Origin of the sequence: uncultured Kordia sp. (genome assembly GCF_947489565.1) — a bacterium.
Taxonomy (GTDB): Bacteria; Bacteroidota; Bacteroidia; order Flavobacteriales; family Flavobacteriaceae; genus Kordia.
This window is the reverse complement of sequence record NZ_CANLEA010000002.1, coordinates 230,687-346,029: the sequence shown is the minus strand read 5'-3', so window position 1 is coordinate 346,029 and position 115,343 is coordinate 230,687. Positions and strand designations below refer to the sequence as shown.

The following is a 115,343-nucleotide window of genomic DNA, read 5'->3' as shown; positions in this document are numbered from 1 at the left end:
AATGCCTTTTACAGAAAGTGCAAACTATTTAGGTATGCAATATGTAGGACATATTCATACATGGATTGAAAATAAAAAAATATCGCAAGAAGTACAGCAACGCATTACTGAATTTGCGAATCGATTGATGAAGAAATAATTTATGTTAGAAGAAAAAAAATATTTTTACTTACTAATTATCATCCCAGTAGTGGTGTTGGTATTTATAATTATGCAGTTTTGGAAACGAAGAGCGCAGCATAAATTTGCCAGCAAACAATTGTTAGAACGATTAAGTCCACAAAAATCAACCTTTAAACCTATTTTAAAGCTTGTAATTTGGTGTTTGGCTATCGGTTCTTTAGTGGTAGCATTGGTCAATCCGAAAATTGGCACAAAATTGGAAACAGTAAAACGAGAAGGTGTAGATATTGTATTTGCCGTAGATGTCTCTAAAAGTATGTTGGCAGAAGACATTTCGCCAAGCCGACTGGACAAAGCAAAACGTATTGTTTCTGAAATTATTAATAAATTGGGAAGCGATCGTATCGGAATCATCGCATATGCGGGAAGAGCAGTGCCACAATTGCCAATTACCACCGATTTTTCGGCAGCAAAAATGTTCTTGTCAAGTCTAAATACAGATATGTTATCCTCGCAAGGAACTGCTATAGATGATGCCATTCGTATGGCAAAAACCTATTATGATGATGTAGAACAAACCAATCGTGTATTGGTCATTATTTCTGATGGAGAAGATCATACAGGTGGCGCAGGACAATGGGCAGAAGAAGCGACAAAAGAAGGTATAAAAACCTATACTATTGGAGTGGGAACACAAAAAGGTGGACGCATTCCATTAAAAAGACGTGGCATTGTAGAATCGTACAAACGTGACTTACAAGGAGAAGTTGTCATCACACGTTTAAATGAAAAAACACTAAAAGATATCGCCTCAGAAGGAGATGGCGAATATATTGACGGAACTAATACAGAAGAAGCAGTAGCATTTATTACTGACCGACTCTCAACAATGAACAAAACAGAATTTGAAGCCAAAAAATTCTCTGAATTCCAAGATCAATTTCAATGGTTTCTTGGTTTGGGAATCTTCTTATTACTGTTAGATGTTTTTCTATTAGAACGAAAAACAGCATGGTTACAAAAGTTAAACCTATTTAATGAAAAAGGATCATGAAATACGTAAAACACATACTACTTGTAGTGCTTACTGTTTCTGTGTCGCATGCACAGGATAAGAAAGAAGAAGCATTCAAAAAAGACTCAAACAACTATACATATATAGCAAACAATGCTGTAAAAGATAGTAGTTACGCTGATGCGGAAGCAGAATATAGAAAAGCGATCTCCAAAAATGGTGAAAATGTAGCAGCAAAGTACAACTTAGGAAATGTATACTACAATCATGAAAACTATGAAGAAGCGTTCAACCGATTTAAGGAAGCTACAGAAGTAGCGACAACAAAAGCGGAAAAGCACAAAGCGTATCATAACATGGGCAATGTATTCATGAAAAATAAAGAATACGAAAAAGCAGTAGCTGCCTACAAAAAAGCATTGCGTAACAATCCATCAGATGATGAAACACGTTACAATTTTGCCTTAGCCAAAGACATGCTCAAGAAAAATCCTCCACAAGGAGACGATAAAAATAAGCAAGACAAAGACAAAAAAGAGGAGCAAAAAGAGCAAGACAAAAAAGATCAGGATAAGAAAGATCAAAAAGACAAAAACGAAGATAAAGGAGATAAAGAGAAAGACGAAGGCGGAAAGGACGACAAAAATAAAGACGGCCAAGGCGATAAGGAAAAAGAAAAGCAAAAGAAAGATAACAAAGATGGTCAAGGAAAAGCAGACCAAAAAGACGATAAAAACAAACAACAACAACGTCAGCCAAAGCCAAATCAGTTGTCTCCACAACAGGTAAAAAGCTTATTAAAAGCAATGAACAATGCCGAAAAGAAAACACAGGACAAACTGAATGAGAAAAAGGCAAAAGGAGTAAAAGTAAAAGCTGAAAAAGACTGGTAATTATTAGAAAAATACAGGAAAAAACGACTAAAAGTTCGTTACAACACATGAAAACAAAAGCATACATATCAACTATCATTTTCTTGCTATTTGCAGGTGTTTTGGCCGCGCAAGTTACCTTTGAAACGAAATTGAGCAAAAAGAAATTGGGCGTAAATGAGCGTTTGAAAGTAGACTTTGAAATGGACAGAGATGGCGATAATTTTACCGCACCAAGCTTTGCAGGATTTCGCGTGGTAGGCGGACCTATTCAATCCATGAGTCATGTTTGGAATAACGGACAGCGTTCGTTTTCAAAAACATATACCTATTTTCTACAACCAACGGCAGAAGGTACTTTTACCATCAAACAAGCAAAGGTTGAAATTGATGGACAAACCTATAAAACCTTGCCAGTAAAGGTTACTGTATCCAAAGCAGTCAACAAACCAACAGATGGTAACAATACAGATTATGTAATTTCAGAAGGAATTCATTTAGTTACTGAAGTTTCTAAAGGAAATCCATACTTAAACGAACCTGTTACGGTTTCTTATAAGCTATATGTAAAGCCAACCATCATTGTAAATGATTATGTCCCGTTAGGAAAACCGACCTTCAATAACTTTTGGAGTCAAAATATTCAAGTACAAAAACGTGCACAAACAACTACGTACAAAGGAGAACAATATCGATTTGCTACTTTAAAACGATATGTGTTATATCCGCAAAAAACAGGAAAACAAGTCATAGAACCATTTTCAATTGATTTGCAAATTTCGGTGCCAACACGACGTAGAGATATTTATGGAAGACGTTACGAAACAGTACACAAAACCATTACATCTGTACAAAGAACAGTCAATGTAAAAGAACTTCCAGAAGCTGGAAAACCAGCAGATTTTACAGGCGCAGTAGGTGATTTTGAATTTCAAGTAACGACGAGCAAAAATTCGTTAAATGCAAACGAATCGTTGCAAGCAAAAATAGAAGTTTCAGGAAAAGGAAATCTGAAACTATTTGATTTGCCAGAATTAAAATTGCCAAGTTCATTAGAAGTATACGAACCTGAATTTTCTGAAAGTGTGACCACGCGAATTAGTGGAATGCAAGGTAAAATCTCAGACAGTTACACCGTAGTACCACAATACAAAGGGAAATATCCAATACCAAGCGTATCCTTCTCTTATTTTGATCCAACAGAAGAAACCTATAAAACCTTAACGTCTAATGAAATTATTATTGACGTTGTGGAAGGTCCTGTAAATACAGCTACAGCTGAAACGAAGAACGATCAAAATACGACACAAAAACAAGCGATTGCCACTACAGGTTCGCAATTTAGATTCCTAAAAACAGAAGCAAATTTGACGGCTGTTGAAAAAACAGATTTCTTTAAATCAAATCTGTTCTACGGATTGTTATTAGTTCCTTTCTTATTCATTCCAATCATATTAATTGCGAGAAGAAAAAAGAGAGCGTATGACAATGATATTCAGGGAAATAAAACGCGTACGGCAAACAGATTAGCGAAAAAATACTTGTCAGAAGCTAAGAAGAAACTAAATGATAAAGAAGCATTCTATGAAGTATTAGAAAGAGCTTTACACAATTACTTACGTGCAAAACTCAGCATAGAAACCTCTGAATTTAGTAAAGAAAAAATAAGTCAGTTATTAACGGAGCGTAAAGTAAAAGAAGAAACGATCCATGACTTTATTGGCTTGTTAGAAAGTTGCGAATTTGCGCGTTATACACCAGCATCAGACGTAGCAATTAACAAAGATTACGAAAAATCAGTACAGACGATTTCACAAATCGACAAACAAATAAATAGATAATGAGAGAACGTTTGAAAACTAAGATCACATATTTGCTCCTCGTGTTCCTCTCTAGTAGTGTGCTAGTGTTTGGACAGGATAATAATACTTCCTTGTTTGAAGCTGCCAATAAAGCTTATAACGAAGGGAAATTTCCAGAAGCAATTACGCAATACAAATCTATTTTAGAAACTGGAAATCATTCTGCAGCAATTTATTACAATCTTGGAAATGCCTATTACAAAAGCAACGAAATTGGGCCAAGTATTTACTATTTTGAAAAAGCATTGCAGCTTTCGCCAAAAGACGAAGACATTCTAAACAATTTAGCATTTGCTAAAAATATGACCATCGATGCTATTGAACCTTTGCCAAAAACACAAATCTCAAAATTTGTAAGTGGTATTACAGAAATGTTTACCTACAATCAATGGGCTTGGATTGCTGTGATTTTTGGATTTTTATGTGTAATTTCATTCTTATTATATCAATTTTCATATCAAACGCTCAAAAAAAGAATCTACTTTTTAGTAAGTTTTATAGCATTCCTTTTTATTTTAGGAACCGTTGCCATTGCTTACCATCAATATGGAAAAGCACAAGCTGATAGACCTGCAATTGTATTTGCTAAAGAAACTACTATAAAAGCAGAACCAAACTTGCGTAGCGATGAGGTATTTGTATTACATGAAGGTGCCAAAGTGCAAGTATTGGATACAGTGGATAACTGGAAAAAAATTCAGCTCATCGATGGAAAAATTGGTTGGATTATTTCAGAAGATGTCAATGAATTGTAATAAAAAATTACGTACTTAGTACGAACTCAGATATCCCACGTATCTAAACATTATATACCATACAGAAACCAACTATGAAATGAGTATTACCATTCTTTGTATGAAACTAATTGATACATGGCGAATTCCATCTGATAATACAATAAAATAAAAAATAACAGATGAAAAACCTATTCTCTAATTTTAAAGGCGATGCTTTTGGAGGAATTACCGCTGGAATTGTTGCTTTACCACTAGCTTTAGCTTTTGGAGTTTCTTCAGGATTAGGACCAAGCGCAGGATTATACGGAGCTATCTTTATTAGTTTCTTTGCTGCTTTGTTCGGAGGAACCAACACACAAATTTCTGGACCAACTGCACCAATGACAGCCGTAAGTATGGTAGTTATTGCAGGAATTATAGCAGCTAATGGCGGCGATGTTGACAAAGCTTTGCCTGCAATTCTAACTGTTTTTTTACTGGCAGGTTTAATGCAAGTAGGTTTAGGTGCTATAGGCTTAGGAAAATATATTAAATACATTCCTTACCCTGTGGTTTCAGGGTTTATGACTGCTATTGGAGTCATTATATTAATTACGCAAATTCTACCTTCTATTGGATATTCACCAAAAAATGATGATGCGTATGTGGAGCAATTTAAACCTCAAGCTAAAGAAGTAATTCTAAAAGATTTTTTAAAACAAGAACAACAAGAAGGTGTTTTAGTACTAGAAAACATTCAAGAGGTAGCAAAACGTGGAAATGAAATTACAGAAGCACGTATCTCTGATGAAGCCAGAACACTTGCAAAAAATAATTCTTCAGGTGTCATTGGTACATTAAAAGTATTGCCACGAGCTTTACAAAATATCAATTGGTTAGAATTATTGTTAGCTTTAGGAACTATCTTTATTATTTACGGTTTCAAACGAATCACCAAAGCCATTCCGAGTACCTTAGTGGCGCTTGTAGTTATGTCAGCAATTGCGTATGGCTTTAGTTTAGGATACAAACCTATTGAAGAAATTACGGGTGATTTTCCAATGCCGAAAATGGAAATCTTTACGGAATTCAGTCTCTCAAGTATTACACCATATATACTCACAGCGTTAACATTAGCTTTGTTAGGTGCCATTGATTCTTTATTAACAAGTGTCGTAGCGGACAATATGACCAAAACAAAACACAAACCAAATAAAGAATTGGTAGGACAAGGAATTGGAAATTCCATTGGAGCTATTTTTGGAGGAATTCCAGGTGCAGGAGCTACGATTCGTACAGTTGTAAATATCAATTCTGGTGGAAAAACACGTCTATCGGGAATGATTGCTGGTATATTGCTATTGATAATTTTACTAGCATTAGGACCAGTGGCTTCCAAAATTCCAGCAGCCGTATTGGCAGGAATTCTAATTACGGTAGGTATTGGTGTAATGGATTATAAAGGATTAAGAGCCATTGCGAGTTTACCAAAAGATATCAAACTAGGTCCTTTAAAATTAAGCTCAGAAGTATTTATTATGTTGGTAGTATTAGGTTTATCAACATTTTGGGATTTAATCTATGCAGTAGGAATTGGATTGGTATTGGCATCGTTGGTATTCATGAAAAAAATTGGAGACATTACCGCAGAGACTTCAGATGTAAAAACATTACAGGAAGAAGCTTGGGAAGATGAAATAGGTTTCCCAGAAAGCTTAAAAGAAGAAGTCTTTATAAAGCATATCAAAGGACCTTTATTCTTTGGATCTACGAGTGAAATACAAGCGCTAGCCAAACAATTACCTGATACTGCACAAACTGTTATTATTCGCATGGGAAGAATGCAATATATGGATCAATCAGGATTATATACGCTAGAAGATATTTTATTTGACTTAAAAACGAATAATCGTAAAGTCTTATTTGTAAACATACAAAAGCAACCAAAACATATGATGGAACGTATCGATATTATTCCAGATTTAGTTTCCGAAGAAGACTGTTTTGATAATTTTGACGATTGTTTGAAATGGATCAAAACCAATGTAAAAGATACCGATTAAAAAAGAAGATCATAAAACATGCAAAAACCCGTCAAGCAATTATAAGTTTGACGGGTTTTTTTGACTCCATTATATATTGGTTAACTTAGTGTGGATAAGCATATCGTTTATTTCAACACAATGATTTTCATGAAACTAAAGTTTGCACTATTATTTTTATGCCTTTTATATGATGTAGCGCTGGTATTTTCTCAAACGCCTTATTATGTAAATTACAATACAGAAAGTGGTCTTCCTAGTTCGCAAACCTATCATTCTTTTGAAGATAATTTGGGCTATTTGTGGTTTTCTTCAGATAGAGGAATTGTAAAATATGATGGATATACATTTACGACTTATACTACGAAAGAAGGATTGGCAAACTTGGTCAATTTTGAATTCTACCAAGGAACACACAATACATTTTGGGTAAATGGTTATGATGGCTCGTTTAGTTTTTGGGATGGCAAACAATTTTCTCCTTTTGCCTATAATTGGAAGATTAAACAATACAAAAAAAATGCAGGCTGGTTTAATATCATTAACGTTACAGATACAACGATTAGCTTCATACGTAATTTTGAAAATGGACTGCCAGAGAACTATTATGTAATCAACATAGAAACTGGAGAAATACAGCAACTTCCATTAACCTTAAAAACGTATATAGGAAACAGATATATCAATAATTTGATTGTTAACAAGCTCAGTCAGCGGAAAAAAATAAACCCTGATATTTTGGATGAGGTTGTTGATTTGAACGGGAATTTCTGGAGATTCACTCGATCCAAAGGCGCTCTTTTCTATGAAAAAGGCGATACCACTCAGCAAGCAAAAATATACTTTAAGGACATTCCGATTTCTTCTTTGTATCAAAATGCACAAGGGAATTATTGGTTTACAACGCTCGATAGAGGAATTCTGTATATGCCATCGCTACATATTAAAAAATTAAATATCTCTTCCAATTCAGATCTTGGCTATCAGGAATTAAAAGTATTTGATGATATTCTCATCGCAGAATTAAGCGAAAAGAATAAAGCATTGTATTATAAAGATGAAGTAAATTTTTTCTTCTCCAATTTAAAAATAAGCAAAGTTAAAAAACAGAGAATTAGTGATTTATTAGGCAAAAAAATAGCGCGTTCTAACTTTGATTCATATTTGCATCACACCTTAAAAATTTCAGATCGTAAATATGTGCGTTATTGGGGAAATGGTCTTTTGATGTATAGTTACAAGCATGACAATCTACATCTTGATTTTGAATTCGAATCCAGACCTTTATGTGTAGCAAAAGACAATGCGCAAGGTTTATGGGTAGGAACTATTGACGGTTTGTATAAAATTAATTTTAAAAATAAGGCTTATAAAACAACTAGAATTCCGCTACTAAGAAAAGATTCTATTCCCACAAGAGTCAATGATATTTTGAATGATAAAAAAGGACTTTGGTTGGCAACACTTACCAAAGGATTATTGTATAAAACTACTGATTCAATCTTTCAAATACAACATAAAAAACTGGAAGGGAAAGCATTGCAATGTTTGTACAAACAAAATGATAGTATTTTATGGATAGGAACAAATAAAGGACTTTGTAAGCTTACGTATACTTCAAAAAATGCTACACGTGAAATAACGAATGTTGATAGTTTTACCACACAAGATGGCTTGCATTCAAATTCAATAAATGATATTCTTTTCTGGGATCAAAACATGTATTTGGCAACGTCTAACGGAATCAATTTTTTTGATCCTGATAAATTGATAAAGTACAACAACGCGCCAAAAATTACCATCAATCAATTCTTTGTCAATGGACAATTGACAGATTCTTTAAAAAGCAGATACGAATTAAAGCATAACGAAAACTCAGTAAAAATCACATTTACGGGACTTACCTTGAACAAACCTGTAGAGCCAGAATCCTTTTACAGATATAGGCTGAATGACGGATTGTGGAATTATACCAACAATAGAAGCATAGAATATCATTTTTTACCATCAAACAGTTATCAATTGGTATTGCAATGTCAAAACAATAATGGTATTTGGAGTGCGCCTAAAAAAATTCAATTCCAAATCTCTCCTCATTTTTCAGAATTACTTTCTTTCAGAATAGCGCTGATCGGTTTTATATTAGGAACGCTTATTATTTTGATTCGAATGCGAATTAAAGCAACCAATAAGAAGATAAATAAAGAGTTGCTATACAAAGAATCGGAATTGGCTACGCTGAGAAATCAAATGAATCCGCATTTTGTATTCAATTCTCTAAATACATTGCAAGGTTATATTTTTGAAGGAGATGCCATCGCAGCAAACACGTATATTGGCGACTTTGCATCGCTCATTAGAAAAAGCTTAGAGTTTTCTAAAAAAAGTAACATCAGTCTTAAAGAAGAATTGGAATTTATAGAAAACTATTTGGTATTAGAGTCGCATCGATTTGAAGATAAATTTGAATTTGAAATAGAAACAGATATTGACGACACAACCATCCAAATTGTCCCATTAATGGTGCAACCTATTGTTGAAAATGCTGCCAAACATGCATTCAAATCCAATACAGAGGAAAAAGGAAAAATTCTAATAAAATATCTTTACCATACAAAATCATCCGTGTTAATTGAAATCATAGACAATGGTTGCGGATTTGATGCTGAGAAACTCAAATCTGTAAAAGGGAAACACAAGTCTATGGGAATTCAAATCATCAAGCAACGTATTGATTTGATCAATGATAAATTACGCAGTAACATTGCAAGCTTTAAAAGCGTTGACGTCACCAAAGGAACCAGAATACAATTAATATTACCGATACTATAAATTATGATAAAAGCAATTATTGTAGAAGATGAACCAAAAAGTAAAAACTTACTAAAGAACTTTATTAAAAATTACTGCAAAGATGTTTCCATTATAGGCGATACAGATACCGTAAAAGATGCTATTACGATCATAAAAGAGAAAAACCCCAACCTTGTATTTTTAGACATAGAACTCAAAGATGGTTTAGGATTAACTGTTTTAGATTATTTTAAACAACCTGAATTTGCAGCAATTCTTGTTACAGGCTACGATCATTATGCTATCGAAGCTATTAAAAAAAATGCACTTGATTATATTTTGAAACCTATCATCATTAAAGATTTGCTAGCCGCAGTAGAAAAGGCAAAGAAAAAAATAGAAGATTTAAAATTGCTCACAGACATCAAAGAAGTCATGGATGTACAAAAAATCAATGATGAAAAAATTATTATGATCAATGATAAAAAGAAACACATGATTGTCAAGTTTGAAGATATTGTATACCTAGAAGCGCAAAATCAATACACCAAATGGCATTTAAAAAACAAATCTAGTTTCTTACTGCGCAATCCGCTATCAAACTATCAAAACATATTTCCAAACTCCTTCTTTCAAATACATCGTTCCTATGTGGTCAATTTAAACCAAGTCTCTTCTTTTGACAATGGACGCGGAGGATTTGTAGCTTTAGACGCGATTAAACTTCCTATTTCGTATCGTAGAAAAGCAGCTTTAATTCAAAAACTAAAACAAATGTCTTCTACAATTATTTAAGAAATACATTCGTTGCGTTTACAACAAAAATAAACGCATTTACTCCATTTTCAAACTATAATTTTCTCACAACTTAATTAGTCTATATACTTACGGTAATTACATTTCTATGTAACGGTGGAACTCGAAAAACCTTATTGTAACAGAGTAGAGGAACTAATTTATGTACTTATGAAAATTTTAAAACCAACCACACTTTTATTGTTCTTATTGTTTATTGTAAACTCATGTCAAGTGAATGATCCAGAATTTCAAGAGGACGAAAAAACGATGACATCAGCAAGAACACAATTGAAAACGCAATCAAGAGATGCCAGAGTTACAAATAATCAGGTGTATTTAAATAGTGAATGGATTACAGTTTCTGAAAATGAATTTGTAAGCATATATACAAAACTGACTTCGCAAGGAGTTTCATTTTTAGATGGTTGTGACTTTGTATTTCAATCTATTAATTCTGGTTATTGGGAAGAGGATTTGTACAATGGATTAAAAATTACGGACGATTCTTTTAATGGAACGGTGACATTCAGATTTGAAAACTTATTAATAGATGCTTTTTATTGCTTTCAAGGACAACCATTCTGTAATCATTGGGGAGACACGTTAAGAGTAACACTAGGAGGAGCAGGCGGTTGTATTATAGGTTCTATAGACATGATGAACGGAATCAGTGTTGGAAACGTTGATTTCAATCTTGCAAAACTTCGAGCGTGCAGAGTATGTGCTTCTTCTTTCCCTGGCAACGCTTAATTTTTTATTTACATGTATAGGTTGCAATGGATTTTAACACTCCATAAAAGCTAACAAATTATAAAATCAATAATTATACAAACTCTAAATTTTTAAACATTATGAAAAAACAATCATTAAAAAAAATGAAGCTTAAAAAAGTTGTAATATCTTCTTTTGAGAAAGAACAAATAACAGGAAGAGGAAGAGCATTTATTACAACACCGCCATCTTGTGACACATTATGTGAACCAAAATAATAGTTGCTTTTTTAAAGAAAAGGTATAAAAACAAAAACCCATCAAGCATTTAGAATTTGATGGGTTTCTTTACTATATAGATTTGCTACAAGTAAAATAAATTAAAAATCTATATTACTTTCCGCAATCTTGATTTTTTATAGCTTCTTCGATAGCTGCTGCAAATTTCTTTTGATCTTCCTCAGTAGTATACTTGTCTTTAAATTCCGCTGCCATAGTCATCATCTTTTCTTGAAGTTCTTTTACTTCTTTCATTGCGTCAGCATCACCCGATTTAAATTTTTCTTCTAATCCCATCATCTGGCATTGTATATCTGCTAGTTTTGCTACGTCGTTTTCGATTTCACTTCCACAACTTACCATAAAAAATGATACAAGTGCAATTGCTAATAAGAATGTTTTCTTCATAATTGTTTTAAGGTTTAATATTAGTTTGTTCTAAATTCTAATTAAGTGGTATTGGCTATACTTTTACAATATAAATTGTATATTAATCAAACTGAGGGAATTTACTTTTGCATAAGTAATGCCGTAAATTAGCTAAAATCTTTTACTTGTACACATGTTTTTGTATTATTTTTAAAATAATTTTAACAGAAACTACTGGTGTACAACAGGTGTTTTTAGGATTTAAATAGCTAAAATTAAAATGTATAACCATAAATCTTTAGTCATGAAAAAACGCAGTCTAAAAGAAATTAAGAATACGCAACAGGTACAAACATTACAAGAATTGGCTTCAATAAAAGGAGGTTCCATGTCTGGAATGACTTCTGAAACAGAGATTGTAGAATATGAAGATGGTGGTAGCGGAACTGCTAGTTAAGCACTAAAACAACAAATCAAGAATAAAATCAAATACACTGTAAATAAGATAAATAATCAGTGCCAAAATCCCAAGAAACATTGCTAAACAGCAACCACAATTTCCTTTTTTTCCGTTGAAATTTGCTTGAAATGTGTTGTTGTTGAATGTATTGTTGTTGGTAGACTCATATTCATAAGTGTCATTATTGGTAGCAAGTCGATTTTCGGGTAAAAAATACCCGCGCCAACTATTTTCAGGAGCCGATAATATCCAATCGGTATTGCAATGCGTACATTCGAAAGTAGTTTCTAAGGAGTTTTGCGAAATTTGATTTGAATTGACTACACGAACAAAGGTGCCATCTAAGCACTTTTGTTCAAAGGCTTTTTCAAACGCAGCAAAATCTTGATGCGAAAAAAAACGTTCTGTCGCAAAACCGGAGCAATGTTCACACATGAATTATAAAGTAGTTTTTAGCTATCTATTATTGATTAGAAGTTAATTTTTCTTGTTTTAATTTGACTTTCAAAGCAGTTGTTTTCAGCTTTTTTTGCAAAGGTTTGATGGCATTTTCATCATGAAGATGCTCCATCTCAGGATGCGCACATTTTTCACACATACATATTAGTTTTCGTTTTCTTCAATCTCTTTTAAATCGTTTTCCTGTGCTTTATTTTCATCTGCTTGCTTTGTTTTATCCGTATTAAATGATTCCAATACATTACTTTTATTGGTTTCTTCTAACACATAAGCAAACACAAATCCACCAACATTTTTTACAGGTTCATACAATGCAGATCCGTCAATTTTATCTTGCTCTACAAATGTCATGGTATTATTGGTGCGTTCAAAAAACACTAATGCAGCTCCAACAATTACGGCCATTTTCAATCCGCCAAAAGCGCCACCTAAAATCTTATTCAAAATTCCTAGTGAAGCAAAATCAGCCACTTTTGTCAATAACTTTCCAGCCATGGTTACCGCAATTAAAATAGCAATAAAAGTAATAGCAAAGGCCGTTAAATTGACATACTTCTCTTCCCAAGTTGGGAAATTCTCAACTAAAAAGTCGCCCGCAAAATATGAAAAGTGAATCGCGCCATATAATCCAGCAATCAATGCTACCAGTGAAGCAATTTCAACGAAAAGTCCTTTCATAAGTCCGCGTACAAACCCAAGGACAATAACGCCGCCTAAAATGATGTCAATAAAGTTCATGAATATCGAGTTTTAACAAATATAGAACTATTATTGGTAGTGTTTTATTGTCTTTTGTTACAATTTGATGCATTGCGCACAGAAATTCCAGCACGCTTTGCTGTATAGACAAGTTTTTTATTTGAAAAATAAGAATATCAATACGCGTTGACTACCTTTGCAGCGGAAAAGACAGCAACAATGGCAAGAGACGAAGTATTAAAGGAACGTTGGAATACGGTTGTAGAAAAACTAACGCATCAATTTGCAGAAGGTGACACCTTAGATTTGGACGCAATTATTTACTTAATTGGTGTGCAAGAACTTGGGCAAATTCATCGTACGTTTAAAAAAGATGACAAAGTAAATTTGATGCATATTGCCATTTGCCGCTTGTTAGAACCATATGGTTACTACGAATTTGATTATTTTGACGATGATGGCTGGCCGCATTATAAGTTTAAAGAAGAACTGCCAACGCTAAAAGCAGGAGAACAAACTGTATTGATGAAAGAAGCTATTGTCAATTACTTTTTAGACAAGGAATACATTGAATAATGCTAGTTTTTGCTAAATTTGCAAGCTAAATCAAAATATCGTCATGATAGATAAGATCAAGGAACATATTGCGGAAGTTGAAAAATTTACAACACAAGCAAAAGAAGATATAGAAAACTTCAGAATTAAATACTTAGGAAAAAAAGGATTATTGAATGATTTTTTTGCTGAGTTTAAGAATGTTCCGAATGAACAAAGGAAAGAGTTTGGGCAAACGATTAATAAATTAAAAACCGTTGCTCAAGAAAAAGTCAATGCGCTCAAAGAAGCTTTAGAAAATAAGGCGGAAGAAAAAGGTGTGTATGGCGATTTAACACGTCCGGCACAACCCATTGAAATTGGTGCGCGTCATCCTATTTCTTTAGTAAAAGATCAAATTACAGAGATTTTTGCTCGTATTGGATTTAATGTTTCAGAAGGACCAGAAATAGAAGATGATTGGCATAACTTTACGGCATTGAATCTTCCAGAATATCATCCAGCACGTGATATGCAGGATACATTTTTCATTCAAACCAATCCAGATATTTTATTACGAACGCATACAAGTTCTGTGCAAGTTCGTTATATGGAAAATAATCAGCCACCAATTCGTACAATTTCTCCAGGTAGAGTATATCGTAATGAGGCGATTTCGGCGCGTTCACACTGCTTTTTCCATCAAGTAGAAGGATTATACATAGACAAAGATGTAAGTTTTGCAGATTTAAAACAAACCTTGCAGCACTTTACCAAAGAGATGTTTGGAAAGTCAAAAATCCGTTTGCGTCCATCATACTTCCCGTTTACAGAGCCAAGTGCAGAAGTAGATGTGTATTGGGGATTGGAGACAGAAACTGACTACAAAATCACGAAAGGAACTGGTTGGTTAGAAATCATGGGCTGTGGAATGGTAGATCCGAATGTGTTGGAAAACTGTGGTATTGATTCTAAAGAATATTCAGGTTTTGCCTTTGGTATGGGAATCGATCGTATTGCGATGTTGTTATACCAAATTGGAGACATTCGTTTGTTAAGTGAAAATGATGTTCGCTTCTTAGAGCAATTCAAGTCAGCATTATAATTTAGGATGAAAAAAGATATTGAAATCCCTGTAGTAGAAGGCGTTTATATGGCCGTTGTACAAGAGTATAACGAAATCTACAAAACAGACGATTGGAACGCATATATCATCAATGATAAGGAGGTAGATTTGGAGATGATATTAGTGGTTTCTCGCGGATATGATGCAGAAAGAGAAACTTCTACAATGCGCCATAAGCTGGAAAAATTACCAGCAAAATCGTATGCAAAAGCAGAATGGATGCAAGAAGATGTATTTGCGCTCAATAACGAATTTCGTGTGACTTTCTTTGAAGGAAATAAAATGTACGACAAAACATATTTATTTAGAAAAAACACCATTAATACGAAGGCATTTCAGCCAATTCCGTTAATGGATACAAAAGGTATTTTGGTTAAGTAGATTGTTAGATTCGCTTTGCTTTTAGATTATTAGTCACGCTTACGCTTTAGTATTGCTTTGCTTTGATAAGCTTCGTGTAAATACTTTACGTATGTAGTTCTTTGTTGCGTCATGCTGAACTTGATTCAGTATCTCATAATCTATAATTTTTAGTTATTATTGAACGTCATCTGAAAACATATTCATAAAGTCAGCATACGATTTAAGCCTTTCCTTTATATAATTGATTTATCATAATTTACGTATATTTGATAGTGTAGACTTATTAAAATGGGAGCAATAGAGTTAAGAAATAAAATAATGCAACTTTTAAATACTGATAACATATCTTATTTAAAAGAAGTTTTTGATTTTGCTGAAAAAAATAAGTTACAACATCCAGACACTTTTCAAGAATTACCGACTCCTATTCAAGAATTACTTTTAGAAAGTGCAGCACAAGCTGATCGAGGTGAACTTACACCACATGATAAAGTCACGGAAGAAGTGAGAAAAAAATATAATCTTACCAAGTAATAAATGTCCAAAATTACAGTTTCGTGGACACCGTATGCCAAACATTCGTATTTTGATGAGTTAGATTTTATTAAATCAAAATGGACTTCAAAAGAAGTGAATGCTTTTGTCGCTCTCGTTAATGAATTTATTGAAAACTTATCTTGCGGTATTATTGAAGGAAAAAAGTATTCAACCAATAATATACATTCTTTAGTAATCTCAAAACAGACAACACTGTTTTATAGAATATATCCTAATCAAAATTCTATTGCATTACTTTTATTTTGGAACAATCAAAAGAATCCAGAGGTATTAAAAAAGGCTTTACAAAGGATATAAATAACTAGAAAAAGAATTCGTTTTCAAATCATCAAATTAAATTAATCCAACTTATCCGTTAGCTTTTTAAATACTTTCTTAGGATTTTTATTCTGATATAAAATAGCGTAGACAGCTTCAATAATTGGAATTTGTGTTTTCTTTTCGTTCTTCTGATTCAGTAAGAAAGCACTTTTAGTTGCATAATATCCTTCGGCAACCATGTTCATTTCCATTTGCGCAGATTTTACCGTGTATCCTTTTCCAACCATATTTCCGAACATACGATTTCGAGAAAATACCGAATATCCAGTTACTAATAAATCGCCCAAGTAGGCAGAATTATTAATATTACGCTTCATCTTGTGTACTTTTTTGATAAAGCGTTTCATCTCGCGAATGGCATTACTCATCAATACACTTTGAAAATTATCTCCATAACCGAGTCCATGCGCAATTCCTGCAGCGATGGCATATATGTTTTTCAGCATCACAGCATATTCAGTACCAATGACATCATCACTCACTTTGGTTTTGATATAATTGCTTGACAATTGATCTGCAATAGCCTGCGCTTTCACTTGATCGGCACAAGAAATGGTTAAATACGACAAACGTTCCAACGCAACTTCTTCCGCATGACAAGGACCAGCAATCACAGCAATATTTTCAAAAGGAATTTTGTATACATCATGAAAATGTTCGCCGACCAATAAACCAGATTCTGGAATGATTCCTTTTACGGCAGAAACAACAACTTTATCCGTAATATCAACCGTTAACTTTTGCAATTCGCCATAAATAAAAGCGGAAGGAATTACAAAAATCAATACATCTGCATACGAAGCAATTTCATCAAATTCATTACTTATTTTCAACTTATTCGTATTAAATTCTACAGAACTTAAATAACTTGGGTTGTGTTGTTCTTTTAGCAAATGTTCTTTTGTATATACGCTACGCATATACCATCCAACTTCGTCTAAATTTTCACAAAGCATCTTTACGATGGCAGTTGCCCAGCTTCCCGCTCCGAAAACGGCGTATTTTAATTTGTTGTCCATAAAAGGTTCATCTATGATTCAAAAATACACAAAATATCGTTGTAATGTGACTCCTGAAAATCAGAAGTTTACTCAAAAACTGAAATGAAGTTTTTTAAGTATCTTTCCATTACACAAAGAAAATTGAAAGACTGTTGATTCATTATAGTAAATATGAACATAGAAAAGAAGTTAGATAATCCTGTTTGGAATTCTTTACAGGAAACACATAAAAACCATGCTGTGACGTATGATGAGGTTGCATTTTACCATCCATCTTATTGTCCTTTTGGAGGTTTTATAAAGTCTCATGATGTAATGAATAGCATGAACGCGTATTCGCAGTTGGTGGATAGTTTTTATATTGTTGGAGAAAAACCATTGTTTTCAAATGAACTGACGTTACATAACAATCTAATTTGCCATCAAATGGTTCTGAAAAAAACGATCGACGTTGCCATCAATGAAGAGATTGTTGAATTAACAACAGAAGCTCAAAAAGCAGCTTTATTTGATTTGGTGAATCTGGTACAACCAGGTTATTTTAATGATAAAACAGCAGATTTAGGAAGCTATTTCGGAATTTACAAAGCAGGGAAACTAGTAGCTGTTACTGGCGAACGCATGAAAATGAATGAATTTACAGAAGTAAGTGCTGTAGTGACGCATCCTGAACATACCGGAAAAGGCTATGCGAAACAATTAATCAAACAAACGACTACACATATATTTAATCAAAACAAAACTCCCTATTTACATGTAGCGGCTTCCAATATTGGAGCAATTAAACTGTATGAAAAACTAGGATTTACAACTCGAAGAAAAATAAGTTTTTGGCACTTTAAAACAAGGTAAAAACAAAATTCCAAGATATGCATGTTTAAGTGTTAAGTCACAAGAAGTTATCTGGTAAAGTCATTACACACTTTCTTCTAATTTGAAATTGCTTTATAGAATTCAACTACATTTTGTTTTTTGGCACACGTTTTGAAAGTAATTAAGCATCAACAACAAAACGATTGGCTTATGAAAACTTTAAAATTACTTTTAGCAATTACATTATTTAGTTCTATGATGAGTTCATGTTATACAGAAGTTATTGTAGAAGACCCAATTATAGACGAGCCAGGAATTTCGTTAAATCAGTTGTTAAGCTCGTATGAATTGTGGTATATAAATATTAATCAAACAACTGGAAATGGTGAAGTACCATTTTTACAACGAGCATTTACAGTATCATTTATTAATGGAACTTTTTACGCAAACAACAACATTTCGGGAATTGGAACCAATGGAAACGGATATGGAATTGATGTTGGAGCGTACGGAACTAATTTTGACACTGTAGAGATTGATCATGATATTGATGGTTTCTATCCATTACGAGTTGATCAATTAAGTGCAAACAGAATTCGTATGTACGACGCAGCAAGTAATACCAGTTATTACTTAACAGGATATCAGCGTTCAAACTTTGATTATGACTTTGTATTCTATGATAATATTCACTACTTATTACAAGAATTTACAGCTTGGAAAAAAGTATATACAAGTCAAGAAGGAATGTTGAATGAGTTTGATAATGAAAATTTCTTAACCTTTTTAGCTGGTGGAAATGACGATACGTTCTTATCTTCAACAGATACAGAAGAGACTCCAATTGCAGATTTGATATACGATTACGAAGGAATATACACGGTATATGATGTAGAAGGTGATCCATATGCGAAAGTTTTAACATTAGATTATGATTACCTAGACAATGAATATTTCGAATTGAACGTTATTAATGACCAGACGATAGAGTTATTCCATCCAGATTCAGGAACAACCTATGAGTTTAATGGAAGAGGATACATTCAATACTTACGTCCATCAAGTGACGGAAGTTCAACAAAATTGAAACAATCTGATAAAAAACGTAAAAAAATTATCAATAAGAAGTTCAACAAGAACGACTTTGCGAAATAAGATATAAAAACTTTGGTTGGTTATTTAGTTTAGAAACAGTCTTTACATTCGTGTAAAGGCTGTTTCTTTTTTAAGAATTACATTTTTAATTGCTCTACTATTTTTATATCTTTCAAATAATAAAACGAACACCTAGCGCCAAAAACCTAATACCTAAAAAACATGAGTTTATTTGCTTTTATAAAAGATGTAGGAAACAAAATATTTGGAGGAAACACTACAGAAGAAACTGTAACATCTACAGAAAATACCGTTGATGAAAAAACCAATGCAGAAGCAGCCATTACTGAAGCTATTCACGATTTAAATTTGCACGTTGAAAATTTATGCGTTTCTCTTGATGGTGACACGGCCATCGTTTCTGGAACAGCCATAGATCAATCGACGAAAGAAAAAGTAGTGTTGGTTGCCGGAAATACAATGGGAATTGCCATGGTAGACGACCAAATGGATGTGGAAGAAAAAGCACCCGAAGCACAATTTCATACAGTAGCAAAAGGTGATACATTGGGGAAAATTGCAAAGCAATATTATGGCAACGCGATGAAATACCCAGAAATTTTTGAAGCCAACAAACCTATGCTGACAGATCCAGATTTAATTTACCCTGGACAAGTGTTGCGAATTCCTGTTTTAGATGCTTAAAGAAGCTGAAAACCTTTCGAATTAAGAATTTATATACAATTTGTGGTGAAAATACTATAAAAAAGGGGAAAAGTCCCCTTGTGCGGTATCTTGAAATCTTTCTAATATTGCCTAGCCTAAAAATAGTAACACCATGAAGAAAAAACGTGCTTTAATAATCATTCCGCTTACTGTATTATTATTGATTTTAATGGTGATTACTGCTTTTGTAGCTCCCAAAAAAGAAATCATTGGTGCTTGGGTATCACAGGAAAATCCAGCAGAAAAATTAGAATTTCGTCAAAATGGTGTTGGGAAATCGTATTCTGAAAACGAAGAAGGAAAGCCATATCATTACACTGTTTCTACAAAATGTGATGAATATAGTGCCTATAGTTCCTTGTTTGTAAAAATTATTGACGACAAAGAAAACTTTTCAAAATGCTACGAATTGAAAGATGCGCCAAGTCAAAATGATGACATTTTAGTGTTGGTAGACATGGAAAATAATGAAGAGCATTTGTATACTAAAATTTACTAATTCCCTAAAAGTCTAACAAGTCTAAGAAAGTCTAGACTAAATTTACTTTCTATAAAAATTCATTTCATCCACATATTTCCACACATTTTGCGGTAATAAGGGTTTGCAATTTTTAGTTTCTTTGATCGCATTTCGAATAAAAGTAGAAGAAATCTCCATGATAGGAGCCGCTACTTTATGAATTTTTGGATGGTCTGTAAATTGATGTTCCACAGTTCCTTCAGAAATACGCGGATACACATACACATGGTGGTTTTCCAAAATTACTTCGTAGTTTTTCCACTTATGCAAACTTTTCAAGTTGTCTTCGCCCATAATTAGGCAAAACTCGTCGTTTGGATATTTTTCTTGTAAATGCGCTAAGGTATTTACGGTATAATTAGGTTGCGGCAAATCAAACTCTATCTTGCTAGGTTTAATTTTTGGATAGTCTTCGGTAGCAATCATGACCATTTCATAGCGATGATGATTGTCCAATAAAGAACTTTTTTTCTTAAATGGATTATGAGGTGTAACCACCATCCAAATCGCGTCTAAATCGCTGTATTCGGCCATGTGGTTGGCAATTGCTAAATGTCCAATATGAATAGGGTTAAACGTACCAAAATACAAACCAATTTTCATCTGCTTATACTTTATCAATTTCTAAAAACTCAGCAACTATGCGTTCTGCTTCTGCTTTTGCAGTTGCTAAATCGTCATTCATAATTCTAACATCAAACTGTGGTGCATTTGCCATTTCAGCAGGTGCTTTGGCAATGCGCATATTAATTTTTTCTTGACTTTCGGTTTTTCGGTTTTTCAAACGAACAATCAATTCATTGATATGTGGCGGCTCTACAAAAACGGTCAAGGTTTCTTCTGGGAATTTTCGTTTAATTCGCAACGCGCCAACTACATCAATATCAAAAATGACATTCTTTCCTGTATTACAAATACGATCTACTTCTGTTTGTAGCGTTCCGTAATAGTTTTCAGGATACACTTCTTCCCACTCTAAAAACTCTTTATTTTTAATTTTCTGTCTAAAATCTTTTGGAGATAAAAAATAATAGTCTTTTCCTTCCACTTCATTTCCTCGTTTTTCACGAGAAGCTGCCGAGATAGAAAACTCTAAATTTAATTCAGGAATACCTAATAGATGATGTACAATAGTGGTTTTTCCAGCACCAGATGGAGCAGCAAATACAATTAGTTTTCCTTTTTTCATTACAATACGTTTAATAGTTGTTCCTTAATTTTTTCCAATTCATCTTTCATTTGTACGACCAATTGTTGCATGGGCGCGTAATTGGATTTAGAACCTATTGTATTGATTTCACGACCAATTTCTTGTGTAATGAATCCTAGTTTTTTTCCATTAGAATCATCAGAATTTAAAGACTTTGAAAAATAATCTAAGTGATTTGCCAAACGTACTTTTTCTTCTGTGATGTCGAATTTTTCTAAGTAATAAATTAACTCTTGTTCGAAACGATTCTCATCTACTTGTTCTTTCAAATCATCCAGTGCACGACGCAAACGTGTTTTTACAGAAACCATACGTTCATCGTCCATATCAATTACTTTTTGAAGCAACGCAGAAATATTTTCTACACGAAACAAAAAGTCTTTTTCCAACACTTTTCCTTCAGCAATTCGGTATTCATCCAATTGAGAAATAGCATGTTGTAAGGCATTTAAAATTACGTCAAACTCTTTTTCGTCAATTTCTTCACGTTCCGTTTTTAAAGAATCTGGCATGCGAACTACCATTTTCAACAACTCTACATCGTTGGCATCTGGCTGAATTTCACGAAGCTGATTCATGTATTCTTTTACAACTGCCTTGTTAATTACCGTTGAAGTTTGCTCTGCAGTCATTTCTATATACAAAGAAAAATCAACTTTTCCACGCAATAACGTTTTGGCAATTTTTTTACGCATTAGCAATTCTTTTTCCCTGTAAGAAGAAGGAATACGCGCATTCAAATCTAAACTTTTGCTATTGAGTGATTTTAACTCAATCGTTATTTTTTTAGACGGAAGCTGTTCTACAGACTTTCCGAATCCTGTCATAGATTTTATCATACGGCAAAAATAATAAAATTAGTGACAACGCCTTCGTTTATGCATGTCTATTCTGTATGTTTTCAAGACTTTCAATAAAAATATTTTTAGAGTTATTTATAGGATAAACCTTAAGAAATGCTTCTTTTTATCTCTTGTTTTTTTATTTTTGAGAAAATAACCTAATGCCATTAATATTATTATCCATTGCTCCTGCGCTGTTGGTCATAATTTATATCTATTACAGTGATAAATATGATAAAGAACCGCGACACCTCCTATTTATATGTTTTTTATTAGGAGCCATTGGTAGTATTTTAATTTCTTCGGTTTCTCATTTAGTTACTTCACAATATTTTCCAGAATTAGAAATGCCTGTTATCTGGATTCAATTCCTTAAAGCCTTTATTGTAGTGGCTTTGGTGGAAGAATTTAGCAAGTATATTTTTGTACGTTATTTTGCGCAACGTCACAAAGAGTTTGACGAACCCTACGATGGTATTATGTATGCTGTGATGGTTTCTATGGGATTTGCCGTCACAGAAAATTTAGCCAATTCGTTTCAAGGAGGCATTGAAGTTGCGCTTTACAGAGCTTTTACAGCTGTTCCTGCACATGCTACTTTTGGGATTATTATGGGATATTATATGGGAAAAGCCAAATTTTCCAGAAAACGAATTAAGTTCAACCTTATTGGATTAGGTTTGGCAACAGTATTCCATGGAACATATGATTTCTTTTTGTTTATCCGTTATATTCCAGGAGTTGTTACTGGTGCATTTATGTCTTTGGCAGTCGGAATATTATTGTCGCAAAAAGCCATACGGATTCACCAACGGAATTCACATTTTAGGCCAAAGTAGCAAAATCAAAGGCTCTTTTTTCGTTATAATAAACACCTCCAGTATTATAAAAACCAACATGTCCGCCGTATTTCGGAATTTCTAAATAGAAATTTTCATGCTGTTCGGCTTCTTCAATAGGAAAACAACTCTTGGACAAAAACGAATCATTCTTCGCATTAATCAATAAGGTCGGAATTTTAATGTATGGAATAAACTGTTTGGAAGAACACTTTTTATAATAATCGGCCGCATCATTAAAACCATGTGCTTTGGAAGTGTATAAATTATCAATGAGAAACATTGAATTTGCTTTTTTGATATCTTCTAGACTGATTAAACTAGGAAAAGACTTGTGTTTGTCTACTAACTTTTTTCGCAAATTTTTAATAAACATTCTACTATACAAATAATTTTCTACACGACGCATCTGTTTTAAAGAACCTTCTAATTGGCAAGGCGCAGAAACCGCAATTGCCGCTTTTATTTCAGTAGGAACAGGAATGGGTTCGCCCAAATACTTTAACAGCATATTTCCGCCTAAGCTAAATCCTTTTAAAATAATATGAGAATATTGAGAATGGTTGGTCAAAATATGTTCAATAACTTCTCGTAAATCTTCGGTAGCACCAGCATTGTAAGCTCTGTACAAACGGTTTGGTTCTCCGCTACAACTTCTAAAATTCATGGCAACCGCATCATATCCATTGCGATTAAAGATTTTGGCAGTTCCTTTAATATATGCACGTTGCGCATTTCCTTCCAAACCATGCAAAATCACAATAAGTTTGGAAACATTTTTATGATAGGCAGCAAAACTCCAGTCTAAATCTATAAAATCTTGATCGTGTAACGTAATGCGTTCTCGCTTATGGTAAACACCAGAAACCTTTCTGTATAGACCGGCATGGATAGTAGAAAAATGCCCGTTTTTAAAAATAAGTGGTGGATTGTAATGACTTTTAATTATTGGCATGTTATTTTTGAAAATAAAAAAATAAAATAAATATAATGTATTTTAAAGAATTTGACATTCGTTGGAGTGATTTAGATGCAAATCGTCACTTAGCTAACTCGGCATATATCAATTTTATGAGTCATACACGTATGGGTTTTTTGATTGAAAATGGTTTTACGCAAAGAGAATTAGCCAAAAACAATATTGGTCCTGTGGTGTTTTATGAACACATGTATTACTTTAAAGAGGCATTTCCTGGAAAACCAGTAAAAGTATCGCTAGAAGTTGCAGGATTAAGTGAGGACGGCATGTTTTTCGAGTTTCTTCATAATTTTTATGATGCGAATGGAAAAAACTTTGCAAGCTGTGAAATGATGGGCGCTTGGATCGATTTGAAAACGCGTCAATTAATTGGATTGCCTTCACAATTTAACGAAGCACTACGCAATGTGCCACGCGCAAAAACCTTTAAAATCTTAACCAAAGAAGACACGCGTCGATTTGGTAAAAAGCCTGAAAACTTAGGATAATATTACTAAAAAATAAGGTTGATTGAAGAGTTATTCAAAATGTCAAATCGAGCGCAGTCGAGATTCAAATGAAACGCATATTTTTCTATTGTTCTCAACTGCGCTCGAACTGACAAAGTTTTGTCTTTTCAGTAAGCCTTATTTATAATTTTCTACGATTCCGTTACTTCCAGAATCTGAGTGTATCTATGTAATTATTGATACTTTCTAACCATGAGCTAACTTCTGCTGCAGCTCCAGAATCTACAGATCTACCGAAAATGTATACTGTAAATACCACATAGATTAAAAGTAATAATACAGCGCTTATAATGCCCATTTTTGGCTTTGCGATGTATATAATGAACGCAAGTAATGTAAATATGAATAGCAAGATTCTTAACTCTGATACATTTTGAACAGTATCAGGAGACATTGCAATTGGTCCATAGAAAATTGTAAACAAGAATAATGGGAAACCTAAGGCAAAACATACATCAAAAATATTACTTCCTAATGCGTTTGATACAGCATCATCATAATTTCCTTTTTTAGCATCTTTCATAGACAGAATAGTATCTGGTACACTTGTCGCTGCACTCGCTAAAATTACTGCTATAAAGTAGATAGGAATTTCTAGTTCATCTCCTAACCATTCACATGATTTTACTAATAATAAACAAGCGCCACCAATAACAAGCATCGTTGCAATTAATAATGCCCATCCATTTTTTGAGTTGATTTTATCTTTTACAAATACAGGTTCGAGGTTTAGTGTAATAAGATTCATGAAAAATCCAGCATCAGCTTCATCTTCTTCCTCATCATCATCTTCGTCTTCTTCCTCTTCATCTTCTCCAGATCTTTTCATGGAAGTCAGCATATACGTTGCATAAGCTGCATATAATCCCATTAAAATAAGTCCATGCGTCCAATTTAACGAGTTGTCTCCTAATAAGAATATTAAGACCAATTCACAGATTAAAAGCGAAATACCATCTCTTAAAAGTACTTTTTTAGACACTTCTACATGAGAGGTAACACGTTTTAAGACTACTACTAAAATTACAACGGCAGGAATAATCATTCCATTAAAAATAGCACTACCTGCTGTAGTTCCAATTCCACCAGCAAATCCATCTCGATCTTTCAATACAAATAGGAAAAATAGTGTTGTAAATAGCTCTGGCATCGAGGAGCCAATAGCATTAATGGTTGCGCCACGAACACCTTCACTGAGATTTCTTCCCAAATATTCTGAGGCGGCTTCAAAGCCATCACTTGCTCGCCATATAATGATACAGCATAGCACAATTAGTAGTATTGAAAAAAGAGTCAACATAGTACAGTTAGTTTATTGATTAGTTATTGTTATAGTAGCTACTCTTGTTCCTTTGTCGGTAGCTAAAAGTATTTTATTTCCGTTGATGAGTTCTACGCTTTGTCCAGGTGGAATTTCCGTATCGTTAGATACATCTTTTAGTGTGGTTAAATTTTCATTGATAAGTAACCATTTTCCATTATGGAAAGCGAAGTAACCAAGTCGTTTTTTATCGTAATTCGTCAGTTTTTCATTTCTGATGATATTTCTGTCTACATGCCATTTGTGTAATGTGGTATTGTGACAAATTACCAAACGTTGATTTTCAGGCTTCCATACATTCGGTTCAAGCTGAAAGAAAAAGTCTAAAATTGGAATAGATTGTTTGTATTGTGTGCTGCAAAAAGGGCATTTGGTTACTTTAGAATTGTCAAAAATAAACCATTGTTGGTCGCAGGTTGCATTGCTACACTTTAGTTTTAAATCGTCTGTTTTTATCAAAGCTTGTTCCCAACTTTCTGCAATTGGACGTTCTCTAGGGTTTTGCAACCCTTTTATGAATGCCTGATCAAAAAGTTCTTTTAAGTACGGACCTGCAATAGAGTAGGGCGTACTTTTTAAATCGGTCCAAGGATGAAAATTTTTGACATTATCACCGTATTCTCGTTTGAAATTACGGTTGCTGTCATCGGTTGGATGCTCAACAAACAAGGCTTTTGAGCCCATTAGTAAATCTTCTTCTTCTTCTGTTTCTATTTGTCCAAAGTAGTTTCCGCCACGCAATGGATGTCTGTAAAACAGATACATGTAAATTAATACTGCCAGCGCATGTAAATCGGTAAGTCTGTTTGGTAAATTTCTGTTCGGATCTTTGGCATCTAAATGTTTGGTAGCAATTACTTCTGGCGCAATAAAATCGGCAGTTCCAATAACTTCTGGTGGATATAATCCTGGTACGACTAAACCGTCAATATCAATAATTGCAGCAGTTTTCGATACAGGATCAATCAATACGTTTTTATAGGACAAATCGGAATGCGCCAAACCAGCGGCATGCAATCGCTTTACGCCACGTGCAATATTGACACATACTTGAAAATAACTCAACCAGTTTCCAAGTTCAGATTTTGCCAAGCGCAATTTTGAAGTTTTCGATCTAAATTTGGCACTTGCATACCATTTTCCTTCTTTTTCGGCACCTTTCAGTAAGTCTAGATTTTCATATCCTTTCGCAAAAAAGAAATCTTTAGAATACGTTGGTACTACAATGCCAATTAAGTCTTTTTCAGAAATAACATCTGTAGGCCAAGAATATAATTTTTTATAATAATCGCCGCCTTCTCGTTCAAAAAAGCTTTGGTAATATGTTGTAACGATTTTTTTTAATCGCTCAATAGAATTGTAATTTTGTTTATCTCTGTAAAAGGCAACAACATAGTCTTTGTTAGGACTGAAATATACATCTTTCATTCCTCCACGCATAGGGTTTCCATTATCAACGTATTGATATGTTTTGCTAGTGTTTATTATAGATGTTACTGTTTTTGTTGCCATACTAAAGTTTCTAATAAATGATTGCTAAAGTTCGATCATCATGGTTTCCTTTGCTCCAAAAATTCATCCAATTGCTCAGTTGTGCTTCGGCTTCTGGTAATTCTGCGGCAAAATCAACTCCTATTTCATCTTCATTTTCTCCTTCTAAATCTGCTATAAATTCAAGCCACTTTTCAGTTTTTTCTAAATTGGCTTCTACTTCAAATTTTGGATCATAAATACCATCTGTCATTAAAAATAGGTATGAGAAATCTGGTATAATGTGCACTTTAAATCGAGTTGCCATGGGTCTTTCTTTCGAATGAAATATAGAAGGTTGCGTAATAAAGCGTGTGCCGCCACCAAATTCACCAACATCCAACCAATTTAATAAGCGAGCGTTTGTTTTGTCTTTTTTTACGATGCCAATTGGACAATCGCCCACACCAAATGTGAGAAGTACATATCCTAGTTTTATTTTTTTCATAGCGGTTACAATCAATGTGGTATGAAAGTATTCCGAATGATAGGAAGCGTTCTTTTTTGTGAAAAATTCTGAATATTTTTCGTGTGTTTCTGCTGCTACAGTATTGATTTTATTGTGTGTATGCAATACCGCTTTGTATAACAGTTTTTTAGCTTCGTTTTTTGTTTCTTCTAAGATTGTTTCATCTCTATTTTCATCAAACTCGTCTAATTTCGCTTCAATTTCGTCAAGTTTTTTACTTGGAAGAATTTCAGTTTCGAAATAGTTGACAATTTCAGTACATGCAATTCTTGAACCTTCTCTTGAAAAAATAGCGCTTCCTGCTCCATCGGCAACAGCGATCACACTCCAGTCGTTTTCAGGAAAGTGTTTGTATGCAAAATCATCATCTCTAAAACTACCGTCATTTTGATGCGATCGTCCTCTATTGGAAGATACAATAATAGATTTTTCGCCTAAAGAACCCGAAGCAGATTTGTTTTCTTCTTTCCAAAAAATAGCTTCTTTATCACTCGGAATATTTTTCCAAAGTGATTTCGGATCTGGATTGAAGACAATATCAATTAATTTCTCGTTAGGTTCAGTAGTTTCAGGTTCACCTTCAACCTTAAATTTTATTTTTATTTTGTGGTTTCCACTGATTTCTGGAGTTCCTTCGAGTGTGAGTGTTTCTTCATCTAAAACTAGTCCAAGTTCGTCAAGACCTTCAAAGCTATATTGAACTACATGATGTTGCTCAAAAAGAAACTTATTGATCGTATGAGTATATGGAATATTTTGCGTGCCATTAGGAACACGAATGGTTTCATTCTTGAAGTCAATGATACGCATATTGATTTCCCATTTTGCCATAATCTCGTTTTGGATGTCTATTATTGTTTGTGCTTTGTGTTGAAAATATTCGTCATTACTAAATTCTTCTAACAATTGTTCGTTTATTACTTTGTTTTTAGTAGTGAGTAATTTTTTTATGTATTCATTTGGAGAAATCATGAATTATCCTTGTGTACGATTTACATCAAATCCGCCAGTTCCGGCACCGTATCTTCCTTGGTTTCCACAGCCTGGACAGGTTGAAACTTCTTCATCTCCAATACAATGAATTTGCGTACACTGACATACTGCAAATGCAATTTGATTTCCACAACACGGGCACGTTGGTGCGCCAATAAGTTCTTCGGTGTTTACTGTGAAATTTACTTCATTGTTGCCTGATAATTCTTTGTACGTATGATCATCTACTTGATACGCACCATTAAGTCTGTATGCTTTTGTACCTAATTCTACACCGCCAAACATGGATGGTTTGATGACTTTTTTATACTTCATCAAATAGTTCTTTTTGGTGTTTTGACACAAAGCGCTAATGACAACAAAGTTATCGTCTACTTTATTTCTATTTTCAGTTGGAATGTCTTTGGTGACATCAACTTCTTCTAAATTGTCAGATCGTAAATTGGCAAGTTCAAAGCCAGATTTGTTATTTTCAACACTTTCACTGCTTGTTTTAATGGAATCTGTTACCCATTTGAAGAATTCTTTATACGCAGTATGATCCGTGTTTTTAAGATGGATTATATTTTCTGTAAGCTGATTTAGAATATGTGTATCTGCGCCATCACCTAAAGAAACTGCGACTAAGTTTGCGGTAGATCTCCAGTTATTTTGCCATTCTCTAATAGCGATACTACTATCATCTGTAGGAACACCATCGGTAAATAAAAACACAATAGGTTTCCAATCTCCTTTTTGTTGTGCTGTAGTGCGCACTAAATTTTTTCTAAGTTCAAACATTAAGTGTCCCAAACCTTTTCCTAAAGAAGTACCACTTCCAATAGGGAATTTTGGTGGGTAAAAACTTATGATGTCTTGCAGCGGAACCAATGTTTTAGCTTCTCCTGCAAACACTATAATTGAAATCCACACTGTTTCAAGTGCTCTCGGATCTGTTTTTAGTTCTTGGATAATATTTGCGATTCCGTCTTGTACTTCGCTGATAGGATCGCCTACCATAGATTCAGAAACGTCGATTAGAAAATATATAGGTAATCTTCTCATGCCATTAAAATTAATAATAATAAAATTAGTAGTACAAATTGTGTAGTATCTATAGATATTCCATTACCAACTTGATGAGGTTTAAAAAATTGACTAAATGCATTCAGAATAGGCTTTAAGACTGATGTTATATAGCCAAATCCCTTTTTGTATTTAGGTAATATTCGAGCTTCGTATGCATGTAACTTACTAAATATGAATAATGAAATAACTAGTAAGAAAGCACATAATTTAAGAAACACCATTAGATTACAATAATATCTTCACTTGGTGGCGGTGGTAAAGAAACAGTATCAGTAGTTCCCATACTTTTATTTCCTTGTTCAATAGTGTCAGAAACCCACATAAAGAATTGTTTCAATGTATTGCTATCGGTTGTTTGCAAGTGAACTACCGTGTCTGTAAGTTCTTTTAGTTTTTCATCATCAGCAAGGTGACCAGCAGCACAACCTACAATGGTACCGAAATTTATCGCCTTAATTTTAGGGACAGCTTCTCGATACAATTGCACATCGGAGGGTTTTCCATCAGTAAATAAAAATAATAATGGTCTCCAATCTCCTTTTTGTTCTGCGGTACCCTTGCGGATGTCTTTTTTAACTTTTTGAGCCAGAAAATCTAAGGCTTTCCCAGTAAATGTTGGACCACTTTGCGGACAAGTAATTTCAGGTAATTGAAATGATTGTAAGTCCGTTAGCGGAATTAATTCTTTTACTTCTCTATCAAATGTAATGATACTAATCCATAGGGTTTCTGAAGCTTGCGGATCAGAACGTAATGTACTTATCATTCCCGACAAAGCATTGTTTAATGCTTCGATAGGTTCTCCATACATCGAACCAGAGGTATCCAACAAGAAATATACTGGAAGTCTTCTCATAAGTTTATTTTAAAAGATTTTCTAAGTTCTCAGGAAGTGTTCCTGTTGCTTGTTTTAAGTGTTTTAAAAGCGCAAGCTCTGTTGCGTCTATCTGTCCGTCACCTTCAATTTGTTTTGCTAAATATGCTGCTTCATCTGCGTCGATTTCACCATTAGATCCTTCGTCATCTAAAACAAAACTAGCAATAGCTTTCACGAACAAGTCAGTCCATGAACTGTCATTATCTTTTCCAGAAACTGCGTCATTTAGTTCAAATAAAAAGTCTGCTTCTTCTTGGTCAATAACTCCATCATCAAACAATACAGCTTCTATTTCTTTTACTTCACCAGCATCAATAATTCCATCTGCTAATATGTCTTTCTTTAATTCTTCTAGGGTTTTCATTTTTTGATTTTTATAATTTGGTTTAATGTTACAATACAATATTTAATTCATCTGGCGGTGGTGGCAATTCGTTTAAGCCACCTGCTTCTTTTCCTGAATCTTCTACTTTCGCAGAGGTAACTCCGATAGAGGCTGTTACCCAAGCAAAGAATTGAGATATGCTGTGACTATCGGCAGTATCTAAGCTTACCACATTTTCAGTGATTTGTTTTAGCAAAGACGTATCTGCACCACTTCCTGCGGCACAAGCTACTATAATTGCCGTATGTCTTTTTCTTAACTCACTGAGACCTCGTTGAATATCATCTGTAGGAATTCCATCTGTCATGATAAAAACTAAGGGCTTCCAGTCTCCTTTACTTTCGGCAGTAGTAGACGCAACTTCATTGTCAATACATCTACTTAGCATATCTAAGGCTCCGCCCATAGCTGTAGTTCCGCCGGCTTGAATATCTGGTATTTGAAAGGAGCTTAAATCCGTTAATGGAACTACTTGTTGTGCAGTACTATTAAACGTAATGATGCTTAAAAAAGCAGTTTCAATTGCTTGCGGATTTTGTCGTAATGAACTCACCATTAATTGAACGCCATTTTTAACAGCTTCAATAGGTTCTCCCATCATAGAGCCAGATGTGTCAAGTAAAACGTAAACTGGTAGCTTTCTCATAATTATTTAGCGTGGTTCGTTAAGATTTTTTGAATCGTTTGAAGGAATATTTTGTCGTTAGATGGTTCTCCAATAGCATCAAATTTCCAATCTCCACTTCTACGGTATAATTTCCCCATAATTAATGCTCCTTTTCCAGCGTATGATCCATCAGTTACGATATCGTAGCTAGAGTGAACATTGTTTACTCTTGTAGGAGTTCCTTCGTACATTCTAATTTTTGCAAATGGAATATGAGAGAAGTCAAAGTTTTGTCCTTTGTTTAAATAAATATTTAAAAAGAAAAATATTTTGTCAACGTTTGCATCTACTCTATTTAGATCAACGCTAATAATTTCATTGTCAAGTCCGTCGTCTCCTCCAACATCTCCTTGTCTGTCATCACCACTGTGTCGTAATGCACCGTCTTTAGAGTTTAACTTTCCTAATGGATAGTTGTTTTGTTGTAAGAAACCATTGTATTCTGGAGAATATATCCAATCAACCAATTCTCCATTGGTATCAGTCATAATACAGCTTAAGTCTAAATCAACATCTTCCACAACTTTTTTCTTACCTCCAAAGAAGCCTTTTTTTATTGTTTCTATTGCTCCCCAGTTTACACCTACACAAAAGTTAGTAAGTTTTTCTCCGGATGATTTTCTTAAGTCAATTTTTTGCCCTTTGGTTAAATTTATAGCCATGTCGATTTTAGTTTTAATGTTTATTACTTAATGTAAAGTTTTGATTGTTTTTAAATAGTATCTTTTATACGTATTTCTGAGAGATTACGTTTATAGTTTCTGTTAAGTCACTGGCTGAAGTTGGATCTCCAATAGCATTGAATTTCCATTCGCCGTTGTTTTTGTAGAGTGCACCCATAACCATTGAAACATATCCTTGGAAAGATGGGTCGGAAGCAACATCATAGGTTGCAAAAATTTGCGATACTCTATCTGGAGTTCCTTCATACAATCGAATAGAAGCGAAAGGAACCGTAGCAAAATCTTGCTTTTTATAACTGTTTAAGAAGAAAACAATTTTATCAATGGATGGATTTATTTTAGTTAAATCCACAGAAATAATTTCATTGTCTAAACCGTCATCACCGTCAGTGTCACCTTCACGGTCATCACCGCTATGAATTATAGAGCCATCATTAGATTTTAATTGTCTAAAGGAAACTGAATCTACGAGTCTTTTGTTGGCATCAAACATGCAACAACTTGCATCTAAATCTACAGCTTCAACGAAAGTTTTTTGTACTTTTTCTGTTTTACCGCCAAAGCCAAGAAAGCCGCCTTTTTTTTCATCGATGGTGTATGAGCGTTGAATAGCGCCCCAATTTACACCTACACAAAATTTTAATAAATTAGAAGAATCTCCTGAAGGCGTTTTTTTTCTGAGATCAATTTTTTGTCCCTTCGATAGATTAATAGCCATGTGTTATTAATTGTATTTATTTAAGAAATCACCAAGACCACCAGGCATACCTGTACCAATGGCTTCAAATTTCCATTCGCCATTACGCTTGTATATTCTACCAAATTCAACTGCAGTTTCCACTGAAAAATCTTCATCCAGTTCAAACTTCATTACTTCTTCGTTACTTGAATTGTCTACAATACGAACAAAAGAGTTGCGTACTTGTCCAAAGTTTTGTTTTCTTGCTTCGTAGTCTTCAATAGTTACTACAATACAGATTTCTGTAGCTTTATCATCAATTTTAGATAAATCGATACGTATAGATTCGTCATCTCCATCTCCTTCACCAGTTCTATTATCGCCCGTATGCTCTACAGCACCATCAGGAGATTTTAAATTATTATAGAACACAAAATGTTGATCGGTTAGTATTTTTTTATTGTCACCCAAAATAAAAACGGATGCATCTAAGTCAAAATCGGCACCAGTAGCTGTTGTATTTGTATCCCAGCCTAATCCTACAGTAAAATTCCCTGTAGTCAATTTTTCTCGTTGCCCTTTTTGTAAGTTTATTGCCATGCTTGATTATTTAATTACTTCTCCTGAGTAATACTTGTTTACGAAATATCCTAAATCTTCTTTGTATCCAATACCAGAAGCTTCAAACTTCCATTCGTTATTACGTTTGTATAAACGACCAAATTCAACAGCAGTTTCAATAGAGAAATCTTCGTCCAATTCGTATTTCGCTACGACTTCGTTTTTAGAATCATCTACAATTCTGATATATGAATTTCGTACTTGTCCAAAGTTTTGTTTTCTTGCTTCGAAGTCTTCGATAGTTACTACAAAAAGAATTTCCTCAATATCATCAGGAATTAAAGTTAAGTCAACAATGATTGCTTCATCATCGTCACCATCACTAGAGTTTCCATCTGGATCATCTCCTGTGTGTGTTACAGAACCATCAGGCGATTCTAAATTATTATAAAATATAAAATGAGTCTCTTTTGCGAGTCTTCGATCTTTATTTAAAAGAAATGCTGAAGCATCAAGATCAAAGTCATGCCCAGTTCCTTCATTTGGATCCCATCCTAAACCTATAGTCAGTTTGGACAAACCAATTCCAATTTTTTGTCCCTTTTGTAAATTTATAGCCATTTGAAATATTTTTGCTGTGAGACTCAAATATAAAAAAATGCAGCAAGAAAGAGGAGTATATTAAAAAAAATTATACGAGAAAAATCGATTAATATATAAGCGTAACGCGTATTTTTCTTATAAAATGGCAAGAAAAAATGCAAATAATGATAAAAATAGCCTAAGTTTTAGTAATTCACATGTTTGACTATTGATGGTTAATGTTGAGTGTGTAATGTGTTAATAGTGTGATGTTTAAATTATTTTTTTTGAATGTTAATTAAAAAAGTTACATTTAAGTACACCTAAAAAAACTTTATTAACTAACATCGAAAAATTATGGAAAATATTCCTGTAAATTGGATTGCGCTTGCAGTAGCAGCACTATCTACACTAGTCATCGGATTTTTATGGTACGGACCGTTATTTGGAAAAGCTTGGATGAAAGAAACTGGTATTACAGAAGAACAAGCGCAAAAAGGCATGCCATTACGCTTTGGATTGAGTGTTGTATTGGCTTTTATAGCTGTGTTTTTTATCTACCTTACTTCAGTAGTATCAGGAGGAATGCCACCAGATGAGTTGCACGGTATTGAGATGACTAAGTTTCATACATTTGGTCACGGAGCCTTGCATGGTGCAGTGGCAGCATTATTTCTTGTGATGCCAGCATTAGTAACGAATTCGCTTTTTGAACAAAAATCATTAAAATATATGTTGATTAACGTTGGATATTGGATTGTAACCTTTGCCATTATGGGGGGAATTGTCAATGCTTGGACATAAAATAATATCATATAAACGCAAAAAAGAGGTTTTTAAAAACCTCTTTTTTTATTTCGTAAATTCTATATATTTATCCTTTCCAGATAGAATGTTGCAGTCCAATTATATATGGAATACCTCTAAAAACAGCAATATCAACAGCTTTTCCGCCGCCGCGATATTCTACCCAACGATTGTATCGATGACGAAAAACGCCATTGTTAACACCTATGACCCAAATCGTTCCGTCTTGATCACAAGCAATTTTTTGTCCAATTCCTCTTCCTCGTAACTCTATCCAACCCATACCATTTCCTTGCCAGATACTTCCATCTTCTCCAATGATATAGGGAACGCCTCTATGCGCAGCTATATCAACAGCCTTTCCGCCGCCAGGATATAAATTCCAATTTCGACCATCAAACGAAAACACATTATTATTGACGCCAATAATCCATAATTGTCCATTGTCATTATAAATACGTTTTCCTAGTCCATTACCTGGCATTGGAGCCCAACCTGACCCAGTTCCTTTCCAAATTCCATTATTCAATCCAATAATATAAGGTGTTCCGTTATGTACGGCAATATCAATAGCTTTTCCGTTGCCGGGATATTCTTTCCACATACGACCGTTATAGGAAAAAACACTGTTTCCCATACCAATGACCCAAGTGGTTCCTTTGTCATTACAGATAGCTTGTCCTTTTCCGCCACCGCGCAATTGTTTCCAAACTTGTGCATTTGCAGCAGTAAAACAAAACAATGATAAAACGAGTAGATACGTAATTTTTTTCATTATAGAATTATTAAAGGTTGTTTCTAAAAATACAAATTTAATGCCATTCAGAAATAATCGATACATTCTAATTGTAAAAAAGCCTTTGAAATCATAGTTTCAAAGGCTTTTCTGCTAAAATATATTTTGAGGTATTACTCTCCTCTATCTCGTTTTCCAGGGTATGCAATTGTACCGTGTTCGGCTAAATCGAGTCCTTTTTCTTCAACTTCTGCACTTACACGTAAGCCAATGGTTTTCTTAAGTGTGTACAAAACAATAAAAGATAAAGCGATTGCCCAAACAGCATATGCTAACACTCCAATAGCTTGTGTGCCTAACTGAGATGCGCCACCGCCATTAAAAAGTCCAATGGCTTTATCGCCGTCAATGCCCCAAAGTCCTATCACTAAGGTTCCCCAAGCACCCACAACACCATGTACAGAAACTGCACCAATAGCATCATCAATTTTAAGCTTCTTTTCAATGAATTCTATAGAAAGCACAACTAAAATACCACCGATTAAACCTGCTAAAACAGCACCACCACAAGACATATTGCCACAACCTGCTGTAATACTTACCAATCCAGCCAATGCACCATTTAAAGTCTGTGCTAAATGCGGTTTTCCATACCAGATCCATGTAGTAATTAATGCTGCCAAACCACCTGCTGCTGCTGCCAAATTGGTTATTAAAACCACATTGGAAGCACCAATTGCATCAGCGCCGCCCCAAGCTAGTTGCGATCCTCCATTAAAACCAAACCATCCTAGCCATAAGATAAATACACCTAAAGTTGCCATAATTTGATTGTGACCAGGAATTGGAACTACTTTTCCATCCACAAATTTTCCAATACGCGGTCCTACTAAAATTGCAGCTACCAAAGCAGCCCAGCCACCAACAGAGTGTACAATGGAAGATCCTGCGAAGTCAATAAATCCAAGTTCAGTTAACCAACCTTCGCCTTGCCATTGCCATCCTCCAGAAATAGGATAAATAACGGCTGTCATTACCAAAGAGAATATGATGTAGGTAGAATATTTTGTTCTACCAGCAATAGCTCCAGAAACAATAGTTGCGGCAGTAGCAGCAAACATGGTTTGAAAAAATAAATCGGCACCTTCTCCTTGGAATAATCCGCTCCAGAAAAACCAACCATTAGACGTATCTCCATACATTAAAGAGTATCCTACAAGCCAGTATGTTAAAGAACCGACGCAGATGTCAAGAATATTTTTCATGGCGATATTTACCGCGTTTTTAGAACGTGTCATCCCTGATTCTACCAGTGTAAAACCAGCTTGCATGAAGAATACTAAGATACCAGAAATTAACATCCACAACATTCCCATATCTGTATTAATGGCATTCACTGCTGCTTCTATATCTTTAGCTGTAGCAGGAACAACATCTTGTGCTGTAATTATAGTTGGTAAAATTGTTAAAAAATTATCCATCATAATTGTATTTATTATTAGTACTTATTTTGATTAAAATTTGTAGATAGCGGCCAAAACAAATGAGCCTAAGCTTTTAGTTGCCATTAAATCAGTGTCTATAAAGATGTCTTCCGAACCTGTGTCAAATCGAAATTCAGGTTTAATGATTAAATCTTCATCTACTACATAGCTTCCTGTAAGTGTTACGGCAACCACACTAGGATCGTCGCTTACGGCATCACTTTGTGTTTGAAAATACTCTCCACGCACACCAATGGTTAAAGATTTGGAAGCGCTATATTGAGGATATAAGTCAACACCATAAAATCCTTCGCCTTCATTGTCGGCATAAGCGGCGTTAATTCCGATGTAAAAGTCTTCTGAGGCATCAAATCCTCCTGTGTAGTCGATTTCAAAACCTAATCCAGCTTTGTCATACAATAGGTTTAAGAATTGATTGCTGTAGCCTAATTGTGCGCCAACGGCATAGCTTCCATCCGGATTAAACTCGGTAACATCGGTTTGATTAAACACGCCTAGCATCAAGCTAAAATCTTCAGAAAGCGTAAAATCAGCTTTCAAACCAGTGTGTGAAAATGGTCCGTTTGAAAATAAATACGAGGTGCTGTAGTTAAAATTTCCTGTTGGAGAAATAACTTCGTAGCCTAAAAAGGTGTTGAATTTTCCAATAGTGATCTTTGTGTTTTCGCTAATATTATAATAAGCGAATAACTGATTTAGTACCGTAGCACTAGCGGCATCACCTCTAGGGCCAAAAACTAAATCAGCAACTCCACCGACTTTGCCTTTTTCGTAGCTAGCAATAAGATTTGCCATTCCCAGCGAAAAACCAGAGGTATCGGCAAAAGATGTTGCGGGTGCAATTTGGTCCGTGTCATTAGGAGCAGTTAAGTTTGTTCTGTGATAAGCATCAACGCTTCCTTCAAAAAGGAATTTCTTTTTAGGAGTTTCAGAATTCTCCTGTGCACTTACAGTTAAAGTTGTTAGAAGTAAGATTAGCGTAAAAAAATGTCTCATAAAGTCTATTTGGTATTGGTTAAACGCTTCCAAATCTATATAAACTTTATTTTAACCCTAAAAATTTTAGGGGTCAAAATTAAATTTTTATTGATATTTAAATTTTAACCCTATTTTTTTAAGGGGTATTGTTTTTTAATTCGATTTTTTAATGATTTGATAATTCAAATTTTAAGGAATATTCAAAATTTTAATAAAATCTGTAATTTATTTCTAATAAAATGTCTTTTTCGCAAACGTTTTCGTAAAATTTAATAATTATTAATGCTGTTTTTTCAATTGTGTTTTTCGTAAAATTTGCCCTCTAAATTGCCTTTTTGACATTTAAAACGCGTTTAATTACGGATTTGAGAAAAATGATTTCTCTTTTTTTATTATAAAATTCTTGCTTCTATATTCGTTACTGAATCAGGGTTGAAAAACCTCCAAATTATTTGATGATGCTAAAGAAACAAGGACTCTATTTGCCAGAATTTGAACACGATAATTGTGGTGCAGGATTTATATGTAGTTTAACAGGAAAGCGTTCCAATGATATTATTCATAAAGCACTTGAAATTTTAGTAAAATTAGAACATCGAGGCGCAGTAAGTTCAGATGGTGTTACAGGTGATGGCGCAGGTATCTTAATAGATATTCCTCATGCGTTTTTTGAGAAGTTTTGCGATTTTACATTGCCTAACACAGGTGAGTATGCTGTTAGTAATGTATTTCTTCCTCAAAAAATAAATCAACGGGAGTTTTGTATTGATGTTTTTGAAAAGGAAATCGAAAATCAAGGATTACAATTAATCGGATGGAGAGATGTTCCTGTAAATAGCGATATACTAGGAGAAATAGCAAAGGAAACAGAACCTTTTGTAAAACAAATTTTTATAGGAAAAGCTACAGCATCACAATCTGACCGCGATTTTAATTTAAAGTTATTTGCGGCTCGTAAAATTACGGAACATACCATTTATAATTCGAAACTCTCTGAACAGCAGTTTTTCTATTTGCCAAGCTTGTCTACGAAGATTATCATTTTTAAAGGGTTGCTAAAACCAGAACATATTAATGAATACTATCTTGACTTATTTAATTCAGATTTAGATACGCGTTTGGCTTTGGTACACCAACGTTTTTCAACCAATACATTTCCAACATGGGATTTGGCACAACCATTTAGATATATCTGTCATAATGGGGAAATCAATACGCTTCGTGGTAATGTGTCTCGTATGTTTTCTCGCGAAGAAATTATGAAAAGTCCATTGTTTGGCGATGATATCAAGAAAATAATTCCTACTATTTTAAAAGGGAAATCAGATTCTGCAAGCTTAGATATGGTAGTAGAATTACTATTGATGACAGGTCGTTCGTTGCCAGAAGCAATGATGATGTTAGTGCCAGAAGCTTGGGAGAAAAATCCAAACATGTCTGATGCTAAGAAAGCTTTTTACGAATACAATTCTTGTTTAATGGAACCTTGGGACGGACCCGCATCTATTCCGTTTACCGATGGAAATTATATTGGAGCCGTTTTGGATAGAAACGGATTGCGCCCTTCACGATATACAGTCACCAAACATGGAAATGTGATCATGTCGTCCGAAACAGGCGTTGTGGATATAAAACCAGAAAATGTAGCATTTCATGGTCGTTTAGAACCAGGGAAAATGTTTTTGGTGAATATGAATGAAGGACGCATTGTAAATGATGAAGAAATAAAAGAATCCATCGCAGCCAAACATCCTTACAGAAAATGGTTGAACGAAAATTTAGTCCACTTACGAGATATTTCAGCTAAAAAAGGACCGATCAAATACAAGGAAATTGAACTCAAAAAACGTGAAGTGGTTTTTGGGTATACACAAGAAGATTTAGATACTATCATTCGTCCAATGGCACAATTGGCAAAAGAACCCATCGGATCTATGGGAAGTGATACACCTATTGCAATTCTCTCGGAAAGACCACAACTCATCTATAATTACTTCAAACAACTATTTGCACAGGTGACGAATCCGCCTTTAGATGGTGTTCGAGAAGAATTAATTACCGATATCAGTTTGACGTTAGGAAGCGATGTGAATCTTTTTGATATCAATCCAGAACACTGTAAAAAACTGAAAATCCAAAATCCAGTCATCTCAAAACACGATTTAGATAAAATTAGAAACTACGATACCAATCCTAATTTCAAAGTAGAATCTATTTCCATGTTATACGAAGTAAATCGAGGATTGAACGAATTGGAAATTGCACTAGAAAACTTAATGCACAAAGCGTCCAAAGCCATAGATAATGGTGCAAATATTATCATTCTATCAGATCGATATGTGGATGAAAAACACGCGCCAATTCCAGCATTATTAGCATGTTCTTATCTAAATCATGCGTTACACAAACTCAAAAAACGTTCAAAAGTTAGCCTGATTATAGAATCGGCTGAGCCAAGAGAAGTGCATCATTTTGCCTTACTGTTTGGTTTTGGAGCCAGTGCGGTAAATCCGTATATCGTTAACGAAATTGTAGAAAAGCAAGTATTAAGTGGAGACATTACCGATTTAGAATACCTGGCAGCGATCAAAAATTACAACAAAGCAGTTGGGAAAGGAATTCTAAAAGTGATGAATAAAATAGGAATCTCTACCTTAAACTCGTATCGCGGATCGCAATTATTTGAATGTATCGGAATCAACTCAACCACAGTAAAAAAATATTTTCCCAATACGCCAACACGCATCCAAGGAATTGGTTTGCGAGAAATAGAACAAGAAATTGTAAAACGTCACAAAAAAGCATTTCAAGCAAATGATGTAAATACAACTATTGAAGTTGGCGGACAATATAGATGGCGACGTGGACAAGAAAAACACATGTTTAATCCGCTTACGGTTGCAAAACTACAAGAATCGGTACGTACCAATAAAGCGTCTACTTTTAAGGAATATTCAAACTTGGTAAACGATCAAGCTAAAACTTTAATGACGATTAGAGGTCTGTTTGAATTTGATCAATTTGACCCAATTCCACTAAATGAAGTAGAGCCGTGGACAGAAATTGTAAAACGCTTCAAAACAGGCGCCATGTCGTATGGTTCTATCAGCAAAGAAGCACATGAAAATTTGGCGATTGCTATGAACAGAATTGGTGGAAAATCGAATTCTGGAGAAGGTGGCGAAGATCAAGAACGTTTCTACAAAAGCTCACAAGGCGATTGGAAAAATTCCGCGATCAAACAAGTCGCTTCTGGACGTTTTGGAGTAACATCAAACTACTTAACAAGTGCGAATGAAATTCAAATAAAAATTGCACAAGGAGCAAAACCCGGTGAAGGCGGACAATTACCTGGACCAAAAGTAAATCCGCAAATTGCAAAAACACGAAATTCCACGCCGTATGTCGGACTCATTTCGCCGCCGCCGCATCATGATATCTATTCCATAGAAGATTTATCGCAATTGATTTATGATGTAAAATCTGCCAATCGTGAAGCGCGAATCAATGTGAAATTAGTTTCTGAAATTGGTGTAGGAACGGTCGCAGCCGGAGTTGCCAAAGCAAAAGCCGATGTCATATTAATCTCTGGTTTTGATGGCGGAACAGGAGCGTCTCCATTAACTTCATTAAAACATGCAGGTTTGCCATGGGAATTAGGAATTGCAGAAGCACAACAAACCTTGGTAATGAACGATTTGCGTAATCGTGTTGTCTTAGAATGTGACGGACAATTAAAAACAGGTCGCGATGTTGCCATTGCTTGTTTGTTAGGAGCAGAAGAATTCGGATTTGCCACTGCGCCATTAGTAGCTTCAGGTTGTGTAATGATGCGTGTATGTCACTTAAACACCTGTCCAGTCGGAATTGCAACGCAAAATCCTGAATTGCGAAAAAAATTCAAAGGAAAACCAGAACATGTCGTCAATTATATGTATTTCGTTGCACAAGAATTGCGAGAAATCATGGCAAAACTCGGATTCAAAACGGTGAACGAAATGGTTGGACAAGTACAAAAACTCAACAGAAACAAAGCCATTGAACATTACAAAGCTTCCGGAATTGATTTAACGCCAATTCTACACAAAGTAGAAGTTTCAGAAGAAGTAAAACTCTACAATACAGAAACACAAGATCATCAACTGGAAACACATTTAGATTTCAAGATCATTAAGCAAGCACATCAAGCATTATTTAGAAGGCAACGAACAGATTTAAAGCTAGAAATTACGAATATTGACAGAGCAGTGGGCGCAATTGTAAGTAACGAAATCTCAAAAATATATGGTGCCGAAGGTTTGCCTGAAGATACTATCAATATAGATTTTAATGGTTCGGCAGGGCAGAGTTTTGGCGCATTTGCTACCAAAGGAATCCGCATGACAGTTCATGGAAATACGAATGATTATTTAGGAAAAGGACTGTCTGGAGGAAAACTCATTGTAAAAGTTCCTAAAGTTTCAACGATCATTCCAGAAGATAATATTATTACTGGAAACGTAACGTTGTACGGAGCAACTTCGGGAGAAGTATATATCAATGGAAAAGCAGGAGAGCGTTTTTGTGTCCGTAATTCAGGTGCAAAAGCAGTTGTAGAAGGTATTGGCGATCATGGATGCGAATATATGACGGGCGGCGTTGCGGTAATTCTTGGGAAAATAGGTCGCAATTTTGGTGCTGGAATGAGTGGTGGAATTGCATATGTATTGGATGTAGAAAATACGTTTTTCATACAAAATTGTAATTCAGAAACCTTAAACATTGATCCAATTAAGTCGAAAGAAGATGAATTACAACTCAAGCAACTTATCCAAAATCATTATGAAGCAACATCAAGTCCATTAGCAAAACGAATTTTGGATGCCTGGGAAAACTATCTGCCAAAATTTATAAAAGTGCTTCCAGAAGAATATAGAAAAGCATTAATACGATTAGAACAAGAACAACTTCAAACAGCGTAAGATATGGGAAAAATAACAGGATTTATGGAGCATAAACGCCAAGATGAAGCGTATGAAACTCCAGTAGAACGTATCAAAAACTATAAAGAATTTACAATTGCACTGCAAAAATCTAAACTCGAAGATCAAGGTGCGCGTTGTATGGATTGTGGAATTCCTTTTTGTCATAGTGGTTGTCCACTTGGGAATCTAATTCCTGATTTTAATGACAAAGTCTATCGTGGGAAATGGAAAGCAGCAGCAGAAATTTTACATGCCACAAACAACTTTCCTGAATTTACAGGTCGATTGTGTCCTGCGCCTTGTGAAGAAGCCTGTGTGTTGGGAATCAATGAAGATCCTGTAAGTATAGAAAACATAGAAAAAAATATTGTTGAGACGGCTTTTAAAGAAGGCTGGATCACTGCAAATCCGCCAAAAGTAAGAACTGGGAAATCTGTTGCCATTGTGGGTTCTGGACCTGCAGGATTAGCAGCAGCACAACAACTCAATCGCGCAGGTCATAACGTAACTGTTTTTGAACGCGATGGAAAAGTTGGCGGTTTATTACGCTATGGAATTCCAGACTTTAAAATGGAAAAACACATCATTGACAGACGTTTAGAAATTTTAGAAGAAGAAGGCATTACTTTTAAAACAAATGCGCATGTTGGTGTCAATATAAATGCAAAACAACTAGAAGAAGACTTTGATGCAGTAGTATTATGTGGTGGCGCCACCATTCGACGTACACTTCCTATTGATGGTGCAGACGCAAAAGGTGTGCATCAAGCGATGGATTTTCTAAAGCAAAACAATCAATATGTGGATGGATTGCTGAACTTTGAAGATATCATCTCAGCAAAAGGTAAAAAAGTCATTGTCATTGGCGGTGGCGATACAGGTTCGGATTGTATCGGAACAAGCAATCGTCATGGTGCAGTATCAGTAACAAACTTTGAAATATTAAGCAAGCCAACTCTTGGTCGTCCTGCGCATCAACCGTGGCCGTATTGGCCTATGAAACTCAAAGAAACTTCATCGCATCAAGAAGGTGTAAAACGTTTCTTTAGCATTGCAACAAAGAAATTTATCAGTGATGTCAATGGAAATCTCACAGGTTTAAAAACGGTGGAAGTAGCATGGATTTTCAAAGAAGGCGAACGTCCGCAATTACAAGAAATTCCAAACACAGAAAAACTCTGGGAATGCGATTTGGTATTATTGGCTTTAGGTTTCACAGGTGCCGAAAAAACATTGGCAGATGAATTTGGATTGGAAATGGATTTCAGAAGCAACATCAAAGCGACAACTAAAAACTATGCAACCAACAAATCGGGAATCTTTACGGCTGGCGACATGCGCAGAGGGCAATCCTTAATCGTTTGGGCAATCTCAGAAGGTCGCCAAGCAGCACATCATGTAGATGCGTATTTAATGGGAACTTCCAATCTTCCGTTAAAAGATGAAAGTGATTTGCCGCGAGTATAAATTAATGATGTGAACGAAGTAATTAAAAATATAGTAAAATTCGATTGTCAAATCGAGCGCAGTCGAGATTTATTTGAAAATCTTTACAGTTAAAACTTCTCGACTGCGCTTGAAGTGACATTAATGCTAAATTGTAGAAAATACATTTATAAAAAAAATCACATTCCCCTGCAAAGACAGAAAAAAACAACAACTTTTTTCAACATCAAATTAGGAATCTAAAAAAACTTTTACAATCTTTGGTATAACAAATGAACAAACAAATTATAAATATCATTGCTATTAATGTCATTGTGATTCGCTCACAACGATAAGGAATGCTATATATAATTTCACTATAAATTTAAAAGCTTTCCTATAAACGGAAAGCTTTTTTTATTTCAACAAACAACAAACAACAAACAACAAACAATGAATCAAATAACTAGCATTATCGTGATCGTCATTATTATTATGAACTCCACCTGAGTTGATACGATTTGCTATATAAAAACAAAAAGCCTGTATCAATTGCGATACAGGCTTTTTTTTGTGAAACTCAACTTTGAGAAGCTTAAAAGGCGCACTCAAAGTTGCAAGTTGAACAAATCCCGCTGTAGAGCGGGATCTCATTATATAGAAACTAAAAGCTAAAATCAAAAAAATGGCTTCTAAATACAATTAAAATTTACACGTTGAGTGTTGTATTTGGTGAGAGTTAAAATATTGATAAACAGTAATTTAAGTATAAAAATTAACAATTGGTTTTAGTGAAATAACCAAAATCGAACACACAAAAAAGAACAATAAAATTAATTTCGAATTATAATAACAATAAACATGTATTACAAAGAAGACAGTATCATTTACCACAACGGTACATACATGCATCCAGAAAAAGCTTCAGGAAACATGTACAGTCAAGCATTACACTACGGAAATGGTGTTTTTGAAGGAATCAGAGCATACAAAACAAAATTTGGTGCAAAAATCTTCAAAGCAGAAGCACATTACAAACGCCTTCAATATGGCGCTGAGGTCATGGGAATTCCGTTCAATCACTCCATTGAAGAATTAGTGGATATCACATACAAATTATTAGAAAAAAACAACTTACAAGACGCGTACATTCGCCCAATTATAACAACGGGAGCGAACATGAGCTTACTTACATCTGAAGAATCGTTTTTAACGATTCAGTGTTGGGAATGGGGAAAATATATGGGAGACAAACTTCTAAAAGTAAAAACATCTCGTTTTCAACGCCCAAATCCAAAATCATGTTTTGTAGAAGCAAAAGTTACGGGACATTATACAAACTCCATCTTATCTACCAATGAAGCAAAAAATGCAGGTTACGACGAAGCTCTGTTGTTAGACATGAACGGAAACGTAGCAGAATGTTCTGGCGCCAATGTATTCATGGAAAAAGATGGCAAACTCTATACGCCAAAACGTGGACACATTATGGCGGGAATTACACGTGATACAATTCTCGAAATCTGTAAAGAAGAAGGATTTTCAGTAGAAGAAAAGCATTTTACACTAGACGAACTCAAACAAGCAGACAGCGCATTCTTTACCGGAACGGCGGCAGAAGTAGTTGGACTCGAATCATTAGATGCATATAAATTTCCACTTTCGTGGGAAGCGTCTTTGGGTTACAAACTCATGAAGCTATACAAACAAGAAGTACTGTGCGAACGCTCAAAAAAATTATCAGAAGCAATATAATATGAACAATCTGAATAAATACAGTAAAACAGTCACGCAAGATCCAACGCAACCTGCAGCGCAAGCAATGTTGCATGCAATCGGATTGACAAAAGAAGACTTTTACAAACCCATCATCGGAATTGCAAGTACAGGTTACGAAGGAAATCCGTGCAATATGCATTTGAATGATTTGGCGAAACTGGCAAAAGAAGGAACCAAAAATGAAGACGTTGTTGGGTTGATTTTCAATACGATTGGTGTAAGTGATGGAATCTCTATGGGAACACCAGGAATGCGCTATTCATTACCGTCACGTGATATCATTGCCGATTCTATGGAAACGGTGGTGCAAGCGATGAGTTACGACGGATTAATTACAGTTGTTGGTTGTGACAAAAACATGCCAGGTGCACTCATGGCAATGATTCGCTTAGATCGTCCAAGTATTTTGGTGTATGGCGGAACCATTGATTCAGGTTGTCACAATGGAAAAAAACTCGATGTAGTATCCGCCTTTGAAGCTTGGGGAAGCAAAGTTGCTGGTACGATGGACGAAACAGAATATCAAAATATCGTTGAAAAAGCATGTCCAGGTGCTGGCGCTTGTGGCGGAATGTATACAGCAAATACCATGGCTTCTGCTATAGAAGCACTAGGAATGACCTTGCCATTCAATTCGTCAAATCCTGCGTTGAGTGATGCCAAAAAGCAAGAATCTGTTGCCGCAGGTGAAGCCATGCGTGTATTACTGGAAAAAGATATCAAACCATCAGATATTATCACACGCAAATCTCTAGAAAACGCAGTGCGATTGGTTACAATTCTTGGCGGATCAACCAATGCAGTATTACACTTCTTGGCCATTGCTAGAGCAGCTCAAATTGATTTTACACTAGCAGACTTTCAAAAAATAAGTGATACCACACCATTTTTAGCAGACTTAAAACCAAGCGGAAAATACTTAATGGAAGATGTACATGCGGTTGGTGGAATTCCAGCAGTACTAAAATATCTACTCAAAAAAGGATTGATTCATGGCGATTGCATGACCGTTACCGGAAAAACCATTGCTGAAAACTTATTAGATGTAGATGATTTAACGGAAGGTCAAGATGTGATCAAACCAGTAGAAAATCCAATAAAAATATCAGGACACTTACGCATGCTGTATGGAAACCTAGCCAGTGAAGGAAGTGTTGCAAAAATTACAGGAAAAGAAGGATTAACATTCTCAGGGAAAGCCAAGGTTTTCGAAGGAGAATATGAAGCCAATGACGGAATCCGAGATGGAAAAGTAGAAAAAGGAGATGTCGTCGTCATTCGGTATGAAGGACCAAAAGGCGGACCTGGTATGCCAGAAATGCTTAAACCAACAGCCGCAATTATGGGCGCAGGTTTAGGAAAAGATGTGGCATTAATTACAGATGGACGATTTTCTGGAGGAACACATGGTTTTGTCGTCGGTCACATTACACCAGAAGCACAAGAAGGCGGAACGTTAGCTTTAGTAAAAGATGGCGATATCATCACAATTGATGCAGAAACGAACACGATACGATTGGAAGTCTATGAAGAAGAACTTCAAGAACGTAGAAAACAATGGAAAGCACCCGAACTCAAATTTGAACGCGGTGTATTATACAAATATGCAAAAACAGTTTCATCGGCTTCCAAAGGTTGCGTAACAGATGAATTCTAAAATTGACTTTTTTGTCATTCCTGCGAAGGCAGGAATCTAAAAAAAATAAAACGATGGAGACAAAAACCATACAAAAAACAAAAGAAACACTTCAAAAAACAGAACGCCTTACAGGAAGCGAAGCTATTGTGCGTTGTTTATTAGCAGAAGGTGTAAACACATTATATGGATATCCTGGCGGAGCAATTATGCCAGTATATGACGAATTATACAAATACCAAGATAAAATTCATCATGTATTAACACGTCATGAACAAGGTGCTACGCATGCAGCACAAGGATATGCACGAATCTCTGGAGAAGTTGGTGTTGCCATTGCAACATCAGGTCCAGGAGCTACAAATTTAATTACAGGAATTGCCGATGCGCAAATCGATTCCACGCCAATGGTTTGTATTACAGGGCAAGTGGCTTCACATTTATTAGGAAGTGATGCATTCCAAGAAACTGATATTGTTGGAATTTCTACACCAGTTACCAAATGGAATCATCAAATTACCAAAGCTTCTGAAATTCCGGAAGTCATGGCAAAAGCATTTTATATTGCTAGAAGCGGTCGTCCAGGTCCTGTATTAATTGACATTACAAAAGACGCACAGTTTGAAGAATTTGATTTTTCATATGAAAAATGCAAAGGTGTTCGAAGTTACAAAGCAGTACCAAAAACTGATGAAAACTCTTTAAAAGCTGCTGCAAAATTGATCAATACAGCTAAAAAACCATTAGTAGTTTGGGGACAAGGTGTGATTTTGGGTGAAGCAGAACAAGAATTTAAAAACTTTATAGAAAAAGCAGGAATTCCATCTGCATGGACCATCTTAGGAGTTTCTGCAATTCCAACAGAACATCCATTAAATGTAGGAATGGTGGGAATGCATGGAAACTACGCACCAAATGTTTTAACGAACGAGTGCGATGTATTAATTGCTATCGGAATGCGTTTCGATGATCGTGTAACAGGAAATTTAGCCACATACGCCAAACAAGCAAAAGTGATTCACTTCGAGATTGATCCTGCGGAAGTTGATAAAAATGTAAAAACAAATGTAGCCGTTTTGGGGAATGCCAAAGAGAGTTTAGCAGCAATTTTACCATTAATCAAAAAAAATGAACACGCTATTTGGAGACGCGCTTTTGATGATTTGTATGCTATTGAATATGAAAAAGTCATTAAAAACGACCTGTATCCTACCAAAGAAGGCCTAACCATGGGCGAAGTATTGAAAGAAATCAATATACAAAGCAAAGGAGAAGCTGCCATTGTTTCCGATGTTGGACAGCATCAAATGATTGCCTGTCGCTATGCAAATTTCAATCAAACAAAAAGTAATATCACTTCTGGTGGATTAGGAACGATGGGATTTGGATTACCCGCAGCCATTGGAGCAAAAATGGCAGCACCAGAACGCGAAGTAGTTTGTATTTGTGGCGATGGTGGTTATCAAATGACAATCCAAGAATTAGGAACCATCTTTCAGCAAAGAGCGGCAGTTAAAATTGTGGTGTTAAACAATGACTTTTTAGGAATGGTACGTCAGTGGCAACAGTTATTTTTTGACAAACGTTACGCCTCTACTGAGATGACAAATCCAGATTTTGTAGCCATTGCCAAAGGTTATCATTTAAACGCACGACGTGTAACCAAACGTGAGGAATTAGCGGAAGCTGTTGCAGAAATGATGCAAAGTAAAGAAGCGTACTTCCTAGAAGTTTGTGTAGAAAAAGAAGATAACGTATTTCCAATGATTCCAACAGGAGCATCGGTTTCAGACATAAGACTGAGTTAATATAAATTAAAAATGTAAAAGGAGAAAACATAGAAAAAGAGCAATATGCAAGTAGTTCTCGATACAATTTTTTCATTTTAAAAAGTATGAAAAAATCACTCGAATTGACGTTTAAAAAAACGATGATTCTTGGTACTGAAAACAAGTCTATGTTCTAGAATCTAGTCTCTAAAATCCTTTAAAAATATGGAAAAGGAACTCAAACAATTTACGGTTTCGGTATATACCGAAAATAACATCGGATTGTTGAATAGAATTTCAGCAATCTTTCAGCGAAGACATATCAATATTGAAAGCATTAACTCGTCTGTTTCAGAAATTGAAAATGTTTCTAAATGGACTATTGTGGTGAATCTTACCGAAGAACGAATGAAAAAAATCATCGGTCAAATAGAAAAACAAGTTGAAGTCATAAAAGCATACTATCACACAGAAACAGAAATCATCTATCAAGAATCTTGCATTTTTAAAATGAAATCTGACTTGTTGTTTGATGAACGTCAAATTCAAAACATTATCAAAGATAGCAATGCACGAATTGTCACGGTAAACAAACAATTTTTTGTCATAGAAAAATCGGGACGCAAAGAAGAAATCGAATTATTACATAGAGAACTTAGTGTTTTTGGAATCATGCAATTTACGCGTTCAGGACGCATTGCAGTTTCTAAAGAAGAAATGAAAATTTCAAACATACTCAAAACCATCGATCATTAAAAGATATTAGATTCTAGATAAATTCAATTAAAAAGATAAAAAACACACGAGCAAGAAAGTATAGATTCTTGACTCCAAAATAAAAAAATCATGTCAAATTATTTCAATACACTATCATTACGAGAACAGTTAGCACAATTAGGAAAATGTAGATTCATGGATGCTTCCGAATTTACAGACGGAGTTAAAGTGCTGAAAGATAAAAAAATAGTCATTGTCGGTTGCGGTGCACAAGGATTGAATCAAGGATTAAACATGCGCGATTCAGGATTGGATATTTCATATGCATTGCGTCAAGCAGCCATTGATGAAGAGCGCAACTCATACCAAAATGCAACTTCACACGGTTTTAAAGTTGGAACTTACAAACAGCTAATTCCAACGGCCGATTTAGTCTTAAACCTTACACCAGACAAACAGCATACAAATGTGGTAAAAGCGGTGATGCCGTTAATGAAAAAAGGAGCTACCTTAAGTTATTCGCATGGTTTCAATATTGTGGAAGAAGGCACTGAAATTCGTAAGGATATCACCGTGATTATGGTAGCACCAAAATGTCCAGGAACGGAAGTGCGTGAAGAATACAAGCGCGGATTTGGTGTGCCAACCTTAATTGCAGTGCATCCAGAAAACGATCCAGAAAACAAAGGTTGGGATCAAGCAAAAGCCTATGCGGTAGCAACCGGTGGACACAGAGCAGGTGTTTTGGCATCGTCATTTATTGCAGAAGTAAAAAGTGACTTAATGGGCGAACAAACCATTTTGTGCGGAGTGTTACAAACAGGATCTATTTTGGCTTTTGATAAAATGGTTGCAGATGGTGTGGATGCCGATTATGCTGCAAAATTGATTCAGTTAGGTTGGGAAACCATTACGGAAGCGTTGAAACATGGCGGAATTACCAATATGATGGACCGTTTATCGAATCCAGCAAAAATTAAAGCTTTTGAACTTTCTGAAGAATTAAAAACGATCATGAAGCCATTATTTGAGAAACATATGGACGATATTATTTCGGGACATTTCTCAAAAACAATGATGGAAGATTGGGCAAATGACGATAAAAATCTATTAACATGGCGTGCAGCAACAGGCGAAACTGCTTTTGAAAAAACGGCCTTAACAACCGATCATATTTCGGAACAAGAATACTTTGATCATGGTGTCTTGTTGGTTGCTTTTGTAAAATCGGGTGTGGAATTGGCGTTTGAAACCATGGTAAATGCAGGAATTATAGAAGATTCTGCGTATTACGAATCGTTACATGAATTGCCATTAATCGCCAACACAATTGCGAGAAAGAAGCTTTTTGAAATGAATCGCGTAATTTCTGATACAGCAGAATATGGTTGTTACTTATTTGATCATGCAGCAAAACCATTGTTAAAAGACTTTATGAAAACTGTGGATACATCTGTGATTGGAAAACCATTTTCTGCATCAAATGGTGTAGACAACTTGGATTTAATTAAAGTAAATGACGCCATAAGAAATCATCCAATTGAAGCGGTTGGAAAACGACTCCGAGCGGCAATGACAGCGATGAAAACTATTAAAACGGAAGCTAAAAAAGAAAGCTTTGTAACGGCTTAGATTTCAAATTGATCGTATTAAAGTACTTCTCGATACAAAATTCTTTCATTTTGACTCCGCTCAATGTGAAAGAATTTCACTCGAAGTGACGCTTTGATATTTAAAGATTATTAAGACAATATAAACGTCAGTTCGAGTGGTTTTTATCAGGTTGACAACGTCAAAGATGATAAAAAATGTATTTCGGCTTTGTTCAAAAATGGCAAGTAGATAAATAAAATAATAAACATAAAATGTCAATTTGAAACTTAATAATGAAGCGTAAATTTTAAATAATTTGAAAAGTTTTATTCGATGTAAAACGTCTGTGTTCAGAAATAATGAACTAGCAAGCGAAATTGCGAAGCGTAGCTTCAAGCATGCAGCTTAGCTAGAGAATGGTGCAGAGCAATTTCCTATACGCAGACTTGATTTTTTGGTTCGTTTTTTATCAAGAAAAAATGAACGTTACTAAAATCATGATTTAATAAGCTAGAGGTAAAAAAAGCAGTAGTACAACAATGAAACTAAAAGAACCAATAAACAATTAAAAACATTTTGTCAACAACATCAACAACATACGCTCCAACGTTAGCAGCCATTAAAACGGCTGCGACAACACTCAAAGGCATTGCTTCGGTAACGCCTTTGAGTTATAATGATTACTACTCAAAACAATATAATTGTAATATCTACTTAAAACGAGAAGATTTACAACAAGTGCGTTCCTATAAAATTCGTGGTGCGTACAATAAAATAGCTTCCTTAACTGCGACACAAATTGAAAATGAAATTGTGTGTGTAAGTGCTGGAAATCATGCACAAGGCGTGGCTTTGTCGTGCAAATTGTTACAAATAAAAGGAACGATATTCATGCCGACACCAACACCAAATCAAAAAATTGAGCAAGTCAAAATGTTTGGAGAATCATATGTTGAGGTTGTCTTGATTGGCGATACCTTTGATGATGCATATCATGCGGCAATGGAGCAATCTGAACGCTTGAACAAAACATTTATTCATCCGTTTAACGATGAAAAAGTCATAGAAGGACAAGCTACGATTGGATTGGAAATTTTGAATCAACTCGAAAACCCAATCGATTATGTATTTGTGCCTGTTGGCGGCGGCGGATTGTCCGCAGGATTATCTTCGGTGTTCAAAATGTTGTCTCCAGACACAAAAATTATTGGAGTAGAACCAAAAGGCGCACCTTCGATGTCTACGTCTATTCAAAAAGAAAGAAATACGACGTTAAAAAACATTGAAAACTTTGTGGATGGTGCTGCGGTAAAACGTGTGGGCGACTTGAATTTTGCCATCTGTAAAGAAAATTTACAGGACATGATCACGGTTGATGAAGGCAATGTATGTCAGACTATTTTAGATTTATACAACCGTCAAGCAATTGTTGTTGAGCCAGCAGGAGCTTTAAGTTTAAGTGCATTATCGCAATATCAAAATGAAATTAAAGGTAAAAATGTAGTCTGTGTTGTAAGCGGAAGCAATAACGATATTACTCGAACTGCCGAAATCAAAGAACGTGCATTGTTGTATGCGAACTTAAAGCATTACTTCATTATCAAATTTCCACAGCGTGCAGGTGCATTGCGCGAATTTGTAGTCGAAATTTTAGGGCCAACAGACGACATCACACATTTTGAATATACCAAAAAAACCAATCGTGAAAATGGCGCAGCAGTCGTAGGATTGCAGCTAAAAAATGCAGAAGATTTAGACGCATTAATCACAAAAATGAAATTAAGAAACTTTTACGGCGACTACTTAAATGATAAACCCGATTTATTTCAATTCTTAGTTTAAATAAAACTTTTATGAAAATTCCCGAACAGTATCAAATTAAAGAAACCATAACTCAAAATACATATTTAGTAGCTGGTGAATTAAAAGAATGGACAGGACAAACCTCAGAAGTCTATTCGACCATTTCTTCCACAGAAAATTATCAAAAAACATTACTCGGAACCATTCCAACTTTAGGAGAAACAGAAGCGCTTGAAGCCTTAGATGCTGCGGTTGCTGCCTACGACAAAGGACAGGGTTTATGGCCAACAATGAAAGTGGTTGACCGAATTGCGTGTATGGAAAAGTTTGTAACACAAATGAAAACCAAGCGTGATGAAGTTGTCAAATTATTAATGTGGGAAATTGGCAAAAACTTAGCGGATTCTGAAAAAGAATTCGACAGAACCGTTCAGTATATTTACGATACGATTGAAGATTATACACAAATGGATCGCGACAGTGCCAAGTTTGAAAAGCATGGCGGCGTAAACGCACATATTCGTCGTGGACCTTTAGGTGTTGTATTGTGTCTTGGGCCTTATAACTATCCGCTCAACGAAACATTTGCTTTGTTGATTCCTGCTATTATCATGGGAAATACAACAATTTTTAAACCTGCAAAATTTGGTGTGCTATTGCTGTCTCCCTTATTAGAAGCCTTTCAAAATAGCTTTCCAAAAGGTGTTGTAAATATCATTTACGGACGCGGAAGAACCGTAGCTTCGCCTATTATGAAAGATGGTCGTGTAGATGTATTGGCGTTGATTGGAAATAGTAAATCTGCCAATGCGTTGCAAAGTGTACATCCAAAAAGTAACCGTTTGCGAATGGTTTTAGGTTTGGAAGCTAAAAACCCGGCAATTGTGTTGAAAGATGCTGATTTAGATTTAGCGATTAGCGAATGTATTGCAGGAACGACTTCGTTTAATGGACAACGTTGTACCGCATTAAAAGTATTATATGTTCATGAAGCTATTGTGGACGAATTTAACAAACGTTTTTCTGAAAAAGTAGATGCGTTGCAATTTGGAAATCCTTGGGAAGAAGGTGCAAAACTGACACCATTACCAGAACCAGATAAACCAGCATACATTCAGGAATTAATTGATGATGCGGAAGCAAAAGGCGCAAAAATTATCAATGCAAAAGGTGGAGAAACTACCGATAATTATATTTTTCCAGCAGTGTTATATCCTGTGACCAAAGACATGCGTGTATATGAAGAAGAACAATTTGGACCTGTAATTCCTGTAATTTCATTCTCAGATATTGAACAACCATTGGATGATATGGCGGAATCTAATTACGGACAGCAAGTAAGTCTGTTTGGAAAAGATACCAAAACCCTAGCGCCATTAATTGATACTTTGGTGAATTTGGTGTGTCGTGTAAACTTAAACAGTTCGTGTCAACGTGGACCAGATGTGTATCCGTTTACGGGAAGAAAAGATTCTGCCGTTGCCACCTTAAGTGTACATGATGCGTTGCGATCATTTTCTATCAGAACTTTTGTAGCTTCTAAAGACAATGACTATAACAATGCAATCTTAACAGAATTGTTGCAAACCAGAGCTTCTAACTTTGTAAGTACAGATTATATACTTTAAAAGATATTATCATGTTATAAAGTTTCCTTCATGAATTAGTGCATGAAGGAAACTTTATATAGTAATTAATTAGTATGTAATTTTAGATGTCTATGACAGTTACCGTTAAATAGAAATCTAAATAATTAGTATCTCCACCATCTTCAGCGTTAATTGTAAATACAGTTACATCGGGAGTTGCGTCTGCTGTCACAACATTTAACTGATCTGCAGATGCTGGTGATGTTGACGTAGGATTTTTTTTATGCGTAAGCGCCAAAGTCATTGTAGTGATTCCAGTAGAAGCAGGATTTGAGAATTGTGAGAGCGTTCCATGTTTACTTGATGCGCTGATTAGTTCAAGGGGATTTGAAACAATATTTAGATTTTTTTGATGCGCAGACCATTCGCCGAGTGCTTGCGGATTAGTAGAATCTGTCGTATTTGTCCAAGTACAAAAATTCTCCCATTGTGCTTTCCCACTTGTATTAGGTACTACTATTACGCTTGATGTTTCTGAGGGTAATGTAATAGTACATACTCCGTTTTTATGTGTTGCTGTTGCGTTTGCCATGATATTTGTTGTTAAATGATTCCTACTCTATTTTATAATGGCTTTTCGGATTTCGCCTAAACACAAAAACAATAGGTAGCTACTAAATCGAATTGTTTGTTTTTGATTTCAATTCAAAATTGATGAAATAATACACTCAATTTTGAGAAAATACCATGAAGCAAGTATATTTTGTTATGAGAGCGGTTTTTAAGAGTATAACGAAAAATCTGAAATTTCAGGTATTAGATATTAATCGAGTTCTAAGAATAATTGAAAATAGCAACTAAACTAAAAGTGGGCAAAGCCAAGGATTTTTACAAAGAAATAGATTCCTGCCTTCGCAGGAACGACAGTCTAAAAGAAAAGTTTCCAAAGTCAAACTTTTTGATTGATGACTTAAAGAAAATCAACTTGTTTGTAAAAGAACATTCTGCCTTATTAATGATGTCTTAAAATCAAATGGAGTAACTAAAAAAAGTGGTTTGAAAACGTAGTTGCGAATTTTGTAGCTATTTCAGTTTTTGAAAGACTCTAAAAATAATATTAATACCATGAAGCATAATTTCTACTTAGCCTATTTGTCACGTATGTGCTTCTACTTTAATATTACAACCATAATAAAATAAGATCATTTAGGCTATATAAATACTGCTAGTATTTTTTCTATTCACATATAAAAATACATACGTACCACTACTTAATATTTAAGTGCCGTCTCGTATGTTACAAATTTCCCCTACAAACTATCTTGCAGATGATTTTATAATAATTAGTCATGAAAACAAATACGATATTTTTAATTAGTATAATATACATATTGCTTTTTTTTAATACTACCAATCTTTCCGCCCAACAATGTGATGCTTTTTCTCAGCCTGTTGGTGGTGACAGACATGCTACATTACCTTTTTATCCGTCTCTAGGAAATACGTTTACTCCTACATGTACAGCTAAAGTAGAAAGCGTTACTTGTCATTTTCTTGTTAGTAATTCCCCTGGTCAAACATATTTAACCGTAGAATTATATATAGATCCTTTAAATAACAATGGTGGTAGAACATTATTAACTTCAGCAACTCAACAAGTTTCAATTTTAACACAAAATACTTACTCTCATACTATCAATTTACCAGGTGAAGTACAACTAACAGCTGGTGTAGAATATGGCGTACGTATGGTTCAAGTTCGTGACGGGATTCCACTCTCAGAACAAAGAAATTTAATATGGTCTTTAAATGAGAATAACCCATACCCAGATGGACGCTACTTTTGGGGCGATAATAATGGCAATCATTTTTTAACTAGTGATCAATGGACAGGCGTTAGTATTGACGATAGGGACATAAAATTTGACGTTAATTATATAGATGAAGATCCTCCAGTAGCTATGTGTCAAAATATAACCCGTTACTTAGGAACTAACAATACAGTAACTATACAACCCAATGACATTGATAATGGTTCGTTTGATCTTAATTCAACAATTACAAATTATACAATTTCTCAGAACACATTTAATTGTTCTAATGTAGGAGAAAATACAGTAATTTTAACTCTTGAAGATGAAGCTGGAAATACGGCTACTTGCGAAGCCATTGTAACGATACTAGATACCGTAGCTCCCGTAATAACCTGCCCAGAAGATATTACAGTATATACAGATGAAGGTGTTCCTGCTATTATAAATTACGACAATCCCGTAGCTTCAGAAGAATGTGCCATGGGAATACCATCAGGATTTTCATTAATAGGAACTTGGGACGGTAAGACTTATTTCCTGTCTAATTATCAAGAAATACCAGAATTAGCGTTTGCTACTGCAGAAGCATTAGGCGGGCATTTGGCAACTGTGTTAGATCAAGATCATAACGATTTTCTTCTATCGGCTGTACCTGCTGATGCATTTCCAATCCTAATAGGCTATAATGACATTAGTCAGGAAGGAAACTTTGTGTGGCACAGTGGTGCGTCATCTAACTATAATAATTGGGCTACTGGCAAACCCAATAATGTGAACAATGAAGATTACACGGTTATCAACTCTAATGCAGAATGGAATGATGTTAGAAACACTGGTGGAGCACGCCGTTTTGTGATCGAACTTTCTCATAACTTTATAACGCAAACTGCAGGATTGCCTTCTGGAAGTGCGTTTCCAGTTGGAGTAACAACCAATACCTTTCAAACTATTGATGCTAGTGGTAATGTAGGTGAATGCTCGTTTACTGTGAATGTATTTGAAAATATAACTCCAGTAGCAGTTTGCCAAAATCCTACAAAACAAATTCCTGGTATAAGTTTACCTTCAGAAATAACAATAGCGCCTAGTGAACTAGATGGAGGAAGTACCGCTAATTTATTACTTATTGAAAGTGACGAATTTATCGTAGATATTACTGCCGATAATCCAACAGATTTATTGATAACAAATACTCCTTGGCATTATCAAGAATTTGCATTTATGGTACCTTCCACAGGATCATATACATTTACTTTATCTGGAGACTCAGGTTCAAACTTAGTAGTATGGGATCGTCCAATTGCTCCTAACTCTGGGTGGCTCTGGCAAAGACCCGGTAGAGTTGGTGTTGGTGTTTACTCAGCAAATGGTACTCTAACAAACGGAACTGACACTCACACATTAAACGCAGGACAGGTGTATTACATGTCGCTTTTAGGCTATGATCCTGGATATTTCTTTTCTGGTACATTACAGATTAATAACAATATAAATGGTAGCCTTTCAAAATATATTTCAGATCCTTGCGCCATTGATTCATCAATTTCAGAAACACTATATGCGGTTAGTTATTTTGGAGAAGTAGCTAGCTGTGTTGCTACTATCAATATAGACGATGCACACAATAGATGCAACCCTTTTATCACAAAATGGGAAACAACCACAAACAATGAGAGTATTACAATTCCAACTACCAATGGAGAAACATACGATTATGCAGTAGATTGGGGTGATGGTACCGTAGAAAGTGGTTTTACAGGAGATGCTGTACATACCTATGCAACAGCAGGTGAATACGAAGTTAGGATTTCGGGTACTTTCCCTAGAATAGAATTCGACACTAATTTTGACCCTAATCGCCTTAAAATTAAAGAAGTCACACAATGGGGTTCAAACCCTTGGACAAGTATGGAAAATGCTTTTTTTGGCTGTGAAAATTTAGATGTTACAGCAATCGATATACCAGATTTATCTAATGTAACAAATATGAGATCAATGTTTCTTTATTGTATAAATCTGCAAGGAACACCAGAATTTAATGACTGGGATGTTTCTAACGTTACTAATATGTATGAAACGTTTTTAGCAGCACTGGTATTTAATCAAAATATTAGTAGTTGGAATGTATCTAGTGTTACAGATATGACAGGTATGTTTTATGCTGCTTATGCATTTAATCAAGATATTGGAAATTGGGATGTGTCTAGTGTTTCAAGTATGAAAGAAATGTTTCGTGAAGCACTCACCTTTAATCAGAATTTAGGAAACTGGGATATCTCTAGTTTATCAAATGCAGCAAGTATGTTAAATGATGCTCCCTTATCTATAGAGAATTATGACAATACGTTAATAGGCTGGGCAACATTAGATACAGGAGAAAACCAAATACCTAATGGTGTTAACTTAAATGCATTTGGTAATCAATATTGTGAGTCTTATATTCAACGTTTTGAGTTAATTGACACATATGATTGGAATATTACAGATGGTGGAAAATTATGTCCAAAATTTCAACCTAGAGTATACTTACAAGGAGCTTCTTTAAATGCGGATGGAGGAACTTTAAATTTAATGCGGGATGATTTAAGAGCAAATAATTTAATTCCTACCACAAGTCCGTATGACGGAATTACAACCTGTGATCCAAGTGTGTTTTCTTCTGATGAAGAAGAAGCTATTGTTGATTGGGTACTTGTTGAATTACGTGATGCCTCTGATACTACCAATATTATTCACAGTCAGTCTTGTTTGGTACAAAGAGATGGTTTTATTGTATCTCCAGACTTAACTATACTGACAGCTCCAGTTAAAAAAGGACCGTATCATATAGTTGTTAAACATCGTAATCACCTTGGTATTATGAGTGCTGCAAGCATTACAATAAACGAAACTTCAGTAACTCAAATAGATTTCACAAATGGCACTGTCCCAACTTATGGTACAAATGCACAAACATCATTTGGTATGCCAGCTGGAGTTTTGGGAATGTGGGCAGGAAATGTAAATGGAGATGTTAAAGTTCAATACGTAGGTGTTAATTCAGATGTTCCAGATATTCTTTCTGTAGTATTAAACGATTTTGAAAACACCTTAGGCTTCTCTACACATATAGTAAATGGTTATGATAATCATGATATCAATATGGATGGAAACATACAGTATGCTGGAGCTCCAATTCCAGATACTCCTTTTATCTTACAAAACATAATTGCGCATCCTGGAAACTTTTTAAGCTTTAGTACGTATGAAATCATAGAACAACTACCTGAAAACGACTAAATAATAATCAAAACGCGTCTAAATTAAAGTAGTTCTCGATACATTTTAGCTCCATTTTATTCCAATAAAACACTCGAAGTGACGTTTGGGAAATTGAAGCTGAACTTGAAATTGAATTCGAAATACCATGAGTGAAACAATACGAATATACTAAAAGGCAAAGCTACGTCTAACAACGAAGTGCTCTAAAAGCAAAGCGAGTCTAATAATCTAAGAAGTCTAAGAGTAAAACAAGTCTAAATTACTTTTTAAAAGGCGCATGTTCTTTAAAAGACTTAATTTTAATGTTCTTAAGAAAAGGTTTCATCAAACTGTTTATAAAAGGTCTTTTGTGTCGCATATAGCAAGTTAAATCCTGTGGTTTGGCGCCTAACGTACTTTTAATTTCGGAAGCCGTTCTGCCCAAGTTGATACGTTTCGAACCAAATAAAATTCCCAAACGCACATAATCATTTAAAATTCGCGGATAAATAGAATAGTCTTTATTTAGCGCATAATTCAATCCGATAAAATGTGCATCTAAATTGTGTCCATTGCGCATGGCAGACAAAAATCCAACCAATTGATCATTTAAAAAATAACCTTTCACAATAAACTGATCGCCATAGGTTTTTTTGAGCAACATATACGTATCTAAATCGAGCACTTGCGCATTAAAATTGGCATTGGCAATCGTGTTTTCATATAAAGCTTGCAATTCGTTTTTATGCTGCTCAATTTCTTGATACGTAAACTCTTTTGCGACCAAATTTTCACTTTTACTATCGGCTCTATTGGCTTTGACTCTGTATTTTGATTTCAGCGCTGCTTTATAATCATCAAAAGAAGTCCATTCAGGCTTTAGCATAATAATCATATTCGGCTCCACTTTCATGGGAGAATACTGATAATCTTTTAACTGATCGGTTAACGGAAGCGAAGTTTCTTTAAAATCTTTTACAAAAACGGCGTGCAACTTTTTGGTCTCTTTCATGACAATTTTTAAAGCTGCTACCAATTCATGAAACACTGCATTTAAATCTTCTCCATCTTTAATAAATGTTCCGTATTCTCCACTTAAAAAGATATTTCCGCAAAACATAATTTTGGGTGAGTTGTTACAGAACAAACTATTAATGGTCTTTTTTAACCATTCTGCAATCTTAATATTTTGGGTTATGGTTTCTATAGGAATTGTTACGACTTGCGTTGCTGCAAAGCCAACAGCTTCTTGTTGATCGTTGACAATAACAATATATCGAAACACAATATCGTCATTAGCAAGTTCGTACGCGCGTAGAAATTCGGGCGTATAATACGTGTTTTTTCCGCAACCTAATTGTTCCCAATATGCCGAAGGAATATCGTTGATACTATTATAAAAAATAGGCGGAGCGTAACTCATGCGCGTTTTTTGACTTTGTTTAGGGTAACTAAATATACTCCAGCAAAAATTAGAATTGCAGCTACAATTTTAACCAAATCGAGCGAATCACTACCTACGAGTACCGCAAAAATTCCTGCAATTACAGGTTGAAGGTATAAAAAAGTTGTGACTGTTGAAGCTTTTAATTCGCGCAATGCCAGTGGATTTAATAAATACGTCGCAAAAGTAGCACCTACAATTACAAACGCAACCTCAAAAAATACATAAGGTGAAAATATTGACCAATCTACCGTACTTAGTTGTGAGAAACCGAATGGAAATACTAAAATAGTTCCAAACAAAAACAACCATTTAATAAAAGTAAGCGGATGGTATTTATAGGTCAGTTTTTTAATAATGATGATATAAATACTGTATGAAACAGCATTGATGAATACAAGTAAGTTTCCAAGCGGAATATTGCTAGAACCTGCGGTAGGTTTTCCGTAAATACTCAGTATTACTGCACCAGAAAGTCCTAATAAGATTCCAATGATTTTGGTAGAAATTACTTTTTCTTTTAAAAAGATGGCCGATAATATGAGTACAATAATTGGCACAACCACCATAATCACGGAAGCGTGAATTGGTGTGGTGTATTCGAAGCCTTTGAAAAAGCAGAGCATATTAATGGCGATTCCAAACACAGCTCCTAAAAAGAAGGTGAAGAAATCTTTACGTTCAATCTTTTCTTTTGGTCCTAAAAAGCTAAAAATCCAGAATAAAATACCTGCGCCAGCCACACGTAACAATATAAATCCAAATGGTTTTATGTAGCCGCCTTTTATCACATCGGCAGCAAATGTAAACGTAACACCATAAAAAACTTGCACCATAAAGGCAGCAACAAAGGCAAAGGTTTTTTTAGACATCATTAAGAGATTGCTTCTTTGGCTGCAGCCACTGTTTTGGCAGAATTTCCAATGAAAATTTGGTCCTCTACAATAATAACAGGACGCTTTAAAAAGGTATAATGCTCTAAAATATATTGTTTATAATCTAGTTCGCCTAATTCTTGATTTTTTAAATCCATTTCTTTGTAAAGCTTGGCGCGCTTACTAAACAACGCCTCATAACTTCCTGCAAGTGCATGCATTTCTTCTAGTTGCTTTACCGTAATGGCTTCTTCTTTAATTCCTTGCAATACAAAATCTGGAGTTGGTTGAATCTCTTTAATGATTCGCTGACACGTATTACAAGTTTTTAAGTGATATATTTTTTTCACAGGATTCAGGTTTTAAAAAGAGGTTATTTATAATAACTTTTGCAAAGAAAATTCATTTCCATCAAAAATGAATACTTTTAATGAAAATATAGCAAAATATAGAAAATGAATTTTACAAGAACTGTTACACAGAACAATAGAAATGTAATCAAACGACTTTTAAAAGAAACAAGTTTAGAGGCTTTAAATAAGATTCCTGAAGGGTTTTCAAACAATATTATTTGGAATATTGCGCACATTGTAGTGATTCAACAATTGTTGGTGTACAAATTATCTGGTTTGCCGATGTATATTTCTGATGAAATGGTCTCTAAATACCGAAACAAATCAAAACCAGAAGGAAATGTTACCCAAGAAGAAGTAGATGAAGTTTATGGTTTATTGGATAGTTTATTGGCGAAAACTGAAGAAGATTTGGCAGCAGGGATTTTTAAAAACTATACTGAATATACGCTCAATTTAGGAACTACACTGCGTAATGTGGAAGAAGCGATTGAATTTAATAACATTCATGAAGGAATTCATTACGGATATATTTTGGCGCTCAAAAAAGCCTTATAAGACAATAGTATTAGGATTGTTTTTTTAACATAGCTTTTAGAAAGTATCCAAACTTTCATACGACTCATAAGACCTTAAAAAAATACAATTATCGTATATTTGCGAGCTATTTAGAGTCAACGACTTTAGAGAAACCCGCAAAGCATTCAGAAGAAATAATTAACAACATATCGGCGCAAGCGTCGAAACATTTAAATCTCGATTATCGAGTAAACATAATGGAAGGCAATACAGTACTCACATATATAAAAAATGTCTTAGAAAACATGCCAGCTAGTTGGTTGCGCTTAACTACGCATCGATTAGATATTTACGTTGAGAAATTGGCAAAAGTTCAATTTTTAGAACAGTTTGAAAATCTATACGCAGAAAATAATGTCAAAGCAACGGCGTTGAACGAATTGCCAACGGCGTACGATTATATTCGTTTGGGACATCCGTTATCTTGTGTATTGGAATGGGGAATTGCAAAGTTGAACGATGTAAAACCTGAAAATGTGATCAGTTTTCAATCGGTTACCATTCCTGTGATGGCAATTTTGAGAAAAAATGTATTAACCAATACAAATACACGCATTGTATATACTGATGAATTGCCAAGTTTGTTTGATGCTGACGTATTAAAACGTGTGTACGGTTATAATTTCGAATTGCAAAAAGTAGAAAACCTCGAAGCACTTTCAGCATTTGACGGAAGTACCGTGTTGATTTCGCAACAAGATGAAATTGGCAAAGTAAATTTTGCTGCTACAATTGATTTTGTAGTGAATATACATTCGAAACTAGGAAGTGTTTTAATTGCAAACAATCAGCAAGACGCAAGTTATATTTCAGAAATACAACATGTTCGAAGAAGAGAAACGGTTGCTATGACGCCAGCTAATTGCGTTGTTGCTTTGCGTGAATTGATAGGTGATGCTGCTGAAGAAACGACACATGATATAGCAAATGATAAAAAGCTGGTAACAGATACAATTCGAAAAGTTGCGGATGTCAACACAAAAGCGTTGGTCGGTTCTAGCGGATTGTCTATTCAATATGCCATTATGATGGGATTGATTGATGATGCATTTGAACATCATCCAGGAAAAGCAATCAAATTTATTGTACCAACCAATTGTTATGGAGGAACCAACGACCAAGCAAGACGTGTGGCAGCATGTATTGAAAACGTTGAGGTTGTAGATTTGCATGTGGATGGCGATAATGATATGGTGAAAAGTATCGATATGATTCTGACGAAAATTGCGCAAGAAGATGCCATTCCATATATCATTGCGGAAATTCCAACAAACCCAAGAGTGGAAGTTCCCGATTTAATTCAACTTCAAGAAACATTAAGCAAAAAACGTATAACTGCAACAGACGAAACAGCGATTGAACCTGTGTTTATTTTAGATCAGACTTTTTGTCCAAATGTGCACTTTTTAGGTGAAGGAAAAACATTGTCTACAATTCGTGCAATTTCGTATTCGAGCGGATCAAAATTCCCAAGCGGCGGATTGTGTACGGCCGGATACTGTATTGGAAATGAAAAAGCAGCAAGCGTATTAGATACGATAGAAAAACACTTGATTCTTTGTGACAATGAGGCAACCGATTTGCAATATGAAATACTAGCGCAACAAATGCCTTCTATGAATCAGCGAATTGCAGATGCGTATACAAACACACGCGAATTTGTAAACTTTATCAAAACGACATTGCCAACGGCAAAAATCAATTTTGTTTCAGAGGAACTAGCAGCAGAAGGATTCACGCCATCAGTATTTTCATTAGATCTTCCGACAAAAGGAGAAACCGATGAAGAAAGAGAAACGTACAAAAGAGCTTTGAATCTCAAGTTGATCCATATGATGATTACTGAAATTCCTGAGGAAAGCAAATATTGTGTGAGTTATGGGCAATTAAAAGGTTGTTACTGGACGATTCCTGCAACATCTACACAAGGAACTACCAAAGAAGGTGACAAAGATTATATTGCGCGTGTAGCATTATCTGCAAATATGGATTTACAACGACATGAAGAAATTTTTACAGATTTTGTAGAAGAGATGTAATTTTTAATGTATTGATTTGAAAATGAGTTGATTTGATAATTTAGCTCGCTTTGCTCAATTTTTTGATAATGTGTCAATGATTGTCATTCCTGCGTAGGCAGGAATCTATTATAGTTGAAATGAATCGTTTCTAAAAATCTAACAATCTAAAAGCAACGCATGTCTAAAAGCTATTCTCCTTCCAAAGCTGTTACATAAAAATTAGGATCTACGGCAATAGCAGCAATGTTTGAAGTCATTTCTTTAGTTTGCCATTTTGTAGTTGGGGAAAGTGTAATTATTTCATCATCAATAGCAACACGAACGTTCATATCAAAATGATCTACGGTCTTTTCCCAACGATACATCAGCTTTTTTCCATCTTTTTTATAGCGTAAAACAGGAATATCTACTGTTCGTAAATATTGATCAAAAATAGCAGAAAGGTCAATTCCCGATTTCTCACTCATGTAATTTTCAATCTGTTGTGTTGTTACGGTTTGATGGTAGAAATCTTTGTTCAAACCTCGTAAAATACTACGCCATTTTGCATCATCATCAATCAGTTGGCGAATCGTGTGCAACATATTGGATCCTTTATAATACATATCGCCCGAACCTTTATGATTTACATCATACACACCAATAATTGGACGATCGTTTGAAATACTTCCACGTGTCCCAATTACATATTCAGCACTAGCTTTCTTTCCATAAAAATAATCGAGAAATAAATTTTCAGAATAGGCTGTAAAACTCTCATGAATCCACATATCAGCAATGTCAATATTGGTAATATTATTGGCAAACCATTCGTGTCCAGATTCGTGGATAATAATAAAATCAAACTTCATTCCCCAACCAGTACGACTCAAATCAAAACCTCTATAACCGTTTTTATAACCATTTCCATACGTAACCGAACTTTGGTGTTCCATTCCTAAATATGGAGCTTCTACAAGCTTATAACTATCTTCATAAAACGGATACGGTCCAAACCAATGTTCAAAAGCTTCTAAAGTACGTTTGGCATCTTTAAATTGCTCTTTCGCTTTGTCTAAATTATCGCGTAGTACATAATAATCCATATCCAATACGCCATTTTCGCCTTCATACTTTTCACCAAAATGCACATAATCGCCAATATTAATATTCACACCATAATTATTAATCGGATTCACTACGTTCCAATGATAAGTTTTGGTATTATTATCTTTTTCTTCTACACTAGTTAAGCGTCCGTTAGAAACATTCATCAAATTCTTCGGAACATTCACGCTAATCTTCATACTATCTACTTCGTCATACATATGATCTTTGCACGGCCACCAAATACTAGCACCTAATCCTTGACACGACGAAGCTATAAATGGCAATCCGTTAGCGTCTTTTGACCACGTAATTCCTCCATCCCATGGCGGACGTCTGGCAACTTTTGGTTTTCCTTCATAAAAAACTTTTACGCTATATACTTTTCCTTTCTTTTGTCTTTTTTTGAGATGAATAAAATGTGCATTTCCATCATGTGTAATCTCCAATTCGGTATCATCTTGAACTGCTTTTGTCATTTGTAATGGTGGTTGCAAATCTACCTGAAGTGTTTGTTGTCCTTTTTCTAAAACTTTATATTGAATGATATTGCTTCCTGCGATAGTTTTCTCAGCAAGATCAACCGTAATATCCAAATGATAATATGTCAAATCCCACCAAGCACGTTCTGGAGTGATGGAACCACGTAAAGTATCTTGTTTTGTAAAATTCTGTGAAAATGTTTGCAAGCTAGTAAATGCAAATACTAAAAGAAGATATGCAGAGAAGTTGTTATTTTTATGCCTCATTTTAATAAAAAAGTTACGTATCTATAAAGGTACAGCTATAATCTGAAAACTAATAAATGAAAAGTTAAATTTGTAGTAACTCAAGAAACGTGATTTTGACATAATTTTTTAATCTCGATTCATATTAAAAAAGACGCTCATGAAATTCAATACCAAAACCATACACGGCGGGCAAAAGCCAGATAAAGCTTATGGCGCTGTAATGCCGCCTATATATCAAACATCTACGTTTGCACAAAGCACGCCTGGCGGACACAAAGGGTATGAATACGCTCGAACACATAATCCAACACGAACCGCACTCGAAAATGCACTTGCAAGCTTAGAAAATGGAAATTACGGATTGGCTTTTGGTTCTGGTTTGGCAGCTATTGATGCTGTGATGAAGTTACTAAAATCAGGTGATGAGGTAATTTCTACGAATGATTTGTATGGAGGAACCTATCGACTATTCACGAAGATTTTTGAAAATTACGGCATCAAATTTCATTTTATTGGAATGGAAAATGCTGCCAATATTGAAGCATATATCAATGAAAATACAAAGTTAATTTGGACAGAAACTCCAACGAATCCGATGATGAATATCATTGATATCGAAGCTACAGTAGCAATTGCCAAAAAGCACAATATTATGCTGGCTGTTGATAATACTTTTGCAACACCTTACTTACAATGTCCTTTAGATTTTGGCGCTGATATTGTCATGCATTCAGCAACCAAATATATTGGCGGACATAGTGATTTGGTTATGGGTGCTTTGATTGTAAAAGACAAGGAAATAGCAGACAAACTATATTTTATTCAAAATGCAAGTGGCGCTATTTGCGGACCTATGGACAGTTTCTTGGCATTACGCGGCATCAAAACCTTGCATGTGCGTATGCAACGACATTGCGAAAATGGAAAAGCTATTGCTGAATATTTAGCAGCGCATCCAAACGTAGAAAAAGTATATTGGCCAGGATTTGAAAACCATCCTAATCATGATATTGCTAAAAAACAAATGGATGATTTTGGCGGAATGATTTCATTTGTAGCGAAAGGAAACGATTACGATCAGGCAATAAAAATTGTAGAAAACCTAAAGGTATTTACACTAGCAGAATCCTTAGGTGGCGTAGAATCCTTGGCTGGACATCCGGCGAGTATGACACATGCAAGTATTCCAAAAGCAGCACGAGAAAAAACAGGTGTTGTCGATGCATTAATCCGCTTAAGCGTAGGAATAGAAGATGTTGATGATCTTATTGAAGATTTAGCACAAGCATTATCAATATAAAAATAAGGACATAAAAAAACGCCATTCTCAACAGAATGGCGTTTTTAATATATAATGTCTTTCTTAAAAGTTCAAATAATAAATATATCCTACGCTAATTACAAAACTCCAATCGTTCGCTTTGTTTTCAGGATATAAGTTCTCATCAGGATTTAATCCGTCAACCCAGTTAGAAAAATAATATCTCCAACGTAGATCTAATAATAAATCGGATGTTTCTGTAAATTTATAACGTGTTCCAACACTTGCAACCACAGACCAAGTAGAACTCGATTCGTTTCTGAAGGCATCTTGATATTTTACAGGTAACACACCAGGAGCTGATAACGGACCTAAGTCAGATTCAACAGTTGGTGTATAATAATGATATTGTGCTCCTAAAGCAGCATACGGTGCTAACAAATAACCGCCACTTTCAAATTCTCTAATACTTCTTGGGAAAAATTCTAGCTGTGTTCCTAAGTTCAATACGCGCGTACTTCCATTCATGGCTCGCAGCTGATCGGCAGTCAAAGAAACTTTATCATCTCCCACAAATCGACCAAAATGTTCAAGGTTAACAGTGGTATATGTAAGTTCGTTTCTTACTTTAAAGTGATCATTAAAATAAGTATAGCGTGTAAAACAGTTACATTCTGCACGATATGAGAAGTTTAAATAATGGACAATACCGAACTCGGCGCCAACATTTCCAATATTGGTTTCAAAGTCATTACGCTCTCCATAGTCAGACTGGAATGCATTCGGTCCAATAATAAAGCCAATTTCATGGGAAAACCCAAATTGAGCATGTGTAGTACCGACACACATCAGCATGAAAAGTAGGAGGATAGGGCAGATTCTATTTAACATGTTATAAACCAGTATTTATATGAGGCTATACAGCAAATATATAAAAACCCTTAAAACAAAAAAACAAAAAGTGTATTATCTAATCTTTATTATCTATAAGATGCATGGTGTAATAGATAAATGGTAGATGAATTTTATTTAAGGTTGAAATTATCAAATTATAAAAAAAAAGGTGTTTTTTTTTAATTAAATGTATATTTGTAGGGTCAAATAATGATATTAATAAAAATTTGTTAATCAAACTTCGTTTATGGAAGCAAAAGTAAAAGACTTTTTAGACTTGGTAAAGCAGACAAACGGACATGAATCTGAATTTTTACAAGCAGTTCAGGAAGTTGCAGAAGCTGTAATCCCTTATATAGAAGGTAAGGAAAAGTATATAGGAACTAAAATTCTTGAGAGAATGGTAGAACCTGAGCGTGTAATTATGTTCAGAGTTCAATGGGTAGATGATAGTGGAGAAACTCAAGTAAATCGCGGATATAGAATTGAAATGAATTCCGCTATTGGACCTTATAAAGGTGGATTGCGTTTTCACCCAAGTGTAAACTTAAGTATTCTTAAATTTTTAGCATTTGAGCAAGTATTTAAAAATAGCTTAACAACACTTCCTATGGGAGGTGGAAAAGGTGGATCGGATTTTAATCCAAAAGGAAAATCTGATTTAGAAATTATGCGTTTCTGTCAAGCATTTATGTCAGAGTTATTCAGACATATTGGACCAAACACAGACGTTCCTGCCGGAGATATAGGTGTCGGTGGTCGTGAGATTGGATATATGTTTGGAATGTATAAGAAATTAAGAAACGAATTTACAGGAGTTCTTACAGGTAAAGGAATTACTTGGGGAGGATCTTTAATTCGTCCAGAAGCTACAGGATACGGAAACGTATACTTTGCACAAAGTATGTTAGGAACAAGAGGAACATCTTTTGAAGGAAAAACAGTAACTGTCTCTGGTTCTGGAAATGTAGCGCAATACGCTGCTGAAAAAGCAACAGAATTAGGTGGAAAAGTAGTGACGATGTCTGATTCTTCAGGATACATTCATGATGCTGACGGAATTGATGCTGAGAAATTAGCATTTATCATGGAGCTTAAAAATGTAAAAAGAGGAAGAATTCACGAATACGCAGAAAAATATCCTTCAGCAACTTTCCACAAAGGAGAAAGACCTTGGAGTGTTGCCTGTGATGTAGCATTGCCATGTGCAACTCAAAACGAATTAGATGGAGAGGAAGCGCAAACATTAGTAAGTAATGGTTGTATTTGTGTGAGTGAAGGAGCAAACATGCCTTCTACTCCAGAAGCTATAGAAGTATTCTTAAACAACAAGATATTATTTGCTCCAGGAAAAGCTTCAAATGCTGGTGGAGTGGCAACTTCTGGTTTAGAAATGACGCAAAACTCATTACGTTACAACTGGACACGTGAAGAAGTTGATGCTAAATTAAAGCAAATCATGAGTGAAATTCACCAAGCTTGTGAAGAATACGGAAAAGATGAAAACGGATTTATCGATTATGTGAAAGGAGCCAACATTGCTGGTTTTGTAAAGGTAGCCGATGCTATGATTGCACAAGGAGTTGTGTAATTAAAAATCTAAAATTATATCAAAAAGCTTTCTGCCATAATGGTAGAAAGCTTTTTTTATGACAATAATATATGATAACCAATTCATTTACGTTATTATTAAATATATTTGGTGAATTATTTTAAAATAAGAAACCGCCAACACCTTAGTTGAGGTAAAGTATTCAAAGATAAATGCGCAAGTTCTATCAAAAGAGCATAAAAAATAAAAATAGACAGATGAAGAAAAGTTTTTTGTATTTGCTACTTCTAATAAGTTACGTTTCGGTACATGGACAATCTGCAAACAATTCCTGGTTAGGACATTATTCCTATAACAATGTGATCGATATATCGCAGAGTTCCGACAAAATTTATGGAGCTTGTGATAATTCATTTTTTACCTATGACTTGCAAACAAATGAAATTTCCAAGTATTCTACTATCAATGGACTTTCTGGAGAAGAAATAAGTACTGCGTATTACAGTCAATCTGGCGATAAATATGTGCTTGGTTACAGCAATGGACTTTTGGAAGTATTTGATCCAACGACTGAGGAAATAAACAAAGTGGTTGATATTGTTGACAAACCAACAATTCCGCCAAATCAAAAAAACATCAATCATATATTAGAATATAACAGCATACTATACATTGCTACCGATTTTGGAATCTCTTTATATGATATCAATGCCTTAGAATTTGGAGATACGTATTTTATTGGACCAAACGGAAGTCAAATCGAAGTACGTCAAACGACCATTTTTGGAGAATACATTTATGCAGCTACAGAAATAGGAATGTTTAGAGCCATTGTGGACAATGATAATTTAATTGATTTTGAAGAATGGGAACGTGTCAATTCATCTAACTGGCGAGGAGTTATCGCGTTTGGCGAAGAGTTATATGCGCTTTCTCTAACTAGAAGAATGTTTCGATTTAATGGAACAGGTTTTTCATTTCTATCTCAAATTCCACAATATGCTACGTTTACGGAAGACTTTAAAGTCACGGAAAACTATATGATTGTAGCGCATGATCAAGAAGTACATGTATACGATACAGAACTCAATGAAGTAGTTGGTGTGCAGTCTTTAGATGAATATCCAGAACTTGAATTCAATTCCGCCTTACTTATAGGCAATAAACTATACTTAGGGACAGAAACCGAAGGAATTTTAGAAACTTCGTTTCCTATGCCAATGACGGCAAACCCAATATTACCTGATGGTCCTTTATTAAATAATACATTTTCTATTACGGCAATTCCGAATGAATTGTGGGTTGTGTATGGTGATTATACAGCCGGATACGATCCGTATCCACTTGACGATAGAGGTGTAAGTCACCTGCAAGACATGGCGTGGGTAAACATTCCATACTCACCAGATTTTGATGCAAAAAGTATTGTGCATGCTACGGTAAATCCGTCCAACGTAAACGAAGTATTTTTAAGTTCTTTCTTTTCAGGAATATTAAAAATTGAAGATAATGTACCTGTCGAAATTCTAAATACAACCAATAGTGACTTAGAATCGCTAGATATTGGAATTCCAACCTACATTGACATCCGAATTGGAGAAACACGATTTGATGCCAATGGCGATCTTTGGGTATTAAACTCTAAAATAGAAAACGGAATCAAAGTCTTACGAAGTGGCGGACAATGGGATTCATATTCAATATCAGAAGCTATTAGTGATCCTGTTTTTGGTGAAAATGGACTCTCTAAAGTAGAAATCAGTGACAACAATATAAAATTCATTGCAACACAATCACATGGAGTATTGGCTTTTGATGAAACACGTAGTGAAGGTTCTCAATTTACGGCTATAAGTGAAGAAGAATCCGGAAACTTACCAACAACCGATGTGCGAGCTGTGCGCATTGATAAATCTGGAAACTTGTGGATTGGAACAGTGAAAGGGATTCGTGTGTACTTTGGTGCAGAAGGAATTTTTGAAGATGATGATCCGCAATCAAACGATATCATTATTGTAGATGATGATGGTGTGCCAAAAGAATTACTATTTGAACAAACGGTGACGGATATTGAAGTAGATGGTTCTAACAATAAATGGATTGCAACGTCGGCTTCGGGTGTATTTTATATGTCACCAGATGCTACAGAAACGCTAGCGCATTTTACAAAAGATAATTCGCCATTACCAACAAATACGGTAAACAATATTGAAATTGATTCAGAATCTGGACGCGTTTACATTGCTACGGCAAAAGGATTATTATCTTTTCAAGGAACTGCAACTGCTCCAAAAGAAACCTTAGATAATGTATTTGCATATCCAAATCCGGTACGACCAGGCTATAGTGGCGATTTGACAATTTCTGGTTTAACCAATAATGCAAATGTAAAAATAACGGACATCGAAGGAAATCTAGTATTTGAAACTACCTCGGAAGGTGGAACTCTACTTTGGGATTTAACTGCTTTCGGAAGACACAAGGTTGCTTCAGGTGTATATCTTATTTTAATAGCAAGTGCAGATGGTACTGAAACCAAAGTCACGAAAGTGATGATTGTTCGTTAACAATGCTAGTTACAACAAAAGCTATTGTAATTTCTACCATAAAATATGGAGATGCTGGTGTTATAGCAAAGTGTTTTACTGCTTCAGATGGCATTAAAAGTTACTTGCTTCGCGGCATTCTAAAATCAAAAAAGGGCAAATTAAAAATTGCTTACTTTCAACCATTGATGCAGCTAGAAATCGTTGCCAATCACAAAAACAAAGGGAGTTTAGAGTATATAAAGGACGTTAAAACGGTATATCCGTACACGTCTATCCATACACAAATTGCCAAAAGTTCTATTGTATTATTCTTATCGGAAATACTCAATTATGCCATTCAAGAAGAAGAAAAAAACGACGCATTATTTCAATTTATAGAAAATGCGCTACAATGGCTTGATATGAATGATGAAATTGCGAACTTTCATTTGGTGTTTTTAACGCACTTAACGAAGTATTTTGGGTTTTTTCCAGAAACAAAGCATATTCATAAGGCGTATTTTGACTTACAAGAAGGTCAATTTTTTGATCAGAGTACCATGAATGAATGTGTTACAGGTGAAAATTTAACGTATTTTAAACAGCTATTAGGCATAAAATTTGATGAGCAAAATAGTATAATGTTATCTTCGTTAAGAAGAAATGAAATTCTTGCAATATTCATTCAATATTTTAAATTACATTTGCAGGGATTTAGGGAACCAAAATCAATGGAAGTGTTACATGAAGTATTCAAATAAAATAAAAGGCATTGTCGGTATAATCTCTTTTATTTTTTCCCAAGTCCTTTTTGGTCAAGAAATTCAAGTAAAAGATATCGTAAACGATAGAAACATTTCTAACGTAAATGTATATAATGCCGAACAGTCTAAAGGAGGAATTACAAATGCGAGAGGTAACATAGATATTTCTATATTTTCTGAAGAAGAAAAAATTACGTTTCAGCACATTTCCTACTTGCCCGTAACTTTCACAAAACAACAAATTCTCGAAAACAAAAATATTGTCTATCTAGTCAAAAGAACGGCAGAACTGTCTAAAATTGTAATTTCAGTTTCCAAATGGCAGCAAAACAAAAAAGAAGTTCCAAAAAAGATAGTCAGCATTGATAGTAAACAAATCTTGTACTCATCACCACAAACGGCAGCCGATTTATTAGAACGAAGTGGAAAAGTATTTGTCCAAAAAAGTCAACTAGGTGGAGGAAGTCCTATGATTAGAGGATTTTCTACAAATAGATTACTGCTTTCGGTAGATGGTGTGCGAATGAATAATGCCATATTTCGTGGCGGAAATGTCCAAAATGTCATCTCAATAGATCCTTTCAATGTAAACAATACGGAAGTGATATTAGGTCCAGGATCAGTTATTTATGGAAGTGATGCCATTGGTGGTGTCATGAATTTTTATACAAAAAGACCAAAACTTTCGTGGAATGAAAAAATGCTGGTCTCAGGAAATGCAAACGTGCGTTACGCTTCTGCAAATACAGAAAAAACAGGTCATTTTGATATTAATGTTGGACTCAGAAAATGGGCATTTCTAACCAGTGTAAGTTATAGTGATTTTGACGATTTACGAATGGGGAAAAATGGTAGAGATGAATACCTTCGTCCAGAGTTTGTGGCAAATATCAATGGAGAAGATACTGTTGTCGCAAATGCAAATCCAATAAATCAACGCTTTACAGGATACAGTCAAATCAACTTAGCGCAACGTATCAGATTAGTATCTGATGATATCTGGGAATTTGATTTAGGCTTGCATTATTCGGCTACATCAAACTTTCCACGCTACGATCGTCTCATACAATACAGAGACGGAGCACTGCGATATGGCGATTGGTTTTATGGACCGCAACGATGGCTTATGGGGAATTTTCAAATCCAGAAAAAAGGAAACAATACCTATTACGACAACGTAAAATTTACCAACGCTTACCAAAGATTCGAAGAAAGTAGAAACAAACGGAACTTCCAAGATGTTATTCTCAATGTAACTAAAGAAAAAGTAGATGCAATATCTTCTAGTTTAGATTTTGAAAAACGATTCAACCCACAAATCAAAACATTTTACGGTTTAGAATATGTCTACAACAAAGTACATTCAGACGGATTTGACAGAAATGTCACTACAGAACAAATCACAGATGCCGCTTCTCGTTATCCAGATGGCGCTACATGGCAGTCCATGGCAGCGTATGCGAGCTTAGAGTATAAACCGAATCCTAAATTTACACTTCAGTCAGGATTGCGATACAATCACATTCTAATTGATACAGATTTTGACACCACATTCTTTCCATTTCCATTTACAGAAGCAAGCACAAATACAGGCGCATTCACGGGAAGCATAGGATTTAGTTGGTTGCCTAAAAACTGGCAAATTACAGCGAATCTCGGTACTGCGTTTAGAGCGCCAAATATTGATGATATTGGTAAAGTATTTGATTCTGAACCAGGATCTGTTGTAGTGCCAAATCCAAATCTAACTCCAGAGCATGCGTATAGTGTCGAATTTGGAATTCAAAAAAGAATAGGAAATAGTTTTGACTTAAGTTTTAACACGTTCTACACATTATTGGACGATGCGCTCATTCGTAAGGACTTTAACCTAAATGGCGAAACAGAAATCATATACAATGGCGAATTGAGCAATGTGCAAGCAATTCAAAATGCTTCCAAAGTATATACCTATGGTTTTGAATTTGGCTTTTCAGCGAAATTTGATAAGAAGACAAAAATTACGGCCGACTTAACAATTCCTCACGGAGAAGAAGAGCAGGCTGATGGAACAAAAGTTCCGTTAAGACATGTGTCGCCGATTTTTGGAAACATACACTTCATATATAAAAATGATCGATGGAATTTGGACCTTTCTACAAACTTCAATAGTTCCATACGGTTTGAAAATTTAGCACCGACAGAAAGAAGCAAAGCATATCTTTATGCAACAGACGAAAACGGAAATCCATATTCACCATCTTGGGTCACTGTAAATGCAAAATCTAACTTTGAAATTACTGAAAAAATAAACTTAACAGCTTCTCTTGAAAATATAACGGATCAACGTTACAGAGTTTATTCGTCAGGCATCACTTCTCCTGGAAGAAACTTGATTTTAGGCTTCAATTATAATTTTTAGTCGAAAAATACGAAAGAAATATATTACGGAAAATCACCCTTTTTGAAATTTTATGACTTTTATATCGACAAATTCGTAGATTTCATCTAAATTAATGGATTAAATGCCCATGAAACAATAAAAAAATTTAAAATTGAAGAAATTTACCTTGCCTTAAATGCTTTAAGATTATGAAAAAAACCTACTCATTATTAGCTTTATTGCTTTCCTTTACTTACGCTAGTGCACAATATTGTACTTCTGCGGCGGGTGATCCAACCGCCGAATATATAAGTAGAGTACAATTAAATACTTTGGATAATTCCAGTCCAGCTACACCAGCAACTGGATACACAGATTTTACCGGTGTAACTCCAACAGATTTGGAGATAAGTACAAACTACACAATAACCATCACAAAATTTTGGCCAGCAGGATTTGGAGGTCCATACAACGAAGGAATCGGTGTTTGGATTGACTACAATCAAGATGGAGATTTCTTTGATTCTGGAGAATTTGTGTATAACGATTCACCGAATACTACAACGCCTGTATCTGGAAACTTTACGGTTCCGTTAGGAGCAACTCTTGGAAACACACGAATGCGTGTGCAAATGCAAGGAGATAACACTGTAAATGATCCCTGTGATGTGGTAGGTACTGGATATGATTATGGAGAAGTTGAAGACTACATTGTCAATATAACAAGTTCTTCGCTGCCTCCAGATATTTATGTCTCTGGAAACGCGGTAGAAATACTAGACGGTTCTGTAAACGTACCATCAACTGCTGATCATACAGACTTTGGAACTACAACCATACTAAGTGGAACAGTCGTTCGGACATTTACCATAGAAAATGTGGGGAATACAACAGATTTAACCTTGCCGGCCAGTCCAGTAAGTTTTGGAGTAGGAAGTGATGCTGCTTTCTCCATCTTAACACAGCCCACGGATCTTTCGCTATCGCCCGGAGAAACCACAACGTTTACGGTGCAATTTGCGCCCACAGTAGCATCCACTGTTTCAGGAGAAATAATAATATCAAATAACGATCCCGATATTGCAGAACAATCTTATTCCTTTAATATTCAAGGAACAGGTATTGTGCCTGTACCAAGTCCCGGAAACATATCTACAAACTTACAATTATGGTTAAAAGCTGATGCTGGAACCTCATTAACAGGAACAGATGTTGATTCTTGGACAGATCAATCACCAAACGGATTTACAGGAACTTCTGGCGGTGTTACAGATGCTCAATTAGTAACAAATGCATTAAACTTTAATCCAGTATTACGTTTTACGGGAGCTCAATACTTAAGCTTAGGAAACCCTACTGCATTGGATATTGATCCTCTAACAGAAGAGATGACAATAATGTCAGTAATTGTTTCTGGAGGAGCAAGTACAGGAACGGTAATATCTAAAGGAACTAACAGTATGCGTAATTATCAATTATGGTTAGGAACAACGGATAGAGTTGTGCATTATACATTAGGAAGACCTGATAATATTAGTACTTCTGAAAGATTCGGTACCATATATGCCTTAAATGAGCCTAAGATAACCACTGGAGTTGTTGCTACAAACGCTGATCCTTTACTTCGATTAACAACAAATGTTAACGGTATCGATGATCCAGCATTTACAAATAATGGTGTCAACAATGGTAGTAATAATGTGGATGTATTAATTGGAGCACGAAGAGATGAAGATACTTTTGGAAACGCAGGATACAATACTGACTCAGGATATCTTTACAATGGAGATATTGCAGAAGTAATTGTCTATGACAGAGCTTTAACAGCTACAGAAGTTCAAAGAGTTGAAACATATTTAGCTTTAAAATATGGAATTACTTTAGGTTCCAATGATGCTAATTGGGACAGTAATACAAACATGTCATCTGCTTTTGGATATGCAGGAACGAGTGAAGATTATATAGACACAAACGGAACGGTTATTTGGGACGGTTCAGCAAATGCAGGATTTGGATATAATGTATTTGGAATTGCAAGAGATGATAATTCCGTGTTTGAGCAAACCGAATCAAGTAGTGTGAACATTGCACCAGCTGATGTATTAACGATGCGAAAAGAATCTGGATCGTTTGCTTCAAACTTAAGCTACTTAATTGTTGGAAATAATGGTTTAGGAGAAACTATTCAAACGACCACATTGCCACAACGTACAGCAGGAATGCTTAATAAAATATGGCATGCGCATGAAAGTGCTACTGATGTTGGAACCGTTGAACTTGAATTTGACATGAGTTCCAGTGGATTAACGAATCTGGATGATTTAGAATTATATATTGCAGATGATACTAGTTTTGCTGCTTACGAAAACTTTACAGGAACAAATGTAGGAGGCGTATTGACATTCACAGGAATAAACTTGGAAGATGGACAATACTTTACACTAGCAGAACCACAAACTGTAACAGGAGCAAGTGCACTTTTCTTTGATGGAGTTGATGATTATGCAGAAGAAAAATCGCCAGTGACTGTTGGATTAACAGATTATACAGTAATGGGATGGATCAGAAATCCCGGTCAAGCTTTCGCAACTGCCGATAGAGATATCTTGGGAGTTGAAGGTCAATTTAGATTTTACTTAAGTGGTGGATTACTTTCCATTCAAGAAGGACAAACAGGTGGAACACCAAGAGCAGGAACAGGAACACTTACGGATTGGGTGCATTTTGCAATTGTCACTGATACAGGATCTGGAAGAGCAAACTTCTACCTTAATGGTTTCCTTATTGGAGGTGGAGGAATAGATCCATTGCCATCTAATCCAAATCCGCTGCGTATGGGAACCTTTGATGATCTTAACTTTTTTACAGGATTCATCGATGAAGTAAGAGTATTTGATGTTGCTTTAACTGAAGACCAACTTCGAGAAATGGTACATCAAGAAATTGAGCAAAACGGATCAAATGTCCGTGGAAGCGTAATTCCTAAAGATATAGAAGACTTTACCTCTGGAGCTAATGTTGCATGGTCGTCATTAGTAGCATACTATGATATGTCTTCCATTACAGGAAATCGTGTTCTTGATGTAACAGGGAATAGCAGTAACTTGTTTATAAAAAACATGTCTACAATTGCGCCACAAACAGCACCAATGCCATACATAAGTGTTGCAGATGGTAACTGGACAGATGATGCTACTTGGGAGTTTGGTACTGTATGGGATACACCTTCAGCAAACAGTATTAACTGGTCAATTGTACAAATACGAAATAATGTAACTGCAAGTGCAGACTATTCTACTTTAGGATTAACAGTTGATACTGGAGCTACATTAACATTTACTGGAACCAATCCAGTAGTAACAAATACTGCTCCTTATACGGTAACGAACGGAACAGGTTTTGAACTTATAAATACTTGGTACACAGAATTAGATGGAATTATTGATCTTAATGGAGAAAGTCAGTTCCGTCAAACAGAACGTAGTGATTTAGCTGTTTCAAGTGCTGGTTATGTAGAAAGAGATCAACAAGGAACCTCAAATAGATATACATATAACTATTGGTCATCGCCAGTAAGTGCTATAAATACTACGGCAAACAATCAAGACTTTACGCTGGCAAGTATATTATCAGATGGAACTAACCCAAGTGCTCCAGGAACAATTACTTGGACAGCACCTGCAAATGCTGATGGAGCTACATCGCCATTTACAATTAGTACACGTTGGATTTACAAATTTGTAAACGGAGCTGATGAAGATTATGATGCTTGGCAATTTGTACAACAAACAGGAAACATATCTCCAGGAGAAGGATATACTATGAAAGGTGTTTCTGCTTTAGATGAATTAGAAGAGCAGAATTATGTCTTTAGAGGAAAACCAAACAATGGAGTTATTACTGTTGGTCCGTTAGATGATACCAATATATATTTAGTAGGAAACCCATATTTAACAGCCTTAGATGCAAATGAATTTATCAATGATAACATTGCAAACGATGCTACCACAGGAACATTATTTTTCTGGGAACATTGGGGCGGAGGAACGCATACACTCTTAGACTATCAAGGTGGATACGCTACGTATACATTAGGTGGAGGAGTTTCTGCATTATCGCATCCAACAGTAGATCAAACAGGATCAGGTATAAAAACACCAAGACGATTTGTTCCAGTAGGGCAAGGATTCTTTGTACAAGGAGACTCTAATGCAGGTAATGGAGTAACTACTACTGTAGAATTTAACAATACACAACGTGGAAACTCGGCAGGTTTAGTTCGTGAAAATCCAAGTTCTGTACTATCTATTTTTGTTAGAGATGGCGCAGACGAAACAATAGATCCAGGGATGTTTGAAAACACTGAAAATACTTCTGCAGAATCTAGCGATCCAGAATTTGATTCAGAACCTACACCAGCAAATATCAGAAGAGATAACAGACAAAAAATCCGTTTAGGATATAGAAATACAGAAGGATTCCACCGTCAAATATTATTGACATTCGATAGAAAAGCAACCGATGGAATCGATTTAGGATATGATGGAGAATCTATTGGAGCTACAGAAGATGATATGTATTGGGCACTAGAAGGTGAAAAATATGTAATCCAAACTGTTGAAAATTATTTTGATGATAGAGAAGTAGCTCTTGGTTTCGCTTCTGAAATTCCAGGTGGAGGAACCGTTATGATTGATGCACTTGAAAATATAAGTAATACTATAGGTATATACATCAAAAACAACTACACAGGAGCCACACACAACTTAAGAGAAAGTGACTTCCAAATAGATGTTACATCTGGAGAAACAAATGATAAATACTCATTAGTATTCAAACCAGAAGATGTGTTGAGTATAAATAACAATATCTTAGAAAATGGTATTATTATGTATACAGATTCAAAAACAGAAGAAATTGTGATTACCAATAACACAAACTTCGAACTTGATCAAATAGACATACATAGTATTCTAGGTCAAAAAATTATTACCATCACCGAAGGAATTGAGGAAAAAACAATTCGAATTCCTATCGACGATGCAGCAAGTGGTATATACGTAATAAGTATTTATTCTGAAGCCGGAAAAATTAGTAAAAAACTAGTCATCCAATAACACAGAATAACCGACAATACAAAGACCACTTGAAAACCAAGTGGTCTTTTTTTATTTAACACATTACAATTCAATGAAATTCATTAATTTCGCAAATTCAATACAGAGCAGAAAAAATGGCTAACAAATTTACAGAGTACAAAGGACTAAACTTACCCGTAGTTGCTGAAGAAATACTCAGCTATTGGGAAGAAAACGACATCTTTGAAAAAAGTATAACCTCACGTGAAGGTGCTGAATCATTTGTGTTTTTTGAAGGACCACCTTCAGCAAATGGATTACCAGGTATTCACCACGTATTGGCAAGAGCTATTAAAGATATTTTCTGCCGTTACAAAACGCAAAAAGGATACCAAGTAAAGCGTAAAGCTGGTTGGGATACACACGGACTTCCAGTAGAACTTAAAGTAGAAAAGGAACTTGGAATTACCAAAGAAGATATTGGTGGAAAAATATCTGTAGATGAGTATAATGAAGCTTGTAAAGAAGCCGTAATGCGTTATACTGATATCTGGAACAATATGACCAGAAAAGCTGGATATTGGGTAGATATGGAAACTCCATACATTACTTACAAGCCTAAATACATGGAAAGCGTTTGGTGGTTGCTAAAGCAAATCTATAACAAAGATTTGATGTACAAAGGCTATACGATCCAGCCATATTCACCAAAAGCAGGAACAGGATTAAGTTCGCATGAAGTAAACCAGCCTGGAGCATATCAAGATGTAACTGATACAACTGTAGTTGCGCAGTTTAAAACCATCAAAGAAACCTTGCCAGAAGCATTACAAAATATAGATGGTGATTTGCATTTCTTGGCTTGGACGACAACACCTTGGACGTTGCCTTCAAACACAGCACTAACGGTTGGTCCAAAAATCGATTATGTAGTTGTAAAATCATACAACCAGTACACATTTGAACCCATCAATGTCGTATTGGCAAAGAATTTAGTTGGAAAACAATTCTCAGGTAAAAAAGTTGCCAAAGTAGAAACGCAAGAAGAATTAGCAGCATACCAACAAGGAGATAAAAAAATACCATATTTAATAACAAGCGAACACAAAGGAAAAGACTTAGTAGGAATCAAGTATGAACAATTGCTAGAGTACGCATTACCATATCAAAATCCTGAAAATGCCTTTAGAGTGATCTCTGGAGATTTTGTGACTACAGAAGATGGAACAGGAATCGTACATACAGCACCAACATTTGGAGCAGACGATGCAAAGGTTGCCAAAGAAGCAACACCAGAAGTTCCACCACTATTAGTCTTAGATGAAGAAGGGAATCCTGCGCCACTTGTAGACTTACAAGGACGTTTTAGACCAGAAATGGGCGAATTTGGAGGGAAATATGTAAAGAATGAATACTATGCCGAAGGCGAAGCTCCAGAAAAATCAATGGATGTTGAATTGGCCATCAAGCTAAAAACTGAAAACAAAGCCTTTAAGGTTGAAAAATATGTCCATAGTTATCCACATTGCTGGCGTACAAACAAACCAATTTTATACTATCCATTAGATTCTTGGTTTATCAAAATTACGGATGTTAAAGATAGAATGCACGGCTTAAATAAAACCATAAATTGGAAACCAAAATCAACAGGTGAAGGACGTTTTGGAAATTGGATTGCGGGTGCAAACGATTGGAACTTATCCAGATCGCGTTTTTGGGGAATCCCGTTACCAATCTGGCGAACAGAAGATGGAAAAGAAGAACTAATGATTGGTTCTTTGGAAGAGCTCAAAGCGGAAATTAGAAAAGCAATTGATGCTGGTGTAGAAACTAAAGATGTATATGCTTCTTTTGAAGTTGGAAATATGTCTGAAGAAAACTATGAAAAAGTAGACTTACACAAACATATTGTAGATCAAATTACGTTGGTTTCTCCTTCAGGAAAACCTATGAAGCGTGAAAGTGATTTAATTGACGTTTGGTTTGACTCAGGTTCGATGCCGTATGCACAATGGCACTATCCGTTTGAAAACAAAGAACTCATAGACAACAACGAAAATTATCCTGCCAACTTTATTGCAGAAGGTGTCGATCAAACCCGTGGTTGGTTTTACACGCTTCACGCGATAGGAACCATGGTATTTGATTCGGTTGCCTATAAAAATGTAGTATCAAACGGTTTGGTATTAGATAAAAATGGGCAAAAAATGTCTAAAAGTTTAGGAAATACTGTAGATCCATTTACAACATTAGACACTTACGGACCAGATGCGACACGTTGGTACATGATTTCGAATGCAAATCCTTGGGACAACTTAAAATTTGACCTAGAAGGAATCGCGGAAGTACGTCGTAAATTCTTTGGAACGTTATACAACACATATTCATTCTTCTGTTTATATGCGAATATTGACAACTTTACCTATAGTGAAGCCGAAATTCCATTAGCAGAACGTCCAGAAATTGATCGTTGGATACTTTCAGAATTACATACACTCATCAAAAATGTAGATGAAAGCTATGCAGATTACGAGCCAACAAGAGCGGCAAGAGCGATTTCAGAATTTGTACAAGAAAATCTAAGTAACTGGTTTGTGCGTTTAAGTAGAAGAAGATACTGGAAAGGTGACTATCAACACGATAAAATATCAGCATACCAAACATTATACACGTGTATGGCAACTGTTGCCAAATTAGGAGCGCCAATTGCGCCTTTCTATATGGACAGACTTTACAAAGATTTAACGCAAGCAACAGGCAAAGAAAACTTTGAAAGTGTACATTTAGCTCAATTTCCAACGTATGACGAATCGTTCATTGACAAATCGTTAGAACGTAAAATGGAAAATGCGCAAACAATATCTTCCTTAGTATTATCGTTAAGAGCTAAAGAGAAGATAAAAGTGCGCCAACCGTTACAGCGTATTATGATTCCTGTATTGGATGCAGAAACGAAAGCTGAAATTATGGCTGTTGCCGAACTAATCAAGTCGGAAGTAAACGTAAAAGAAGTAGAACTCTTAGACGATGCTTCAGGAATATTAGTCAAGCAAATAAAGCCAAATTTCAAAGTCTTAGGACCAAAATTTGGAAAAGATATGAAGGCGGCTGCGGCAGTGATAATGCAGTTTGGACAAGAAGAAATCGCAGAAATTGAAAAAACAGGTAAAATCCCTGTAGAAATTAACGGAAAAAGTAGTATTTTAGAGATTACAGAAGTGGAGATCACTTCTCAAGATATAGAAGGTTGGTTAGTAGCCAATTCGGGAGGAATTACCGTAGCGTTAGATGTTACCATAACTGATGAATTGCGAAAAGAAGGAATTACAAGAGAACTTGTAAATAGAATTCAAAATGCGCGTAAAGATTCTGGGTTTGAAGTCACGGATAAAATCCACGTAACACTACAAAAAGATGAACATTTAGTCGATGCTATCAATAGCAATTTGGACTATCTGACAACGGAAACGTTGACAGCCAAATTAGAATTCGTAGATCAACTAGAAAATGGTACAGAAATTGCTTTCGATGAAGTGAATACCGTATTGTTTATTAAAAAAATGTAGTACACCATGGAAGATACAAAAATCAGATACTCAGACAAGCAGCTTGCAGAGTTCAAGCAGATTTTACTAGATAAGATAGAACAGTCGCAAAAAGACTTAGAATTATTAAAAAGCGCGTACATGAACGACCATAACAATGGTACAGATGATACGTCGCCAACATTCAAGGCTTTTGAAGAAGGATCTACCACAATGTCTAAGGAAAAGAATATGCAATTGGCAATTCGTCAAGAAAAGTTTATTCGCGATCTTAAAAATGCAATCATTCGTATTGAAAATAAAACATACGGAATTTGTCGAGTAACTGGAAAATTGATCAATCCAGAACGTTTAAAGCTTGTTCCTCATGCAACATTAAGCATCGAGGCAAAAAATATGCAAAAATAAAAGCTATATACTTTATAAAGAGCGCTCACAGAGCGCTTTTTTTGTTTAGTCAATTTTAGAAATAAGTCTTCGAATCTATAGAAATTAATAAAGGAAAAACTGAAATATGATCGCGAGAATTTGGCACGGAACAACTAATGCAGCAGATTATGAAGCATATACTGACTTCATGAAAACGAAGGCAATTCCTGATTATCAAAAAACAGAAGGCTTTATAAAACTAACCTTTCTAAGACGCATAGAAGGAGACGTTGCACATTTCAACCTAATCACTTTTTGGGAAAACATAGAAGTCATCAAAAACTTCGCAGGAGACGATTATGAAATTGCCAAGTATTACCCAAAAGATAAAGACTATTTGCTTGAATTTGAAGAAAAAGTAACACATTATGAAGTGTTTGCCGAATAAAAATACTTTAAAAGAAAACGGTCATTAAAACTACCTACATCACATACTTTTTTTTATACATCGCAACGGTATGTGTTGCGCAAAAAATAACGCAGCAAACTATTGCAATTCACGATATAGAAGAAATTCGTGTCAATACGGCAAAAGTATTTCAACTCAATATCTACAGTACCAATGCAAAAGTTATCAAGATTGAAACCAAGATGGAAGGTGAATATTATCGAGATGTCAATGTGATTACTGCTACCAAAAACAAAGAATTACAACTTTCCTGTCAATTAGCGGAAGATTTTGAGTTGCCAAACGATAAGTTAAGCGCGCACAAAGTATTTTCCATTACCATGAATATACACATTCCCAAACACCTCAAAGTGCAGTTAGAAGGCGATGAAACCCAAGTATATGTGAAAGGAAGCTATAAAAAATTCTGGGGATTATTAATCTCTGGTAACTATACACTCGACGAATTAGAAGCCGAAGCAATCATACAAACCAAAAAAGGAAACATTCATTACATCAAACAAAAATTGCCAACTTTTGAAACAAAATCAGACCGAGAACAGGCCTTCTATGAAAAAGGGAAAAAAGTAGAATTGAAAGCTAACAACGGAAAGATTACATATTCTGCTGATAACGGATAAAATATTATTATTTTAGCGGGCAATTATTTTCAAACGAAAATTGTACGACACATGTCATTAAAAAAAGCTATTGGAATCATTGTTTTGGTCTTATTAATCGATCAAATCAGTAAAATATATATCAAAACCAACTTTGTCCTAGGAGAAGAAGTTGAAGTATTTAGTTGGTTTAAAATTCTTTTTGTAGAAAACAAAGGAATGGCTTGGGGAGCAGAAATTCCGGGAAGTTACGGAAAACTATTCCTAACCTTATTCCGTTTATTTGCTATTACAGCTATCGGATATTGGTTGTATGATGCGGTAAAAAAACAGAGTTCTCGCATTCTCATTATCGCCATTTCGCTCATCTTTACAGGAGCTTTAGGAAATATTATCGATTCTGTTTTTTATGGAATCATCTTCAGTGCAAGTGATGGGCAAGTAGCAACCTTTTTACCAGAAGCTGGCGGTTATGCGTCTGTATTTCACGGACATGTAGTAGATATGCTTCACTTTCCGTTAATTGATACAACCTGGCCAGAATGGACGCCTTGGCTTGGCGGCGATCGCTTACGATTCTTTGCGCCAGTATTCAACATTGCCGATTCTGCAATTACCATTGGAGTTGCCTTATTAATCATCTTTAACAAAAAAGCATTTCCTAAAAAGAAGAAGGAAGAAGAAAAGTCAGATGACGAAAGCGGTAAAGCTACAGCACAAGAAGAATATACTGGGATTTACTAATAATACGTATTAAAACTCAAAAACCTGCTCAGGCGTTACACAAAAATCCAATCCGATATCTGTGGAATCTACTGTAAGTAAAGTTTCTTCTGGTGGAAAAAAAGAAAGTCCAATTTTAATCACGTTTTCTTTACATTCTGCTAAAAAGCGATCGTAAAACCCTTTTCCGTAACCAATTCGATTTCCGTTTGAATCATACGCTAACAAAGGCACAAAGACCACATCAATTTTGGTAGAAGGAACTTCAATTCCATCGACTGGCTCAGGAATGTTATATGCGTTCTTTCTAATTTTAGTAGTATCGGTAAGCAGAAAATGTGTCATTGAACTATCTTCAAAATCACTTTTAGAAAGAATAATATCTTTGTCTTTTCCCGCGAGAATATTCAAAATAAACTCGGTGTCAATCTCTTTCTGTTCAGCAATCGTCAAAAACAAATGATAATAGCGCTTTTCCCAAATAGGAAGCTTCAATAAATTATTAGCAATGGCAATACTAAAATCATCTAACTGTTGGATTGTTAGTTCATTTCGCATTGCTTTATATTTCTTCCGTAAGACAGATTTTGACATCATAAAAGGTTTACAGCAAAAATAAAAAATTGTAAATTAGATGTGACAATACTATTCCTTTGTTTTTGGAATAATTGCAAGTAACTTTGTTAGCACGAATTGTAGTATGGAAGAATTAAAAAAAGCGGTAGCACTTAAAAATGAATTAGATTCGTTACGACCAATCGATGCTGAAAGGGAAGCAATTATTATGCAAAAATTTCGCTTGGATTGGAATTACCATTCAAATCATTTAGAGGGTAATACGTTGACATACGGAGAAACAAAAGCGTTATTACTTTTCAATATTACAGCACAAGGAAAACCACTTAAAGATCATATTGAGGTTACAGGACACAATGAAGCCATCAATTGGGTGTTGGATATGGTTAAGGGCGATCGTCCACTTACAGAAAACTTTATTCGACAAATTCACACATTATTACTGAAAGAGCCATACGAAGTTGATGCTAAAACTTCAGAAGGGAAACCAACCAAAAAAAAAGTGCATGTAGGTGAATACAAAAAAACACCCAATCATGTAGAAACGGTTACAGGAGAAATCTTCCGATTTGCAACTCCAGAAGAAACACCTGCAAAAATGACTGATTTACTCAATTGGTATCGTGATAAAATTGCAGAAGAAACCGTAAATCCAATATTACTAGCGGCAGAATTTCACTATAAATTCATCCGAATTCACCCGTTTGATGATGGTAATGGAAGAACTGCTAGAATCATTATGAATTTTGTATTGATGAAATATGGTTTTCCACCAACCATCATCAAAACACAAGACAAGGAAAACTATTTTGCAGCTTTACGTTTAGCGGATTCAGGAAATATAGAAGCCTTTATCCAGTACATTGCACAAAATTTAGTGCATTCTTTAGAATTAATGATTGCTGGTGCGAAAGGAGAAAATATTGAGGAAGCGGATGATATAGTTAAAGAAGTAGCATTGCTTAAAAGTAAGTTTGAGATAATAAATGAAAGAAAGTATATAATTAAAACTGATGAAGAAATAAGAAAAATTATTTCTAATTCATTCTTGCCATTTTATGAAAATCTAAAGCAGTATCAAGAGAAACTATTTAAATCATTTTATGAAGATACTGCAGAATATTATAATAAAGACGGAACGTCTATTAGTGAAGGTTCTGATTTTTTGAATCCATTAGGAAAACATAAGTATAAAATCAACTTAGATTTCAGATATTTAAAGATTATAGGTTACGAAGTAAACTTTAATATTCATGTTATTATAGAATTTAAAAGATCAGAATATGAACTTACAATTGAGACAAGTCAGAATAGATTTAAAGAAGAAATGACTTATCCTTATGGAATGTTATTATCTGATAAGAAAGCAAAAAGTATAAATCAAGATCTAGCAAACCATCACAAAAATTTTATAGAAAATTTCATAGAAAAAAAAGAAAACTCAAAAAAATAACAAATTGAAAATATAAAATATAAAACCGCAAAATGTAAAAGTATTTTCAAAAAACAAATTAACAAAAACAACAAAAAGACAAACCAACCTAAAACCTAACACCCAAGACCCAAGACCAAAAAATGACCGAAACCCTACAATTACAACTCAAAACCTTACCAACCAATCCTGGTGTTTATCAATACTATGATAAAGATGGAAAGTTATTGTATGTAGGAAAAGCAAAGAATCTAAAAAAACGAGTCTCCTCCTATTTTACCAAAAATCATGAATATGGTAAAACACGCGTGCTCGTCAAAAAGATTGCTTCCATGAAACACATTATTGTGGCTACGGAAACAGATGCTTTGTTACTGGAAAATAATCTGATCAAAAAATACCAACCACGCTACAATGTATTGCTAAAAGACGACAAGTCGTATCCGTGGATTTGCATCAAAAATGAACGTTTTCCAAGAGTGTTTCAAACCCGTAGAGTCATCAAAGATGGTTCGGAATACTTTGGTCCATATACGAGTGTAAAAACAGTTCGAACACTCTTAGATCTTATCAAAGGACTCTATCCGTTGCGAACTTGTAATTACGACTTATCACAAGAAAAAATAAGCGCAGGCAAATACAAAGTCTGTCTCGAATATCACTTAGGTAACTGTTTGGGTCCGTGCGAAGGCTATCAAACAATCCAAAGTTACGATGAGCAAATCATGGCCATTCGTAAAATACTAAAAGGAAACTTCAAAGATTCCTTGCAGGAATTCAAAGCGCAAATGAAAGCACATGCAGAAGCGATGGAATTCGAAGAAGCACAAAAAGTCAAGGAAAAAGTAGAAATCTTAGAAAACTATCAGGCAAAATCTACCATTGTCAATCCAAAAATTAACAATGTAGATGTCTTTTCTATCATTTCAGATGAAAGCTTTGGCTATATCAACTTTTTGCAACTTTCCTTAGGTTCCATTGTACGTTCGCACACAATGGAAATCAAGAAAAAACTAGAAGAAACAGACAAAGAACTGTTAGAATTAGCCATCACAGAAATTCACCAACGTTTCCAAACAAATTCCAAAGAACTCTATGTGCCTTTTGAAGTCGAAGTGGGCGAAAAATTCAAAATCACGATTCCAAAACTTGGAGACAAAAAGCGCATTCTCGACTTATCATTGCGAAACGCGAAATATCACAGAATGGAACGGTTCAAGCAAATAAAACTCACTGATCCAGACAAGCATGTAAATCGTATCATGTCGCAAATGAAAAAAGATTTACGTCTCTCTGAAGAACCACGACATATTGAGTGTTTTGATAATTCCAACATTCAAGGAACACATCCTGTGGCAGCTTGTGTAGTGTTTAAAAATGGAAAACCGAGCAAAAAAGAATACCGACATTTTAACATAAAAACCGTAGTAGGTCCGGACGATTTTGCGTCAATGGAAGAAGTCGTATATCGCCGCTACAAGCGTTTGGTGGAAGAAGAACAGCCTTTGCCACAATTAATTGTCATTGATGGAGGAAAAGGACAGCTTTCTTCCGCGTTAAAAAGTTTAGATGTCTTAAATTTACGTGGAAAAATTGCCATCATCGGAATTGCAAAACGTTTGGAAGAAATATACTATCCAGGCGATTCCATTCCGTTGTATCTAGATAAAAAAAGTGAATCGCTCAAAATTATTCAGCATTTGCGAAATGAGGCGCACCGATTCGGAATTACATTCCATCGAAATAAAAGAAGCAATAGTGCGTTAAATTCAGAGCTGGAAACCATTGCGGGAATTGGCGAAAAAACGATTGTAGAACTCCTAAAAAAGTTCAAATCAGTCAAACGAATCTCAACAGCATCACTCGAAGAAATTTCAGCAGTTGTTGGTCACAGTAGAGCAAAAAAAATATACGATAACTTTCATAAAAAATAATGCCCAAATCATGAAGCGATGGATATTCATCTGCATAGCAATGCTCAGTTTCATTACGGTTTTCGCTCAAGAAAAACAGGAAAAGCGCGATCTAAAAGTCGGTTTAGTTCTCAGTGGTGGTGGCGCAAAAGGTTTGGCACATATTGGCGCTTTAAAGATCATTGATAGCCTAGGAATTCGAGTCGATTATGTGGGCGGAACGAGCATGGGAGCCATTATTGGTTCGCTCTACTCTTCAGGTTATACAGGAGAACAAATTGATTCCATCTTTAAAAAAACAGATTTAAACGTACTCATTCAAGACGAATTGCCGCGTTCTGCCAAAACGTTTTACGAAAAAGAAGATGCCGAACGTTATGCGATTACCTTGCCATTTGATAGCTTTAAAGTCAGTTTTCCATCGTCTATTTCCAAAGGACAAAATGTATATAACAAACTGGCAGAATTGCTATTGCATGTAGAAAATATAGATGATTTTAGTAAATTACCAATACCGTTTCTCTGTATTGCTTCTGATATTGAAAAAGGCGAACAAGTAATCTTAGAAACAGGATATTTACCAGATGCCATTACAGCGAGTGGCGCGTTTCCCTCTTTATTTGAACCCATTCCAATGGGCGATAAATTATTGATTGATGGCGGTGTTACCAATAACTATCCAATTGACGAAATTAAAGCGAAAAATGTAGACATTATTATTGGTGTCGATGTACAAGATGGTTTGGCAGATAGGAAAAAATTACAATCAGCGCCAAGCATTCTAACGCAAATCAATAACTTCCGTACCATCAACGCTATGAAGGTGAAAGGCAAGCAGACGGATGTGTACATTCGTCCCAATATTGATGGTTTTTCAGTGATTGCTTTCGATAAAGGACGCGAGCTTATAGAAAGAGGAGAGGCTGGAGGAAGAGCGCAAGTAAAAGCGTTAAAATCGATTGCTGAACAGCAGCAACAAAAGCGCAACATATTGCCTGTAAAACGAAAAGATTCTATTGATATTAATTATATTCACTTACGTGGGAGCGGGATTGAAAACTTTCCACGTTCGTATGTGCGAGGGAAACTTCGTTTTAAAACACCTGGAAAAATATCGTTCAAAAAATTTACAGAAGGGATTGGAAATTTGGCTGCCACCGGAAACTTTACAGGAATTCGATACAAAAGAGTAAAAAGTAGTGATGGCAAAGATGATATGATTCTCAACTTGCGAGAAAAGCCAAACACGATGTTTTTACGTTTGGCAGCACATTATGATGATGTCTACAAAACAGCAGGTTTGATCAATGTGACGAAGAAAAAACTACTATTTAAAAACGATGTTGCTTCTCTAGATTTCATTATTGGTGACAATATTCGCTACAATTTTGAGTATTATATTGACAAAGGGTATTACTGGAGTATTGGGATCAAATCGCGTTTCAATACCTTTGAACGTGGCGTTAATTATGATTTAATTTCCGATGATACTACCAATCCGAATTTAAATAGAATTGACGTAGAAGTTTCCGATTTTACCAACCAATTATATATTCAAACCGTAATGCGAGAAGAATTTGTATTTGGTATTGGAGCAGAACACAAACGTTTACGAATAGATTCTGAAACAATTAGCGGCGAAAACGAAGAAGAAACAATCTTTGAACGAAGTGATTTTGGAAGTGCTTTCGGGTTCTTGAAACTTGATACATATGACAATAAATATTTCCCTTCAAAAGGAGTATTCTTCTCTGGAGACTTTCACTGGTATCTCTACTCTACCGATTACAACAAAAACTTTGAACCATTTTCATTGGCAAGAGCAAAAATTGGATACGCAACACCATTATTTGGCAATCTGTCGTTAAACATTTCATCGGAAGGTGGTTTTAAACTAGGAGAGCCAGGTACAACCTCTTTAGATTTTGTATTAGGTGGTTTTGGGAATAACTTTATCAACAATTATATTCCTTTTTTAGGATACGACTTTCTAAGTTTTGCGGGAGATAGTTTTGTAAAAGGAACTGCTACGTTAGATTTTAACTTTTTGCCAAAACATCACTTAAATATCACGGCAAACTATGCCAATGCAGGAGAAAATATCTTTGATACTGGCGAGTGGTTTTCCATTCCAGACTTCAATGGATATTCCTTAGGATATGGATTAGAAACCTTTTTTGGTCCGTTGCAAGTCAAATATTCATGGTCGCCAGACATTGAAAAAGACACCTTGTTTTTTAGTATTGGATTTTGGTTTTAGTGTGAAAATGTACTCGATTTTACATCGAAAAAGCACCAAACATGATTTCTATCATAAAAAATCTCCAAATAATTACGATATTTGTGTACAGATGAAGAAAAATCATCTGCTAAATTTATACAAGTGAAACCTTTTTGGAACGACTTACTAGCGCATTTACACTATCTTATCAAGCGAAATCCTGAATAAGACAGCGTTGTTTTTTTGCTAAATGTGAGCCTAACTCTTCACATTTTTCTATATCTTATCACATCATTTTTACGATTACAAAAAAATAACAATATGCCTTTTTATCATAAATTAGGAAATATTCCACCAAAACGACACACCATTTTTAGAAAGCCAAACGGCGATTTATATTACGAACAACTTTTTGGAACCATCGGTTTTGATGGAATGTCAACGAACAGTTACCACGAACACAGACCTACGCAAGTCAAAGAAATTCGCAAGCAATACAGTGTAAAACCCAAAGTTGCCAAAGCGAATAATATGCAGTCGTATCGCTTCCGCGGATTTCAAGTGCCGCCAGAAGCAGATTATTTAGAAAGCAGAAAAGTAGTCTTAACCAATAGCGATTGCAATATCATTTTGGCTGCTCCGCAAGAATCTACACGCGATTATTTTTATAAAAACACAGACGCAGACGAACTTATCTTTATTCATAAAGGAACTGGAAAACTCCGCACGATGTTGGGGAATCTTGATTTCAAATATGGAGATTATTTGTTAGTGCCGCGTGGTGTGATTTACAAACTAGATTTTGATACAGACGATAACCGATTATTCATCGTAGAATCATACCGACCAATATATACGCCAAAACGCTATAGAAACTGGTTTGGTCAACTCTTAGAACATTCACCATTTTGTGAACGCGATATCAGAAGACCGTATGAATTGGAAACGAATGATGAAAAAGGAGACTTTCTCATCAAAGTAAAAAAGCAAGGTGATATTTTTGAAATGGTCTACGCTACGCATCCGTTTGATGTTATTGGTTACGATGGATATAACTATCCGTATGCTTTTTCAATTCATGACTTTGAACCAATTACAGGACGCGTTCATCAACCGCCACCAGTACATCAAACATTTGAAACGGACGCTTTTGTAGTCTGCTCATTTGTGCCAAGATTGTACGATTATCATCCGCAAAGTATTCCAGCGCCATACAATCATAGCAATATTGACAGTGATGAGGTTTTATACTATGTCGATGGTGATTTTATGAGTCGAAACGATATTGATGCAGGACATATTTCCTTGCATCCAGCGGGAATTCCACACGGACCACATCCTGGCGCAGTGGAACGCAGTATTGGTCAAACAGAAACCGAAGAACTCGCTGTAATGGTAGATACATTCAAGCCATTGCAAGTAACAGAAGAAGCAATGAAAATTGCAGACGAAGACTATTTTAAATCTTGGTTAGAATAGGCATAGAACTGATGACACAACAAAGAACTAAAATTGCAACGCAAATTCGTGCCATGTGGTAAATGTACAATGATGTACACAATGATTAACACACAAAACGAATTCGCAAAACGCATAAAAAAATTAAAAAGATGGCAGCAGAAATAAAAAACTTAAAAGATTTACAAAATACAGAATACGGACTTAAAAAATTATTCGAAGAAGCAGAAGATTTTCTTCCGTTACTAGGAACTGACTATGTAGAATTGTATGTTGGAAATGCAAAACAATCGGCACATTTCTACAAAACAGCCTTCGGTTTTCAATCAGAAGCCTATGCAGGATTGGAAACAGGATTGAAAGACAGAGTTTCGTATGTATTAAAACAAGATAAAATTCGCTTAGTGCTTACAACTCCATTAGGAAAAGGTGGCGAAATCAACGAACATGTCGATTTACATGGCGATGGTGTAAAAGTAGTAGCACTTTGGGTAGAAGATGCCACAAAAGCATTTGAAGAAACTACAAAAAGAGGCGCAAAACCATATATGGAGCCTACGAAGGAAGAAGATGAAAACGGATATGTAGTGCGTTCAGGAATTTATACGTACGGAGAAACGGTTCACATCTTTGTAGAGCGTAAAAACTACAACGGAATCTTTTTGCCAGGATATACAAAATGGGAATCTCACTACAATCCGGAGCCAGTCGGTCTAAAATTCATCGATCACATGGTAGGAAACGTAGGTTGGGGAGAAATGAAAGAATGGTGTGAATTCTATGCAAAAGTGATGGGATTTGCGCAAATTATTTCATTTACAGACGATGATATTTCTACAGATTTCACCGCGTTGATGAGTAAAGTAATGAGTAATGGAAATGGTAGAATTAAATTTCCAATCAACGAACCTGCAGAAGGAAAAAAGAAATCACAAATTGAAGAATATTTAGACTTTTACAATGGTCCAGGTGTACAACATATTGCAGTTGCAACAGATAATATCATTGAAACGGTTTCGCAAATGCGTGAACGTGGCGTTGAATTCTTATATGTTCCAGATACGTATTATGATGACTTATTAGAACGTGTTGGAGATATTGATGAAGATGTAGATGAACTTAGGAAACACGGAATCTTAATTGACCGTGATGAAGAAGGATATCTATTGCAAATCTTTACGAAAACCATTGTTGACAGACCAACGATGTTCTTTGAAGTAATTCAGCGTAAAGGCGCACAATCATTCGGTGTAGGAAACTTTAAAGCACTCTTTGAAGCTATTGAAAGAGAACAAGCTGCACGCGGAACTTTATAAGTAAAACGGTATATATGTGTATCATTGCAAATGGTTGATTCATTTGTAAATCATAATACTACAATGTCAATTCGAGCGCAGTCGAGAACTTAGAAACTCTTGATTCAAAACTATTTCGACTGCGCTCAATATGACAATTCAATATAAAACAGACACCTTTCTCTCCAAAAAACAACAACATGACCAGAGAAGAATTACTCGCCGCCATAGACAAAAAATATTTGGATATGGGACAAAACCCTGATATACACCTTTCAGGATTATTGCATGCTGAACCCATGAAATACTGGGATTTTATTCAAGTAGATGCACTCTTAGGATTACAAACACAACGCACACAATTGCCAGATGAAATGGTGTTTCTTATATATCATCAAGTAAATGAATTGATATTTAAGATGATTCTGTGGGAAATGCAACAAATAGCACACACAGAAAATATTTTACCAGAAAAGTTTGTGATGCATTTAATGCGAATTAGTCGTTATTTCGATTTGCTTTCCAATTCTTTTGAAATTATGGGAGACGGAATGGAAGTAGAGCAATACATGAAATTCCGCGATACCTTAACACCTGCTAGTGGTTTTCAATCGGCACAATACCGAAAAATAGAAATTGCATCAACAGAACTGATCAATTTAATTGATTACAGATTTAGAGCAACCATTGATCGCGAAACACCATATTTGCATGCGTATAATAATATGTATTGGCAAGTTGCAGGAAACGATCATAAAACGGGGAAACGCAGTAAATTGATGGTCAACTTTGATGCGAAATACAAAAAAGAACTGATTGCATGGATGAAAGAATACAATACGATCAATTTGTGGACAAAGTTTAAGCAATTGCCTAGAGAATATCAAAATGATACTTCACTCATCAATGCAATGCGCCATTATGATCATACTGTAAATATTAGTTGGGTAATGCACCATTATCATGCTGCTGCGAAGTATATAAATTCTGAAAAAGGAAGTGCAGAAGCAACAGGTGGAAGTGATTGGCAAAAATACATGCATCCAAAATATCAAAGAAGAATCTTTTTTCCAGCACTTTGGAGTGAAGAAGAGCTAGAAAATTGGGGAATTACCAATTTAGAAGGCTATAAAACCTTGAAATAATCAAAAAAGCCAATCTTTAAAAACGTGAAAATGTTGAATATTTCTTAGTGAAATCTAAAAAACATTGAATATTCAATAATAATCATCGATAAAGTGCAGCTGTGAATATAAAAATTGTGTTAAAGTGAAATACTGTGCTTGCATAGTATAGTTCTCGTATTATATTTGCAGTGCAAAAGCGAGTGGTTTCCTTTTGCAACTTTAAGAAGAGAGATTTTCATAATTAAAGTTTTGGTTGGTTAATAAATAAAAGAGAGCTCGATCGTAAGATCGGGCTTTTTTTATGTGTTTTGATCTGGAAAATAAAATTGATGTTGCGTAATTGTTATTAAAAGTAGGAAAACATTGAATATTTGATAATAATCATCGATAAAATGTAGCTGTGAATATAAAAATTGTGTTAAAGTAAAATACTATGCTTGCATAATAAAATTCTCATCTTACATTTGCAGTGCAAAAGCGAGTGGTTTCCTTTTGCAACTTTAAGAAAAAAAAGATTTTCATAATTTAAAGTTTTGGTTGGTTAATTAAAAAAGAGCTCGGTCGTAAGATCGAGCTTCTTTTTTATACAGCTTCTTCACAACAAGAAAGGCCGCCAATATATTGACAGCCTTTCTATTATCATTCAATCGTTGTTAATAAATAAAATAAATAAATAAACTTATGGAAGTTGTATCGTTGGACAAATACATACAGTTCGTGCTCCGGTTCCACAGCCAATTGTTGGTGCACAATCAGCCGTTGGCCCACAACCATTACAAGTATTAGCACATGTGTTTGCGCACGTATTTGCACATGTTGGTCCTTCTGTTGGACAACAAGAATGACCGTGACACGTATATGTCGCTCCACCCGTCAATAAATCTTGTGTTAGTTGAGAAACTGTTGATTTGTTAATTCCCAACTTCTGAATTTTTCGTTTTTTCATGATTGATAAACTTTTGAAATGATTCCTACTCTATAAGCTTTTCGGATTCCGCTATACGGCAACTGTTCGTAATTTTGATTGATGAAAAATATTGTAAATGTTATGTTTGTTTCCGTAATATTTAGATACGTCTAGTTGCTGTTTTTTAAAGCAATTTTTTTAATAAGTACATTGATTTGCTGCGTTTGCACATTCTGTAGCAATTCGAGCCAATCTTCTTTCAAACTCAGGAGAACTTGCTATTGCATTTGCAACAAAGCGAAGGTTGGTGTTTCGTAAGATATTAGTCCAATAAATTCCTCCGTTTACATCTGGCTCTCTTAATAACAAGCCTCTGTATGCGATATATACTTTTTTGTTAACTTGATAACTTGTTAAATTATTTCTATTTAGGTATTGGTGATAGCGTGAATTCCATCGTTGACTAGCTTCTGGCGAAGAAATAAATCCTGCAGCCAATGCGTCAAAGCCTTGTGTTCTTCTAACATTAATCCAATACGAAACCACACCTGCATTTTCAGGACAACGCTCCAAGTATGATAAATAAGCAAGTCTTACCACACAATGATCGTCAATGAATCGATTAGGAATGTTTGGCGGAATATAATCAGGATCTAAAGGAATACTTTTGCTTGTTGCAGTTTCAGTAATTGCATCTTCTTCACTAGCAATTTCGTCAGTTTGACAACTCGTAATATATAATGACACCATAATTAGTGAAAGCATCATCACAAAAAAGCGAGGTTTTAATAACATTTTTTTCATAACATTTAATGATTTTGAATTGTTTCCTACTCTATTGAGGTTTTTCGGATGCGACCTGTCTCGATCAAGAACAATTCAAAGTTATGTAGCTAAATGGCTGAAAACAAACGAAGTATTTTCATATTTATAAAATTGAATAGACGTTTAGCCCTTTATTGGAGAGACATTCACATAAATCGTGTAAATGCCTCTCTTTTTTAGTGACAATCCGTAATTATTCTTTTATAATGGTTTTGACTAGCGTTTTAGTTCCTTGTTTAAATTTATAATAATACACTCCTTTTGGTAAATGTGTGGTGTCTAAATTGTATGAAATACTATTTTCTGTAGTTTCAAAAACAACCAACGTATGATTGCTAACTTTAATTCCTTTATTATTAAAAATAACAACTTCCATAGGTGCTTGTGGTGATGGAGCATTTTGTGTTGTAATCGTTATTTGATTCGTAATAGGATTTGGATGTGTCGTTACAGTAAAAGATTCTGGAGAATTTAGCAGTAGATTATCATTCGTATGTCTTATTAAATCAAACTCAACAGTATCTATTTCTTGAAAATTGTTTGTTTCGTCCAAATAGTCTTGTCTAGAATCATACTTTACCAATATGATTCTGGCAAAATAATCTGTGTATTCTGTAACATATCGAGTGTAAATTTTATGAGGATATTGTCGCCCACCGATTCTTGCGCCAGCTTCAAAACCAGATTTCTTTTTTCGAACAGGTGGAATAAGGACAGGCACAGTAACTCCTCGTACAATTTCGCCAATAATGCCTTCGTTCATTTTGCATAACTTATATTGGATGCCAAAATAACTTACAATATCTTCTGTAGATTGATACTCTAAATCTATTTCAAAAAATGTGGAACGGTAAGGGAAAATTAAATATTCATCTTGTGCAGTTAATTTAAAGCTTTGACCTCCAGAAATACTATCTTCTACAGATAGTGTAATGCCTATTTTATTGTACTGAGCCGTCGTTGAGGTTTGAGCATTTGTTTTTACAATGAAAAAAAAGAATAGCGTTGTAAGTGTGAAAAATTTTAAATTCATAACAATAACGTTTTTTGATTAATAATAAATTGATTTATAAATCAATCAAGCGGTTTTTTATAGAAGAGTAGCTTTGCTTTTTTAAATAAGCGATGTGTTGAAAAGCCACCTAAGAAGATCGAGCAGATGACTTTTCGTAATAATTAAAGAGTGAAAACTATTGTTTGACAATGGTCTTGACTTGAGTTTCCGTTCCGTTTGAAAGTTGACAGTGATAAACTCCTTTTTGTAACTGCGAAATATCTAAAGTATAAGGCGCATTTTCTGTATCTGTCAAACTATATTCACTCACTTTGACGCCTTTGTCATTAAAAATACGGACTTCCAAAGTGACTTTTGGTAACAAGCTTTTCTCAATGCTAGTTTTCGTGTGCTGAATAGTAATATAGTCAGTAACAGGATTAGGAGAAATAGTCACTAAAAAAGGATCTCTTTCTGCGTTGGCAGTGTATGTATTAATATCAAAACTTATTAAAGATATGATCTCATAGTTTGTATTATTATTGTTGTTTTTGTGGTCTTCATAATCATCTTGAGAATCGAACTTTGCGATGTTCATGACTATCTTATACCTCATATTTGCTGCTATTTGTGTGGTATCAATAATGGAAAAAGGAAATGATTTATCTTTATTTTCAACTCTTGATTTTTTCTTTCTAACAGGAGGAATTAATACTGGAGCGGTAAGTCCTTTGAGCGTTCCACCTACTGATCCATCAACTAATCGTTCAAAAATTTCATACTGTATTCCTAAATAACTTGTGGTGTCTTCGGTCGACAAATAATCAAGATGTATTTTAAAAGCAATATTGGTTTTATTGGGTAAAGAGTGTTTGCTCTCTGTGCTAATTTTGAAATCTTGATTTTGAGAGCCGTCAGTTACCTTTAAATTGATATCTATAAAGTCGTTGTCTGCAGGTGCTGTACTATTTTGAGCAGTTGTTTTTAAGATAAAAAAGAATGCTAATAGTGTTGTAAATACAAAAAGTTTTAGTTTCATAACAATGGTGTTTTTTGATTCATAAAAAATTGATTTTTAAGTCAATTAGGTGGTTTTCGGTTTTTTTGGAAAGAGTAGCTTTGTTGTTTTTAATAAGCTGTGTATTGAAAAGTCATCTATGAAGATCGAGCAGATGACTTTTCGTAGTAACCGTGTGTAAAACTATTTTTTTACAATAGTTTTTACCTGAGTTTTATTTCCTTGAGACAATTGCAAGAAGTACATTCCTTTTTGTAAATGTGAGATGTTCAAATTGTAAGGAGCATTGTTTGTACTTGTCAAACGATATTGACGAACTTTGATCCCTTTATCATTAAAAATAACGACTTCCAAAGGTGTATTGGCAGCTGTAGTATTCATTTGCTCAATAATAATATGATCTGCACTTGGATTGGGATAGGTTTTTACCAACATAGAATTCTCCAAGTTTCTACTCGCTAATGGAGTTGAGTTTTGCGAACTTACAATGATATCAAATGTATATTCTGCTATTTCTTTACTATTCCCATTACTTATATAATCGTCAATATCACGGTATTTATACAAGGTAATTGTAGCCGTATATGTTTTGGTTGCTAGGTGAAGATTAGTGTCTATGGAAAACGGATAATTTGGCTCGCCACTAGGTCTATATTCATTAGGTCTTTTCTTTCTCACGGGAGGAATTAATACAGGTGCTGTAATTCCATGTGTTAGTCCAGAAGGTAAGCTGTTATCCTTTTCTTTAAAAGCGTATCGTATTCCCAAAAAAGAAGTGTCCTTTAGTTGAGACTGGTAATCTAATTCAATAAGCAACTTAATAGAAGCATCAGGTGTCGCATAATACACATCATCTGTTTGGAACTTAAATTCCAGTCCTTTTGTAGAATCTTCTGCTAATAAAGTCATGTTGATAATGTTAACGGTACTAGGCGATGCATTGGCGTGCGTATTTTGTGTAAATGCTTTTGCAATACAAAACAATACGAATACGGGTATAAGTGTGAAAATTCTTGAATTCATAACAATTTTTTTTTAAAAAAGTCACTCAATTACATGATGTGAATGACTTTTTATGTTAATAGTTGGTAGCGGCTATTTTTTTATGACTGTTTTTACCTGAGTGTTGTTTCCTTGTGAGAACTGAAAAAAGTACATTCCTTTTTGTAAGTGTGAAACATCAACAGTGTACAAAGTGCTGTTCGCTTTTTTACTATTGTGAGCCAATGAAAGCTGATTCATTTTAATTCCTTTATCATTAAAAATAACAACTTCCAAAGGTGAGTTTTGTGCAATTGTATTTTCTGTTGCAATAGTTGTTTGTTCAATAATAACATGATCAATACTTGGGTTTGGATACGTTCTTAGCGATACAACATCTCCTGGTATCGGAAAATTGCTGGCATCCAAAATAAAATTTATGGCAGGCTCTATACGAGTATAATTATTAGTTTCATTTATATAATCGGCTCTTGAATCATATTTTACTAAGTTCATCTTTATTTCATACCTAATATTCTGTAAAGTATGCGTTCCATGAATTAAAAACGGATATGCTTCTGCTCTAATATCGTGAATTCTAACCTCAAAATTTCCATTCTTCTTTTTCACAGGCGGAATCAATACAGGTGCAGTAATACCTCTTATAATTTCTCGCGTTCCATCAGCAAACAAGCGTTCAAGTGTATACTGTATTCCAAAATAATGAACTGTACTATCTTGAGAGTTGTGGTTAAGGTTTATTTTGAATATAAAATTATCTCCACTACGTACGGCATGTTCTGCGGCAGTAGTAATTGCATAGTGTTGTCCATTGATGCCGTCAGTTACTGAAAAATCAATATCAATAATATTATCAATAGGAATTGGCACAACCGGATCAGCGGTTTGAGCGCTTACTTTTACGACAAAAAATAAGAAAAGTGCTGTAAGTGTAAATAGTTTTAAATTCATAACAATATAGTTTTAGTTAGACGTAAAGTAAAGTATGAATATTTCAATATGTGTTACAACTTACAGGTGTTCATATTTATAAATTTAAATAAAATTGTAGTTGCTTTCTTAAAGTTTTCTTAATGTAAGCTGTTGATTTTAAGAATGTTTTAGCGTTTTCTCTTTTTTGAGAAGAGAAGCCATCTACATAAACATATAGATGACTTTCTTTGTTTAACCATAAAAAAGACTACTGTTTTACAATAGTTTTGACTTGAGTTTTACCACGGTGCAAAAGTTGAAAATAATAACTTCCTTTTTGTAAATGTGAGGTATCTAAATTGTAGTAAATACTATTTATTTTTGTTTTGGCGCTCGTCAATGTATGCTGACTTACCTGAATTCCTTTATCGTTATAAATAACAACATTTAATGGAAGCTGTGCTGAAATTGTATTCTCTGAAGCTTCGCGTGTATATTTAAATGTTACAAATTTTGTGCTTGGGTTTGGAAATGTTGTTACAGAAAAAGCATCTGAAGTACTTCTTTCTGAAGTTGGATTTGGACTGTTTTGTGCAAACAAAATAAAACTTGCTGTTGGTCCTACAGTATAATGAGGAGAATTATTGATGTAATCGGTAAAATTAGCATACTCTAATAACTTCACAGTAACTTTATAAATAGTAGGTCGAATCACATATTCAGCTTTCGCTAAATAAGGATACGTTCCAAGAGGTCTTAATATTTCATCTACTTGCTCAAATTTGCCACCTTTCTTTTTTCGAACAGGCGGAATAAGTACAGGATTTGTAATTCCGAAAAAATGATCTGGTGCGTTAGGATCTTGAAACGAAGGTGGTCGGTCAAAACTACATGCCAATCTGTAAAAAGTTACATTATCAATTTCAGATCTGTACTGAAGATCAATCTTAAAAAAGAGATCATTATACGGCAACACAGAATACTGATCATCGGTTAGTAATTGAAAATCCTGACCGTTTGCTGTATCTTCTACCAATAATGTAAAATCTAACACATTACTTATTGGAATATCTGGAGTTGGATAGATGTCATTTTGGGCATTTATTTTTATAATAAAAAACAAAAAAAGTGCTGTAAGTGTGAAAAGTTTCGAATTCATAACAATATAGTTTTAAGTTATACTTAAAAACAAAGTATGAATATTTTAATATTCACTACAACACAAGTGTAATCATATTTATAAATTTAATCAAAATAAATGCGCTAGCTTTCAATTTTTTTGATGTAATACGATGGGTTTAAGCCCGTTTTGTTTTTGAATTCCTTAATAAAGGTTGTAGCACTTTTATAGCCAATTTCTTTGGAAATAGCATGAATCGTATACGATCTAAATACGGCATCCTCTTTTAGTTTTATCAACACATAGTCGATTCGGAGCTTGTTTAAGTACTGGCTAAAAGTTTGTTTTTTTACAGCATTTAATGCTTTGGATAAGTACGTAGTATTTGTATTCAAAAGTTTTGCTGTAGTATGTAAAGTTACATCGGATGAAAGATAAAAATGAGTTTCTTCTAAAGTTTCCAATTCTTCTAAAATTGCATTGGCTTTTTCATCTTTAATCGTGGAAGAATTCTGAGGTTTTTGAGTCTTTTCAGGTTTTTTTAAAGCTGTTTTCTTAGAAATTTCGTCAATAATTGCTAAAAACTTTTGCTCTTTTAATTTGGCTTTTCTGTGATACGACAAAAAAATCAGTAATAAAATTGAAACTAGAATGATAGAAACTGCCATGATGATTTTTTTATCTACCAACGTTTGTGAATTCTCATTTTCTAGTTTTTCATTCTTTAGTATCTGCTCTTTTATACTACTATCAAATAATAACTCTCGGGCAGCCTTTTCCCTTTCGTGTTTTTTATCATCAATTTCATCTGATATAGTGAGATAGTGAACCAGTTTATCTTGATTGCCTTGAATTTTTGAGATTTCAATAGCCAAATCATACATTTCCTCAATTTTATCAGTCAACGTATTATCTCCAACACGTTCAAAAACATCGTCAATCAAAGTAATAGCTTCCTCATATCGCTCCAACTTACTTAAGGTTCGTGCAATATAATAATCGGTAATGTATATATTATTTTGTAAGCTGGAAGCATCAAGCATTTTTTTACCTTGTCTCAAAAGATCTAAGGCTTTTAGGTATTCCCCTTTTATATAATGCATATTTGCCAAATTGACGGTAAAACGTCCTTTTGCAACCAATATTTCCTCTTTTTCAGCGATGGCCATTCCTATTTCATAGGTGTCTTTTGCTTCATCAAATTGTTTCAATTCTGCATGGCATAATAACTTGCCTAGAAGTGCGCTTAAATATATATTCTTTGATCGTTCAGAAAGCGGTTTTTCCTCCTTATCAAGTAATTTTAAAATAGAATTATAACTTTCAAGTGCGCTTTCCTGTTGGTCTAGTTTGGCGTTAATATTAGCAATATTATTCAGACAGGTAATTTCATCAGATGTATTTCCAACCAATGAAGCCAATTCTTTTCCTCTGAGATAGGCTTTTAAAGCATTATCGAGATCACCTAGAATATAAAATGAACTCCCTAGCGTTACATTATTGGAAACAATATTGGCAGTATCTTTTAATTTCTCAGAAAGAATTGTAGCTACATAGGCAGTTTTTAACGCGTCTTCATATTGTGCTAAATAATAAGAGTTCCGTGCAATATGAGAATTAGAAAAAAGCCGAATTGTATCGTTCTCTTCTTTTTTACCTCTTTTTAAATATATCTTAGAATACGCCAAGCCTAAATCAAAATCTTGATCGTAATATGTGTCTACAATGATTTCTTCAATCTCATCAATAGAATCAGATTCAGAAATAAATGATTGCATTTTTGAGGAAACAAGAGTGTCGTGAATACTGTCCTTTTCTTGTGCTAATGCAAGATTAAAAACAAGCAAAAATACCGTAAATAGGCTAAAATATCGTGCCTGAATTCGAGTAATTGGTAGTGTGCAAACAATGCTTTTCATGATAGTGCTAGTTTGTAAGAAGTCGGCTCAAAAATTGATCAGAAATATACAATATAAAAACTGAATACGATGATGTGTCGCTCGTAATTTTTAATAGTTACAAGCTGTCATAAAAATAGAAACGAGCAATCGTCAGCTTTAGCGCCTTAAAAATAAAAAAACATCTAAGGAAAAGCTGACTTCCCTAACATTAACAAAAATTTAATTTTTTTTTGGAATAGTAATTGTAATGCTAACATAAATTAACAGAGAAGTAACAAGTATTTTATTATTTTTACAAACCTATATATTGAACATGAAACGAACACTTACTATAATTTGCCTACTGTTATTTTGTTTCGTAGGACAAGCACAAAAAAAAGACGCCGCATTTGAAACGGGCGAATGGTTTAAATTTAGAATTCACTACGGATTCATAAATGCCAGCTATGCAACACTTGAAGTAAAAGACGATTACTTAAATGGAAAAAGCGTATACCATGTCGTTGGGAAAGGAAAAACGACAGGATTTGCTAGTATCTTTTTCAAAGTAGACGACAATTATGAAAGCTATTTTGACAAAAACACTGGAAAACCATATAAATTCATACGTAAAATTGATGAAGGCGGACATACAAAGGACGTTGAGATCGATTTTAACTATAAAAAAGAAAAAGCACTTGTCAATAATAAAAAGCACAAAACAAAATCAGAATTTGATATTGAAAAAAATGTGCAAGACATGGTTTCTGCTTTTTACTATCTTCGCAACAATTATGATGTATCCAACATAAAAGAAGGTGATGAAGTAGTGCTCAATATGTTTTTTGATAAGGAAAACTTCAAATTCAAGTTAAAATTCCTTGGAAGAGAAACAATGCGAACTAAATTTGGAAAAGTTCCGTGTCTAAAATTCAGACCATATGTGCAAGCAGGACGTGTATTTAAAGAAAGCGAAAGCTTAACACTTTGGGTTTCTGATGACGAGAATAAAGTTCCAATTCGTATCAAAGCAAAACTTGCGGTAGGTTCATTAAAAGCGGATTTAGATGCTTTCAAAGGACTCAAACATCCTTTTAAAATTGTTGTAGACTAGCGTGTTATGAATCCAACACTCTTTGCCAATGACTAAGTGGTCCTTGGCAAATTGCATCTGACAAGATTCCTAAAATAAAAAATAAGCAGATGAAAATTTCCCCAGAAATTGCAGCGCGAATTGAAAAATTAGATAAAAAATATACAAATTCTGGACAAGATTTAGGTTCGTATCTTGACGGATTATTACACCAACGATACCTAACGTATTGGGAATATATTCACCTCGATACCTTACTAAGTCTACAAATACCGCGTACCTTTTTTCCTGATGAAGAAATTTTCATCATGTATCATCAAATTACAGAGTTGTACTTTAAACTCATCATACATGAGCAAAAGCAAATCATTGATGATAAAGATCAAACGGCAAAATTCTTTACAGAGCGCATTCATAGAATAAACAACTACTTTAAGGCGTTAATTTCATCTTTCGAAATCATGATCAATGGTATGGAAAGAGAACAATTCTTAAACTATCGAATGTCTTTGTTGCCTGCAAGCGGATTTCAATCGGCACAATACAGAATGATTGAATTGTATGCAACACCAATGGAAAACTTAGTGCATCACACACTACGCGATCAATTTTCTGCGGCAGACAGTTTAGACGATCTTTATGAAAACATCTACTGGAAAAAAGGAGCAACCGACAGCAAAACAGGAGAAAAAACCTTAACACTCAAACAATTTGAGTATCGATACACACCGCGTTTCATGAGAATTGCGGCTGAAGTACAACAAAGCACAATATATCACCGTTATTTAGCGTTGCCAGAACAGATAAAACAAAACAAAAACCTTATTGAAGCACTCAAACAGCTAGATCTCAATGCAAATGTCAATTGGCCACTCATGCACATGGGCTCGGCATATCGCTATTTAAGACGTGAAAAAAAGACTGTTAAAGCCACTGGCGGAACAAATTGGAGAGAATACTTGCCTCCAAGTTTTCAAAAAGTGATCTTTTTTCCCGAAATTTGGAGCGAAAATGAAAAAAGCGAATGGGGAAAAGAATGGGTAGACCATATCTTCAATACAGAAAGGAAACAATGAGAATAGGGAAAATTATACTATTTACGCTCTTACTAGCAGGTTTTTATGCGTGTTCGGGAGAAAAGAAAAACGAAAAAGAAATCGTGCAGATTGAAGCGCCAGCTCCTGATCCGATGGAATTTGGTTTTCATCTAAATGACTATGTCGTTGTACGAGATACGGTGAGAAGTGGTGATAGTTTCGGTGAAATTTTACAAAAAAACAATATTGGCTATTCCAAAATCTTTCAAATAGCTGAAAAAACAAAAGATACTTTTGACATTCGTAAACTGGTGGCAGGAAAACCGTATACACTTTTATGTACAAAAGGAGATTCCTTGCAACGACCAGAATGTTTTATCTATCAAGAAAATAGTGTCGATTATGTAGTCATAAATTTCAAAGACTCTATCAACGCCTACACAGAAAGCAAACCTGTAAAAATTGTAGAAAAAGAAGCTTCTGGAGTTATTTTGAGTTCTTTGTCTGCTTCGTTAGATGATGCTGGTTTAAGTCAGCGACTTGCCTATGATATGTCTGATATTTATGCCTGGACGATTGACTTTTTTAGACTGCAAAAAGGCGATGAATTTAAATTGGTGTATACTGAAAAATATATAAACGATACCACTTACGTGGGAATTGACAAAATCCACGCAGCATATTTCAAACACAATGGAGAACCGTTTTATGCTTTTGAATTTGAGACGGATAGTGTAAAGCAAATTGTAGATTTTTACGATGAAAATGCCAAAAACTTACGTCGTGCTTTCCTAAAAGCACCTGTACGTTACAAACAAGTACGCATTTCATCACGATACAACTTACGAAGACGCATCAAGCTATACGGAAATCGTATCCGACCACACAAAGGAACTGACTTTGCAGCGCCAATAGGAACACCAATCATTTCTACAGCCAATGGAGTTGTGGTAGAATCTGCTCGTAGAGGAGGAAACGGAAACTATGTAAAAGTAAAACACAACAGTACGTACACAACTCAATATTTGCACATGAAAAAACGCAAAGTAAAAGTGGGTGAATTTGTAAAGCAAGGAGACGTAATTGGTTGGGTTGGAATGACAGGAAATACTTCTGGACCACACGTTTGTTACCGTTTTTGGAAAAATGGAAGCCAAGTAGATCCATTCAAACAAAAATTACCTGATGCAGACCCAATAGATGCATCGCTTAAAGAATCTTACTTAGAATATATTAAGCCATTAAAAGTTCAAATAGATGGCATAAAAATAGAGCTTCCGATTGAAGAAGCACCAATAACTGCAATAAACTAACACATCATGTTGACAAACATAAACCCTACAGAAACTGAAGTTTGGAAAAGACTTCAGGAGCATTTCTATGCAACGAAATCGTTTGCGCTAAAAGATTATTTTACAACAGATTCTGAAAGAGCAGATCGTTTTACCATTCAATGGAAAGACTTTTATGTAGATTATTCAAAAAACTGTATCTCTCAGGAAACGATGGATTTACTATTGGAATTGGCAGCTGAGGTCAATCTGAAAGAAAACATAGAAAAATACTTTGGCGGCGATATCATTAATGAAACAGAAGGTAGAGCAGTGTTGCATACAGCTTTGCGCGAAAAAGAAAGCAGCGAAGTATATGTAGATGGTAAAAATGTCATTCCGGAAGTATATAAAGTCAAACAAAAAATAAAAGAATTCTCAGAAGCTATTATTTCTGGAAATCAAAAAGGACATACAGGAAAAGCATTTACTGATATTGTAAATATTGGAATTGGTGGTTCTGATTTAGGTCCAGCAATGGTTACAGAAGCATTAGAACATTACAAAAATCACTTAAATGTGCACTTTGTATCCAATGTAGATGGCGATCATGTACAAGAAGTGATTAAAAACTTACCTCCAGAAACGACCTTATTTGTTATTGTTTCAAAAACCTTTACCACGCAAGAAACTTTAAGCAATGCTATGACCATTCGTGAATGGTTTTTATCGCATGCTTCTGAAGAAGCTGTGGCAAAACATTTTGTAGCCGTTTCGACAAACTTGGAGAAAATTAATGAATTTGGTATTGCGCCAGAAAATGTATTTCCAATGTGGAATTGGGTTGGCGGACGTTTTTCTTTATGGAGTGCCGTTGGTTTATCTATAAGTTTAGCTACAGGGTATGATAATTTTGAAAAGCTATTAACAGGAGCACATGAAATGGATACACATTTCAAAACAGCTTCTTTTGATCAAAATATTCCAGTAGTATTAGCTTTATTAAGCATCTGGTATAATAATTTTTACGATGCCGAAAGTGAAGCCATTATTCCGTATACACAATATTTACATCGTTTTTCAGCATATCTACAACAAGGTATCATGGAAAGCAATGGTAAAAGTGTAGATAGAAAAGGAAACCGTGTCAACTATCAAACAGGAACATTAATTTGGGGAGAACCAGGAACCAATTCGCAACATGCATTTTTTCAATTAATTCACCAAGGAACCAAACTCATTCCGGCTGACTTTATTGGATATATACATTCATTGCATGGAAATGAGGAGCATCACGAAAAACTAATGGCAAACTTCTTTGCACAAACCGAAGCTTTATTAAACGGAAAAACAAAAGAAGAAGTCGTAGCAGAATTGACAGCCAAAGGAATGGAAGCTTCTCAAATAGAAAAACTACTTCCGTATAAAATCTTTGAAGGAAACAAACCCACAAATACTATTTTAATAGACAAACTTACACCAGAAAGTTTAGGTGCATTAATTGCTTTATACGAACACAAAATATTTGTACAAGGTGTTATTTGGAATATTTTCAGTTACGATCAATGGGGAGTTGAACTAGGAAAACAATTGGCAACAAAAATTTTAACAGACATTAAGAATTCTGAAATTGCGGAACATGATGCTTCTACTACAAATCTTTTAGAATATTTCAAAAAAAGCAGAAAATAAATGTTAATAATTTAGTTTATATCTTAATTCGCTGCAAAACAATCAAATAGGTTAAAAATGTAAATTTGGTATAATGTTAAAACATTTAACATTCGCTTAATATATGCATGCACAATAAACCCGATTTTTGCGGCATTAAATAAACTAATAAAACTTATGAAAACGTTTAACAATTTGTTTTTTGTAGTAGCGATGTTCTTAGTAACATCAGTTGCTTTTTCTCAAGGAACAATTACAGGTACTGTAGTGGATCAATCAGGACCACTTCCAGGAGCTAGTGTAGTTGTAAAAGGGACAACCAATGGAACATCAACCAACTTTGATGGAAAATTTTCTCTAGACGTAAACTCTGCATCAGGAACTATTCAGGTGTCATACATTGGGTATGATACTAAATCAGTTACTTTCAATGTTAGTGGAGGAACAAAAGATTTAGGAACTATTACCTTAGTTTCAAACAACTCTCTCGATGAGGTAATTATTGTAGGTAGCGGAATTATCGATTTAGCCGAAGATAGAAAAACTCCTATCGCTGTATCTACTATTAAGAAAAGAGAAATTCAAGAAAGAGCAGTTGGTAATGTTGAATTACCAGAAATTATCAAGTATACTCCTTCTGTATTCGTTTCTAGACAAACTGGATTTGGTGACGGACGATTATTAGTAAGAGGTTTTGATGACACAAACACTGCTGTACTTTTAAATGGTCAGCCAATCAACGCACAGGAAGACGGACGTGTATTCTGGAGTAACTGGGCAGGAATGGCAGATATCGCAAATGCGGTTCAGGTACAACGTGGTTTAGGAGCTTCTAAATTAGCAATCTCTTCTGTAGGTGGTACGGTAAACATCGTAATGAAAGCTGCTGAAAAGAAAAAAGGTGGATCTGTACGTTTCTTAACAGGTAACGATAGTTACTTCAAAGGAACTGCTGAATACAATACAGGTGTCAACGAAAAAGGTTGGGCTTTTTCTGTATTAATTGACCACTGGCAAGCACACAGAAGATGGGCAGAAGGAACTTTTGGACAAGGACAAAACTATTTCTTCTCTGTAGGATATAAGCCAAACGAAAGACACAACTTCAACTTCTTAATCACAGGAGCACCACAGTACCACGGACAAAAATGGTCTCAAAGAGTTGAAACTACCTTAAACGATCCTAAGTTTAACCAACATTGGGGTTATACTTCAAACTTACAAGGAAATAATTATACTTCTGATATCGATTCAGAAAGAAGAAACTTTTACCATAAGCCAGTAATGAACATTAACTGGGACTGGAATATCAGTGAAAAATCTGATTTATCTACAGTATTATACGCTTCATGGGGACGTGGAGGTGGAACTGGGCCAAGAGGTGATGGTAGACTTAGAGACCCAAATGGTCAGATTGATTATTTTGCAATTGAACAGTCAAATCAAGCTATAGGTGTAGCAACGGGAGGAGATGATGGTCCTGGTTATATCCGTAGAGCTTCTATGAACAACCACGCTTGGTACGGAATCGTATCTAACTTTAACCATGAAGTAAATGAAAACTTTGCGTTTAACGTAGGTACAGACTTAAGATATTATGTAGGAGATCACTTCCGTCAAGTAGCTAATTTATATGGATTGACAGCTTGGGAAGAGGATGGAGTATCATATACTACAGAATATAATCCAGATCCATGGGCAGCATTATTTAACTTTGCTGATGAAGGTGATAGACTTGATTATGACTACTCTGAAACAATTACATACCAAGGATTATTTGCTCAAGGTGAGTACTCTACAGATAGATTCTCTGCATTCTTCCAAGGAGCAGTTTCTAACCAAACGTATCAAAGAGAAGGACGTTTTCAGGGAGATTTAGGAAAGTCCGACAACCTAAGCAAAATTGGTTACAACTTAAAAGCTGGTTTAGGATATGAATTTGCAGAAGATCACAAAATATACCTTAACACAGGTCACTATTCAAGACAGCCATATTTAGATAACGTATTTACAAACATCCGTAGATCTAATGCGCTAGTACAACCAGAAGTTGATAACGAAGAAATCACTGGATTTGAAGCAGGTTACCAATTCGAAGTACCTGGCGTATTCAGAGCAATCTTTAACTTCTACCACACTGACTGGGATAATAGAGTATTATTATCTGGAGGAACAATTACAAATACTGATGGTTCTGAAACGAATATCAATGTTTTTGAAAGAGGAGTTCGTCAAGTACACAGAGGAGTTGAATTAGAATTAGATTCAAGACCAACAGATTGGTTAGACTTAAGAGGATTTGTTTCTGCTGGTAGCTGGCAATTTAAAGGAAACAGTAATGTTCAGGTTTACAATGATGATACAAACGTATTAATCTCTTCAACGAATGGTGTGAATAGAGATGGTGTAAAAATTACTACTGCTCCACAATTTACTGCAGGTGCTACAGCTAAAGCAAGAATCATTTCAGGATTATCTGCTGATGTAAACTTTAAGTACTACAGTAATCATTATTCAAATGATAGAGATTTTGATGGAACACCACAAACTAGAAACTTCCCAACTTTAGATGCTTTTGAATTAGTTGACTTAGGTGTTACTTATGACTTTAGTATTGGAGAAAATAAGCTTACTTTTAGAGCAAACGTTTTCAACGCATTTGATAAGAGAGGAATTCAGGATACTGACCAATTTGGATCATTCCCAATCACTGGACGTACATTCAACACTTCTTTAAGATATCATTTCTAAAAGAAGAGAAAATAAAACAGTTCTAAAATAAATACAATAGAATTGTCTCAAAAACTAAAAAAGTCAAACCATATTTTGGTTCGGCTTTTTTAGTGCTTTTAACTGAATCATTGTTAAAAGATTAAATAAATTAAATTATTATATGAAAAAACAGTACAATTTCTTTTTTACAGTAATGATGTTATTGATAACATCGGTAGCTTTTTCCCAAGGTACAATTACTGGAAAAGTAGTAGATGAAAATGGTCCTTTACCTGGAGCGAGTGTCGTAGTGAAGGGAACAACAAATGGTACATCAGCTGATTTTGATGGAAATTTTAAAATTAATGTCAATAGTGCAACCGGAACTATTGAAGTGTCTTACGTAGGATTTGGAACAAAATCAATTCCTTTTAGTGTAAACGGTGGAACACAAAACTTAGGAACAATTACGTTAGCTTCTGACAATTCTTTGGATGAAGTAGTAATTGTAGGTGTTGTTGATATTGCAAAAGAGCGTGAAACGCCTGTAGCAGTATCTACGATTAAAGCCGAAGAAATCGTTGAAAGATTAGGGAACCAAGAATTACCAGAATTATTAAATGCAACACCTTCTGTGTATGCTACAAAATCTGGTGGTGGTTTTGGAGATTCAAGAATCAACATTCGTGGTTTTGACCAAAGAAACACAGCCGTATTAATAAACGGTGTGCCAGTAAACGATATGGAAAACGGAGCAGTTTTCTGGAGTAACTGGACAGGATTGGCAGACGTAGCTTCTGCAATTCAAGTACAAAGAGGTTTAGGTTCTTCTAAACTAGCCAT

General features: G+C 34.9%; 96 protein-coding genes (2 of these 96 running past the window's edge). 58 read left to right on the top strand and 38 right to left on the bottom strand.

Going from position 1 to position 115,343, the window contains the following annotated elements:
• The 10 genes from Q0845_RS04140 to Q0845_RS04095 all read left to right on the top strand — a co-directional run.
• A protein-coding gene (locus tag Q0845_RS04140) for a flavodoxin family protein (RefSeq protein WP_298509563.1) crosses the window boundary here: on the top strand, nucleotides 1–139 show its final stretch. Its footprint begins 374 nt before the window's first position; the window shows 139 of its 513 coding nt (coding positions 375–513); its start codon lies off the left edge, out of view; it ends in the stop codon at nucleotides 137–139.
• Nucleotides 140–142: 3 nt separating this feature from the next.
• Nucleotides 143–1,177 carry a VWA domain-containing protein gene (locus Q0845_RS04135; RefSeq protein WP_298509560.1) on the top strand — a complete coding sequence of 345 codons (1,035 nt, stop codon included), beginning with the start codon at nucleotides 143–145 and terminating at the stop codon, nucleotides 1,175–1,177.
• Nucleotides 1,174–2,031, top strand: coding sequence for a tetratricopeptide repeat protein (locus Q0845_RS04130; protein ID WP_298509557.1), 858 nt, complete (start codon nucleotides 1,174–1,176; stop codon nucleotides 2,029–2,031). The genes Q0845_RS04135 and Q0845_RS04130 overlap by 4 nt, the downstream gene beginning before the upstream one ends.
• 47 nt (nucleotides 2,032–2,078) lie before the next feature.
• Complete coding sequence (locus Q0845_RS04125) at nucleotides 2,079–3,851, top strand: BatD family protein (protein ID WP_298509554.1); 1,773 nt, start codon at nucleotides 2,079–2,081, stop codon at nucleotides 3,849–3,851.
• Nucleotides 3,851–4,627, top strand: coding sequence for a tetratricopeptide repeat protein (locus Q0845_RS04120; protein WP_298509552.1), 777 nt, complete (start codon nucleotides 3,851–3,853; stop codon nucleotides 4,625–4,627). The genes Q0845_RS04125 and Q0845_RS04120 overlap by 1 nt, the downstream gene beginning before the upstream one ends.
• Before the next feature lie 161 nt (nucleotides 4,628–4,788).
• A complete protein-coding gene (locus Q0845_RS04115; RefSeq protein ID WP_298509549.1) occupies nucleotides 4,789–6,651 on the top strand; it encodes a SulP family inorganic anion transporter in 1,863 nt (620 codons plus the stop codon).
• 129 nt (nucleotides 6,652–6,780) lie between these two features.
• A complete protein-coding gene (locus Q0845_RS04110) occupies nucleotides 6,781–9,462 on the top strand; it encodes a histidine kinase (RefSeq protein WP_298509546.1) in 2,682 nt (893 codons plus the stop codon).
• 3 nt (nucleotides 9,463–9,465) lie between these two features.
• On the top strand, nucleotides 9,466–10,218 hold the full coding sequence (locus tag Q0845_RS04105) for a LytTR family DNA-binding domain-containing protein (protein ID WP_298509543.1): 753 nt from the start codon (nucleotides 9,466–9,468) through the stop codon (nucleotides 10,216–10,218).
• Between the two features lie 171 nt (nucleotides 10,219–10,389).
• Nucleotides 10,390–10,971, top strand: a complete 582-nt coding sequence (locus Q0845_RS04100; protein WP_298509540.1) for a hypothetical protein — start codon at nucleotides 10,390–10,392, stop codon at nucleotides 10,969–10,971.
• Between the two features lie 101 nt (nucleotides 10,972–11,072).
• A complete protein-coding gene (locus tag Q0845_RS04095; protein ID WP_298509537.1) occupies nucleotides 11,073–11,210 on the top strand; it encodes a hypothetical protein in 138 nt (45 codons plus the stop codon).
• A 114-nt stretch (nucleotides 11,211–11,324) separates the two neighbouring features.
• On the opposite strand, the gene Q0845_RS04090 is transcribed toward Q0845_RS04095, so the two are convergent.
• Nucleotides 11,325–11,618: a hypothetical protein gene (locus tag Q0845_RS04090; protein WP_298509535.1), complete on the bottom strand. Its 294-nt coding sequence runs from the start codon at nucleotides 11,616–11,618 to the stop codon at nucleotides 11,325–11,327.
• 265 nt (nucleotides 11,619–11,883) lie between these two features.
• Between Q0845_RS04090 and Q0845_RS04085 the strand changes: the two genes are divergently transcribed.
• Nucleotides 11,884–12,036, top strand: coding sequence for a hypothetical protein (locus tag Q0845_RS04085; RefSeq protein WP_298509532.1), 153 nt, complete (start codon nucleotides 11,884–11,886; stop codon nucleotides 12,034–12,036).
• A gap of 3 nt (nucleotides 12,037–12,039) precedes the next feature.
• Here the strand turns inward: Q0845_RS04085 and Q0845_RS04080 are convergent, their stop codons facing one another.
• Genes Q0845_RS04080 through Q0845_RS04070 form a run of 3 tightly spaced genes read right to left on the bottom strand, consistent with a single transcriptional unit; the run spans nucleotide 12,040 to nucleotide 13,236 of the window.
• Nucleotides 12,040–12,474 carry a hypothetical protein gene (locus Q0845_RS04080; protein ID WP_298509529.1) on the bottom strand — a complete coding sequence of 145 codons (435 nt, stop codon included), beginning with the start codon at nucleotides 12,472–12,474 and terminating at the stop codon, nucleotides 12,040–12,042.
• Nucleotides 12,475–12,502: 28 nt separating this feature from the next.
• Complete coding sequence (locus Q0845_RS04075) at nucleotides 12,503–12,637, bottom strand: hypothetical protein (RefSeq protein WP_298509527.1); 135 nt, start codon at nucleotides 12,635–12,637, stop codon at nucleotides 12,503–12,505.
• A gap of 5 nt (nucleotides 12,638–12,642) precedes the next feature.
• Nucleotides 12,643–13,236, bottom strand: a complete 594-nt coding sequence (locus Q0845_RS04070) for a CvpA family protein (protein ID WP_298509523.1) — start codon at nucleotides 13,234–13,236, stop codon at nucleotides 12,643–12,645.
• A 180-nt stretch (nucleotides 13,237–13,416) separates the two neighbouring features.
• Here Q0845_RS04070 and Q0845_RS04065 point away from each other — a divergent pair, with 180 nt between their 5' ends.
• The 5 genes from Q0845_RS04065 to Q0845_RS04045 all read left to right on the top strand — a co-directional run bounded on the left by Q0845_RS04065 (nucleotide 13,417) and on the right by Q0845_RS04045 (nucleotide 16,075).
• On the top strand, nucleotides 13,417–13,773 hold the full coding sequence (locus Q0845_RS04065; protein ID WP_298509521.1) for a hypothetical protein: 357 nt from the start codon (nucleotides 13,417–13,419) through the stop codon (nucleotides 13,771–13,773).
• A gap of 43 nt (nucleotides 13,774–13,816) precedes the next feature.
• The gene (gene pheS, locus Q0845_RS04060; protein ID WP_298509518.1) at nucleotides 13,817–14,836 is read left to right on the top strand and encodes a phenylalanine--tRNA ligase subunit alpha; all 1,020 of its coding nucleotides are present in this window, start codon (nucleotides 13,817–13,819) and stop codon (nucleotides 14,834–14,836) included.
• Nucleotides 14,837–14,842: 6 nt separating this feature from the next.
• Nucleotides 14,843–15,238, top strand: a complete 396-nt coding sequence (locus Q0845_RS04055) for a hypothetical protein (RefSeq protein ID WP_298509516.1) — start codon at nucleotides 14,843–14,845, stop codon at nucleotides 15,236–15,238.
• Nucleotides 15,239–15,508: 270 nt separating this feature from the next.
• Nucleotides 15,509–15,754 (top strand): hypothetical protein, encoded by a 246-nt coding sequence (locus Q0845_RS04050; RefSeq protein ID WP_298509513.1) that lies wholly within the window; start codon nucleotides 15,509–15,511, stop codon nucleotides 15,752–15,754.
• A 3-nt stretch (nucleotides 15,755–15,757) separates the two neighbouring features.
• On the top strand, nucleotides 15,758–16,075 hold the full coding sequence (locus tag Q0845_RS04045) for a hypothetical protein (protein ID WP_298509510.1): 318 nt from the start codon (nucleotides 15,758–15,760) through the stop codon (nucleotides 16,073–16,075).
• 41 nt (nucleotides 16,076–16,116) lie between these two features.
• On the opposite strand, the gene Q0845_RS04040 is transcribed toward Q0845_RS04045, so the two are convergent.
• On the bottom strand, nucleotides 16,117–17,118 hold the full coding sequence (locus Q0845_RS04040) for an NAD(P)H-dependent glycerol-3-phosphate dehydrogenase (protein ID WP_298509507.1): 1,002 nt from the start codon (nucleotides 17,116–17,118) through the stop codon (nucleotides 16,117–16,119).
• Nucleotides 17,119–17,271: 153 nt separating this feature from the next.
• Between Q0845_RS04040 and Q0845_RS04035 the strand changes: the two genes are divergently transcribed.
• From Q0845_RS04035 to Q0845_RS04020, 4 genes are all read left to right on the top strand, one after another.
• Nucleotides 17,272–17,952: a GNAT family N-acetyltransferase gene (locus Q0845_RS04035; protein ID WP_298509505.1), complete on the top strand. Its 681-nt coding sequence runs from the start codon at nucleotides 17,272–17,274 to the stop codon at nucleotides 17,950–17,952.
• Nucleotides 17,953–18,123: 171 nt separating this feature from the next.
• Nucleotides 18,124–19,068 (top strand): nicotinic acid mononucleotide adenyltransferase, encoded by a 945-nt coding sequence (locus Q0845_RS04030; RefSeq protein ID WP_298509502.1) that lies wholly within the window; start codon nucleotides 18,124–18,126, stop codon nucleotides 19,066–19,068.
• Nucleotides 19,069–19,230: 162 nt separating this feature from the next.
• Complete coding sequence (gene lysM, locus Q0845_RS04025) at nucleotides 19,231–19,713, top strand: peptidoglycan-binding protein LysM (protein WP_298509500.1); 483 nt, start codon at nucleotides 19,231–19,233, stop codon at nucleotides 19,711–19,713.
• A 133-nt stretch (nucleotides 19,714–19,846) separates the two neighbouring features.
• Nucleotides 19,847–20,233, top strand: coding sequence for a hypothetical protein (locus tag Q0845_RS04020; protein ID WP_298509497.1), 387 nt, complete (start codon nucleotides 19,847–19,849; stop codon nucleotides 20,231–20,233).
• Nucleotides 20,234–20,275: 42 nt separating this feature from the next.
• Here the strand turns inward: Q0845_RS04020 and nadD are convergent, their stop codons facing one another.
• From nadD to Q0845_RS04005, 3 genes are read right to left on the bottom strand one after another with little or no spacing between them, the layout of a single operon-like run.
• Complete coding sequence (nadD, locus tag Q0845_RS04015; protein WP_298509495.1) at nucleotides 20,276–20,857, bottom strand: nicotinate (nicotinamide) nucleotide adenylyltransferase; 582 nt, start codon at nucleotides 20,855–20,857, stop codon at nucleotides 20,276–20,278.
• A 4-nt stretch (nucleotides 20,858–20,861) separates the two neighbouring features.
• On the bottom strand, nucleotides 20,862–21,443 hold the full coding sequence (gene gmk, locus Q0845_RS04010) for a guanylate kinase (protein WP_298509492.1): 582 nt from the start codon (nucleotides 21,441–21,443) through the stop codon (nucleotides 20,862–20,864).
• Complete coding sequence (locus Q0845_RS04005; protein ID WP_298509490.1) at nucleotides 21,443–22,291, bottom strand: YicC/YloC family endoribonuclease; 849 nt, start codon at nucleotides 22,289–22,291, stop codon at nucleotides 21,443–21,445. Before Q0845_RS04005 ends, gmk begins: the two co-directional genes overlap by 1 nt.
• Before the next feature lie 176 nt (nucleotides 22,292–22,467).
• Here Q0845_RS04005 and Q0845_RS04000 point away from each other — a divergent pair, with 176 nt between their 5' ends.
• Entirely contained in the window at nucleotides 22,468–23,145 is a 678-nt protein-coding gene (locus tag Q0845_RS04000; RefSeq protein WP_298509487.1) for a PrsW family glutamic-type intramembrane protease, read from the top strand.
• Here the strand turns inward: Q0845_RS04000 and Q0845_RS03995 are convergent.
• Nucleotides 23,132–24,100, bottom strand: coding sequence for an alpha/beta fold hydrolase (locus Q0845_RS03995; RefSeq protein WP_298509485.1), 969 nt, complete (start codon nucleotides 24,098–24,100; stop codon nucleotides 23,132–23,134). The genes Q0845_RS04000 and Q0845_RS03995 overlap by 14 nt on opposite strands.
• Before the next feature lie 35 nt (nucleotides 24,101–24,135).
• Between Q0845_RS03995 and Q0845_RS03990 the strand changes: the two genes are divergently transcribed.
• Nucleotides 24,136–24,612 (top strand): thioesterase family protein, encoded by a 477-nt coding sequence (locus Q0845_RS03990; RefSeq protein ID WP_298509482.1) that lies wholly within the window; start codon nucleotides 24,136–24,138, stop codon nucleotides 24,610–24,612.
• A gap of 163 nt (nucleotides 24,613–24,775) precedes the next feature.
• Here Q0845_RS03990 and Q0845_RS03985 read toward each other — a convergent pair whose 3' ends face one another.
• The 11 genes from Q0845_RS03985 to Q0845_RS03935 form a co-directional block, all read right to left on the bottom strand.
• Nucleotides 24,776–25,933, bottom strand: coding sequence for a sodium:calcium antiporter (locus tag Q0845_RS03985; RefSeq protein WP_298509479.1), 1,158 nt, complete (start codon nucleotides 25,931–25,933; stop codon nucleotides 24,776–24,778).
• Nucleotides 25,934–25,945: 12 nt separating this feature from the next.
• The gene (locus tag Q0845_RS03980; protein WP_298509476.1) at nucleotides 25,946–27,466 is read right to left on the bottom strand and encodes a kinase; all 1,521 of its coding nucleotides are present in this window, start codon (nucleotides 27,464–27,466) and stop codon (nucleotides 25,946–25,948) included.
• Between the two features lie 10 nt (nucleotides 27,467–27,476).
• Nucleotides 27,477–28,925, bottom strand: a complete 1,449-nt coding sequence (locus Q0845_RS03975; RefSeq protein WP_298509473.1) for a PP2C family serine/threonine-protein phosphatase — start codon at nucleotides 28,923–28,925, stop codon at nucleotides 27,477–27,479.
• A 3-nt stretch (nucleotides 28,926–28,928) separates the two neighbouring features.
• Nucleotides 28,929–29,990, bottom strand: a complete 1,062-nt coding sequence (locus Q0845_RS03970) for a TerY-C metal binding domain-containing protein (RefSeq protein ID WP_298509470.1) — start codon at nucleotides 29,988–29,990, stop codon at nucleotides 28,929–28,931.
• Between the two features lie 244 nt (nucleotides 29,991–30,234).
• The gene (locus Q0845_RS03965) at nucleotides 30,235–30,870 is read right to left on the bottom strand and encodes a VWA domain-containing protein (protein WP_298509468.1); all 636 of its coding nucleotides are present in this window, start codon (nucleotides 30,868–30,870) and stop codon (nucleotides 30,235–30,237) included.
• 4 nt (nucleotides 30,871–30,874) lie between these two features.
• Nucleotides 30,875–31,255: a TerB family tellurite resistance protein gene (locus tag Q0845_RS03960; protein WP_298509465.1), complete on the bottom strand. Its 381-nt coding sequence runs from the start codon at nucleotides 31,253–31,255 to the stop codon at nucleotides 30,875–30,877.
• Nucleotides 31,256–31,283: 28 nt separating this feature from the next.
• Nucleotides 31,284–31,922, bottom strand: a complete 639-nt coding sequence (locus Q0845_RS03955; RefSeq protein ID WP_298509463.1) for a VWA domain-containing protein — start codon at nucleotides 31,920–31,922, stop codon at nucleotides 31,284–31,286.
• A 2-nt stretch (nucleotides 31,923–31,924) separates the two neighbouring features.
• On the bottom strand, nucleotides 31,925–32,605 hold the full coding sequence (locus Q0845_RS03950; protein WP_298509462.1) for a TerD family protein: 681 nt from the start codon (nucleotides 32,603–32,605) through the stop codon (nucleotides 31,925–31,927).
• Between the two features lie 64 nt (nucleotides 32,606–32,669).
• Nucleotides 32,670–33,344 carry a TerD family protein gene (locus tag Q0845_RS03945; protein ID WP_298509461.1) on the bottom strand — a complete coding sequence of 225 codons (675 nt, stop codon included), beginning with the start codon at nucleotides 33,342–33,344 and terminating at the stop codon, nucleotides 32,670–32,672.
• A 6-nt stretch (nucleotides 33,345–33,350) separates the two neighbouring features.
• Nucleotides 33,351–33,905 (bottom strand): TerD family protein, encoded by a 555-nt coding sequence (locus Q0845_RS03940; RefSeq protein ID WP_298509460.1) that lies wholly within the window; start codon nucleotides 33,903–33,905, stop codon nucleotides 33,351–33,353.
• 6 nt (nucleotides 33,906–33,911) lie between these two features.
• Nucleotides 33,912–34,487, bottom strand: coding sequence for a TerD family protein (locus tag Q0845_RS03935; RefSeq protein ID WP_298509459.1), 576 nt, complete (start codon nucleotides 34,485–34,487; stop codon nucleotides 33,912–33,914).
• Between the two features lie 318 nt (nucleotides 34,488–34,805).
• Between Q0845_RS03935 and Q0845_RS03930 the strand changes: the two genes are divergently transcribed.
• On the top strand, nucleotides 34,806–35,252 hold the full coding sequence (locus Q0845_RS03930; protein ID WP_298509458.1) for a DUF1761 domain-containing protein: 447 nt from the start codon (nucleotides 34,806–34,808) through the stop codon (nucleotides 35,250–35,252).
• Nucleotides 35,253–35,322: 70 nt separating this feature from the next.
• Here Q0845_RS03930 and Q0845_RS03925 read toward each other — a convergent pair whose 3' ends face one another.
• The 3 genes from Q0845_RS03925 to Q0845_RS03915 all read right to left on the bottom strand — a co-directional run bounded on the left by Q0845_RS03925 (nucleotide 35,323) and on the right by Q0845_RS03915 (nucleotide 38,492).
• The gene (locus Q0845_RS03925) at nucleotides 35,323–36,030 is read right to left on the bottom strand and encodes a hypothetical protein (RefSeq protein WP_298509457.1); all 708 of its coding nucleotides are present in this window, start codon (nucleotides 36,028–36,030) and stop codon (nucleotides 35,323–35,325) included.
• Between the two features lie 134 nt (nucleotides 36,031–36,164).
• A complete protein-coding gene (locus Q0845_RS03920; RefSeq protein WP_298509913.1) occupies nucleotides 36,165–37,472 on the bottom strand; it encodes an ammonium transporter in 1,308 nt (435 codons plus the stop codon).
• Nucleotides 37,473–37,505: 33 nt separating this feature from the next.
• Nucleotides 37,506–38,492, bottom strand: a complete 987-nt coding sequence (locus tag Q0845_RS03915; RefSeq protein ID WP_298509456.1) for an outer membrane beta-barrel protein — start codon at nucleotides 38,490–38,492, stop codon at nucleotides 37,506–37,508.
• A 437-nt stretch (nucleotides 38,493–38,929) separates the two neighbouring features.
• On the opposite strand from Q0845_RS03915, the gene gltB reads away from it, so the two are divergent.
• From gltB to Q0845_RS03870, 9 genes are all read left to right on the top strand, one after another.
• Nucleotides 38,930–43,435: a glutamate synthase large subunit gene (gene gltB, locus Q0845_RS03910; protein ID WP_298509455.1), complete on the top strand. Its 4,506-nt coding sequence runs from the start codon at nucleotides 38,930–38,932 to the stop codon at nucleotides 43,433–43,435.
• A 3-nt stretch (nucleotides 43,436–43,438) separates the two neighbouring features.
• Nucleotides 43,439–44,905 carry a glutamate synthase subunit beta gene (locus Q0845_RS03905; RefSeq protein WP_298509454.1) on the top strand — a complete coding sequence of 489 codons (1,467 nt, stop codon included), beginning with the start codon at nucleotides 43,439–43,441 and terminating at the stop codon, nucleotides 44,903–44,905.
• An 819-nt stretch (nucleotides 44,906–45,724) separates the two neighbouring features.
• Nucleotides 45,725–46,618, top strand: a complete 894-nt coding sequence (locus Q0845_RS03900) for a branched-chain amino acid transaminase (RefSeq protein ID WP_298509453.1) — start codon at nucleotides 45,725–45,727, stop codon at nucleotides 46,616–46,618.
• 1 nt (nucleotide 46,619) lies between these two features.
• Nucleotides 46,620–48,299, top strand: coding sequence for a dihydroxy-acid dehydratase (gene ilvD / locus Q0845_RS03895; protein WP_298509452.1), 1,680 nt, complete (start codon nucleotides 46,620–46,622; stop codon nucleotides 48,297–48,299).
• A 53-nt stretch (nucleotides 48,300–48,352) separates the two neighbouring features.
• A complete protein-coding gene (gene ilvB, locus Q0845_RS03890) occupies nucleotides 48,353–50,086 on the top strand; it encodes a biosynthetic-type acetolactate synthase large subunit (protein WP_298509451.1) in 1,734 nt (577 codons plus the stop codon).
• Nucleotides 50,087–50,272: 186 nt separating this feature from the next.
• A complete protein-coding gene (ilvN, locus tag Q0845_RS03885; protein ID WP_298509450.1) occupies nucleotides 50,273–50,803 on the top strand; it encodes an acetolactate synthase small subunit in 531 nt (176 codons plus the stop codon).
• Nucleotides 50,804–50,893: 90 nt separating this feature from the next.
• On the top strand, nucleotides 50,894–52,396 hold the full coding sequence (gene ilvC / locus Q0845_RS03880) for a ketol-acid reductoisomerase (protein ID WP_298509449.1): 1,503 nt from the start codon (nucleotides 50,894–50,896) through the stop codon (nucleotides 52,394–52,396).
• 537 nt (nucleotides 52,397–52,933) lie between these two features.
• Nucleotides 52,934–54,199: a threonine ammonia-lyase IlvA gene (gene ilvA, locus Q0845_RS03875; RefSeq protein ID WP_298509446.1), complete on the top strand. Its 1,266-nt coding sequence runs from the start codon at nucleotides 52,934–52,936 to the stop codon at nucleotides 54,197–54,199.
• A gap of 11 nt (nucleotides 54,200–54,210) precedes the next feature.
• The gene (locus Q0845_RS03870) at nucleotides 54,211–55,788 is read left to right on the top strand and encodes an NADP-dependent glyceraldehyde-3-phosphate dehydrogenase (RefSeq protein ID WP_298509443.1); all 1,578 of its coding nucleotides are present in this window, start codon (nucleotides 54,211–54,213) and stop codon (nucleotides 55,786–55,788) included.
• An 82-nt stretch (nucleotides 55,789–55,870) separates the two neighbouring features.
• Here Q0845_RS03870 and Q0845_RS03865 read toward each other — a convergent pair whose 3' ends face one another.
• A complete protein-coding gene (locus Q0845_RS03865) occupies nucleotides 55,871–56,341 on the bottom strand; it encodes a hypothetical protein (protein ID WP_298509440.1) in 471 nt (156 codons plus the stop codon).
• A gap of 757 nt (nucleotides 56,342–57,098) precedes the next feature.
• Here Q0845_RS03865 and Q0845_RS03860 point away from each other — a divergent pair.
• Nucleotides 57,099–60,842, top strand: coding sequence for a BspA family leucine-rich repeat surface protein (locus Q0845_RS03860; protein ID WP_298509438.1), 3,744 nt, complete (start codon nucleotides 57,099–57,101; stop codon nucleotides 60,840–60,842).
• A 241-nt stretch (nucleotides 60,843–61,083) separates the two neighbouring features.
• Here Q0845_RS03860 and Q0845_RS03855 read toward each other — a convergent pair whose 3' ends face one another.
• Genes Q0845_RS03855 through Q0845_RS03845 form a run of 3 tightly spaced genes read right to left on the bottom strand, consistent with a single transcriptional unit; the run spans nucleotide 61,084 to nucleotide 63,472 of the window.
• On the bottom strand, nucleotides 61,084–62,226 hold the full coding sequence (locus Q0845_RS03855) for a hypothetical protein (RefSeq protein WP_298509435.1): 1,143 nt from the start codon (nucleotides 62,224–62,226) through the stop codon (nucleotides 61,084–61,086).
• A complete protein-coding gene (locus Q0845_RS03850) occupies nucleotides 62,223–63,119 on the bottom strand; it encodes a DMT family transporter (protein ID WP_298509911.1) in 897 nt (298 codons plus the stop codon). Before Q0845_RS03850 ends, Q0845_RS03855 begins: the two co-directional genes overlap by 4 nt.
• Before the next feature lie 2 nt (nucleotides 63,120–63,121).
• Nucleotides 63,122–63,472, bottom strand: coding sequence for an arsenate reductase family protein (locus tag Q0845_RS03845; RefSeq protein ID WP_298509432.1), 351 nt, complete (start codon nucleotides 63,470–63,472; stop codon nucleotides 63,122–63,124).
• A 105-nt stretch (nucleotides 63,473–63,577) separates the two neighbouring features.
• Here Q0845_RS03845 and Q0845_RS03840 point away from each other — a divergent pair, with 105 nt between their 5' ends.
• Both Q0845_RS03840 and Q0845_RS03835 read left to right on the top strand, forming a co-directional pair.
• Complete coding sequence (locus Q0845_RS03840; RefSeq protein WP_298509429.1) at nucleotides 63,578–64,033, top strand: DinB family protein; 456 nt, start codon at nucleotides 63,578–63,580, stop codon at nucleotides 64,031–64,033.
• Between the two features lie 218 nt (nucleotides 64,034–64,251).
• Nucleotides 64,252–66,093, top strand: coding sequence for a PLP-dependent transferase (locus Q0845_RS03835; RefSeq protein WP_298509426.1), 1,842 nt, complete (start codon nucleotides 64,252–64,254; stop codon nucleotides 66,091–66,093).
• Nucleotides 66,094–66,263: 170 nt separating this feature from the next.
• On the opposite strand, the gene Q0845_RS03830 is transcribed toward Q0845_RS03835, so the two are convergent.
• Complete coding sequence (locus Q0845_RS03830; protein WP_298509423.1) at nucleotides 66,264–67,910, bottom strand: M1 family metallopeptidase; 1,647 nt, start codon at nucleotides 67,908–67,910, stop codon at nucleotides 66,264–66,266.
• Nucleotides 67,911–68,049: 139 nt separating this feature from the next.
• Between Q0845_RS03830 and Q0845_RS03825 the strand changes: the two genes are divergently transcribed.
• Entirely contained in the window at nucleotides 68,050–69,192 is a 1,143-nt protein-coding gene (locus Q0845_RS03825; protein ID WP_298509420.1) for a cystathionine gamma-synthase, read from the top strand.
• A gap of 63 nt (nucleotides 69,193–69,255) precedes the next feature.
• On the opposite strand, the gene Q0845_RS03820 is transcribed toward Q0845_RS03825, so the two are convergent.
• Nucleotides 69,256–70,044: a glutamate dehydrogenase gene (locus Q0845_RS03820; protein WP_298509417.1), complete on the bottom strand. Its 789-nt coding sequence runs from the start codon at nucleotides 70,042–70,044 to the stop codon at nucleotides 69,256–69,258.
• A gap of 250 nt (nucleotides 70,045–70,294) precedes the next feature.
• Here Q0845_RS03820 and gdhA point away from each other — a divergent pair, with 250 nt between their 5' ends.
• The 10 genes from gdhA (at nucleotide 70,295) to Q0845_RS03770 (ending at nucleotide 88,057) form a co-directional block, all read left to right on the top strand.
• Nucleotides 70,295–71,638: an NADP-specific glutamate dehydrogenase gene (gene gdhA, locus Q0845_RS03815; RefSeq protein WP_298509415.1), complete on the top strand. Its 1,344-nt coding sequence runs from the start codon at nucleotides 70,295–70,297 to the stop codon at nucleotides 71,636–71,638.
• A gap of 218 nt (nucleotides 71,639–71,856) precedes the next feature.
• The gene (locus Q0845_RS03810; protein ID WP_298509411.1) at nucleotides 71,857–74,166 is read left to right on the top strand and encodes a two-component regulator propeller domain-containing protein; all 2,310 of its coding nucleotides are present in this window, start codon (nucleotides 71,857–71,859) and stop codon (nucleotides 74,164–74,166) included.
• A 2-nt stretch (nucleotides 74,167–74,168) separates the two neighbouring features.
• The gene (gene recO, locus Q0845_RS03805; protein ID WP_298509407.1) at nucleotides 74,169–74,888 is read left to right on the top strand and encodes a DNA repair protein RecO; all 720 of its coding nucleotides are present in this window, start codon (nucleotides 74,169–74,171) and stop codon (nucleotides 74,886–74,888) included.
• Nucleotides 74,872–77,292, top strand: a complete 2,421-nt coding sequence (locus tag Q0845_RS03800) for a TonB-dependent receptor (protein ID WP_298509404.1) — start codon at nucleotides 74,872–74,874, stop codon at nucleotides 77,290–77,292. Before recO ends, Q0845_RS03800 begins: the two co-directional genes overlap by 17 nt.
• Before the next feature lie 170 nt (nucleotides 77,293–77,462).
• Complete coding sequence (locus tag Q0845_RS03795) at nucleotides 77,463–82,370, top strand: GEVED domain-containing protein (RefSeq protein WP_298509402.1); 4,908 nt, start codon at nucleotides 77,463–77,465, stop codon at nucleotides 82,368–82,370.
• Between the two features lie 116 nt (nucleotides 82,371–82,486).
• On the top strand, nucleotides 82,487–85,897 hold the full coding sequence (gene ileS, locus Q0845_RS03790; protein WP_298509400.1) for an isoleucine--tRNA ligase: 3,411 nt from the start codon (nucleotides 82,487–82,489) through the stop codon (nucleotides 85,895–85,897).
• A 6-nt stretch (nucleotides 85,898–85,903) separates the two neighbouring features.
• On the top strand, nucleotides 85,904–86,284 hold the full coding sequence (locus Q0845_RS03785) for a TraR/DksA C4-type zinc finger protein (RefSeq protein WP_298509399.1): 381 nt from the start codon (nucleotides 85,904–85,906) through the stop codon (nucleotides 86,282–86,284).
• 106 nt (nucleotides 86,285–86,390) lie between these two features.
• Nucleotides 86,391–86,693: an antibiotic biosynthesis monooxygenase gene (locus Q0845_RS03780; RefSeq protein WP_298509396.1), complete on the top strand. Its 303-nt coding sequence runs from the start codon at nucleotides 86,391–86,393 to the stop codon at nucleotides 86,691–86,693.
• 203 nt (nucleotides 86,694–86,896) lie between these two features.
• Nucleotides 86,897–87,334: a hypothetical protein gene (locus tag Q0845_RS03775; protein WP_298509393.1), complete on the top strand. Its 438-nt coding sequence runs from the start codon at nucleotides 86,897–86,899 to the stop codon at nucleotides 87,332–87,334.
• Nucleotides 87,335–87,385: 51 nt separating this feature from the next.
• Entirely contained in the window at nucleotides 87,386–88,057 is a 672-nt protein-coding gene (locus Q0845_RS03770; RefSeq protein WP_298509391.1) for a lipoprotein signal peptidase, read from the top strand.
• 9 nt (nucleotides 88,058–88,066) lie between these two features.
• Here the strand turns inward: Q0845_RS03770 and Q0845_RS03765 are convergent, their stop codons facing one another.
• Nucleotides 88,067–88,630, bottom strand: a complete 564-nt coding sequence (locus Q0845_RS03765) for a 5-formyltetrahydrofolate cyclo-ligase (RefSeq protein ID WP_298509908.1) — start codon at nucleotides 88,628–88,630, stop codon at nucleotides 88,067–88,069.
• A 106-nt stretch (nucleotides 88,631–88,736) separates the two neighbouring features.
• Here Q0845_RS03765 and Q0845_RS03760 point away from each other — a divergent pair, with 106 nt between their 5' ends.
• From Q0845_RS03760 to Q0845_RS03735, 6 genes are all read left to right on the top strand, one after another.
• On the top strand, nucleotides 88,737–90,065 hold the full coding sequence (locus tag Q0845_RS03760) for a Fic family protein (protein WP_298509388.1): 1,329 nt from the start codon (nucleotides 88,737–88,739) through the stop codon (nucleotides 90,063–90,065).
• 122 nt (nucleotides 90,066–90,187) lie between these two features.
• Entirely contained in the window at nucleotides 90,188–91,978 is a 1,791-nt protein-coding gene (gene uvrC / locus Q0845_RS03755; protein WP_298509385.1) for an excinuclease ABC subunit UvrC, read from the top strand.
• Between the two features lie 10 nt (nucleotides 91,979–91,988).
• Nucleotides 91,989–94,217, top strand: coding sequence for a patatin-like phospholipase family protein (locus Q0845_RS03750; RefSeq protein WP_298509382.1), 2,229 nt, complete (start codon nucleotides 91,989–91,991; stop codon nucleotides 94,215–94,217).
• 282 nt (nucleotides 94,218–94,499) lie between these two features.
• The gene (locus Q0845_RS03745) at nucleotides 94,500–95,657 is read left to right on the top strand and encodes a homogentisate 1,2-dioxygenase (RefSeq protein WP_298509380.1); all 1,158 of its coding nucleotides are present in this window, start codon (nucleotides 94,500–94,502) and stop codon (nucleotides 95,655–95,657) included.
• A 131-nt stretch (nucleotides 95,658–95,788) separates the two neighbouring features.
• Nucleotides 95,789–96,952, top strand: coding sequence for a 4-hydroxyphenylpyruvate dioxygenase (gene hppD, locus Q0845_RS03740; RefSeq protein ID WP_298509377.1), 1,164 nt, complete (start codon nucleotides 95,789–95,791; stop codon nucleotides 96,950–96,952).
• A gap of 179 nt (nucleotides 96,953–97,131) precedes the next feature.
• Nucleotides 97,132–98,076, top strand: coding sequence for a tryptophan 2,3-dioxygenase family protein (locus tag Q0845_RS03735; RefSeq protein ID WP_298509374.1), 945 nt, complete (start codon nucleotides 97,132–97,134; stop codon nucleotides 98,074–98,076).
• A gap of 661 nt (nucleotides 98,077–98,737) precedes the next feature.
• Here Q0845_RS03735 and Q0845_RS03730 read toward each other — a convergent pair.
• The 8 genes from Q0845_RS03730 to Q0845_RS03695 all read right to left on the bottom strand — a co-directional run bounded on the left by Q0845_RS03730 (nucleotide 98,738) and on the right by Q0845_RS03695 (nucleotide 106,755).
• On the bottom strand, nucleotides 98,738–99,004 hold the full coding sequence (locus Q0845_RS03730) for a hypothetical protein (RefSeq protein ID WP_298509371.1): 267 nt from the start codon (nucleotides 99,002–99,004) through the stop codon (nucleotides 98,738–98,740).
• Between the two features lie 159 nt (nucleotides 99,005–99,163).
• A complete protein-coding gene (locus Q0845_RS03725; protein WP_298509368.1) occupies nucleotides 99,164–99,769 on the bottom strand; it encodes a hypothetical protein in 606 nt (201 codons plus the stop codon).
• A 214-nt stretch (nucleotides 99,770–99,983) separates the two neighbouring features.
• Nucleotides 99,984–100,823, bottom strand: a complete 840-nt coding sequence (locus Q0845_RS03720; RefSeq protein WP_298509365.1) for a T9SS type A sorting domain-containing protein — start codon at nucleotides 100,821–100,823, stop codon at nucleotides 99,984–99,986.
• Nucleotides 100,824–100,980: 157 nt separating this feature from the next.
• Nucleotides 100,981–101,823, bottom strand: coding sequence for a T9SS type A sorting domain-containing protein (locus tag Q0845_RS03715; protein WP_298509361.1), 843 nt, complete (start codon nucleotides 101,821–101,823; stop codon nucleotides 100,981–100,983).
• Nucleotides 101,824–101,985: 162 nt separating this feature from the next.
• Entirely contained in the window at nucleotides 101,986–102,825 is an 840-nt protein-coding gene (locus tag Q0845_RS03710; protein ID WP_298509357.1) for a T9SS type A sorting domain-containing protein, read from the bottom strand.
• A gap of 72 nt (nucleotides 102,826–102,897) precedes the next feature.
• Nucleotides 102,898–103,755 carry a T9SS type A sorting domain-containing protein gene (locus Q0845_RS03705; RefSeq protein WP_298509354.1) on the bottom strand — a complete coding sequence of 286 codons (858 nt, stop codon included), beginning with the start codon at nucleotides 103,753–103,755 and terminating at the stop codon, nucleotides 102,898–102,900.
• Between the two features lie 229 nt (nucleotides 103,756–103,984).
• Nucleotides 103,985–104,875: a T9SS type A sorting domain-containing protein gene (locus tag Q0845_RS03700; RefSeq protein WP_298509351.1), complete on the bottom strand. Its 891-nt coding sequence runs from the start codon at nucleotides 104,873–104,875 to the stop codon at nucleotides 103,985–103,987.
• A 104-nt stretch (nucleotides 104,876–104,979) separates the two neighbouring features.
• Nucleotides 104,980–106,755: a helix-turn-helix domain-containing protein gene (locus Q0845_RS03695; RefSeq protein ID WP_298509349.1), complete on the bottom strand. Its 1,776-nt coding sequence runs from the start codon at nucleotides 106,753–106,755 to the stop codon at nucleotides 104,980–104,982.
• A gap of 295 nt (nucleotides 106,756–107,050) precedes the next feature.
• Here Q0845_RS03695 and Q0845_RS03690 point away from each other — a divergent pair, with 295 nt between their 5' ends.
• The 6 genes from Q0845_RS03690 to Q0845_RS03665 form a co-directional block, all read left to right on the top strand.
• The gene (locus Q0845_RS03690) at nucleotides 107,051–107,830 is read left to right on the top strand and encodes a DUF3108 domain-containing protein (protein ID WP_298509346.1); all 780 of its coding nucleotides are present in this window, start codon (nucleotides 107,051–107,053) and stop codon (nucleotides 107,828–107,830) included.
• Between the two features lie 89 nt (nucleotides 107,831–107,919).
• On the top strand, nucleotides 107,920–108,885 hold the full coding sequence (locus tag Q0845_RS03685; RefSeq protein WP_298509343.1) for a tryptophan 2,3-dioxygenase family protein: 966 nt from the start codon (nucleotides 107,920–107,922) through the stop codon (nucleotides 108,883–108,885).
• Nucleotides 108,882–110,159 (top strand): peptidoglycan DD-metalloendopeptidase family protein, encoded by a 1,278-nt coding sequence (locus tag Q0845_RS03680; protein ID WP_298509340.1) that lies wholly within the window; start codon nucleotides 108,882–108,884, stop codon nucleotides 110,157–110,159. Before Q0845_RS03685 ends, Q0845_RS03680 begins: the two co-directional genes overlap by 4 nt.
• Nucleotides 110,160–110,165: 6 nt before the next feature.
• Nucleotides 110,166–111,809 carry a glucose-6-phosphate isomerase gene (gene pgi, locus Q0845_RS03675; protein ID WP_298509337.1) on the top strand — a complete coding sequence of 548 codons (1,644 nt, stop codon included), beginning with the start codon at nucleotides 110,166–110,168 and terminating at the stop codon, nucleotides 111,807–111,809.
• A 156-nt stretch (nucleotides 111,810–111,965) separates the two neighbouring features.
• Complete coding sequence (locus tag Q0845_RS03670) at nucleotides 111,966–114,539, top strand: carboxypeptidase-like regulatory domain-containing protein (RefSeq protein WP_298509334.1); 2,574 nt, start codon at nucleotides 111,966–111,968, stop codon at nucleotides 114,537–114,539.
• Between the two features lie 142 nt (nucleotides 114,540–114,681).
• Nucleotides 114,682–115,343, top strand: partial view of a carboxypeptidase-like regulatory domain-containing protein gene (locus tag Q0845_RS03665; RefSeq protein ID WP_298509331.1) — the start only. Its footprint extends 2,095 nt past the window's final position; the window shows 662 of its 2,757 coding nt (coding positions 1–662); its start codon is at nucleotides 114,682–114,684; the stop codon falls past the right edge of the window.

Excerpts from the sequence above, each read along its gene's own strand:
- Q0845_RS04135 (WP_298509560.1), top strand. The coding sequence starts at position 143 with ATGTTAGAAGAAAAAAAATATTTTTACTTACTAATTATCATCCCAGTA.
- Q0845_RS04130 (WP_298509557.1), top strand. The coding sequence starts at position 1,174 with ATGAAATACGTAAAACACATACTACTTGTAGTGCTTACTGTTTCTGTG.
- Q0845_RS04125 (WP_298509554.1), top strand. The coding sequence starts at position 2,079 with ATGAAAACAAAAGCATACATATCAACTATCATTTTCTTGCTATTTGCA.
- Q0845_RS04120 (WP_298509552.1), top strand. The coding sequence starts at position 3,851 with ATGAGAGAACGTTTGAAAACTAAGATCACATATTTGCTCCTCGTGTTC.
- Q0845_RS04115 (WP_298509549.1), top strand. The coding sequence starts at position 4,789 with ATGAAAAACCTATTCTCTAATTTTAAAGGCGATGCTTTTGGAGGAATT.
- Q0845_RS04110 (WP_298509546.1), top strand. The coding sequence starts at position 6,781 with ATGAAACTAAAGTTTGCACTATTATTTTTATGCCTTTTATATGATGTA.
- Q0845_RS04105 (WP_298509543.1), top strand. The coding sequence starts at position 9,466 with ATGATAAAAGCAATTATTGTAGAAGATGAACCAAAAAGTAAAAACTTA.
- Q0845_RS04100 (WP_298509540.1), top strand. The coding sequence starts at position 10,390 with ATGAAAATTTTAAAACCAACCACACTTTTATTGTTCTTATTGTTTATT.
- Q0845_RS04095 (WP_298509537.1), top strand. The coding sequence starts at position 11,073 with ATGAAAAAACAATCATTAAAAAAAATGAAGCTTAAAAAAGTTGTAATA.
- Q0845_RS04090 (WP_298509535.1), bottom strand. The coding sequence starts at position 11,618 with ATGAAGAAAACATTCTTATTAGCAATTGCACTTGTATCATTTTTTATG.
- Q0845_RS04085 (WP_298509532.1), top strand. The coding sequence starts at position 11,884 with ATGAAAAAACGCAGTCTAAAAGAAATTAAGAATACGCAACAGGTACAA.
- Q0845_RS04080 (WP_298509529.1), bottom strand. The coding sequence starts at position 12,474 with ATGTGTGAACATTGCTCCGGTTTTGCGACAGAACGTTTTTTTTCGCAT.
- Q0845_RS04075 (WP_298509527.1), bottom strand. The coding sequence starts at position 12,637 with ATGTGTGAAAAATGTGCGCATCCTGAGATGGAGCATCTTCATGATGAA.
- Q0845_RS04070 (WP_298509523.1), bottom strand. The coding sequence starts at position 13,236 with ATGAACTTTATTGACATCATTTTAGGCGGCGTTATTGTCCTTGGGTTT.
- Q0845_RS04065 (WP_298509521.1), top strand. The coding sequence starts at position 13,417 with ATGGCAAGAGACGAAGTATTAAAGGAACGTTGGAATACGGTTGTAGAA.
- pheS (WP_298509518.1), top strand. The coding sequence starts at position 13,817 with ATGATAGATAAGATCAAGGAACATATTGCGGAAGTTGAAAAATTTACA.
- Q0845_RS04055 (WP_298509516.1), top strand. The coding sequence starts at position 14,843 with ATGAAAAAAGATATTGAAATCCCTGTAGTAGAAGGCGTTTATATGGCC.
- Q0845_RS04050 (WP_298509513.1), top strand. The coding sequence starts at position 15,509 with ATGGGAGCAATAGAGTTAAGAAATAAAATAATGCAACTTTTAAATACT.
- Q0845_RS04045 (WP_298509510.1), top strand. The coding sequence starts at position 15,758 with ATGTCCAAAATTACAGTTTCGTGGACACCGTATGCCAAACATTCGTAT.
- Q0845_RS04040 (WP_298509507.1), bottom strand. The coding sequence starts at position 17,118 with ATGGACAACAAATTAAAATACGCCGTTTTCGGAGCGGGAAGCTGGGCA.
- Q0845_RS04035 (WP_298509505.1), top strand. The coding sequence starts at position 17,272 with ATGAACATAGAAAAGAAGTTAGATAATCCTGTTTGGAATTCTTTACAG.
- Q0845_RS04030 (WP_298509502.1), top strand. The coding sequence starts at position 18,124 with ATGAAAACTTTAAAATTACTTTTAGCAATTACATTATTTAGTTCTATG.
- lysM (WP_298509500.1), top strand. The coding sequence starts at position 19,231 with ATGAGTTTATTTGCTTTTATAAAAGATGTAGGAAACAAAATATTTGGA.
- Q0845_RS04020 (WP_298509497.1), top strand. The coding sequence starts at position 19,847 with ATGAAGAAAAAACGTGCTTTAATAATCATTCCGCTTACTGTATTATTA.
- nadD (WP_298509495.1), bottom strand. The coding sequence starts at position 20,857 with ATGAAAATTGGTTTGTATTTTGGTACGTTTAACCCTATTCATATTGGA.
- gmk (WP_298509492.1), bottom strand. The coding sequence starts at position 21,443 with ATGAAAAAAGGAAAACTAATTGTATTTGCTGCTCCATCTGGTGCTGGA.
- Q0845_RS04005 (WP_298509490.1), bottom strand. The coding sequence starts at position 22,291 with ATGACAGGATTCGGAAAGTCTGTAGAACAGCTTCCGTCTAAAAAAATA.
- Q0845_RS04000 (WP_298509487.1), top strand. The coding sequence starts at position 22,468 with ATGCCATTAATATTATTATCCATTGCTCCTGCGCTGTTGGTCATAATT.
- Q0845_RS03995 (WP_298509485.1), bottom strand. The coding sequence starts at position 24,100 with ATGCCAATAATTAAAAGTCATTACAATCCACCACTTATTTTTAAAAAC.
- Q0845_RS03990 (WP_298509482.1), top strand. The coding sequence starts at position 24,136 with ATGTATTTTAAAGAATTTGACATTCGTTGGAGTGATTTAGATGCAAAT.
- Q0845_RS03985 (WP_298509479.1), bottom strand. The coding sequence starts at position 25,933 with ATGTTGACTCTTTTTTCAATACTACTAATTGTGCTATGCTGTATCATT.
- Q0845_RS03980 (WP_298509476.1), bottom strand. The coding sequence starts at position 27,466 with ATGGCAACAAAAACAGTAACATCTATAATAAACACTAGCAAAACATAT.
- Q0845_RS03975 (WP_298509473.1), bottom strand. The coding sequence starts at position 28,925 with ATGATTTCTCCAAATGAATACATAAAAAAATTACTCACTACTAAAAAC.
- Q0845_RS03970 (WP_298509470.1), bottom strand. The coding sequence starts at position 29,990 with ATGAGAAGATTACCTATATATTTTCTAATCGACGTTTCTGAATCTATG.
- Q0845_RS03965 (WP_298509468.1), bottom strand. The coding sequence starts at position 30,870 with ATGAGAAGACTTCCAGTATATTTCTTGTTGGATACCTCTGGTTCGATG.
- Q0845_RS03960 (WP_298509465.1), bottom strand. The coding sequence starts at position 31,255 with ATGAAAACCCTAGAAGAATTAAAGAAAGACATATTAGCAGATGGAATT.
- Q0845_RS03955 (WP_298509463.1), bottom strand. The coding sequence starts at position 31,922 with ATGAGAAAGCTACCAGTTTACGTTTTACTTGACACATCTGGCTCTATG.
- Q0845_RS03950 (WP_298509462.1), bottom strand. The coding sequence starts at position 32,605 with ATGGCTATAAATTTAACCAAAGGGCAAAAAATTGACTTAAGAAAATCA.
- Q0845_RS03945 (WP_298509461.1), bottom strand. The coding sequence starts at position 33,344 with ATGGCTATTAATCTATCGAAGGGACAAAAAATTGATCTCAGAAAAAAA.
- Q0845_RS03940 (WP_298509460.1), bottom strand. The coding sequence starts at position 33,905 with ATGGCAATAAACTTACAAAAAGGGCAACGAGAAAAATTGACTACAGGG.
- Q0845_RS03935 (WP_298509459.1), bottom strand. The coding sequence starts at position 34,487 with ATGGCTATAAATTTACAAAAGGGACAAAAAATTGGAATTGGTTTGTCC.
- Q0845_RS03930 (WP_298509458.1), top strand. The coding sequence starts at position 34,806 with ATGGAAAATATTCCTGTAAATTGGATTGCGCTTGCAGTAGCAGCACTA.
- Q0845_RS03925 (WP_298509457.1), bottom strand. The coding sequence starts at position 36,030 with ATGAAAAAAATTACGTATCTACTCGTTTTATCATTGTTTTGTTTTACT.
- Q0845_RS03920 (WP_298509913.1), bottom strand. The coding sequence starts at position 37,472 with ATGGATAATTTTTTAACAATTTTACCAACTATAATTACAGCACAAGAT.
- Q0845_RS03915 (WP_298509456.1), bottom strand. The coding sequence starts at position 38,492 with ATGAGACATTTTTTTACGCTAATCTTACTTCTAACAACTTTAACTGTA.
- gltB (WP_298509455.1), top strand. The coding sequence starts at position 38,930 with ATGATGCTAAAGAAACAAGGACTCTATTTGCCAGAATTTGAACACGAT.
- Q0845_RS03905 (WP_298509454.1), top strand. The coding sequence starts at position 43,439 with ATGGGAAAAATAACAGGATTTATGGAGCATAAACGCCAAGATGAAGCG.
- Q0845_RS03900 (WP_298509453.1), top strand. The coding sequence starts at position 45,725 with ATGTATTACAAAGAAGACAGTATCATTTACCACAACGGTACATACATG.
- ilvD (WP_298509452.1), top strand. The coding sequence starts at position 46,620 with ATGAACAATCTGAATAAATACAGTAAAACAGTCACGCAAGATCCAACG.
- ilvB (WP_298509451.1), top strand. The coding sequence starts at position 48,353 with ATGGAGACAAAAACCATACAAAAAACAAAAGAAACACTTCAAAAAACA.
- ilvN (WP_298509450.1), top strand. The coding sequence starts at position 50,273 with ATGGAAAAGGAACTCAAACAATTTACGGTTTCGGTATATACCGAAAAT.
- ilvC (WP_298509449.1), top strand. The coding sequence starts at position 50,894 with ATGTCAAATTATTTCAATACACTATCATTACGAGAACAGTTAGCACAA.
- Q0845_RS03870 (WP_298509443.1), top strand. The coding sequence starts at position 54,211 with ATGAAAATTCCCGAACAGTATCAAATTAAAGAAACCATAACTCAAAAT.
- Q0845_RS03865 (WP_298509440.1), bottom strand. The coding sequence starts at position 56,341 with ATGGCAAACGCAACAGCAACACATAAAAACGGAGTATGTACTATTACA.
- Q0845_RS03860 (WP_298509438.1), top strand. The coding sequence starts at position 57,099 with ATGAAAACAAATACGATATTTTTAATTAGTATAATATACATATTGCTT.
- Q0845_RS03855 (WP_298509435.1), bottom strand. The coding sequence starts at position 62,226 with ATGAGTTACGCTCCGCCTATTTTTTATAATAGTATCAACGATATTCCT.
- Q0845_RS03850 (WP_298509911.1), bottom strand. The coding sequence starts at position 63,119 with ATGTCTAAAAAAACCTTTGCCTTTGTTGCTGCCTTTATGGTGCAAGTT.
- Q0845_RS03840 (WP_298509429.1), top strand. The coding sequence starts at position 63,578 with ATGAATTTTACAAGAACTGTTACACAGAACAATAGAAATGTAATCAAA.
- Q0845_RS03835 (WP_298509426.1), top strand. The coding sequence starts at position 64,252 with ATGGAAGGCAATACAGTACTCACATATATAAAAAATGTCTTAGAAAAC.
- Q0845_RS03830 (WP_298509423.1), bottom strand. The coding sequence starts at position 67,910 with ATGAGGCATAAAAATAACAACTTCTCTGCATATCTTCTTTTAGTATTT.
- Q0845_RS03825 (WP_298509420.1), top strand. The coding sequence starts at position 68,050 with ATGAAATTCAATACCAAAACCATACACGGCGGGCAAAAGCCAGATAAA.
- Q0845_RS03820 (WP_298509417.1), bottom strand. The coding sequence starts at position 70,044 with ATGTTAAATAGAATCTGCCCTATCCTCCTACTTTTCATGCTGATGTGT.
- gdhA (WP_298509415.1), top strand. The coding sequence starts at position 70,295 with ATGGAAGCAAAAGTAAAAGACTTTTTAGACTTGGTAAAGCAGACAAAC.
- Q0845_RS03810 (WP_298509411.1), top strand. The coding sequence starts at position 71,857 with ATGAAGAAAAGTTTTTTGTATTTGCTACTTCTAATAAGTTACGTTTCG.
- recO (WP_298509407.1), top strand. The coding sequence starts at position 74,169 with ATGCTAGTTACAACAAAAGCTATTGTAATTTCTACCATAAAATATGGA.
- Q0845_RS03800 (WP_298509404.1), top strand. The coding sequence starts at position 74,872 with ATGAAGTATTCAAATAAAATAAAAGGCATTGTCGGTATAATCTCTTTT.
- Q0845_RS03795 (WP_298509402.1), top strand. The coding sequence starts at position 77,463 with ATGAAAAAAACCTACTCATTATTAGCTTTATTGCTTTCCTTTACTTAC.
- ileS (WP_298509400.1), top strand. The coding sequence starts at position 82,487 with ATGGCTAACAAATTTACAGAGTACAAAGGACTAAACTTACCCGTAGTT.
- Q0845_RS03785 (WP_298509399.1), top strand. The coding sequence starts at position 85,904 with ATGGAAGATACAAAAATCAGATACTCAGACAAGCAGCTTGCAGAGTTC.
- Q0845_RS03780 (WP_298509396.1), top strand. The coding sequence starts at position 86,391 with ATGATCGCGAGAATTTGGCACGGAACAACTAATGCAGCAGATTATGAA.
- Q0845_RS03775 (WP_298509393.1), top strand. The coding sequence starts at position 86,897 with ATGGAAGGTGAATATTATCGAGATGTCAATGTGATTACTGCTACCAAA.
- Q0845_RS03770 (WP_298509391.1), top strand. The coding sequence starts at position 87,386 with ATGTCATTAAAAAAAGCTATTGGAATCATTGTTTTGGTCTTATTAATC.
- Q0845_RS03765 (WP_298509908.1), bottom strand. The coding sequence starts at position 88,630 with ATGTCAAAATCTGTCTTACGGAAGAAATATAAAGCAATGCGAAATGAA.
- Q0845_RS03760 (WP_298509388.1), top strand. The coding sequence starts at position 88,737 with ATGGAAGAATTAAAAAAAGCGGTAGCACTTAAAAATGAATTAGATTCG.
- uvrC (WP_298509385.1), top strand. The coding sequence starts at position 90,188 with ATGACCGAAACCCTACAATTACAACTCAAAACCTTACCAACCAATCCT.
- Q0845_RS03750 (WP_298509382.1), top strand. The coding sequence starts at position 91,989 with ATGAAGCGATGGATATTCATCTGCATAGCAATGCTCAGTTTCATTACG.
- Q0845_RS03745 (WP_298509380.1), top strand. The coding sequence starts at position 94,500 with ATGCCTTTTTATCATAAATTAGGAAATATTCCACCAAAACGACACACC.
- hppD (WP_298509377.1), top strand. The coding sequence starts at position 95,789 with ATGGCAGCAGAAATAAAAAACTTAAAAGATTTACAAAATACAGAATAC.
- Q0845_RS03735 (WP_298509374.1), top strand. The coding sequence starts at position 97,132 with ATGACCAGAGAAGAATTACTCGCCGCCATAGACAAAAAATATTTGGAT.
- Q0845_RS03730 (WP_298509371.1), bottom strand. The coding sequence starts at position 99,004 with ATGAAAAAACGAAAAATTCAGAAGTTGGGAATTAACAAATCAACAGTT.
- Q0845_RS03725 (WP_298509368.1), bottom strand. The coding sequence starts at position 99,769 with ATGAAAAAAATGTTATTAAAACCTCGCTTTTTTGTGATGATGCTTTCA.
- Q0845_RS03720 (WP_298509365.1), bottom strand. The coding sequence starts at position 100,823 with ATGAATTTAAAATTTTTCACACTTACAACGCTATTCTTTTTTTTCATT.
- Q0845_RS03715 (WP_298509361.1), bottom strand. The coding sequence starts at position 101,823 with ATGAAACTAAAACTTTTTGTATTTACAACACTATTAGCATTCTTTTTT.
- Q0845_RS03710 (WP_298509357.1), bottom strand. The coding sequence starts at position 102,825 with ATGAATTCAAGAATTTTCACACTTATACCCGTATTCGTATTGTTTTGT.
- Q0845_RS03705 (WP_298509354.1), bottom strand. The coding sequence starts at position 103,755 with ATGAATTTAAAACTATTTACACTTACAGCACTTTTCTTATTTTTTGTC.
- Q0845_RS03700 (WP_298509351.1), bottom strand. The coding sequence starts at position 104,875 with ATGAATTCGAAACTTTTCACACTTACAGCACTTTTTTTGTTTTTTATT.
- Q0845_RS03695 (WP_298509349.1), bottom strand. The coding sequence starts at position 106,755 with ATGAAAAGCATTGTTTGCACACTACCAATTACTCGAATTCAGGCACGA.
- Q0845_RS03690 (WP_298509346.1), top strand. The coding sequence starts at position 107,051 with ATGAAACGAACACTTACTATAATTTGCCTACTGTTATTTTGTTTCGTA.
- Q0845_RS03685 (WP_298509343.1), top strand. The coding sequence starts at position 107,920 with ATGAAAATTTCCCCAGAAATTGCAGCGCGAATTGAAAAATTAGATAAA.
- Q0845_RS03680 (WP_298509340.1), top strand. The coding sequence starts at position 108,882 with ATGAGAATAGGGAAAATTATACTATTTACGCTCTTACTAGCAGGTTTT.
- pgi (WP_298509337.1), top strand. The coding sequence starts at position 110,166 with ATGTTGACAAACATAAACCCTACAGAAACTGAAGTTTGGAAAAGACTT.
- Q0845_RS03670 (WP_298509334.1), top strand. The coding sequence starts at position 111,966 with ATGAAAACGTTTAACAATTTGTTTTTTGTAGTAGCGATGTTCTTAGTA.